86 protein-coding genes and 6 pseudogenes (2 of these 92 cut by a window edge) are annotated in these 115,343 nt (G+C 71.3%); 32 read left to right on the top strand and 60 right to left on the bottom strand.

Annotated features, from left to right (window positions below; genetic code table 11):
* From AC07DI_RS29190 to thyX, 3 genes are all read right to left on the bottom strand, one after another.
* Nucleotides 1–1,380, bottom strand: partial view of a ribonuclease J gene (locus tag AC07DI_RS29190; protein ID WP_362374230.1) — the 5' portion only. Its footprint begins 306 nt before the window's first position; only the first 1,380 of its 1,686 coding nucleotides appear in the window; the start codon lies at nucleotides 1,378–1,380; its stop codon lies off the left edge, out of view.
* Between the two features lie 150 nt (nucleotides 1,381–1,530).
* Nucleotides 1,531–2,430, bottom strand: a complete 900-nt coding sequence (dapA, locus tag AC07DI_RS29185; RefSeq protein ID WP_478907067.1) for a 4-hydroxy-tetrahydrodipicolinate synthase — start codon at nucleotides 2,428–2,430, stop codon at nucleotides 1,531–1,533.
* A gap of 190 nt (nucleotides 2,431–2,620) precedes the next feature.
* Entirely contained in the window at nucleotides 2,621–3,361 is a 741-nt protein-coding gene (gene thyX, locus AC07DI_RS29180) for an FAD-dependent thymidylate synthase (RefSeq protein WP_384263533.1), read from the bottom strand.
* A 200-nt stretch (nucleotides 3,362–3,561) separates the two neighbouring features.
* Between thyX and AC07DI_RS29175 the strand changes: the two genes are divergently transcribed.
* Together AC07DI_RS29175 and AC07DI_RS29170 are read left to right on the top strand one after the other, a co-directional pair.
* A complete protein-coding gene (locus AC07DI_RS29175) occupies nucleotides 3,562–3,801 on the top strand; it encodes a hypothetical protein (protein ID WP_384263535.1) in 240 nt (79 codons plus the stop codon).
* A gap of 135 nt (nucleotides 3,802–3,936) precedes the next feature.
* The gene (locus AC07DI_RS29170; protein ID WP_478907064.1) at nucleotides 3,937–4,503 is read left to right on the top strand and encodes a hypothetical protein; all 567 of its coding nucleotides are present in this window, start codon (nucleotides 3,937–3,939) and stop codon (nucleotides 4,501–4,503) included.
* Between the two features lie 13 nt (nucleotides 4,504–4,516).
* On the opposite strand, the gene AC07DI_RS29165 is transcribed toward AC07DI_RS29170, so the two are convergent.
* From AC07DI_RS29165 to AC07DI_RS29135, 7 genes and pseudogenes are all read right to left on the bottom strand, one after another.
* Nucleotides 4,517–4,969: a tetratricopeptide repeat protein gene (locus AC07DI_RS29165; protein WP_358709559.1), complete on the bottom strand. Its 453-nt coding sequence runs from the start codon at nucleotides 4,967–4,969 to the stop codon at nucleotides 4,517–4,519.
* Nucleotides 4,970–5,004: 35 nt separating this feature from the next.
* Entirely contained in the window at nucleotides 5,005–5,757 is a 753-nt protein-coding gene (dapB, locus tag AC07DI_RS29160) for a 4-hydroxy-tetrahydrodipicolinate reductase (protein WP_384263540.1), read from the bottom strand.
* A 37-nt stretch (nucleotides 5,758–5,794) separates the two neighbouring features.
* A complete protein-coding gene (locus AC07DI_RS29155) occupies nucleotides 5,795–7,174 on the bottom strand; it encodes a M16 family metallopeptidase (RefSeq protein WP_384263543.1) in 1,380 nt (459 codons plus the stop codon).
* Nucleotides 7,171–9,387 (bottom strand): polyribonucleotide nucleotidyltransferase, encoded by a 2,217-nt coding sequence (locus tag AC07DI_RS29150; protein ID WP_478907061.1) that lies wholly within the window; start codon nucleotides 9,385–9,387, stop codon nucleotides 7,171–7,173. The genes AC07DI_RS29155 and AC07DI_RS29150 overlap by 4 nt, the downstream gene beginning before the upstream one ends.
* Before the next feature lie 362 nt (nucleotides 9,388–9,749).
* Entirely contained in the window at nucleotides 9,750–10,037 is a 288-nt protein-coding gene (rpsO, locus tag AC07DI_RS29145) for a 30S ribosomal protein S15 (RefSeq protein ID WP_007385095.1), read from the bottom strand.
* 234 nt (nucleotides 10,038–10,271) lie between these two features.
* Nucleotides 10,272–11,747: an outer membrane protein assembly factor BamB family protein gene (locus AC07DI_RS29140; protein ID WP_478907059.1), complete on the bottom strand. Its 1,476-nt coding sequence runs from the start codon at nucleotides 11,745–11,747 to the stop codon at nucleotides 10,272–10,274.
* Nucleotides 11,748–12,018: 271 nt separating this feature from the next.
* Nucleotides 12,019–12,392, bottom strand: a pseudogene (locus tag AC07DI_RS29135) (EsaB/YukD family protein); the annotation flags it as partial.
* Between the two features lie 400 nt (nucleotides 12,393–12,792).
* On the opposite strand from AC07DI_RS29135, the pseudogene AC07DI_RS29130 reads away from it, so the two are divergent.
* The 9 genes and pseudogenes from AC07DI_RS29130 to AC07DI_RS29090 all read left to right on the top strand — a co-directional run.
* Nucleotides 12,793–13,047, top strand: a pseudogene (locus AC07DI_RS29130) (hypothetical protein); the annotation flags it as partial.
* A gap of 154 nt (nucleotides 13,048–13,201) precedes the next feature.
* On the top strand, nucleotides 13,202–13,507 hold the full coding sequence (locus AC07DI_RS29125) for a DUF397 domain-containing protein (protein ID WP_478907057.1): 306 nt from the start codon (nucleotides 13,202–13,204) through the stop codon (nucleotides 13,505–13,507).
* 244 nt (nucleotides 13,508–13,751) lie between these two features.
* Nucleotides 13,752–14,030: pseudogene (locus tag AC07DI_RS29120) on the top strand (type VII secretion protein EccE); the annotation flags it as partial.
* A 535-nt stretch (nucleotides 14,031–14,565) separates the two neighbouring features.
* Nucleotides 14,566–17,976 carry an SCO5717 family growth-regulating ATPase gene (locus AC07DI_RS29115; RefSeq protein WP_478907055.1) on the top strand — a complete coding sequence of 1,137 codons (3,411 nt, stop codon included), beginning with the start codon at nucleotides 14,566–14,568 and terminating at the stop codon, nucleotides 17,974–17,976.
* Nucleotides 17,977–18,319: 343 nt separating this feature from the next.
* Nucleotides 18,320–20,215, top strand: coding sequence for an ABC transporter substrate-binding protein (locus AC07DI_RS29110; RefSeq protein ID WP_478907053.1), 1,896 nt, complete (start codon nucleotides 18,320–18,322; stop codon nucleotides 20,213–20,215).
* A gap of 3 nt (nucleotides 20,216–20,218) precedes the next feature.
* Nucleotides 20,219–21,313: an ABC transporter permease gene (locus AC07DI_RS29105; RefSeq protein ID WP_478907051.1), complete on the top strand. Its 1,095-nt coding sequence runs from the start codon at nucleotides 20,219–20,221 to the stop codon at nucleotides 21,311–21,313.
* The gene (locus AC07DI_RS29100; RefSeq protein WP_478907049.1) at nucleotides 21,310–22,254 is read left to right on the top strand and encodes an ABC transporter permease; all 945 of its coding nucleotides are present in this window, start codon (nucleotides 21,310–21,312) and stop codon (nucleotides 22,252–22,254) included. The genes AC07DI_RS29105 and AC07DI_RS29100 overlap by 4 nt, the downstream gene beginning before the upstream one ends.
* Nucleotides 22,251–23,336 carry an ABC transporter ATP-binding protein gene (locus AC07DI_RS29095; RefSeq protein ID WP_478907047.1) on the top strand — a complete coding sequence of 362 codons (1,086 nt, stop codon included), beginning with the start codon at nucleotides 22,251–22,253 and terminating at the stop codon, nucleotides 23,334–23,336. Before AC07DI_RS29100 ends, AC07DI_RS29095 begins: the two co-directional genes overlap by 4 nt.
* Nucleotides 23,337–23,461: 125 nt before the next feature.
* Nucleotides 23,462–24,466, top strand: a complete 1,005-nt coding sequence (locus AC07DI_RS29090) for an ABC transporter ATP-binding protein (protein WP_384262085.1) — start codon at nucleotides 23,462–23,464, stop codon at nucleotides 24,464–24,466.
* A gap of 166 nt (nucleotides 24,467–24,632) precedes the next feature.
* On the opposite strand, the gene AC07DI_RS29085 is transcribed toward AC07DI_RS29090, so the two are convergent.
* The 9 genes from AC07DI_RS29085 to rimP all read right to left on the bottom strand — a co-directional run bounded on the left by AC07DI_RS29085 (nucleotide 24,633) and on the right by rimP (nucleotide 36,786).
* Nucleotides 24,633–25,595, bottom strand: coding sequence for a bifunctional riboflavin kinase/FAD synthetase (locus AC07DI_RS29085; protein ID WP_384262088.1), 963 nt, complete (start codon nucleotides 25,593–25,595; stop codon nucleotides 24,633–24,635).
* 183 nt (nucleotides 25,596–25,778) lie between these two features.
* Entirely contained in the window at nucleotides 25,779–29,471 is a 3,693-nt protein-coding gene (locus AC07DI_RS29080; RefSeq protein ID WP_478907044.1) for a trypsin-like peptidase domain-containing protein, read from the bottom strand.
* Nucleotides 29,472–29,681: 210 nt separating this feature from the next.
* Nucleotides 29,682–30,590, bottom strand: a complete 909-nt coding sequence (truB, locus tag AC07DI_RS29075; RefSeq protein ID WP_478907042.1) for a tRNA pseudouridine(55) synthase TruB — start codon at nucleotides 30,588–30,590, stop codon at nucleotides 29,682–29,684.
* Nucleotides 30,587–31,054 carry a 30S ribosome-binding factor RbfA gene (gene rbfA, locus AC07DI_RS29070; protein WP_478907040.1) on the bottom strand — a complete coding sequence of 156 codons (468 nt, stop codon included), beginning with the start codon at nucleotides 31,052–31,054 and terminating at the stop codon, nucleotides 30,587–30,589. The genes truB and rbfA overlap by 4 nt, the downstream gene beginning before the upstream one ends.
* A 71-nt stretch (nucleotides 31,055–31,125) precedes the next feature.
* On the bottom strand, nucleotides 31,126–31,419 hold the full coding sequence (locus AC07DI_RS29065) for a DUF503 domain-containing protein (RefSeq protein WP_384262099.1): 294 nt from the start codon (nucleotides 31,417–31,419) through the stop codon (nucleotides 31,126–31,128).
* Between the two features lie 163 nt (nucleotides 31,420–31,582).
* Nucleotides 31,583–34,720: a translation initiation factor IF-2 gene (gene infB / locus AC07DI_RS29060; protein ID WP_478907038.1), complete on the bottom strand. Its 3,138-nt coding sequence runs from the start codon at nucleotides 34,718–34,720 to the stop codon at nucleotides 31,583–31,585.
* A 158-nt stretch (nucleotides 34,721–34,878) separates the two neighbouring features.
* A complete protein-coding gene (locus AC07DI_RS29055) occupies nucleotides 34,879–35,157 on the bottom strand; it encodes a YlxR family protein (RefSeq protein ID WP_384262105.1) in 279 nt (92 codons plus the stop codon).
* Nucleotides 35,158–35,290: 133 nt separating this feature from the next.
* Complete coding sequence (gene nusA / locus AC07DI_RS29050; RefSeq protein WP_384262108.1) at nucleotides 35,291–36,280, bottom strand: transcription termination factor NusA; 990 nt, start codon at nucleotides 36,278–36,280, stop codon at nucleotides 35,291–35,293.
* A 2-nt stretch (nucleotides 36,281–36,282) separates the two neighbouring features.
* The gene (gene rimP / locus AC07DI_RS29045) at nucleotides 36,283–36,786 is read right to left on the bottom strand and encodes a ribosome maturation factor RimP (protein ID WP_478907036.1); all 504 of its coding nucleotides are present in this window, start codon (nucleotides 36,784–36,786) and stop codon (nucleotides 36,283–36,285) included.
* 267 nt (nucleotides 36,787–37,053) lie between these two features.
* Between rimP and AC07DI_RS29040 the strand changes: the two genes are divergently transcribed.
* From AC07DI_RS29040 to AC07DI_RS29030, 3 genes are read left to right on the top strand one after another with little or no spacing between them, the layout of a single operon-like run.
* Complete coding sequence (locus AC07DI_RS29040) at nucleotides 37,054–37,608, top strand: hypothetical protein (protein WP_478907034.1); 555 nt, start codon at nucleotides 37,054–37,056, stop codon at nucleotides 37,606–37,608.
* The gene (locus tag AC07DI_RS29035; protein ID WP_478907032.1) at nucleotides 37,605–38,078 is read left to right on the top strand and encodes a ferritin-like domain-containing protein; all 474 of its coding nucleotides are present in this window, start codon (nucleotides 37,605–37,607) and stop codon (nucleotides 38,076–38,078) included. The genes AC07DI_RS29040 and AC07DI_RS29035 overlap by 4 nt, the downstream gene beginning before the upstream one ends.
* A gap of 38 nt (nucleotides 38,079–38,116) precedes the next feature.
* A complete protein-coding gene (locus AC07DI_RS29030; RefSeq protein WP_478907030.1) occupies nucleotides 38,117–39,016 on the top strand; it encodes an aminoglycoside phosphotransferase family protein in 900 nt (299 codons plus the stop codon).
* 102 nt (nucleotides 39,017–39,118) lie between these two features.
* On the opposite strand, the gene AC07DI_RS29025 is transcribed toward AC07DI_RS29030, so the two are convergent.
* From AC07DI_RS29025 to secA, 7 genes are all read right to left on the bottom strand, one after another.
* Nucleotides 39,119–40,813: a proline--tRNA ligase gene (locus AC07DI_RS29025; RefSeq protein ID WP_478907029.1), complete on the bottom strand. Its 1,695-nt coding sequence runs from the start codon at nucleotides 40,811–40,813 to the stop codon at nucleotides 39,119–39,121.
* Nucleotides 40,814–40,891: 78 nt separating this feature from the next.
* Entirely contained in the window at nucleotides 40,892–41,434 is a 543-nt protein-coding gene (locus AC07DI_RS29020; protein WP_478907027.1) for a GNAT family N-acetyltransferase, read from the bottom strand.
* Between the two features lie 30 nt (nucleotides 41,435–41,464).
* Nucleotides 41,465–42,313 (bottom strand): GNAT family N-acetyltransferase, encoded by an 849-nt coding sequence (locus tag AC07DI_RS29015; protein WP_384262129.1) that lies wholly within the window; start codon nucleotides 42,311–42,313, stop codon nucleotides 41,465–41,467.
* Between the two features lie 1,457 nt (nucleotides 42,314–43,770).
* Nucleotides 43,771–44,928 (bottom strand): flavodoxin-dependent (E)-4-hydroxy-3-methylbut-2-enyl-diphosphate synthase, encoded by a 1,158-nt coding sequence (ispG, locus tag AC07DI_RS29010; protein ID WP_384250187.1) that lies wholly within the window; start codon nucleotides 44,926–44,928, stop codon nucleotides 43,771–43,773.
* A gap of 211 nt (nucleotides 44,929–45,139) precedes the next feature.
* Complete coding sequence (locus AC07DI_RS29005) at nucleotides 45,140–46,441, bottom strand: M50 family metallopeptidase (protein ID WP_384250185.1); 1,302 nt, start codon at nucleotides 46,439–46,441, stop codon at nucleotides 45,140–45,142.
* Nucleotides 46,438–47,715, bottom strand: a complete 1,278-nt coding sequence (gene dxr / locus AC07DI_RS29000) for a 1-deoxy-D-xylulose-5-phosphate reductoisomerase (RefSeq protein ID WP_384250182.1) — start codon at nucleotides 47,713–47,715, stop codon at nucleotides 46,438–46,440. The genes AC07DI_RS29005 and dxr overlap by 4 nt, the downstream gene beginning before the upstream one ends.
* A gap of 77 nt (nucleotides 47,716–47,792) precedes the next feature.
* Complete coding sequence (gene secA / locus AC07DI_RS28995; RefSeq protein ID WP_478907077.1) at nucleotides 47,793–50,609, bottom strand: preprotein translocase subunit SecA; 2,817 nt, start codon at nucleotides 50,607–50,609, stop codon at nucleotides 47,793–47,795.
* A gap of 346 nt (nucleotides 50,610–50,955) precedes the next feature.
* Here secA and AC07DI_RS28990 point away from each other — a divergent pair, with 346 nt between their 5' ends.
* Together AC07DI_RS28990 and AC07DI_RS28985 are read left to right on the top strand one after the other, a co-directional pair.
* Complete coding sequence (locus tag AC07DI_RS28990) at nucleotides 50,956–51,852, top strand: alpha/beta hydrolase (protein ID WP_384250179.1); 897 nt, start codon at nucleotides 50,956–50,958, stop codon at nucleotides 51,850–51,852.
* A 93-nt stretch (nucleotides 51,853–51,945) separates the two neighbouring features.
* Nucleotides 51,946–53,120 (top strand): annotated as a pseudogene (locus AC07DI_RS28985) (serine hydrolase domain-containing protein).
* 14 nt (nucleotides 53,121–53,134) lie between these two features.
* On the opposite strand, the gene AC07DI_RS28980 reads toward AC07DI_RS28985, so the two are convergent.
* From AC07DI_RS28980 to AC07DI_RS28965, 4 genes are all read right to left on the bottom strand, one after another.
* Nucleotides 53,135–55,078, bottom strand: coding sequence for an acyl-CoA dehydrogenase family protein (locus tag AC07DI_RS28980; protein WP_384250173.1), 1,944 nt, complete (start codon nucleotides 55,076–55,078; stop codon nucleotides 53,135–53,137).
* A 242-nt stretch (nucleotides 55,079–55,320) separates the two neighbouring features.
* Nucleotides 55,321–56,766 (bottom strand): aldehyde dehydrogenase family protein, encoded by a 1,446-nt coding sequence (locus tag AC07DI_RS28975; protein WP_384250170.1) that lies wholly within the window; start codon nucleotides 56,764–56,766, stop codon nucleotides 55,321–55,323.
* A gap of 218 nt (nucleotides 56,767–56,984) precedes the next feature.
* A complete protein-coding gene (locus tag AC07DI_RS28970; protein WP_384250167.1) occupies nucleotides 56,985–58,673 on the bottom strand; it encodes a PucR family transcriptional regulator in 1,689 nt (562 codons plus the stop codon).
* Between the two features lie 264 nt (nucleotides 58,674–58,937).
* Nucleotides 58,938–61,091 (bottom strand): ATP-binding protein, encoded by a 2,154-nt coding sequence (locus tag AC07DI_RS28965; protein ID WP_478907021.1) that lies wholly within the window; start codon nucleotides 61,089–61,091, stop codon nucleotides 58,938–58,940.
* Nucleotides 61,092–61,362: 271 nt separating this feature from the next.
* On the opposite strand from AC07DI_RS28965, the gene gabT reads away from it, so the two are divergent.
* Nucleotides 61,363–62,697 carry a 4-aminobutyrate--2-oxoglutarate transaminase gene (gene gabT, locus AC07DI_RS28960; protein ID WP_478907019.1) on the top strand — a complete coding sequence of 445 codons (1,335 nt, stop codon included), beginning with the start codon at nucleotides 61,363–61,365 and terminating at the stop codon, nucleotides 62,695–62,697.
* A gap of 516 nt (nucleotides 62,698–63,213) precedes the next feature.
* Here gabT and AC07DI_RS28955 read toward each other — a convergent pair.
* Nucleotides 63,214–64,290: an Lrp/AsnC family transcriptional regulator gene (locus AC07DI_RS28955; RefSeq protein WP_478907017.1), complete on the bottom strand. Its 1,077-nt coding sequence runs from the start codon at nucleotides 64,288–64,290 to the stop codon at nucleotides 63,214–63,216.
* Between the two features lie 87 nt (nucleotides 64,291–64,377).
* Between AC07DI_RS28955 and AC07DI_RS28950 the strand changes: the two genes are divergently transcribed.
* Nucleotides 64,378–67,644, top strand: coding sequence for an amidohydrolase family protein (locus AC07DI_RS28950; protein ID WP_478907015.1), 3,267 nt, complete (start codon nucleotides 64,378–64,380; stop codon nucleotides 67,642–67,644).
* Nucleotides 67,645–67,742: 98 nt separating this feature from the next.
* Nucleotides 67,743–68,423 carry a phosphatase PAP2 family protein gene (locus AC07DI_RS28945; protein WP_478907013.1) on the top strand — a complete coding sequence of 227 codons (681 nt, stop codon included), beginning with the start codon at nucleotides 67,743–67,745 and terminating at the stop codon, nucleotides 68,421–68,423.
* Here the strand turns inward: AC07DI_RS28945 and AC07DI_RS28940 are convergent.
* From AC07DI_RS28940 to AC07DI_RS28905, 8 genes and pseudogenes are all read right to left on the bottom strand, one after another.
* Nucleotides 68,377–69,381: pseudogene (locus tag AC07DI_RS28940) on the bottom strand (chitinase); the annotation flags it as partial. The gene AC07DI_RS28945 and the pseudogene AC07DI_RS28940 overlap by 47 nt on opposite strands.
* Nucleotides 69,382–69,622: 241 nt before the next feature.
* Nucleotides 69,623–70,108, bottom strand: coding sequence for a hypothetical protein (locus AC07DI_RS28935; protein ID WP_384250149.1), 486 nt, complete (start codon nucleotides 70,106–70,108; stop codon nucleotides 69,623–69,625).
* A 192-nt stretch (nucleotides 70,109–70,300) separates the two neighbouring features.
* Nucleotides 70,301–71,719: an NAD(P)/FAD-dependent oxidoreductase gene (locus AC07DI_RS28930; protein WP_478907010.1), complete on the bottom strand. Its 1,419-nt coding sequence runs from the start codon at nucleotides 71,717–71,719 to the stop codon at nucleotides 70,301–70,303.
* A gap of 31 nt (nucleotides 71,720–71,750) precedes the next feature.
* Nucleotides 71,751–72,554 carry an ABC transporter permease gene (locus AC07DI_RS28925; protein WP_478907008.1) on the bottom strand — a complete coding sequence of 268 codons (804 nt, stop codon included), beginning with the start codon at nucleotides 72,552–72,554 and terminating at the stop codon, nucleotides 71,751–71,753.
* Nucleotides 72,554–73,498 (bottom strand): ABC transporter permease, encoded by a 945-nt coding sequence (locus tag AC07DI_RS28920; protein ID WP_384250137.1) that lies wholly within the window; start codon nucleotides 73,496–73,498, stop codon nucleotides 72,554–72,556. Before AC07DI_RS28920 ends, AC07DI_RS28925 begins: the two co-directional genes overlap by 1 nt.
* On the bottom strand, nucleotides 73,495–74,655 hold the full coding sequence (locus AC07DI_RS28915; RefSeq protein ID WP_478907006.1) for an ABC transporter ATP-binding protein: 1,161 nt from the start codon (nucleotides 74,653–74,655) through the stop codon (nucleotides 73,495–73,497). Before AC07DI_RS28915 ends, AC07DI_RS28920 begins: the two co-directional genes overlap by 4 nt.
* A gap of 112 nt (nucleotides 74,656–74,767) precedes the next feature.
* Complete coding sequence (locus tag AC07DI_RS28910) at nucleotides 74,768–76,018, bottom strand: polyamine ABC transporter substrate-binding protein (RefSeq protein WP_478907004.1); 1,251 nt, start codon at nucleotides 76,016–76,018, stop codon at nucleotides 74,768–74,770.
* A gap of 54 nt (nucleotides 76,019–76,072) precedes the next feature.
* Nucleotides 76,073–77,575 carry a gamma-aminobutyraldehyde dehydrogenase gene (locus AC07DI_RS28905; RefSeq protein WP_478907002.1) on the bottom strand — a complete coding sequence of 501 codons (1,503 nt, stop codon included), beginning with the start codon at nucleotides 77,573–77,575 and terminating at the stop codon, nucleotides 76,073–76,075.
* Nucleotides 77,576–77,782: 207 nt separating this feature from the next.
* Between AC07DI_RS28905 and AC07DI_RS28900 the strand changes: the two genes are divergently transcribed.
* The gene (locus AC07DI_RS28900) at nucleotides 77,783–78,340 is read left to right on the top strand and encodes an NADAR family protein (protein ID WP_478907000.1); all 558 of its coding nucleotides are present in this window, start codon (nucleotides 77,783–77,785) and stop codon (nucleotides 78,338–78,340) included.
* 11 nt (nucleotides 78,341–78,351) lie between these two features.
* Here the strand turns inward: AC07DI_RS28900 and AC07DI_RS28895 are convergent, their stop codons facing one another.
* A complete protein-coding gene (locus AC07DI_RS28895) occupies nucleotides 78,352–79,629 on the bottom strand; it encodes an MFS transporter (protein WP_384250120.1) in 1,278 nt (425 codons plus the stop codon).
* Between the two features lie 76 nt (nucleotides 79,630–79,705).
* Between AC07DI_RS28895 and AC07DI_RS28890 the strand changes: the two genes are divergently transcribed.
* Nucleotides 79,706–81,025 (top strand): aminotransferase class I/II-fold pyridoxal phosphate-dependent enzyme, encoded by a 1,320-nt coding sequence (locus AC07DI_RS28890; RefSeq protein WP_478906998.1) that lies wholly within the window; start codon nucleotides 79,706–79,708, stop codon nucleotides 81,023–81,025.
* A 61-nt stretch (nucleotides 81,026–81,086) separates the two neighbouring features.
* Here AC07DI_RS28890 and AC07DI_RS28885 read toward each other — a convergent pair whose 3' ends face one another.
* Nucleotides 81,087–81,884, bottom strand: coding sequence for a DUF4190 domain-containing protein (locus tag AC07DI_RS28885; RefSeq protein WP_478906996.1), 798 nt, complete (start codon nucleotides 81,882–81,884; stop codon nucleotides 81,087–81,089).
* A 123-nt stretch (nucleotides 81,885–82,007) separates the two neighbouring features.
* Between AC07DI_RS28885 and AC07DI_RS28880 the strand changes: the two genes are divergently transcribed.
* The 3 genes from AC07DI_RS28880 to AC07DI_RS28870 are packed head-to-tail and all read left to right on the top strand — an operon-like array spanning nucleotide 82,008 to nucleotide 84,702.
* Entirely contained in the window at nucleotides 82,008–83,069 is a 1,062-nt protein-coding gene (locus AC07DI_RS28880; RefSeq protein ID WP_478906994.1) for an adenosine deaminase, read from the top strand.
* Nucleotides 83,070–83,096: 27 nt separating this feature from the next.
* Complete coding sequence (locus AC07DI_RS28875) at nucleotides 83,097–83,777, top strand: glycerophosphodiester phosphodiesterase (RefSeq protein WP_478906992.1); 681 nt, start codon at nucleotides 83,097–83,099, stop codon at nucleotides 83,775–83,777.
* Nucleotides 83,778–83,835: 58 nt separating this feature from the next.
* Nucleotides 83,836–84,702, top strand: coding sequence for a DUF72 domain-containing protein (locus AC07DI_RS28870; RefSeq protein ID WP_478906990.1), 867 nt, complete (start codon nucleotides 83,836–83,838; stop codon nucleotides 84,700–84,702).
* Here the strand turns inward: AC07DI_RS28870 and AC07DI_RS28865 are convergent.
* From AC07DI_RS28865 to AC07DI_RS28845, 5 genes are all read right to left on the bottom strand, one after another.
* Nucleotides 84,699–85,949 (bottom strand): sensor histidine kinase, encoded by a 1,251-nt coding sequence (locus tag AC07DI_RS28865; RefSeq protein WP_478906988.1) that lies wholly within the window; start codon nucleotides 85,947–85,949, stop codon nucleotides 84,699–84,701. The two genes, AC07DI_RS28870 and AC07DI_RS28865, sit on opposite strands and share 4 nt — an antisense overlap.
* Nucleotides 85,950–85,959: 10 nt before the next feature.
* Nucleotides 85,960–86,706 (bottom strand): two-component system response regulator CseB, encoded by a 747-nt coding sequence (gene cseB / locus AC07DI_RS28860; RefSeq protein WP_478906986.1) that lies wholly within the window; start codon nucleotides 86,704–86,706, stop codon nucleotides 85,960–85,962.
* A gap of 117 nt (nucleotides 86,707–86,823) precedes the next feature.
* Nucleotides 86,824–87,771: an endonuclease/exonuclease/phosphatase family protein gene (locus tag AC07DI_RS28855; protein ID WP_478907075.1), complete on the bottom strand. Its 948-nt coding sequence runs from the start codon at nucleotides 87,769–87,771 to the stop codon at nucleotides 86,824–86,826.
* 230 nt (nucleotides 87,772–88,001) lie between these two features.
* Nucleotides 88,002–88,718: a GNAT family N-acetyltransferase gene (locus AC07DI_RS28850; protein WP_384250097.1), complete on the bottom strand. Its 717-nt coding sequence runs from the start codon at nucleotides 88,716–88,718 to the stop codon at nucleotides 88,002–88,004.
* A 343-nt stretch (nucleotides 88,719–89,061) separates the two neighbouring features.
* Entirely contained in the window at nucleotides 89,062–90,225 is a 1,164-nt protein-coding gene (locus AC07DI_RS28845; protein ID WP_478906984.1) for an ABC transporter substrate-binding protein, read from the bottom strand.
* A gap of 480 nt (nucleotides 90,226–90,705) precedes the next feature.
* Between AC07DI_RS28845 and AC07DI_RS28840 the strand changes: the two genes are divergently transcribed.
* Nucleotides 90,706–90,909 carry an SH3 domain-containing protein gene (locus AC07DI_RS28840; RefSeq protein WP_384250092.1) on the top strand — a complete coding sequence of 68 codons (204 nt, stop codon included), beginning with the start codon at nucleotides 90,706–90,708 and terminating at the stop codon, nucleotides 90,907–90,909.
* A 337-nt stretch (nucleotides 90,910–91,246) separates the two neighbouring features.
* On the opposite strand, the gene AC07DI_RS28835 is transcribed toward AC07DI_RS28840, so the two are convergent.
* Together AC07DI_RS28835 and AC07DI_RS28830 are read right to left on the bottom strand one after the other, a co-directional pair.
* Entirely contained in the window at nucleotides 91,247–93,850 is a 2,604-nt protein-coding gene (locus tag AC07DI_RS28835; protein WP_478906981.1) for an MXAN_6230/SCO0854 family RING domain-containing protein, read from the bottom strand.
* 148 nt (nucleotides 93,851–93,998) lie between these two features.
* Nucleotides 93,999–95,438: a gamma-aminobutyraldehyde dehydrogenase gene (locus AC07DI_RS28830; RefSeq protein WP_478906979.1), complete on the bottom strand. Its 1,440-nt coding sequence runs from the start codon at nucleotides 95,436–95,438 to the stop codon at nucleotides 93,999–94,001.
* A 165-nt stretch (nucleotides 95,439–95,603) separates the two neighbouring features.
* On the opposite strand from AC07DI_RS28830, the gene AC07DI_RS28825 reads away from it, so the two are divergent.
* From AC07DI_RS28825 to AC07DI_RS28800, 6 genes and pseudogenes are all read left to right on the top strand, one after another.
* Entirely contained in the window at nucleotides 95,604–96,149 is a 546-nt protein-coding gene (locus AC07DI_RS28825) for an Lrp/AsnC family transcriptional regulator (RefSeq protein WP_384250085.1), read from the top strand.
* Complete coding sequence (locus AC07DI_RS28820) at nucleotides 96,134–97,519, top strand: aspartate aminotransferase family protein (RefSeq protein WP_478906978.1); 1,386 nt, start codon at nucleotides 96,134–96,136, stop codon at nucleotides 97,517–97,519. Before AC07DI_RS28825 ends, AC07DI_RS28820 begins: the two co-directional genes overlap by 16 nt.
* 196 nt (nucleotides 97,520–97,715) lie before the next feature.
* Nucleotides 97,716–98,409 (top strand): annotated as a pseudogene (locus AC07DI_RS28815) (ABC transporter ATP-binding protein); the annotation flags it as partial.
* A gap of 316 nt (nucleotides 98,410–98,725) precedes the next feature.
* Nucleotides 98,726–99,925, top strand: coding sequence for a hypothetical protein (locus AC07DI_RS28810; RefSeq protein ID WP_478906976.1), 1,200 nt, complete (start codon nucleotides 98,726–98,728; stop codon nucleotides 99,923–99,925).
* Between the two features lie 142 nt (nucleotides 99,926–100,067).
* Nucleotides 100,068–100,475 (top strand): VOC family protein, encoded by a 408-nt coding sequence (locus AC07DI_RS28805; RefSeq protein ID WP_478906974.1) that lies wholly within the window; start codon nucleotides 100,068–100,070, stop codon nucleotides 100,473–100,475.
* An 87-nt stretch (nucleotides 100,476–100,562) separates the two neighbouring features.
* Nucleotides 100,563–101,732, top strand: a complete 1,170-nt coding sequence (locus AC07DI_RS28800) for an LOG family protein (RefSeq protein WP_384250074.1) — start codon at nucleotides 100,563–100,565, stop codon at nucleotides 101,730–101,732.
* Between the two features lie 137 nt (nucleotides 101,733–101,869).
* Here the strand turns inward: AC07DI_RS28800 and AC07DI_RS28795 are convergent, their stop codons facing one another.
* The 9 genes from AC07DI_RS28795 to rpsB form a co-directional block, all read right to left on the bottom strand.
* Complete coding sequence (locus AC07DI_RS28795; RefSeq protein WP_478907073.1) at nucleotides 101,870–102,907, bottom strand: ABC transporter ATP-binding protein; 1,038 nt, start codon at nucleotides 102,905–102,907, stop codon at nucleotides 101,870–101,872.
* Between the two features lie 35 nt (nucleotides 102,908–102,942).
* The gene (locus AC07DI_RS28790; protein ID WP_478907071.1) at nucleotides 102,943–104,553 is read right to left on the bottom strand and encodes an ABC transporter permease; all 1,611 of its coding nucleotides are present in this window, start codon (nucleotides 104,551–104,553) and stop codon (nucleotides 102,943–102,945) included.
* 116 nt (nucleotides 104,554–104,669) lie between these two features.
* On the bottom strand, nucleotides 104,670–105,755 hold the full coding sequence (locus tag AC07DI_RS28785; RefSeq protein ID WP_478906972.1) for a thiamine ABC transporter substrate-binding protein: 1,086 nt from the start codon (nucleotides 105,753–105,755) through the stop codon (nucleotides 104,670–104,672).
* 257 nt (nucleotides 105,756–106,012) lie between these two features.
* Nucleotides 106,013–107,119, bottom strand: coding sequence for a dual-specificity RNA methyltransferase RlmN (gene rlmN / locus AC07DI_RS28780; protein ID WP_384250069.1), 1,107 nt, complete (start codon nucleotides 107,117–107,119; stop codon nucleotides 106,013–106,015).
* A 95-nt stretch (nucleotides 107,120–107,214) separates the two neighbouring features.
* Nucleotides 107,215–108,324, bottom strand: coding sequence for a phosphatidate cytidylyltransferase (locus tag AC07DI_RS28775; RefSeq protein WP_384250066.1), 1,110 nt, complete (start codon nucleotides 108,322–108,324; stop codon nucleotides 107,215–107,217).
* Nucleotides 108,325–108,355: 31 nt separating this feature from the next.
* Nucleotides 108,356–108,913: a ribosome recycling factor gene (gene frr / locus AC07DI_RS28770; protein ID WP_384250064.1), complete on the bottom strand. Its 558-nt coding sequence runs from the start codon at nucleotides 108,911–108,913 to the stop codon at nucleotides 108,356–108,358.
* A 156-nt stretch (nucleotides 108,914–109,069) separates the two neighbouring features.
* Complete coding sequence (gene pyrH / locus AC07DI_RS28765; protein WP_384250061.1) at nucleotides 109,070–109,831, bottom strand: UMP kinase; 762 nt, start codon at nucleotides 109,829–109,831, stop codon at nucleotides 109,070–109,072.
* A 185-nt stretch (nucleotides 109,832–110,016) separates the two neighbouring features.
* Nucleotides 110,017–110,853 (bottom strand): translation elongation factor Ts, encoded by an 837-nt coding sequence (gene tsf / locus AC07DI_RS28760; protein ID WP_384250058.1) that lies wholly within the window; start codon nucleotides 110,851–110,853, stop codon nucleotides 110,017–110,019.
* Between the two features lie 98 nt (nucleotides 110,854–110,951).
* Nucleotides 110,952–111,878, bottom strand: coding sequence for a 30S ribosomal protein S2 (gene rpsB, locus AC07DI_RS28755; protein WP_384250055.1), 927 nt, complete (start codon nucleotides 111,876–111,878; stop codon nucleotides 110,952–110,954).
* Between the two features lie 348 nt (nucleotides 111,879–112,226).
* Here rpsB and AC07DI_RS28750 point away from each other — a divergent pair, with 348 nt between their 5' ends.
* Nucleotides 112,227–112,784 carry a murein hydrolase activator EnvC family protein gene (locus AC07DI_RS28750; RefSeq protein ID WP_478906969.1) on the top strand — a complete coding sequence of 186 codons (558 nt, stop codon included), beginning with the start codon at nucleotides 112,227–112,229 and terminating at the stop codon, nucleotides 112,782–112,784.
* Nucleotides 112,785–112,792: 8 nt separating this feature from the next.
* Here AC07DI_RS28750 and AC07DI_RS28745 read toward each other — a convergent pair whose 3' ends face one another.
* The 3 genes from AC07DI_RS28745 to dprA all read right to left on the bottom strand — a co-directional run.
* Entirely contained in the window at nucleotides 112,793–113,350 is a 558-nt protein-coding gene (locus tag AC07DI_RS28745) for a TetR/AcrR family transcriptional regulator (RefSeq protein ID WP_384250220.1), read from the bottom strand.
* A gap of 105 nt (nucleotides 113,351–113,455) precedes the next feature.
* Complete coding sequence (gene whiG / locus AC07DI_RS28740; RefSeq protein ID WP_361720710.1) at nucleotides 113,456–114,298, bottom strand: RNA polymerase sigma factor WhiG; 843 nt, start codon at nucleotides 114,296–114,298, stop codon at nucleotides 113,456–113,458.
* Between the two features lie 387 nt (nucleotides 114,299–114,685).
* A protein-coding gene (dprA, locus tag AC07DI_RS28735; protein ID WP_478906967.1) for a DNA-processing protein DprA crosses the window boundary here: on the bottom strand, nucleotides 114,686–115,343 show its 3' portion. It continues 503 nt past the right edge of the window; 658 of the gene's 1,161 nt are visible here — the last part of the coding sequence; the start codon falls outside the window, past its right edge; it ends in the stop codon at nucleotides 114,686–114,688.

Here is a 115,343-nt window from a genome sequence, read left to right as displayed (position 1 = left end):
GCCGACATCGCCCACGGAGAGCCCGTCCACGTAGACGTAACCCGCCTGGACCTTGCCGACGATCTTCGCCTTGCCCTCGACGAGGTCGACGACCACGCCGTCCTCGGCGATCACGATGCGGTCGTGCGGGACGCCGGTGAGGGCGCCGAGCTCGGCGTTGGCGCGCAGGTGGCGCCATTCGCCGTGGACCGGCATCAGGTTCTTGGGCTTGCAGATGTTGTAGAAGTACAGCAGCTCGCCGGCCGAGGCGTGGCCGGAGACGTGCACCTTCGCGTTGCCCTTGTGGACGACGTTCGCACCCCAGCGGGTCAGGCCGTTGATCACGCGGTAGACCGCGTTCTCGTTGCCGGGGATGAGGGACGACGCCAGGATCACCGTGTCGCCCTGGACGATGCGGATCTGGTGGTCGCGGTTGGCCATGCGGGAGAGCGCGGCCATGGGCTCGCCCTGGGAGCCCGTGCAGACAAGCACGACCTGGCTGTCGGGGAGGTCGTCGAGCGTCTTGACGTCGACGACGAGCCCCGGCGGCACCCGCAGATAGCCGAGGTCACGGGCGATGCCCATGTTCCTGACCATCGAGCGGCCGACGAAGGCGACCCTGCGGCCGTACTCGTGTGCGGCGTCCAGGATCTGCTGGATGCGGTGCACATGGCTGGCGAAGCTGGCCACGATGATGCGCTTCTGGGCGCCCGCGAAGACGCCCCGGATCACGTTCGAGATGTCGCGCTCGGGCGGTACAAAGCCCGGCACCTCGGCGTTCGTGGAGTCGGAGAGGAGGAGGTCGATGCCCTCTTCGCTCAGCCGTGCGAACGCGTGCAGGTCGGTCAGGCGGCCGTCCATCGGCAGCTGGTCCATCTTGAAGTCACCGGTGGCGACGACCATGCCCGCGGGGGTGCGGATGGCGACGGCCAGGGCGTCCGGGATGGAGTGGTTGACCGCGACGAACTCGCAGTCGAACGGGCCGAGGGCCTCGCGGTCGCCCTCGACGACCTCCAGCGTGTACGGCCGGATGCGGTGCTCCTGGAGCTTCGCCTCGATGAGGGCCAGCGTCAGCTTGGAACCGATCAGCGGGATGTCCGGCTTCTCGCGGAGAAGGTAGGGGACACCGCCGATGTGGTCCTCGTGGCCGTGCGTGAGCACGATGCCCTCGATGTCGTCGAGGCGGTCCCTGATGGACGTGAAGTCCGGCAGGATCAGGTCGATTCCGGGCTGCTCCTCCTCGGGGAAGAGCACTCCGCAGTCGACGATCAGCAGGCGACCGTTGTACTCGAAGACGGTCATGTTGCGGCCGATCTCGCCGAGGCCGCCGAGCGGGGTGACCCGCAGGCCGCCCTTCGGCAGCTTCGGAGGGGCGCCGAGTTCAGGATGCGGATGACTCAAAAGACTCTCCTCACCACGCGCGCCACGTACCTCCCGGGCACGTGGCGCGTATGACGTTCGTGCATTAGCAGTTGTTTGTGTGGGGTGCGGGCGGCCGGCAGCTCGTGACGCGCCCGCGGTGTTGCGCGTATTCAGTTGTGAAGTCTGTGGTTACAGCTGTACCCCGCCGGCGGCGAGGTCGATCTTGAGCTGGTGCGTCTCCTCGGGCGACAGCTCCACCATCGGCAGGCGGAGCGGGCCCGCGGGGCGCCCCTGGAGGGCCAGCGCCGCCTTGGTGGTGATCACGCCCTGGGTGCGGAACATGCCGGTGAAGACGGGGAGCAGCTTCTGGTGGATCTCCGTGGCCTTCTGTACGTCGCCCGAGAGGTGTGCTTCCAGCATGGCGCGCAGTTCGGGGGTGACGACGTGGCCGACGACGGAGACGAAGCCGCACGCGCCGACGGACAGGAGCGGGAGGTTCAGCATGTCGTCGCCGGAGTACCAGGCCAGGTCCGAGCGGGCGATGGCCCAGCTGGCGCGGCCGAGGTCGCCCTTGGCGTCCTTGTTGGCGACGATCCGCGGGTGCTCGGCGAGGCGGACGAGCGTTTCCGTGTTGATCGGTACGCCGCTGCGGCCGGGGATGTCGTAGAGCATGACCGGCAGCTCGGTGCTGTCGGCGATCGCCGTGAAGTGCCGGAACAGGCCGTCCTGAGGGGGCTTGTTGTAGTACGGCGTGACGGTCAGGAGGCCGTGGGCGCCGGCCTGCTCGGCGGCGCGGGCGAGCTCGATGCTGTGGCGGGTGTCGTTCGTGCCGACGCCCGCGACGATGTGGGCGCGGTCTCCGACCGCGTCCAGTACGGCTCGTACGAGATCGTTTTTCTCCGCGTCACTGACGGTCGGGGACTCACCGGTGGTGCCGTTGATGACCAGGCCGTCATTGCCTGCGTCCACCAGGTGGGCGGCGAGCTGCTGCGCGCCGTCGAGGTCAAGTGCGCCATCCGCCGTAAAGGGCGTGACCATGGCGGTGAGGACCCTCCCGAAGGGGGTCTGCGGAGTGGAGGTCGGAGCCATGGGTAACACGCTACTCGCTGCTCAGCGCGGGGTCGCCCCTCGGGGGATGTGTGCGGACCTGACAAGTGTGGAGCCCGGCACTGCCTGCTCGGGGGTTCAGGCAGTGCCGGGTCCGTTTGATCAGGCTAAGTGAACTTCACGAAGTGCCGCAATCCGGACACTTCGCGCGACGCGCCCGCACATCAGTGCCTTACGGCGCCACACGTCCGTTCTTGTTGAAGGCCGCATGGGTGAGAGGCATCAGCTCGGCCCAGTGCTGCTCCATCTTCTCGCCGACCATCTCGATCTCCCGCTGCGGGAACGAGGGGACCTTGGCGAGCTCGTGCTGCGTACGGAGGCCGAGGAAGTGCATGAGCGAGCGCGCGTTGCACGTCGCGTACATCGAGGAGTAGAGCCCGACGGGGAGCACCGCGCGGGCGACCTCGCGGGCGACGCCGGCGGCCAGCATCTCCTGGTACGCCTCGTACGCCTGGCGGTAGGAGTCCTCCATGACGCGGCCGGTGAGCTCCTGCTGCGCCTGGGTGCCCTCCACGAAGACGTACTTCCCGGGGCGGCCCTCCTGGACGAGCTTGCGGGACTCGTCGGGGACGTAGAACGTCGGCTGGAGCTCCCTGTAGCGGCCCGATTCCTCGTTGTACGACCAGCCCACGCGGTGCCGCATGAACTCGCGGAAGACGAAGATGGGGGCGCTGATGAAGAACGTCATCGAGTTGTGCTCGAAGGGGCTGCCGTGGCGGTCCCGCATCAGGTAGTTGATCAGGCCCTTGGACCGCTCCGGGTCCTTCTGGAGCTCGTCGAGGGACTGTTCGCCGGCCGTGGAGACTCGGGCGGCCCACAGGACGTCGGAGTCGGAAGCGGCATGCTTCACCAGCTCGACGGTGACCTCGCTGCGGAAGCTGGGCTTGAGGTCTTCGGTGGGGGTCTCGCTCACAGGCGGGGGTCCTTCCATGTGCATCTCTCGGGCGGCGCCCACTCTATGACCCGGCACCGACAATCGGCCGTCCGGTGACCCGCCACGACATTCTTCGACTAATTTGCCGAAAGAGGGCACCTTTTGGGCGTTTCGAGCGTCCTACTGGGCAACAGAGTCAACAGTGCTCCGTTCGAGACCCGTAAGGAGAAGCGCGCCCCATGTTCCGTCGGCGAGAGCCCGTCCCGTTCGCCTTCATCGCCGAAGCCGACAAGTTCCGCAGCAACGTCACTCCTCCGCCCCGAGAACGCGCTTCGGCCAGCCAGATCATGGGTCGTACGCTCATCGGCCTCACCGTGGTGGCCGGCCTCGTGGGGTCCCTGCTCTTCGGTATGCCCGCGATGTCGGCCGACCAGTCACCCGCGCATCACCAGCAGTCCGAAGCCTCCGAAGGACGCTGAACCGGACATCACCCCGGACACGGACTGGCTCTGTCCGGCCCTGACTCGTCCGGACCCCCAAGGGTGGTAGCAGGGGACACGGCTCGATAACCTCACCGGGCACAGCCCATGTGTGGATCGAGTGAGGATCAGCCCGTGCCCCTGCCCTTCCTGACCGCGGACCGCACTTTCGACGACGTGGCGGAGGACGCCGCGCTGCCCTTCGCCGACCGCGACCACTGGCGCCGGCCCTACCGTCCCGGCCCGTGGCGGGTCGGGACCTCCGCGCTCCTGCTGCTTGCCGCCTCGTTCGTCCTCCTCGCCGCCGTGATCATCGCGCTCGCGGGCTCACTCATGGGCGGCGCGATCTGTGCGGGCATCGCCGTCCTCGTCATCGCCGCCTCCCTGCGCCTGCTGCGCATGGGCACCTGGGTGAGCGCCCGGGGGCTGCGCAGGGTCGGTTTCCTGTCGACGCAGACGGTCGCGTGGGCGCAGGTGTCGACCGTGCGCACCGCGCAGCAGCCGGTGCGCTGGCTGGGACTGCCCCGGACGGTGCAGGGGCAGGCGCTCGTCCTCGTACGACGTGATCAGGATCCGCGGGGCGCCGGGCCGCAGCTGTTGCTGACCGACCGGAACGCCGACTTCCTGGCGCGGCACGAGGCGTTCGACCGGGCGGCGGACTCCATCGAGGTGTGGGCCGACGAGTACCGGCCCACCGCCTGACGCCCCACCACCTCTAGACGTTCACCGGCCGGCCCGCGTGCAGGGCGATCGCCCGCTGCATGGCCTTTCGCGCGCGGGGGGTGTCCCGGGCGTCGTGGTAGGCGACCGCCAGCCGGAACCAGCAGCGCCAGTCGTCCGGCGCGTCCTCGGTCTCGGCCTTGCGGCGGGCGAAGACCTCGTCGGCCGAGTCGCGGTCGATGCGGCCGCCCGGGGTCCGCTTCAACTCGTCCACGGGCAGGCCGCCCTCGGCCTCCAGCTCTGCGGCGAGGCGGTTGGCGCGCTGGACGAACTGGGTGTTCTTCCAGAGGAACCAGACGCCGATGACCGGCAGGATCAGCACCGCGACACCGAAGGTGACGGTGAGCACGGTGCCGTGCTGGATCAGGAGCACGCCGCGGCTGCCGACCAGGACGAAGTAGACGACCAGGACGGCGGCCGTGACGGCGTAGGTGATCTTTGCGCGCATGTCTCTCAGCTCTGATCTCGGCCGAGGCTCCCGGCTCAGCCGAGATCCAGGAAGTGTTCCAGGCCGAACGTGAGGCCCGGCGTGCTCACCACGCGGCGGGCGCCGAGCAGGATGCCCGGCATGAAGCTGCTGTGGTGCAGCGAGTCGTGCCGGACGGTCAGGGTCTCGCCCTCGCCGCCGAGCAGCACCTCCTGGTGGGCCAGGAGGCCGCGCAGGCGCACGGAGTGGACCGGTACCCCGTCGACGTCCGCGCCGCGGGCGCCGTCCAGGGCCGTCGTCGTGGCGTCGGGCTGCGGGGCGCTGCCCGCCTCCCTGCGGGCCTCGGCGATGAGCTGGGCGGTGCGCGTGGCGGTGCCGCTGGGGGCGTCGGCCTTGTTCGGGTGGTGCAGCTCGACGACCTCGACGGACTCGAAGTAGGGCGCCGCGATCTGCGCGAACTTCATCGTGAGGACGGCGCCGATGGAGAAGTTCGGGGCGATGAGCACGCCCGTCTCCGGGGACGCGTCCAGCGACGTACGCAGCCGCGCGAGGCGCTCGTCGGTCCAGCCCGTCGTGCCGACGACGGCGTGGATGCCGTGCCGTACGCAGAAGTCGAGGTTCTCCATGACGGCGTCGGGGTTGGTCAGCTCGACCGCGACCTGGGCGCCGGCCTTCGCCAGCGTCTCGAGATCGTCGCCCCGGCCGAGGGCGGCGACCAGTTCCATGTCGTCGGCGGCCTCGACGGCCTTCACGGCCTCGGAGCCGATGCGGCCCTTGGCACCGATGACCGCCACGCGCAGCTTGCTCATGTCCTTCATTCCTTAAGGGAGTCGGGCCCTCACGCGGCTATGCGACCGCGTCGTGGAGGCGGGCCGCCTGCTTGTCCTTGAGCGGGCCGATGGCCGACAGGGACGGGCGGTGGCCGAGCACGTCGCGGGCCACCTCGCGCACCTCGTCGGGGGTGACCGCGGAGATCTTGGCCAGCATGTCGTCGACCGACATGTGCTCGCCCCAGCAGAGCTCGCTCTTGCCGATGCGGTTCATCAGGGCGCCGGTGTCCTCGAGGCCGAGGACGGTGGAGCCCGCCAGCTGGCCGATGGCGCGGCCGATCTCGTCGTCCGTGAGTCCGTGCTCCGCGACCTGGTCGAGCTCGTCGCGGCAGATCTTCAGGACGTCGTGCACCTGGCTGGGGCGGCAGCCCGCGTACACGCCGAAGAGGCCGGTGTCGGCGAAGCCCGACGTGTACGAGTACACGCTGTAGGCCAGGCCGCGCTTCTCCCGTACCTCCTGGAAGAGGCGGGAGGACATGCCGCCGCCGAGCGCGGTGTTCAGCACGCCGAGGGCCCAGCGGCGCTCGTCGGTGCGGGCCAGGCCCGGCATGCCGAGGATGACGTGGGCCTGCTCGGTCTTGCGGTTGATGACCTCGACGCGTCCTGCGGTGCGCAGCGTGCGGGAGCCCTGGCGCGGGGCCATGGGGACCGCGTCGGTGCGCCCGAGCGCGCCGGCCTTCTCGAAGGCGGCACGGACCTGGCGTACGACCTTGTTGTGGTCCACGTTGCCCGCGGCGGCGACGACCAGGTGGGTCGGGTCGTAGTGCTTCTTGTAGAAGCGGCGGATGCGGTCCGCGGTGAGGGCGTTGATCGTCTCCTCGGTGCCGAGGACCGGGCGGCCGAGGGGGGTGTCGCCGAGCATCGTGTGCGCGAACAGGTCGTGCACGCAGTCGCCCGGGTCGTCCTCGGTCATCGCGATCTCTTCGAGGATGACGCCGCGCTCCGCGTCGACGTCCTCCTGGAGGATCAGGGAGCCCGTCAGCATGTCGCAGACGACGTCGATGGCGAGCGGCAGGTCGGTGTCGAGCACGCGCGCGTAGTAGCACGTGTACTCCTTGGCCGTGAAGGCGTTCATCTCGCCGCCGACCGCGTCGAGCGCGGAGGAGATGTCCAGGGCGCTGCGCTTCCTGGTGCCCTTGAAGAGGAGGTGCTCCAGGTAGTGCGTGGCGCCGTTCAGGGACGGGGTCTCGTCGCGGGAGCCGACGTTGGCCCAGATGCCGAAGGTCGCCGAGCGCACGGAGGGCAGGGTCTCCGTGACGACGCGCAGGCCGCCGGGGAGGGTCGTCCTACGGACGGTGCCGATGCCGTGCTCGCCCTTGATGAGGGTTTGGGTACGGGCGACGGCCCGCGCCTCCGAGGAGGTGCGGGCCGTCGTCGTGGTGCTACGCGACGTCACTTGTCGGTGTCGTCCTTCTTGTCGTCGTCCTCTTCACCCTCGATGACGGGGATGAGGGACAGCTTGCCGCGGGAGTCGATCTCGGCGATCTCGACCTGGACCTTCTGGCCCACGCCGACGACGTCCTCGACGTTCTCCACGCGCTTGCCGCCGGCGAGCTTGCGGATCTGCGAGATGTGCAGCAGACCGTCCTTGCCCGGCATGAGCGAGACGAACGCGCCGAAGGTCGTCGTCTTCACGACGGTGCCCAGGTAGCGCTCGCCGACCTCCGGCATGGTCGGGTTGGCGATGCCGTTGATCGTGGCGCGGGCGGCCTCGGCCTGCGAGCCCTGCGCGGCACCGATGTAGATGGTGCCGTCGTCCTCGATCGTGATGTCGGCGCCGGTGTCCTCCTGGATCTGGTTGATCATCTTGCCCTTGGGGCCGATGACCTCACCGATCTTGTCCACCGGGATCTTGACGGTGATGATGCGCGGCGCGTTCGGGGACATCTCGTCCGGAACGTCGATGGCCTCGTTCATCACGTCGAGGATGTGCAGACGCGCGTCGCGGGCCTGCTTGAGCGCGGCGGCCAGGACCGAGGCGGGGATGCCGTCGAGCTTGGTGTCGAGCTGCAGCGCGGTCACGAACTGCTTCGTACCGGCGACCTTGAAGTCCATGTCACCGAACGCGTCCTCCGCACCGAGGATGTCGGTGAGGGCGACGTAGTGCGTGTCGCCGTCGATCTCCTCGGAGATCAGGCCCATGGCGATACCGGCGACGGCGGCCTTCAGCGGCACACCGGCGTTCAGCAGCGACATCGTGGAGGCGCAGACCGAGCCCATGGACGTCGAGCCGTTGGAACCGAGGGCCTCGGAGACCTGGCGGATCGCGTAGGGGAACTCCTCGCGCGACGGCAGGACCGGCACGATCGCGCGCTCGGCGAGCGCGCCGTGGCCGATCTCGCGGCGCTTGGGCGAACCGACGCGGCCGGTCTCGCCGACCGAGTACGGCGGGAAGTTGTAGTTGTGCATGTAGCGCTTGCGCGTCACCGGGGAGAGGGTGTCGAGCTGCTGCTCCATGCGGAGCATGTTGAGGGTGGTGACGCCCAGGATCTGGGTCTCGCCACGCTCGAACAGCGCCGAGCCGTGCACGCGCGGGATGGCCTCGACCTCGGCGGCGAGCGTACGGATGTCCGTGACGCCGCGGCCGTCGATGCGGACCTTGTCCTTGATGACGCGCTCGCGGACCAGCTTCTTGGTCAGCGCGCGGTACGCACCGGAGATCTCCTTCTCGCGGCCCTCGAACTGCGGGAGCAGCTTCTCGGAGGCGATCTCCTTGACGCGGTCCAGCTCGGCCTCGCGCTCCTGCTTGCCGGCGATGGTGAGCGCCTGGGCGAGCTCGGTCTTGACCGCGGCGGTCAGGGCCTCCAGGACGTCGTCCTCGTAGTCCAGGAAGACCGGGAACTCGCCGGTGGGCTTGGCGGCCTTGGCGGCGAGGTCCGACTGGGCCTTGCAGAGCGCCTTGATGAAGGGCTTCGCGGCTTCCAGACCGGCGGCGACGACCTCTTCGGTCGGGGCCTCTGCGCCGTCCTTCACCAGCTGGATGGTCTTCTCGGTGGCCTCGGCCTCGACCATCATGATCGCGACGTCGCCGTCCTCCAGGACGCGACCGGCGACGACCATGTCGAAGACGGCGTCCTCGAGCTCGGTGTGCGTCGGGAAGGCGACCCACTGACCCTTGATGAGCGCCACGCGCGTGCCGCCGATCGGGCCCGAGAAGGGCAGGCCGGCCAGCTGCGTGGAGCAGGAGGCGGCGTTGATCGCGACCACGTCGTACAGGTGGTCGGGGTTGAGCGCCATGATCGTCTCGACGATCTGGATCTCGTTGCGCAGGCCCTTCTTGAAGGAAGGACGCAGCGGGCGGTCGATCAGGCGGCAGGTCAGGACCGCGTCCTCGGAGGGGCGGCCCTCACGACGGAAGAACGATCCGGGGATCTTGCCCGCGGCGTACTGCCGCTCCTCGACGTCCACCGTCAGGGGGAAGAAGTCGAGGTTGTCCTTGGGCCGCTTGGAAGCGGAGGTGGCCGACAGCACCATGGTGTCGTCGTCCAGGTACGCGACGGCGGAGCCGGCGGCCTGCTTGGCCAGGCGGCCCGTCTCGAAGCGGATGGTGCGGGTGCCGAACGTGCCGTTGTCGATGACGGCCTCGGCGTAGTGGGTCTCGTTCTCCACTGTTCTCCTACGTGTCTACGTTTCGTCTTCTCGCCCCTGGGCCCGTGTGGCCCGGGACGGTGTCCCGTACGTCCACGCGTCCTGCGTGGCACGGGACCGGGTGGAGAAGCGCGCCGTGTGTGCGGGCCGGTCTTCGATCGAAGCACCCGGGGTGTCCCGGGGGCCACTACCGAGGACCGGCGGCGGCTGGTGCGCCCCTCCCTCGTCGGGGTGGTGCTCGGTGTCCCGGGGTCGCTGTTCTGCTACCCGCGAGGACCGCGTACGTCACCAGACTACAAAGCGTCGGTGACAGCGCGCATGTACGGCAAAGGGAGCGGCCCCCTTCGAGTGCTTCGAGTGGGAACCGCTCCCTTCACGACGTCTTACTTCGCGCCCGCCGCACCGCGGCGGATGCCCAGACGGTCAACCAGGGCACGGAAGCGCTGGATGTCCTTCTTGGCCAGGTACTGCAGCAGACGGCGGCGCTGACCGACCAGGATCAGCAGACCACGACGGCTGTGGTGGTCGTGCTTGTGGGTCTTGAGGTGCTCGGTCAGGTCCGAGATGCGGCGGGAAAGCATGGCGACCTGGACCTCGGGGGAGCCGGTGTCGCCCTCCTTCTGGCCGAACTCGGTCATGATCTGCTTCTTCGTAGCGGCGTCGAGCGACACGCGTACTCCTCGTGATGTCTTCGAGTGCCTCCGAGTGCCCCTGGTCTACGTCTCAGGGGGGCTTCCGTGACTCGGGAGGCGGGGATGGGCCGTCCGGGCGGGCCCCTGCGGGTCCGGGTCATCGCGCTTCCGGTCCGGATCCTTGCGGGATCCTGGGGTGCGCAGACTGACGGTCGTTACACAGGCTACCAGTCGGCGTACCGGCGCTTCACCCCTGGTCCACCTCGGTCGCCGTCAGCCGCTGGTCTCGAATCCTCTCATCACCCAGCTCCGGGGGCCGCCGTCGCCCTTGACGCGCGTGATGCTGGTCGCGGCGAGGAAGATCCGGCCGCGCTCGTACACGACGTCGGGCGGGTCCGTGCTGTCCATCGCGGGAGCTTCGCTCTCCCCGAACAGCAGCAGGAGGGTTTCCCTCCCCGACTCCGGGTCCAGGCTGACGGCCGCGGCAGGCGCGCTCGCCGCCTCCCGGTAGGCGATCACCTTGCCGCCGCTCATGCGCAGGGGGAACATCGGGCGGCCGGGCCTGGCGCTGAACTTGCGCACGGTGTTCCCGGTCGCCAGGTCGAAGGCGACGACCTCGTTAGAGGGCAGCCCGCGGGACACCTCCGGGGAGAAGTCGCGTGGCTTGGTCGCCATGTAGAGCTGCCGCGCGCCTACGACCACGCCGGTACAGCGCTCCACGTCGGCGCTGAAGGTCTCGTCGCAGCCATGGACGTAGCGGTTTCCCTCCAGCCGGATCGTGCCGCGCTGCCTGCCCTTGTCGCTGAGGGCGATCAGATTGGTGGAGATCAGGTCCCCTGCCGAGACCGCGATGACGGGCGGCGACGAAGAGGCCAGGTGGACACCCTTGATCCCGGGCGCGACCCGGTACGTCCACCGGGCCTTGCCCGTACGCGGGGCGACCTTCTGCACCCGGAACTCGGGGTCCGCGGAGTCACCGCACCGGACGAGAGCGATCAGGCCCCGGCCCCCGGCGAACCCCAGGTCCGTGCAGTTCGAGGCATCGGTGTCCACCCAGAGCCGCTTGCCGCTGGTCATGTCGTACGCGACCGAGGCCTGCCCCGTGGTGGCGAGCACGGTCCCCCGCGTCATCGTCACGTTGACGCTCATCGCGAGGGCGGCTTCGCCGGGCAGCTTCTTGTCCCAGAGCTTTCTGCCCGTGTCGATGTCGAACACGGCGACGCGGTCGCAGGCAGTCCCGCCCTCTTCCTTCTTGGGTTCCTTCTCGGGGCGTCTGCCCGAGAAGGCGACAGCCGTTCTGCCGTCCACGCTGACGTGGCGGGTCACCGCGCATATGGGGCCCGGCAACTCGAGCTCCCAGGCCTTTTCGGAGTCACCGATGCCGATGCCCTTGACGACATTCTCGAACCCCTTGGCGACGATCTTGCCGGTGGCCCATGTGCCCTTCGTCGAGGCGGTCCGGCCTTCCTTGAGGGTCTTGTCCACGTATTCGGCCGCGATCCCGCCCTCAGGGGTCTTGGGAGGCGCCTCCACGGTCTCCCTGATGGCATCGGGAGGCTGCGGTGCCGGAGCCGAGCGCTGATCCGACACGCGGTCGCCGTCCGGCCCCCACAGGGCCCAGCCGCCCGTGCCCAGGGCCATGACCAGGGCAATGAGCACGCCGATGACGATCCCCGTACGACGCTTCTTCCCCTCGGCGGCCGACAGCGCGGACTGGGTGTAGGGGGACGGGGGCGGGCCGAAGCTCACGCTGAGAGGCCTTTCTGGGGGCGTATGGGGGTCCCGGGTGCCGGTTGCGCGGACGTCAGCTGGTCATGGCCCTGGCCTTCGGCGGAAAAGGTGCGCCCTCATCAGCATCGCCATGCGGGTGGCCAGGGCCAGGAGCTGCCTCCACCCGTTTCTCGGAGAAGCCGAGCACCGTGGTCGAGCCGACGGCCGCGAGCGCGCAGCCGCCGACGAGACCGACGAGCAGACCGACGAGCGGTTCCTGGCCACGGCGGGCCTGGGCCGCGATGCGTTCGGCGTCGACGAGTTCCTGCGGTAAGGGTTGCAGGGTGAGGAGTTCGCCGTTGAGGATGCGCTGGGCGGCGAAGGTGCGGGCGCTGTCGAGGACAGCGCCGTCGCGGCGGACGAGGTGGTAGCCGACCGGCGCGCCCTCGGCAGGGCTCTGCCGGGAGAACCGCAGGATTTTCGGGTAGATGTCGGCGACGGGGATGTCGTCGCGCAGTGCCACGTCGATGCGGCTGCCGGGCGCGACGCTGGTGACCCTGCGAAGCCGAACGCCGTGCCCGTGCCGGCTCCGGCCCCGCTCCTGTCGTGGGCTGGGCCCCCGGCGGGGTTTCCGCGGTCGGCTCGCCCGGTTCCGGCCACCGTTGTGGACGCCGCCGTGCTCACCTGCTGCTCCCCCTCGTCGCTGATGCTCATCGCTCGTCGTGCTGCCGCTGCCCGTTCGCAACCGCGGTGCCCGTGTTGCCGGTGCCACGCCCGTGGCGTCTTCGCCGACTGTGCCGCATCACGTGACGCGTCGCCGGGCAGACTCGGTCACCTGACTGGTTCGTGAGCCGCGCCCCCGCCCCGTATCACGAAATACCCCGGCAGTACCGGCAGCTGAGCCGCACGCCGACTGGCCGGATCAGCAATCACCCACGCACTCGCCAGGCACCCTACCGTCGGGCTGTTACCACGCGTATCAGCAGGATCACACAGCGATCCACGTTCGCCCGGACAGGGGTGGAACCCAGAACACCCCGCAACGGCAGGGGAATTGGGGATCAGCGAGCAAGCCCAGCGTGCCGCCACCGACACCGCGCGGGCGCAGCGCGACGCGCAGTGCTACCTCCACCCCTCCCCCGAGCAGCTGTGGGCGCTGGTCGCCGAAGGCAGCCGGGTCTGGGAGCGCCGCATGGGCGACGCGGACTTCGGACAGGTGCGCATCGGCCTTGGACCACAGTCGCTCGCCACTCCCCTCGTGCCGCCGCAGACCGCTCCGGCGGGCGAGCTGGAACCGCTCACCGCGGGCGCGATGCAGCGTTTCCTCGCCGCGCACGGGTGCAGACGGGGCTGGCGGCCGGGGACTTCCGACCGCGACCGGCGGGGGGGCGGCCCGAAGTCCTCACGAGCCTTCCCAACCTCTGAACAGGGAAGGAGCCCCCAAGTAAGGTGGGCCTACAGCTCTTTCGTACGTTGTGAAGGGACCCTCCGCCATGACCGACGCACCCGAAACCGAGGCGCAGGCAAAGGCGCGCAAGGAGCGCGAGAAGGAAGAGCTCTACGCCCTCGACATCTCCGGTGCCGACTGGCACAGCGCGCCGGGCACCGAGGAACACGAAGAGCGGGTGGAGATCGCGTACCTGCCCGAGGGCGCCGTGGCCATGCGGTCGTCACTGGAGCCGGAGACCGTGCTGCGCTACACGAAGGCGGAATGGGACGCGTTCGTCCTCGGCGCCCGGGACGGGGAGTTCGACCTGGAGCCTTCGGTACGCAATGGCGGGATCGCGGCGGCCGAGTGACGCCCGGCCTCCTCATGGGTGTTGGCGCTACGTAGAAGGGGTGGACGCCTCCCGCGCGCGTCCACCCCACACCTTCTACGCGGTGCACCGGCCCAGGCTCACTGGAAGTAGCTGGCACCCTTCAGATCGCCACCCCGGTAGTCACCGCCGGCCTGGCCGACCTTCTGCCCGATGTCGACGAGCGCTCGATGGGTGGCCTCGACGTGCTTGTCCCACTGCTGCCGCTTCGCGACATACGCCTTGTGGGGGTTCCGGGGCGCCTCCGCTGCCGCAGCTCGTGGCCCTGCTCACGGCGGTCCCGGCACTGACCACGACCTTCAGCCTCACGCTCGGGCGCGGCGCGCGACAGGAGATCGCCTTGCGCGGTCACCTACGTGTGACGGGGCGCGGCGACGTCGAACTCGTCTCCGTCAGACGGTGTTTGGAGCAGGCTGCCCGTCGGGCCGGGACGGGACTGGTGCGGCTGGATGGTGAACAGCTGCCGGGGATGCTCTCCACGCTTCCGCTCGGGGGCGCTCGCTGATGGCTGTCTCGACTCCTGCGGTCACAGGCTCTCCCGGCAGATCGGCCAGAGGTTGTCGCCGGAGGAGGCGACCCAGATCGGGCGCTCGTTGGGGTTGGCCGGTGGGGATGTCGATTCGTTGCCCACGCTCGCCGACGGTGTGACGTTGTGGTGTGCCGACCGTGACCGGCAGTACGTGATGACGCAGGCCACCGACGTCGAGACCGGATTGTTGGGTACCGCTCGGCGGATGGACTGAACCACGGGGGCTGGAGGGGGATTCGGGGTGTGGTGTCGGACGTTGAGTGATTTGTCCGGCACGGTTTGATCTACGCCGATCACTCCTGGGTCGAGCGTGACGCAATGGACAGCATTGGTGAGGTGGACTGCCCTGCCGTGCTGCTGGTTTTGGTGATTAGGCTGGGACAGGGCGCGACGCCAGAACTCGTCAGCGGGTCGTGCGCGTCCCTCAACGGGGAGAGCCAGGCGGATCGGACGACAGGAACGGTCGCCCCCCACCACGGCACGAGGGTGCTCGACCACATCAGGAGGCATTGTGAACAGCGATCGGGACGAGATCCGCGGGGGCTGGGACTCACCCGTCGATGATCAGTCCGACGCGGAGTCCGCTGCCGAGACGACGGGCGAGTTCACCATCGACTACGCGCCGCCCGCCTGGTACACGCAGAACGCTTCGGGGAGTGCGGGTGAGACGCCTTCGGCGGCGCCCGGCTCCACGTCTTCTGTGTCTGGATCCGGTTCTGCGTCTGGATCCGCTTCTGCGCCTGTCTCGACTCCGCCCGTTTCTACGCCGCCTGTCTCGACGCCGCCGCCCGTCATGCCGTCCTTCTCGGCTCCGCCCGCGCCTTTGAGTCCGCCTTCGGCGGGTGTGCCCAGTGCGGTTCCGAAGCTGCCGGTCGGCAGTGGGTTTCAGCCTGCGGCTCCCGCAGCGGATTCTGAGGCGACGGTGGACGAGGCCACGGAAAAGGGCGCCGTGCCGTCTGACCCTCCCGCCGTGCCATCGGTGGCCAACGGCGGTGGCGCCGCCGATTGGAGCGGGGCCCTTGCCGGTCCTTCCGCCTCGGTGCATGTGACCGGGGTCGTACCTAAGGGTGAGGTTGATGCCTTGGTCGCGGCCGAGTCCGGGGCGGAGGCCGACGCCGAGGACTCCGGTGAGGATGAGGATGAGGGTGAGGGGACGGGGGACGCTGCGGTCGGCACTATGGCTGCGGCTGAGTCCACGGAGGGCGCTGCAGCCGCAGAGCCTGCTGTCACGTCCATCGGTGAGAGTTTCGGCAGTGGTGACCTTGAGAGTGGCGCCACCATGCGGTTCTCCGCTCGTGCCCTGAAGCGGGAGATGGAAGAGCTGGCTGCGGCTGACAAGGCTTCTGAGGCCTCTGAGCGCCCGGTGAGTGAGGCCCCCAATGAGGCCCCCGGCGAGGGCGTATCCGTCGATCATTCGGATGACGACGCCTCTGAGCCGAGCGAGGAGCACGGCGCGGTCGGCCGTGACGCTGGGGGTGGGGCCGAGGAAGAGGCTGCGGCTGAGGAAGAGGCTGCGGCTGGCGCTGGCGCTGACTCCGGGGCCGGAGCCGTCGGTGCGGAAGCCGGTTCTGGTGGTTCCGGCAGCGCTGCTGCGCCCGAGAGTGACGTGTCCGCTGCCGACGACTCCGTACAGGATTCTGTGCCGTCGTCGTGGACTCCGCCGCCGCCTGCGCCGCAGGACGCGCTGCCGCCGTTGCCGCCCGCGTTCCAGCCTGCGGCTCCGACCTCCGCGCCGCAGTGGCCCGCGCCGACCTCGCCCCCGGTGCAGCCGCCGCCGCCCGGGCCCGAACCCGTACAGCCGCAGGCTCCGCAGCCGGCGCCGGGCGCCTGGCCCGCAACCGGCGCTCCGGCTGCCCCTGTCGCCCCGGTTGCCCCGGCCGCCGAGACGCCGATGCCGATGCCGACGCCGATGCCGACGCCGACGCCCGAGTCGGTGCAGGGGGGCTATGGGTTCCCGCAGTCGGGGCCTGCCCCGGCCGCCGCGCCCGGTACGCCTTTCGCGCCCGCTCCGGTCGCGCCCGCCGACCCCGTCGCCCCCAACCCGGCGGCGCAGGGCGGTAGTTACGGGTTTCCTCAGCAGCCTCCGCCGCCGCAGGGGCAGCAGCCAGTGCAGGTCAATCAGCCGGTGCAGCCTGGCCAGCCCGTGCAACCTGCTCAGCCCCTTCCCGGCCAGCAGCCCCTCCCCAACCAACAGCCGCAGGCACCCGCCCAGGCCGGAGGCTACGGCTTCCCGCAACAGCCTCAAGCCCAACAGCCGGTACAACCGGGCCAGCCCGTGCAACCTGCTCAGCCCCTCCCCAACCAGCAGCCGCAGGCACCCGCTCAAGCCGGAGGCTACGGCTTCCCGCAGCAACCTCAGGCACAGCAGCCTCAGACCCAGCAGCCGGTGCAACCTGCTCAACCGGTTCCCGGCCAGCAGCCCCTCCCCCTCCCCAACCAACAGCCACAGCCGCAGGCACAGGCGCAGCCGCCCGTCGACCCCCGTACCGGTGCCGCCTGGCCGCAGCCCGTCCAGCACGATCAGCGGGAGCGGACCAACCCGGGGGCTCCCCTCGGTTACACCGCCGCCGTCGAGCTCTCCTCCGACCGGCTCCTTCGCAATACAAAGTCCAAGGCCAAGAGCAGTCGGCCCGCGGGCGGCGGATCGCGGTTCAAGCTCGGTGGCAAGAAGGAAGAGGCCGAGCGCCAGCGGAAGTTGGAGCTGATCCGGACGCCGGTGCTGTCCTGCTACCGCATCGCCGTCATCAGCCTCAAGGGCGGCGTCGGCAAGACCACCACCACGACGGCACTGGGGGCGACGCTCGCCACCGAGCGGCAGGACAAGATCCTCGCCATCGACGCCAACCCCGACGCCGGTACGCTCGGCCGTCGCGTGCGGCGCGAGACCGGGGCCACCATTCGTGACCTCGTGCAGTCGATCCCGTACATCCACTCGTACATGGACATCCGGCGCTTCACCTCGCAGGCGCCTTCCGGGCTCGAGATCATCGCCAATGACGTCGACCCGGCCGTATCGACCACGTTCAACGACGAGGACTACCGGCGCGCCATTGATGTGCTCGGGAAGCAGTACCCGATCATCCTGACCGACTCCGGTACGGGGCTGCTGTACAGCGCCATGCGCGGGGTTCTCGACCTCGCCGATCAGCTGATCATCATCTCCACGCCCTCCGTGGACGGAGCGAGCAGTGCGTCGACGACGCTGGACTGGCTCTCCGCGCACGGGTACGCGGATCTTGTCTCGCGGTCCATCACGGTCATCTCCGGGGTGCGGGAGACCGGAAAGATGATCAAGGTCGACGACATCGTGTCGCACTTCGAGACGCGGTGCCGGGGGGTTGTCGTCGTCCCCTTCGACGAGCATCTCGCCGCCGGTGCGGAGGTCGATCTCGACATGATGCGGCCCAAGGTGCGGGAGGCGTACTTCAACCTCTCGGCGATGGTCGCCGAGGACTTCGTGCGGGCCCAGCAGCAGCAGGGGCTTTGGACGTCTGACGGCAATCCCCCGCCGCATGTGGCTCCGCCGATGCCGGGGCAGCAGGGGCAGCCGGGGGGCGGGGTGCCGTACCAGGCTCCGCCTCAGGGGCAGCCTCAGCCGTACGCTCCACAGCAGCCGCAGCCCGGTCAGCAACCGCAGCCTGGGCAGCAACCGGCGCCTGGACAGCAGCCCTATCCCCAGCAGCCCGGGGCCCCGCAGGGCTGGCAGCCTCAGCCGCCGCAAGCTCAGCAGGTTCAGCAGCCGCAGCAGGCTTACCCCCAGCCCGGCCAGCCGCCGCAACCCCAGCCCGGGCAGGCCCCCCAGGCCCCCCAGCCGGGTGCACCCTTCCAGCCCGGGGCACCCTTCCAGCCGGGCGGGCCGCAGCAGCCGAGTGGGCCGCAGCAGCCGCAGCCTCCCCAGCAGCCGCAGCCTCCTCAGCAGTAGCGGGTCGGCATCCACGTCGACCTCGATTCATCAGCGGGCCCGCGCCGTTCCTCGGCGCGGGCCCGTCGGCGTCTCGCCACCTTTGCCGAAGCCCGGCACCTTCGGGCCGTGCCCCCGCACCAGCCCCCACCGTCACCCCCTCACCAGCCACGCGTCACCGGTCTTGACCAATGCGGATGAAATCACGGTCAACTCGTTGTTTTCGCAGGCCACATGGGGTTCACCCGGCGTTGACGTGCGCAGACTGGCGCTGGTAAACACACATCAACCAGCTGACGTTCCTTGATCCACCAGCGTGCAACCAGCCATCCCTGTGCAAGCGATGACGCGAGGTCACCGACCCATGGACACACAAGATCAGCACGGCAGAGCAGCACTTCCCCAGAGAGCAGCCCCGCCCCGCCCCCGTCGCCGCCCCCGCCTGAGGCTCGTGCTCGCCGGTGGCGTCGCCGCGTTCACTCTGACGGCCGGTCTTGCCACGCCGTTCAATCCGGCACCGCAGCAGGCGCAGGCCAAGGACGGCGGCGGAAAGAAGGTCCTCACCGTCGCGGTCGCGCAGAGCGTCGACTCGCTCAGCCCGTTCCTCGCCCAGCGGCTGCTCAGCACCAGCATCCACCGGCTGACGTACGAGTACCTGACGAACTACGACGCCAAGGACAACAAGGCGATTCCGGGGTTCGCCACCAAGTGGAAGCCCTCCGCGGACAAGCTGACGTGGACGTACACCATTCGGGACGACTCCAAGTGGTCGGACGGGAAGCCCGCCACCGCCGAGGACGCCGCGTGGACGTTCAACAAGGTGATGTCCAAGGAGGGCACCGCCACCGCGAACTCCAACTTCGTCACCAACTTCAGGAAGGTGACCGCACCCAGCCCCACCAAACTGGTCATCGAGCTGAAGAAGCCGCAGGCCACGATGGCCGCGCTCGATGTGCCGATCGTCCCCAAGCACGTCTGGGAGAAGGTCGACGACATCTCGAAGTTCAACAACGACAAGGACTTCCCCGTCGTCGGCAACGGACCGTTCATCCTGACGGACTACAAGGTCGACCAGTATGTGAGGTTCAAGGCCAACAAGGGCTTCTGGCGGGGGGCGCCCAAGTTCGACGAGCTGGTCTTCAAGACGTACAAGGACCAGGACGCCGCCGTCTCCGCCCTCCGCAAGGGTGAGGTGTCCTTCGTCGCCGGGCAGCCCGCGCTCACGCCCGCGCAGGCCGCGTCCCTGAAGAACGAGGACGACATCAAGGTCAACGAGGGTCCGGGGCGGCGCTTCTTCGCGCTCGCCACCAACCCGGGGGCCAAGACCAGGGACGGCAAGAAGTTCGGTGACGGGAACCCGGCGCTGCTGAACAAGAAGGTCCGTCAGGCGCTCTTCCTCTCCGTCGACCGCAAGGCGCTCGTCGACAAGGTGTTCCAGGGACACGCGGTCGAGGGCGCGGGGTACATTCCGCCGCGCTTCTCCGAGTACGCCTGGCAGCCGTCCGCCGATCAGGTGATGACGTACGACCCGAAGAAGGCCGTCCGGCTCCTCGACGAGGCGGGCTATCAGAAGGACGACAACGGCCGGCGCGTCGGCAAGGACGGCAAGCCGCTCAACCTCCGCATCCTGTGCCACGCCACCGACCCGAACGACAAGGCCGTGGGAAAGTACCTGAAGGAGTGGTGGGGGAAGATCGGGATCGGGCTCAAGGTCAACTGTCTCGATGACGTGTCCGTGCCCTGGTACGCCGGTGAGTACGACCTCGCCTTCGACGGCTGGTCCGTCAACCCCGACCCCGACTTCGTGCTCGGCATCCACACCTGCGCCGCGCTGCCCGAGAAGGCCAAGGAGAGCGCCGCCACCGACAACTTCATCTGCGACAAGAAGTACGACAGCCTGTACGAGAAGCAGCTCGCCGAGTACGACCCCGGCAAGCGGGCCGCCATCGTCAAGCAGATGCAGTCGTGGCTGTACGACTCGGGGTACATGAACGTCCTCGCGTACCCGAACGCCGTCGAGGCCTACCGCACCGACCAGATCAAGTCCATCACCACCATGCCGACGGCCGCGGGCAACATCTACGGCCAGGACGGATATTGGAGCTGGTGGTCCGCAGTGCCCGCGGATGGGAAGAGTTCCTCCAAGGACGGCAGCTCGACCGGTGTCATCATCGGTATCGCCGCTGCCGCGGTGGTGCTCGTGGGCGGCGGAGTCCTGTTCGCCCGGCGCCGCCGTTCGACCGCAGAGGACCGCGAGTAACGCATGACCGCTGACAGCAATCCCGCTCTGCTCGACACCGGGGGCCGAAAAGGTCCCGGGGCCGACGGCGACCCGGCTCCGGCCGGGGCGCCGTCGGCCCGCGGGCCGCGCGCCCGCGACACCCGTGCCTACCTCATCTATGTGGCGGGCAAGCTCGGCGGCGCGCTCGTGTCGCTGTTCGCCGTGCTCGTCACCAGCTTCTTCCTGTTCCGGCTGATCCCCGGCGACCCCGTCAAGCAGATGACGGGCGGCAAACGCGTCTCGGCCGAGCAACTGGCCGCGATGCGCAAGGAGTTCGGCCTCGACAAGCCGGTCATGGCCCAGTTCTGGGACTACACCGGCAAGGTACTGAGCGGCGACTTCGGTACGTCGTACCAGTTCCACGCGCCCGTCATGGACAAGATCACGGACGCGCTGCCCGCGACGCTGCTCCTCACCGGAACGGCGTACGTCCTCTACACCCTCATCGGCATCTGGCTGGGCACGCGCACCGCCTGGCGCAACGGCGGACTCGGCGACCGCTTCAACACAGGGCTCGCCCTGACCCTGTACTCGGTGCCGTCGTTCTGGCTCGGCCTGCTACTGATCATCACCTTCTCGGTGGGGATAGGGCCCATTCCCGGGATGTTCCCTACGGGTGGTCTTGAGTCGGGCGGCGAGACGGGCTTCGCGTACGTCATCGACGTCGCGCACCACATGGTGCTCCCCGTCCTCACCCTCGTCGCCGTCGGGTACGCGCAGACCCTGCTCGTCATGCGTTCCTCGCTGCTCGACGAGATGGGCAGCGACTATCTGACGACCGCGCGCGCCAAGGGGCTCCGCGATGATCTCGTGCGGCGCAGGCACGCCGTCCCCAACGCGCTGCTGCCGACCGTCACGTTGATGTTCGTCAATCTCGGCACGGTGGTGGCGGGCGCGATCCTCGTCGAGACCGTCTTCTCCTGGCCGGGGCTCGGCGGGCTCTTCTACGCGGCGCTCAGCGTGCCCGATCTGCCGTTGGTGCAGGGGCTCTTCTTCGTCTTCTCCACCGCGGTGATCCTGATGAACACCCTGGCCGACGTGATCTATCCGCTGCTCGATCCCCGGGTGGGCCGATGACGACCGAATCCGCACCGACCACCCCGACCACCCCCGCGGCCCCTGCCGCCAAGAGCGCCCGCTCGCTGGCCTGGACCCGGCGCAGGCACTCCCTCGTCCGCTTCTGGCGCGAGTACCGTGCGCACAAGGCCGGGCTCTTCGGTCTCGCCGTACTCGTCATGATCGCCCTCGCGGCGGTCTTCGCGCCGCTGCTCGTCGGCTCGGACGCGCAGAGCGTGACCGAGGCGCCGGGCAGACCGATGGAGTCGCCGAGCGGTGAATTCCCGCTGGGCACCGACCAGTTCGGGCGCGACCTGCTCGGCCTGCTCGTGTGGGGCGCGCGCATCTCACTCTCGGTGGGGCTGCTCGCCGCCGTCCTCTCGGTGGCCATCGGCACGCTCGTCGGCATCACGGCCGGCCACTTCAAGGGCTGGTACGCCACCGTCATCATGCGCGTCACCGACTGGTTCCTGGTGATGCCGACCCTGGTGCTCGCCATCGCCCTCGCCTCCGTGATGTCCCGCTCGATCTGGACGATCATCCTGGCGATCGGCGTGACGACGTGGCCGACGACGGCGCGCCTGGTCCGCGCGCAGACCCTCGCGGTGGAGTCCCGCCCGTACATCGAACGCGCCCGCGCGCTCGGCGGCGGCCACGGCCACATCATGGCCCGCCACGTGCTGCCGAACGTCATGCCGCTCGTCCTCGCGCAGACCACGCTGGTCATCTCCGGCGCCATCCTCACCGAGGCCACGCTCGCCTTCCTCGGCCTCGGCGACCCGACCAACGTCTCGTGGGGCGGGCTGCTGCAGGACGCGCGCGAGGCGGGGGCGGTCAGCGCGGGTCACTGGTGGTACCTCGCCCCGCCCGGTCTCGCCATCGCGATCGTCGCGCTGGCGTTCACGCTGTGCGGCCGCGCCGTGGAATCCGTGCTCAACCCCAGGCTGGGGGCCACCCGTTGAACGACGTACAGAAGACCGGTGCACGAGGCGTACGAGGCGTACGAGGCGTACGAGAGGACGTGGCCCCGGCGGCCGAAGGGCACCGCCTCCTCGACGTGCGGGACCTCGAAGTGACGTACGCGAACGGCGCCGCCGCCGTCCGCGGCGTGAACCTGCACGTCGACGCGGGCCACAAGCTCGGCGTCGCCGGCGAGTCGGGATGCGGAAAGTCCACGCTCGCGCTGGCCCTCCTCCGGCTGCTCCCCGCGGGCACGAAGGTGTCCGGCGAGATCCTGCTCGACGGCGAGGACGTCCTCACCATGAAGTGGGGGCGGGTCCGCGCGGTGCGCTGGGCGGGCGCGTCCATCGTCTTCCAGGGCGCCATGCACTCGCTCAACGCCGTCCACCGCATCGGCGACCAGATCGCCGAACCGATCCTGCTGCACAAGAAGGCGACGCAGGCGGGCGCGGAGAGGAGGGTCGGCGAGCTCCTCGAACAGGTGGGGCTGCCCGCCGCCCGCGCGCGGGCGTACCCGCACGAGCTGTCCGGCGGGCAGCGGCAGCGCGTGATGATCGCGATGGCCCTCGCCTGCGACCCCCGCCTGATCATCGCCGACGAGCCGACGACCGCGCTCGACGTCATGATCCAGGCTCAGATCCTGCGCCTGATCGAGCAGTTGGTGGACGAGCAGGACCTCGGCCTGATGATGATCAGCCACGACCTGGCGGTGCTCTCCGACACGTGTGACCGGCTCGCGGTGATGTACGCCGGACGCGTCGTCGAGGAGGGACCCGCCACCGAGGTCTACGAGAACGCCCGGCACCCCTACGGGAAGGCCCTGTCGGCCGCGTTCCCGCGGATCGGTGACGCGGCGTCGCGGTTCGCCCCGCGCGGTCTGCCGGGGGACCCGCCCGACCCCTCCGACCTGCCGACGGGCTGCACGTTCCACCCCCGGTGCCCGGTCGCACTCGACGTCTGCGCCACGGAGGACCAGGCGCTGCGGGAGGCGGGCCCGCATCACCGTGCCGCGTGTGTCCACGCGGGTGCGCCGCTCCCCGCGCAGCCGACGTCGGCGCCTGCGGCGGCGGAGCGCACGCCGTGACCGGGAGTCTCCGCTATCCCGCTATCCCGCTATCCCGCCATCCCGTGAGCCAATGAGCGCGTGAGCCCGTGAGTCCGTGAGTCCGTGAGCCCGTGATCCAGTGATTCCGTGAAGAGGAACCGCGCATGACCGCATCCACGATCCCGCCCGCGGCCGACGGCCCCCTGCTGTCCGCCGCCGACCTGCACATCGCCTTCCCCGGCCGCCGCGGCGCGCCGACCGCACGGGCCGTGGACGGCGTCGACCTCGACATCAAGGGCGGCGAGATCGTGGCCCTGGTCGGCGAGTCGGGGTGCGGAAAGACGACACTGGCCCGTTCGCTGCTCGGCCTCGTGCCCCCGACATCCGGCAAGGTCACGTTCGGCGGCAAGCCACTCGACTACTCGGGGCGCGCGCTCAAGGCGTACCGGAAGCGGGTGCAGCTGGTCCTCCAGGATCCCAGCGGGTCGCTCAACCCCCGGCACACGGTGTACGACGCCGTGGCGGAAGGGCTGCGCATCCACGGGTACGGGGGCGACGAGCGGGCGGCGGTCGCCGAAGCCCTCTCGCGGGCCGGGCTGCGGCCGCCGGAGCGGTTCTTCCTGCGCTATCCGCACGAACTGTCGGGCGGTCAGCGCCAGCGCGTCGTCATCGCGGGCGCGCTGGTCCTCGAACCGGAACTCATCGTCGCCGACGAGCCGGTGGCTTCGCTGGACGCGTCCGTACGAGGTGAGATCCTGGCGCTCCTGCTGCGGCTGCGCGAAGAGCTGGGCCTGTCCGCGCTGGTGGTGACGCACGACCTGGGCCTCGCGTGGAACATCGCGGACCGGGTCGCGGTGATGTACCTGGGCCGGATCGTGGAGACGGGGACGGTGGAGGAGGTACTGACGTCGCCCCAGCATCCGTACACGCAGGCGCTGTTGTCCGTCCTGCCCGAGGCGCCGGGAGACCCGGTGGTACTGACGGGCGAGCCCCCGGACCCCTCCCGCATCCCCGGCGGCTGCCGCTTCCACGCCCGCTGCCAGGTACTCGCCTCCGGCGAGGCGGAGCGGGTGGGGGTCGCGGGGCGGTGCCGGGGGGAGGATCTGCCGCTCCTGTCCGGAGGGGGTGGAACGCAGGTTGCCTGCCACTGGGCTGCGGCGGCGCGGTAGGGGGTGCGGGGGGTTGTTTCGTTTGCGGCTCGCCCCCGGTGGGGGCTGGTCGCGCAGTTCCCCGCGCCCCTGGGCCAACGCCCTGCGGGCGTTGGCCCAGGGGGGCACGAAAACCGTGCGAGCACCCACAGGCCCCCCAGGGGCGCGAGGAACTGCGCGAGGCCCGCTACACCACCCCCGCTCCCCCCGCCCCCTCCACAAGCTCCCGGCACTTCTTCACGTCGTCCGCCATCGCCACCAGCAGCTCGTCGATCGAGTCGAACTTGGCCTGGCCGCGGACGAAGGCCAGGAAGTCGACGGCCACGTGCAGGCCGTACAGGTCGAGGCCGACGCGGTCGATCGCGTACGCCTCGACCGTGCGCTCGACGCCGTCGAACTGCGGGTTCGTGCCCACGGAGATCGCGGCCGGCATCGCCTCGCCCTCGACGTGCAGCCACCCGGCGTAGACGCCGTCGGCGGGGATGGCGGTGTGCGGCAGCGTCTCGACGTTGGCGGTGGGGAAGCCCAGCTCACGGCCGCGCTGCGCGCCCCGCACGACGACGCCCTCGACGCGGTGTGGGCGGCCGAGGATCTCCGCCGCCCCCCTCATGTCGCCCTCGGCGACCAGGCGCCGGGTCAGGGTCGAGGAGAAGGGCTCGCCGCCACCGGCCTCACCGCTGACGTACAGGTCGATGACGTCGACCTCGTAGTCGTACGTACGGCCCAGCTCGGCCAGGAAGTCGACGTTGCCCGCGGCCTTGTGGCCGAAGCGGAAGTTGGGGCCCTCGACGACCACGCGCGCGTGCAGCTTGTCGACGAGGACCTTGACGACGAAGTCGGCGGGCGACAGCTTCGAGAACTCGGTGGTGAAGGGCAGGATCAGCAGCGCGTCCACGCCGAGCTCGGCCATCAGCTCGGCGCGGCGGTGGTGCGGGGCGAGCAGCGGCGGGTGGCTGCCGGGGCGCACGACCTCGCTGGGGTGCGGGTCGAAGGTGACGACCACGGCCGGCACGCCGAGCTCCCGCGCCTGCTCCACGGCGCGCCCGATGATCAGCTGGTGACCGCGGTGCACGCCGTCGTAGGAACCGATGGTGACGACGCTGCGCCCCCAGTCCTGGGGGATGTCCTCCAAGCCACGCCAGCGCTGCACTTCTTTGCTCCTCGCCGAACCCGTATACGTCACGTACATCTGTACGTTCCCATTGCCGATTGCGCAGGACTAAGACTGCCATGCCGACGGGTGGCGGCTCGCACCGGAGGGAGTGGCGGGGGTCACTCCGGGCCGGTCCGTAGGACTACGCCGGTGTTCCGTACGACTACGTCGGTACGACGGCTACGCGGGCATGCGGACGCCACCGACGAACCGCTCGATCGTGCGGCGGGCGCTCGGGCCGACCACCGCGGCCCAGTCCTGCGGTGCCGCGTCGAGCCAGCCCGCGACGAGCACGGCGAAACCCGGCACCTCGCGGGCGAGTTCGACCAGGCGCCGGTCGAAGCGGGAGGCGCCTTCCGGGGTGCGGACGAGCAGCAGTCCGGTGCGGTGTACGCGCTCGCGGGTGCGGGCCTCGCCGCACTCCCTCGCGCCGTGCGCCACCGCCCGCAGGACGCCCTCCAGGACCGCGGAGTCCCGCTCCTGGCCGAGCAGTACGTCGAGCAGCTCGTCCCGCAGGTCGCGCGAGGCGGCCGTACCGGGGGCGGTGAGCACGGGCGCGAGGGCGGCCCGCACCTGCGCGCAGTGGCCGCGCAGCAACGCGGTGACCAGCGGAAAGAGGGCAGGACGTACGGCGGGGCCGTGTTCGAGCCGCCGGTCGATGTACGCGGCGGTGGGCCCTGCCGCTTCGGTCCTGGCCGCCACGAGGTCGTGCACGAGGTCGGCCACGCGGCGCGCGAGGGCGGGCGTGGTCACGTCGGCGAGGGCGGGCAGGACGTCCTCGGGCACCGGCCCCGGCGCGTGCAGGCGGGTGCGGAAGGCGTCGAGCACGGGCTCGGGGTGGGTGGCCAGGGCGGTGGCCGGGGCGCTCGCGGGCAGGTGGGGGTCGCCCGCGGTGAAGCGGCGCAGGGCGTGGGGCAGGTACCGGGTGCGGGTCTGCGGGTCGCGGACGAGGAGGGCGAGCGCGGGGCCGTGCAGGGCGTCGTCGGCGGGGCGGGCCAGGAGCGCGAGCGCCGCGTGCCGCAGGTACGCGCGGTCGCTGCCGGTGGTCGCGTGCGGGGCGGCGTGCAGGGCATGGGCGGCGGCCGCGGCGTGCCGGGCGGGGCGCTCGTCGCGGGCCCAGCGGGCGACGGCGCGGCACATCGCGGCGGGCTCCTCCTCGGCGAGCGCGGTCAGCAGTTCGTCGGCGCGGGCGTGGGCGCAGTCGGCCAGGGTCTCGGTGAGGTCGTCGATGGCGCGGTGCCGGTGGGTGTGGAGCAGCGCCTGCGCGGCGGAGGCGACGGTGGCGTCGGGCGCGGCGTCCAGCGGCCGTTCGTCGGTGAACCAGCCCACGAGGTGGGGCGGTACGCCCACGGGGTCGGCGGCGAGCAGGTCGGCGACGGCGTCGAGGCAACGGTCCGGGGTCCCCGGGGGGCCGTCGCGCACGATGAGCCGCCGCAGCAGCGCGAACCGCTCGGCCGCGGGCAGCCGCAGCGCCAGCCAGAAGGGGGCCCCGAACTCCCCACGCTCGGCGAGCGGTTCGAGTACGGCGAGGTACGGGGACGCGTCGGGAACCCGGAGCAGCACCTCCCTCAGTAGGTGAGCGGCCCACCATGTGGCATCCGCCGTGTCGCCTGCCGTGTCCCCCGCCGATTCCCCCACCGCGGCACGCCCGTCCGCCGACGCTCCCTCGGCTGCCTCGGCCCGCCCCGCGCCCGGACCCGCCCTCTCCGTGAAGCCCGCGAAGCCCGCGAAGCCCGCGAGGCCCGCGAAGCCCGTCATCGCGTCCGCCAGCCCGATCAGCCGCGAGGCCAGTTCCGCCGCACCCCGCTGGCGGCCCAGCGCGAGAAGTGCCTGAATCACCGGGCCGATACGGTGCCGCGGCACCGGCAGCGGGCGGGCGGCGGCCGGGGCGGGCCCGCGGCGGCGCTGCTCCGGGACCGTCGGGTTCCGGGGTTCCGGCCGGTGCCGGTGGACCAGTGACGTCAGGGCCGCGTCCACGTCCAGGTGCGTGCCCTGGAGCCAGTCGGCCACTTCCTCGTGCGCGAAGCGGTAGCCCGCGCCTGCGGGCACGAGGAGTCCCTCCGCGAGGACGGCCGACGCCCACCCCGTACAGCCGTGGAACTCCCTTCCCCTTCCCTTGCCGGGTGGCGCTCCCCACGGGAACACCGCCTCGAAGCCCGCCCGGTCCAGCTGCCCCTGGCCCGGCCCCAGGCACCGCCGCGCCGCCTCGTGGACCCGTCCGGAGACCACCGCCGCGAGGCGCCGTACCGTGTTGCCGCGCAGCCCGTTCGCCGCTGCGAGCCGCTCGGCGACCCGCAGGCACAGCAGGTCGAGGTGGGCCGCGAAGATCTCCTCCCGGTTCGGGGTGCCCGGTGGCGGCGCGCCGGGAAGGGCCGCCCGCACCTCGTGGAGCAGCCGCAGCGCCAGCGGGTGCCGTGCGTCGGCGGGGGCCGTCGTGCCGTCGGGGATGCCGTACAGCGCGCGGGCCCGGCGGGCTTGCGGCTCGGGGAGATCACCTAGGTGTACGCGACCGGGCAGCCCCGCGCCCTCGTCCGCCGCGTGCGGCGACGCCACTTCCGGCGACGCCGTGGCGAAGTGGGCCGCGGCCTGTTCCCAGTACTCCGTACGGCAGGCGACGACGAGGCGCGCGCCCGTGTCCCGCAGCCACAGGGCCGTGCCCTCGCTCCACCGCGCGAGGGTGTGCGCGAGCGCGGGCGGCATCTCCTCGGGGCCGTCGAGCAGCAGGAGCAGCGGCCGGCCCGCGTCCCGTACGAGCCGTGCCACCCGGCCGGCCGGGATGTCACCGGTCCCCTGGTCCGTCGGGGCCTCCCCCGCCGCCTCCAGGATCCGCCCGGCGCGGTCGAGCGCCCGCTGGACCACGTCGGCCACGGACGCGTCCGCACTCCTCAGGTCGGCGCCGCGCAGCCACAGTGTGGGGGCGGGCTCCGCGCCCCGCGCCCTGCGCGCGGCGAGCGCGGCCAGCTCCGTGGTGCGTCCCGTGCCGGGGTCGCCGACGAGTCCCAGCACTCGTGCGGGCCCGGCGGTGAAGGCGTCCAACTCCCGTGCGGCATCCGGGCGTTCGACCGGTTCGCGGAGCGGGGCGGGCGGTCCGTCGGAGCCCATCGAGGTGGCCGTCAGATGGAGCGCGCCCGCGAGATTGAGGTCCCGGCCGTAGGCGGGCACGGTTGCCGCGTTGTGCCTGAGGAGTTCGGCGAGCGGGCCGTGCGGGTCGGCGGTGGCCGCGTCCCGCAGCGGCACCGCGTAGCCCGCGGGGCGGTGGGTGAAGGCGTCCTGGCCGGGTTCGGCGGGTCCGGGGCGCTGCGGCAGCAGAGCGGTGCCGAGGACGGCGAGGACGGCGCCGGTCGAGGCGTCCACGACCGGCCCGCCCGCGGCCCCGCTGCCGAGCCGCAGCGCGTCGGCGCCGTCCGTGCCGATCGCCAGCTCCAGCGCGGACGCAAGGAGGTGGAAGCGGTCCGTCGCCGTGTACGTCACCGGCGCTGAGCCGAGGACCCGCGCCTCGCGCCGGCCGCGTGCGTCGATCCGCACGTACGTGCCGGTCGCCACGGAGTCCCGCACGGTGACGGGGAGGGGCCGCAGCCCGAGTCCTTCGGTACGGACGAGGGCGAGTCCGGCGCGGGGCAGTGCCACCACGGCGTCGGCGGAGACCACGCAGGTGCGCTCGTCCGGCCCGTGCACGACGATCCTGGCCAGTCCCTCGACCGCTTCATGGCTGGTGATGACCGTGCCGTGCTCGTCGGCGGCGAAGCCCGTGCCCCGCGGGCGTCCGGCGAGATCGCGTAACCGCACCAGGGAGCGGTCGGGCGCCTGGGCCGAGGAACCGGCCGACGTCCCTGCATCCCCGGGGCCCCCGGCCCGCGGGCCGCGTCCCGCCATGCTCGAACCTCCCCACTATGCCCTGCTCTTCCGACCGTAGGTCGAGGGTGATCAGTGGGACAGGCCGCAGCGCGAACGCGCCCCCTTGCGACCCCGCGGTTCACTCCGAGCGCCTGTCCGAAAGGGTGAATGGGCGTCCGGCGGTGGATACATCTCTAAGTGGGGGGATCGTGGGGCGGCGGACCTGACTCCGCCGCCCCACAAACGCCTTTACGCGAAGACGGCGAGGCTCTTGGCCTTGCCCCGCGACTCCTCCGCGAGGACCAGGAAGCGGCCCTCCGGATCGAAGACGGCGACGGCGCCCACACCCGCGTACTCCTCGGGCATGTCGATCCGGACGCCGTTGAGCAGCAGCTTCCCGCGCTTGTCGTCCACGTCCCAGCGCGGGAAGGCCCGGCTCGCGGCCTCGGCCACGGGCATCACCGTCAGCTCCTCCTGGAGCTGGTCGAGGGTCTTGGCCGCGTCCAGCTTGTAGGGGCCGACGCGGGTGCGCCGCAGCGCGGTCAGGTGGCCGCCGACGCCGAGTCCGGCGCCGAGGTCGCGGGCGAGGGCCCTGATGTACGTGCCCGAGGAGCAGACGACGGAGACGACGAGGTCCAGGACGGGGGTGCCGTCCTCGGCCACGGCCTCGCGGATGTCGTACACCGTGAAGGCGGAGACGGTCACGGGCCTGGCGGGGATCTCGAACTCCTCGCCCTTGCGGGCGCGCGCGTACGACCGCTTGCCGTCGATCTTGATGGCGCTGACCTTCGACGGCACCTGCATGATGTCGCCGGACAGCTCGGCGATGCCCGCGTCGATGCCCGCGCGGGTGACCTTGGAGGCGTCGGCGGACGAAATGATCTCGCCCTCGGCGTCGTCGGTGAGCGTGTTCTGCCCGAGACGGATGGTGCCCAGGTACTCCTTCTCGGTCAGCGCGAGGTGGCCGAGGAGCTTGGTGGCGCGCTCGACGCCGAGCACGAGGACGCCCGTCGCCATCGGGTCGAGGGTGCCCGCGTGGCCGACGCGGCGGGTCTTGGCGATCCCGCGCATCTTGGCCACCACGTCGTGCGAAGTGAAGCCGGACGGCTTGTCGACGATGACAAGGCCGTCCGGCGTTGTGGTGCTGCTCTTGCTCATGCGGGGGCGTCGCCGTCCGTTTCGTCGTCGGACACGTCGTCGTCCTCGGGCTTGCGGTACGGGTCGGCGCCGCCGGCGAACTCGGCACCCGCGGAGACCTCCCGCACCTTGGCGTCCGAGAGCCGTGCCTTGTCGAGCAGGTCCTCGATGGCCTTGGCGTTGTCCGGCAGGGCGTCCGCGACGAAGGCCAGCGTCGGCGTGAACTTCACGCCCGCCGCCTGGCCGACCGCCGAGCGGAGCACGCCCTTGGCGCTCTCCAGACCCGCGGCCGCGGCCGCACGGTCCTCGTCGTCGCCGTAGACCGTGTAGAAGACCGTGGCCTCCCGCAGGTCACCGGTCACCCGGGTGTCCGTGATCGTCACGTGCGTTCCGAGCCGCGGGTCCTTGATCCCGCGCTGCAGCTTCTGGGCAACCACCTCTCGGATGAGGTCCGCCAGCCTTTTCGCCCGCGCGTTGTCGGCCACTGCTCCGTCTCCCTTTTCCCCGGGTGCGTCCCCTGGGGCTTGTCTTGCCTTGTTCAGAGCCTGGGTGGCTCTCAGTCATCATCCCCGTGCAGCCGCCGTCGTACCGACAGCAGCTCCACTTCGGGCCGGGCGGCGACGAGGCGCTCGCACCGGTCCAGTACGTCCGTGAGATGGCCCCAGTCGCCCGACACCACGGCCAGCCCGACCTCGGCCCTGCGGTGCAGGTTCTGATCGCCCGTCTCCGCCGCGCTCACCGCGTACTTCCGCTGGAGCTCGGCGACGATCGGACGGACGACGGAGCGCTTCTCCTTCAGCGAATGTACGTCGCCGAGGAGGAGGTCGAAGGACAGAGTCCCCACATACATAAGGTGTCCGGATGTCCCGCCGGTACGGGATAGAGGCCCCGCCAACCGCTTGGCAGGGACACAAGAACCGTACACGGAACGGCCGGGGCCGATCGACGGGATATTTCCCCGTCGACCGGCCCCGACGCTGACCGCGTGGATCGGACTGCCGTGAGGCGGTCGATCAGCCGCGCGGCTTCTCGCGCATCTCGTACGTCGCGATGACGTCGTCGATCTTGATGTCGTTGAAGTTGCCGAGGTTGATACCGCCCTCGAACCCTTCGCGGATCTCGGTGACGTCGTCCTTGAAGCGGCGCAGACCCTCGATGTTGAGGCTCTCCGCGATGACCTTGCCATCACGCAGCAGTCGGGCCTTGGTGTTGCGCTTGACCTCGCCGGAACGGATGAGGACACCCGCGATGTTGCCGAGCTTGGACGAGCGGAAGACCTCGCGGATCTCCGCGGTGCCGAGCTCGACCTCCTCGTACTCCGGCTTGAGCATGCCCTTGAGGGCCGCCTCGATCTCCTCGATGGCCTGGTAGATCACCGAGTAGTAGCGGACGTCGACGCCCTCGCGCTCCGCCATCTGCGCGGCACGGCCGGCCGCACGGACGTTGAAGCCGATGACGATGGCGTCGGAGCCCATCGCCAGGTCGATGTCGGACTCGGTGACCGCACCCACACCACGGTGCAGGACACGGATGTCGACCTCTTCACCGACGTCGAGCTGGAGCAGCGAGGACTCGAGAGCCTCCACCGAACCGGACGCGTCGCCCTTGATGATGATGTTGAGGTCTTGCACCAGGCCCGCCTTGAGCACCTGGTCGAGGTCCTCGAGGGACACCCGGCGGGTGCGCTTGGCGAACGCGGCGTTGCGCTCACGGGCGGCACGCTTCTCGGCGATCTGACGCGCCGTACGGTCCTCGTCGACAACCAGGAAGTTGTCGCCGGCACCCGGCACGTTGGTGAGACCGAGCACGAGGACCGGAGTCGACGGGGTCGCCTCCTCCACGTTCTCGCCCTTGTCGTCGAGCATCGCGCGGACTCGGCCGTACGCGTCACCGGCGACCATCGTGTCGCCGACGCGGAGAGTACCGCGCTGGACGAGGACGGTCGCGACGGCGCCGCGGCCCTTGTCGAGGTGAGCCTCGATCGCGATGCCCTGCGCGTCCTGCTCCGGGTTGGCCCGCAGGTCGAGCGAGGCGTCCGCGGTCAGGACCACGGCCTCGAGCAGCTGCTCGATGTTGAGGCCCTGGCGCGCGGAGATGTCGACGAACATCGTGTCGCCGCCGTACTCCTCGGCCACCAGACCGAACTCGGTGAGCTGACCGCGCACCTTGGTCGGGTCGGCACCCTCGACGTCGATCTTGTTGACCGCGACCACGATCGGCACGTCGGCCGCCTTGGCGTGGTTCAGCGCCTCGATCGTCTGCGGCATCACACCGTCGTTCGCCGCGACCACGAGGATCGCGATGTCGGTGGACTTCGCACCACGGGCACGCATGGCGGTGAACGCCTCGTGACCGGGGGTGTCGATGAAGGTGATGGCGCGCTCTTCGCCATTGACCTCGGTCGCGACCTGGTAGGCACCGATGTGCTGGGTGATGCCACCGGCCTCGCCCGCGACGACGTTCGTCTTGCGGATCGCGTCGAGGAGGCGGGTCTTACCGTGGTCGACGTGACCCATGACGGTGACGACCGGCGGACGGGAGACGAGCATCTCCTCGCCGCCCTCGTCCTCGCCGAACTCGATGGAGAACGACTCCAGGAGCTCGCGGTCCTCCTCCTCCGGGCTGACGATCTCCAGGACGAAGTTCATCTCGTCCGCGAGGAGCTTCAGCGTCTCGTCGGAGACGGACTGCGTGGCGGTGACCATCTCGCCGAGGTTCATCATCACGCCGACGAGCGACGCCGGGTTGGCGTTGATCTTCTCGGCGAAGTCGGTCAGCGAGGCACCGCGCGACAGCCGGACGACCTGTCCGTTGCCGCGAGGCAGCATGACACCGCCCACCGACGGGGCCTGCATGGCCTCGTACTCCTGGCGCCTCTGCCGCTTCGACTTGCGGCCGCGACGGGCGGGCCCGCCGGGACGGCCGAAGGCACCCTGCGTGCCACCACGGGCACCGGGACCACCGGGACGGCCACCGAAGCCGGGACGGCCGCCGAAGCCGCCGCCACCACCGGGACGACCGGCACCGCCGCCACCACCCGGACCACCGGGACGGCCGGCGAAGCCGCCGCCACCGCCACCGGGACGGCCCGCGAAGCCGCCGCCACCGGGACGACCGCCACCGGCGCCGCCCGGACGACCGCCGCCGCCGGGACCACGCCCGCCGCCGGGGCCACCACCGGGACGCGGGCCCGCAGCGGGACGCTGCGGCATCATGCCCGGGTTCGGACGGTTACCGGCGGGACCGCCGCCGGGACGCGGAGCGCCGCCCTGCGGACGGGGCATGCCGCCCGGGGTCGGACGGGCGCCGCCCTGACCCTGCGGACGGGGAGCGCCACCGGGGCCGCCCTGGCCCTGCGGACGCGGGGCGCCACCGGGGCCGCCGGGGGCGCCGCCGGGACGCGGGGCACCGCCCGGACGGGGCGCCTGCGGGCGCGCCATGCCGGTGGAGCCACCAGAGGTGAAGGGGTTGTTGCCCGGACGCGGGCCCGCGGGGCGGGAGCCGCCGGGACGCGGAGCGCCGCCCTGGCCGCCGGGGCGCGGAGCACCCTGACGGTCGCCGCGGTCACCACGGTCGTTGCGGTCGCCGCGACCGCCCTGGCCCTGACCCTGGCCGGGGGCCGGACGGCCACCGGGCTTCGGGGCACCCGGGCGGGCGCCCGGACGGGGGGCCTGCGGAGCCGCGGGGGCGGCAGGAGCCTCCGGAGCGGCGGGCGGAGCGGTGAACTCCGGTGCGGCCGGAGCCGGCGAGGCCGGCGCGGGCTTGGGAGCCGGCGGCTTCGGACCCGGCGTCGGGCGCGGGCCCGGGGTCGCCGGAGAGGCCGCGGGCTTCTCGGCCGCGGCGGGCTTGGGCGCCGGCGGCTTGGGCGCGGCCGGACCCGGACGGGCGGCCTGCGCGGGAGAGGGGGACGCCGAGCCCGAGGGGGCCGGCGGCTTGGGGGCGGCCTGCTTGCGCGGCGCGCCGGGCTTGGCGGCGGACTTGCCGTTGCCGCCGCCCTGCTGGAATGCGTCAGTCAGTTTGCGTACCACCGGCGCCTCGATCGTCGAGGACGCCGAACGTACGAATTCACCGAGATCTTGGAGCTTGGCCATGACGACCTTGCTCTCTACACCGAACTCCTTGGCGAGTTCGTATACCCGGACCTTAGCCACTTCGCTCCTTTTAGGTCCGGGTTACGCCGGACCGTCGCTACTTCATGGGCGTACTCATCGCGTGCTCATCGAGTGCTCATCGCAATCTCGACCTACTTCCAACTCGCGGAATACCAAGGCCGCACGGGGTTCCGTGCGACCACGTCTTGCGCTGTCGCCTACTCGGCAACTGTCTCGACAGCCCGGCGCAACGCCTCCGTGTCGAGCGGTCCCTGGGCTCGGAGGGCCCGTGGGAACGCCCGGCGGCGGACCGCCAGGTCCAGACAGACCGGGGCGGGATGTACATAGGCACCCCGGCCGGGCAGCGTACCGCTTGGATCGGGGGCGCAGGCGCCCTCTTTCGCCACGATGCGCAGCAGTTCGCTCTTGGCCGCTCGCTCCCGGCACCCCACACAGGTGCGCTCAGGGCGTGCGCGGGTATGCGTCCGGCCAGACACGCTTAAGTCTACCTCCCCGCACCGACCTCACCCCTTTGGGGCAAGAATCGAACGGCTACTCGCCACATACTGTCGTGATCGAAGCGTCGGCCGCCCGGGATTTTATTCCCGCGACGGCCCCGCCACGGGTCCTCTACTGGTCGGCCGGCTGCTCGGTGTCGGGCCGGATGTCGATGCGCCAGCCGGTCAGCCGCGCGGCCAGGCGAGCGTTCTGCCCCTCCTTGCCGATGGCCAGCGAGAGCTGGTAGTCCGGCACGGTCACCCGGGCCGAGCGCGCGCCGAGGTCGACGACCTCGACCTTGCTGACGCGGGCCGGGGAGAGCGCGTGGGCGACCATGTCGGCCGGGTCGTCCGACCAGTCGACGATGTCGATCTTCTCGCCGTTGAGCTCGGCCATGACATTGCGCACGCGGCTGCCCATCGGGCCGATGCAGGCGCCCTTGGCGTTGAGCCCCGAGCGGGTCGAGCGGACCGCGATCTTGGTGCGGTGTCCTGCCTCGCGGGCGATGGCGGTGATCTCGACGGAGCCGTCGGCGATCTCCGGGACCTCGAGCGCGAAGAGCTTCTTCACCAGGTTCGGGTGCGTGCGCGACAGGGTCACGGACGGGCCGCGCACGCCCTTGGCCACCCGGACCACGTAGCTGCGCAGGCGCATCCCGTGCGGGTACTCCTCGCCGGGCACCTGCTCCTGTACGGGCAGGATGGCCTCGAGCTTGCCGATGTCGACCAACACGTTCTTCGGGTCGCGGCCCTGCTGGACGACGCCGGTGACGATGTCGCCCTCGCGGCCCGCGTACTCCCCGAGGGTCACGTCGTCCTGGGCGTCGCGCAGGCGCTGCAGGATGACCTGCTTGGCGGTGGTCGCGGCGATGCGGCCGAAGTCGGACGGGGTGTCGTCGAACTCCTTGGCCTCCTGCCCCTCTTCGAGGTCGGCCGGGTCCTCCGTCGCCCATACCGTCACATGGCCGCTCTCGCGGTCCAGCTTCACGCGGGCACGGCGGAAACTGCCGTCGGTGCGGTGGTAGGCGATGAGGAGGGCGGACTCGATCGCCTCGACGAGGAGGTCGAAGGAGATCTCCTTCTCACGGACCAGACCCCGCAGGGCACTCATGTCGATGTCCACGGCTACGCCTCCTCTTCTTCCTTCTTGTCCTTGCGGTTGAACTCGACCTGCACGCGCGCCTTGTCGATCTCGTCGTGGGCCAGGCGGCGGGAGGTGGCCTTACGGCCCTTCACGCCGGGCACCTCGAGGTCGAGGCCCTCGTCGTCCACAGTGAGGATGCGGGCGGTCAGTTCGCCGCCGCCCTCGGTCAGCTGGAACTTCACCAGGCGGCCCACGGCCCGCACATAGTGACGGTGCTCGGTGAGGGCCCGCTCGGCGCCGGGGGAACCGACCTCCAGGTCGTACTCCCCCTCGCCCATGGCGTCACTCTCGTCGAGCTTCGCGGAGAGCAGGCGGCTCACTTCCGCGATCTGGTCCAGATCCACGCCGTCCTCGGAGTCGATCACGACTCTCAGCACTCGCTTGCGTCCGACCGAGGCCACTTCGATCTCTTCGAGATCCAGGTCCTGGGAGCTGACGAGCGGTTCCAGTAGTTGCCGCAGCCTCTCGCTCTGGGTGGTGCTCATCCGGGTGACTCCTCGGCCGCGTGTGCTGTTGTGGGTGCGTTGCAAGTCTGCGTGTCAGGTCAAAGGGTATCCGGTCCGAAGGGGTGTTGCCGCCCACGGACCGGACGATGCGCCGCTCCGGTCCGAGCCGCTCGCCGGTGCCGGGGCGGTCCGAAGGTACGGTGATCACCGGGCCCGTGCCCACCGATCTCCCTTTCCGTTCTTTTCTGTTCCTTTCCACTCACTTCTCGCTCACGCCTTTTGGCCTTCCTTCCGAGGACGTCTGCCGTGCCGTCGTATCGCACCGCCCCGTGGTCCCGCCCGGGTCCGCGCCGAAGGAGTCTGCTCACGGGGGCCGCCGGTGTCGCGTCGGCGGCGCTGCTCGCGGGCTGCAGCACGGACTCCGCCGACGCCGACGCCGAGAAGCGTCTCTCCGCCGAGCGGCGGCTGCGCGCGAAGGCCGCGAAGGAGAGCGGGGAACTCCTGCGGCACTACGACGCCGTACTCGCCGCGCACCCCTCGCTCGCGCGCCGGCTCGGGCCGCTGCGGGCCGAGGTGAAGCAGCACGCCGAGGCGTTCGACGACCATGGCGCTCCGGCCGCCGCGCCCGCTTCCCCGTCCGTCTCCGCCTCCGCCTCCGGGACGCCGAAGGCGCCGCGTGCCGTGGCCTCGGAGCCCGCCGATGCCGTACGCGAACTCGCCGATGCCGAGCGGAAGCTCGCCGACCGCCGGGGCGCCGCCCTCCTCGACGCCTCCGCCGAGCAGAGCAGACTGCTCGCCTCGGTGGCCGCCGCGGGAGCGGCCCACGCCTATCTCCTCACGGAGCCGGAGGACGACAAGTGAGCCGCGACGACACCTCGAAGGACCAGGAGCTGAAGGCCTTGCAGGCCGCACTCGGCGCCGAGCACGCCGCCGTGTACGGCTACGGCGTCGTCGGCGGCCGGATCGGCGACAAGCGCAGGTCCGAGGCGCGCACGGCGTACGACGCGCACCGCGCCCGGCGCGACGAGCTGCAGCGCGCGGTGCGCGACCTCGGCGGTGAGCCGCGGGCCGCCGACGCGGCGTACTCGCTGCCCTTCCCTGTGCCGGACTCCGCGGCGGCCGTGCGGCTCGCCACGGAGCTCGAGGACCGGGTCGCCGGGGTCTACTCCGATCTCGTACGGGCCGCTTCGGGCGCCCGGCGGGCCGCCGCGGCCACCGCGCTGCGGGAGGCCGCGGTCCGCGCGGCACGGTGGCGGGCCGGGAGCGTAGCCTTCCCTGGGCTCGCGGAGCGGTCGGCACCGCCGTCCGCAGCGGCAACGCCCAAGGCGTAACGCGCTCAGGAGCTTTACCGGAAGGGAACGACTCGCGCATGGCTTTCGAACCGCCGCAGCGCCTCGTCACAGCACTCGGCGAGACGGCGCAGGACGGCGACGACTGGCTGGAGAAGCTGCCCGGGGCAGTGGAACAGTCCGTCGCTGCACGCGAGTTGACCGTCGAGCGGGTCCACGTTCCCGGCGGCCGCAGCAGCCTCGTCGTGCTGGTGCGGCGGGCCGACGGCACGCCCGCCGTGCTGAAGCTGGTACCGCCCCGCTCACGGCCGGAGAGCGAGCGCGCCGCGCTCGCCCACTGGAACGGGCTCGGCGCCGCACGGCTGCTCGACCCCGAGTGCTCGGACGGGGCGCTGCTCCTCGAACGGCTGCACCGCGACGTGTCGGTGCGGTCGCTGCCCGAGGCCAAGGCGCTCCTGGAGGCCGCTGGCACGCTGCGGCGGCTCTGGGTGACGCCGCCCGCCGGGCACCGGTTCGAGACGGTCGCCGAGCGGACGGGTCGGCAGGCCGACGCGATGCGGGCCTCCGCCGCCGCGCAGCCGGATGTCGCACCGCTGGTCGACGCGGCGCTCGCGGCCCGCGACGAGCTGCTCGCCGCGGAGGTGGAGCCGCGGCTGCTTCACGGCACCTTCCGGCAGAGCAAGGTACTCGCCGGGGACCGGCTGCCGTGGCTGGCCGTGGGACCCGACCCGGTCGTCGGCGACTGCGCCTTCGATCTGGCGCGGCTCGTCCGTGACCGGGTCGAGGACCTGATCGCGTCGCCGTCGGGCGCCTCGATCACCCGGCGCCGGGTGAAGAAGCTGGCCGAGTCCCTGGAGGTGGACCAGGAGCGGCTGCGGGGGTGGACGCTGTTCCGGGCCGTGGAGTCGGGGGTGCGGGCCCTGCGGGTGGGGCGGGGGCAGGACGCGGAGTTGCTGTTGGAGTTCGCGGGGTGGCTGTAGGAGGTCGCCCTCCTACAGCCCCGTCTCCGGGGGCTCCGCCTCCGGACCCCGCTCCCCCGCTCCTCAAACTCTCCCGCTCCTCAAACGACGGAGGGGTTGGGATCAGGCCGTCAGGCGGGCGATCGCCTCGTCGACCGTGAGTTCCTCGCGCTCGCCCGTGCGGCGGTCCTTCAGCTCCAGGACGCCCTCGGCGGAGCGCCGGCCCGCGACCAGGATCTGCGGGACGCCGATCAGCTCGGCGTCAGTGAACTTCACACCCGGGGAGACCCCGGCCCGGTCGTCGACCAGGACGCGGGCGCCCGCGGCACCCAGCTTCTCGGCGACGTCGAGGGCCAGCTCCGTCTGGAGGGCCTTGCCCGCGGCGACCACGTGGACGTCGGCGGGTGCGACCTCCTTGGGCCAGCACAGGCCCTTGTCGTCGGCGGTCTGCTCGGCGAGCGCCGCCACCGCGCGGGAGACGCCGATGCCGTACGAGCCCATGGTGACGCGGACCGGCTTGCCCTGGTTGCCGAGGACGTCGAGCTGGAAGGTGTCGGCGTACTTGCGGCCGAGCTGGAAGATGTGGCCGATCTCGATGGCACGGTCCAGCTTGAGGCCGGTGCCGCAGTTCGGGCACGGGTCGCCCTCTTCGACCACGACGACGTCGAGGTACTGGTCGACCTCGAAGTCACGGCCGCAGACGACGTTCCTTGCGTGCTTGTCCTGCTTGTTGGCGCCGGTGATCCAGGCCGTGCCGGGGGCGACGCGCGGGTCGGCGATGTAGCGGACCTTGTCCAGGCCCTGCGGGCCGACGTAACCGCGTACGAGATCGTCGCGGCCCTCGAAGTCCTCCGCGGTGACCAGCTCGACCTCGGCCGGGGCCAGGTGCTCACCGAGCTTGCCGAGGTCGACCTCGCGGTCGCCGGGCACGCCGACGGCGACGATCTCGCCGTCGACCTTGACCAGGAGATTCTTCAGGGTCGCCGACGCCGGGACGCCGAGGTGCTCGGCGAGGGTCTCGATGGTCGGGGTGTCGGGGGTGTCCAGCTCCTCGACGGGGCCGTGCGCGGAGCCGTCGACCGGGGCGAGCGCGAAGGTCACGGCCTCGGTGTTGGCGGCGTAGTCGCAGGCCGGGCAGTCCGCGAAGGTGTCCTCGCCGGCCGGGGCGGGGGCCAGGAACTCCTCGGAGGCCGAGCCGCCCATGGCGCCGGAGATCGCGGAGACGATGCGGTAGTCGAGGCCGAGGCGCTCGAAGATCCTCTGGTACGCCCCGCGGTGCAGCGCGTACGCCTCGGCGAGGCCCTCGTCGGTGGTGTCGAAGGAGTACGAGTCCTTCATCTGGAACTCGCGGCCGCGCAGCACACCGGCGCGCGGGCGGGCCTCGTCGCGGTACTTCGTCTGGATCTGGTAGAGGATCACCGGCAGGTCCTTGTAGGACGAGCACTGGTCCTTGACGACCTGGGTGAAGATCTCCTCGTGGGTGGGGCCGAGGAGGTATTCGGCGCCCTTCCTGTCCTTGAGGCGGAAGAGCAGGTCGCCGTACTCCTCGTACCGGCCGGACGCCTCGTAGGGCTCCTTGGGCAGGAGCGCGGGGAGCAGCACTTCCTGACCGCCGATGGCGTCCATCTCCTCGCGCACGACGCGGGCGATGTTCTCGTAGACCTTCTTGCCCAGCGGCAGCCAGGTCCAGATGCCGGCGGCGGTACGGCGGACGTAGCCGGCCCGGACCAGGAGCTTGTGGTTGAGCGTCTCGGCGTCCGCGGGGTCGTCGCGCAGTGTCTTGACCATCAACCGGGACATGCGCTGGACCTGGGCCATGATTGTTTACTCCTGCTGCGTGAGGGTGATGCCAGGAGGTTAGCCGGGGCGCCGGTGCGGGCGGAAATCGGTTATCACTCAGACCCGCCGCGGCAGGGGCAGTGGGGCGCCCATCACGGTGTACGGCTTGGGGGCGCTGGGGAAGAGCACGCGGCGCGCGAGGTCCGTGTAGCCGAGTGAGCGGTAGAGGCCCCGGGCGGGGCTCTCGACGTCGATCGCGGAGAGGATCGAGCGGGGCTCGGGGACGCCCTCCGTGATGGTGGTGATCAGTGCCCGGCCGATGCCGCGGTTCTGGTGGCCAGGGTGCACATGCAACTCGGTGATGACGAAGGAGTCGTCCAGCCAGTCGTCCACGTCCCGGCTGCGCAGGTACGGCTCGACGACCGTCGACCACCAGTGGCCGCGGTCGTTGGGCATGCCGTAGACGAAGCCGACGAGCCGGTCGTCGGGGGTGGTCGCGCCGAGCGCGCGGGCCCGGGGGTACGTGACGTGGCGCAGGACGATCTGCCGTCGCACGGCGATCTCCTCGTCGCTCAGACCGAAGGCGTGGGCCTGGACGCGCAGCGCGTCGTCCACGCGTGCGGCGAGGTCGAGGGGCCCGATCACGACGTCGTCTGTCATAAGGGCGACCCTACTTCGCGGCGCCCGCGTTCAGAACAGGACGCTCATGAACGCCCCGACCTCCTGGAAGCCGACCTTTCGGTACGCCGCCCTGGCCGCGGTGTTGAAGTCGTTGACGTAGAGGCTGGCGACCGGGGCGATGTCCGCGAGGGCGTAGCGCAGGACGGCCGCCATGCCGGGGGCGGCGAGGCCGCGGCCGCGGTACTCGGGGGCCACCCAGACGCCCTGGATCTGGCAGGCCTGCGGGGTGACGGCGCCGATCTCGGCCTTGAAGACGACCTTGCCGTCCCGGTCGATACGGGCGAAGGATCGGCCGGAGCCGACGAGTTCGGCGACGCGGGCCTGGTAGAGGAGTCCGCCGTCACCCGCCATCGGGGAGACGCCGACCTCCTCGGTGAACATCGCCACGCACGCCGGCATGATCGTCTCCATCTCGTCCTTGCGGACGCGACGGACGTACGGGTCGGGGGTGATGTCGTCCGGAAGCCGGTCGGCGACCATCAGGGGCTGCTGGGCGCGGACCTCGCGGGCGGGGCCCCAGGACGGCTGGAGGAGCCGCCACAGCTGGGCGGTGGGGGTCGCGGGGCCGACGATGGACGAGCAGCGGCGGCCCGCCCTGCGGGCCCGGTCGGCGAAGCCGCGGACGGCGCGGGGGCTCGCGCATATCGGCACGAGGTTGGCGCCCGCATAGCAGAGGGACTCCAGCATGCCGTCCTCGTACCAGCCCCACATCTCGCCGCCGAGACGCCAGGGGTCGAGCCCTGCCACCTGGACGCGGGCGGCCACGAAGGCGTTCGCGACCGGCTCGCGGTCGAGCACCGCGAGTGCGGCGTCCAGGTCGCTCGGTTCGAGCACCCTGGTGGTGGTCTGAGTCAACACGTGCGGGGGCCTCACCATACGGTCTGCTGATCTCCGCACTGTACCTGGCGGGGGCGCCTTGTGCGGGGGGTGCCTTTTGTCCGTTGGGCTCTGGGCTGGTCGGCGGGGTTTCTGTCGGTGGGGGTGGCGGTCTTTCCCGCCGTTGCGCGGCGGGTCTTGCCCAGGTGCCCGTCGGTGGGGGGGCGTTTTTCGCCGCTGCGCGGCAGGCCTTGCCCACCTGCCCGTTGGTGGGACGGACGTTCTTTCGCCGCTGCGCGGCAGGCCTCGCCCAGGTGCCCGTGCCGTTGGCGGAGGGGGGCGTTCTTTCGCCGCTGCGCGGCAGGTCTCGCCCACGTGTCCGCCTGTGGGAGCGGGGGCCTTTTCGCCGCTTCGCGGCGGGTCTGCCCACCCACCCACCCGTTTGCCCTGCGACGTGGCCTTCCCATAGGGGCGTTCGCCGCTGCGGGGCGAGGGGGCGTGCATCCGCCCGCTCGGCGGGGCGGGCCCTTTTCGCCGCTTCGCGGCGGCAATTTCCCACCCACCCACCCGTATACCCCGCGACGTGGCGTTGCCGTAGGGGTGCGGGGGCTGGGTGGGTGGATGGGGAAACGGCCGCGAAGCGGCGGGCCGGGGGAAGCGGCGCCGGAGGCCGTGTGCACCGGCGGGGAGCGGCGGCCGACCACCGGTGGCGGGCCAGGGCGGATGCGGCGCCGAAGGCTGTGTGCACCGGCGCGGAGCGGCAGGCCTGCCGGGGGGGCCGGGCGGGTGGGTGGGGAAACCGCCGCGGAGCGGCGGGCCGGGGGAAGCGGCGCCGGAGGCCGTGTGCACCGGCGGGGAGCGGCGGCCGACCACCGGTGGCAGCCCGGGCGGGTGGGTGGGGAAACCGCCGCGGAGCGGCGGGCCGGGGGCGGATGCGGCGCCGAAGGTCGTGTGCACCGGCGCGCAGCGGCGGGCCCCGGGGGAAGCGGCGCCGGAGGCCATGTGTACCGGCGCGCAGCGGCAGCCGACCACCGGTGGCGGGCCGGGTGGGTGGGTGGGGAAACCGGCGCGGAGCGGCGGGCCCCGGGGGAAGCAGCGCCGGAGGCCATGCGTACCGGCGCGCAACGGCGGCCGACCACCCGTGGCGCGGGGAAACACACGCCCCGGCACGGGACGACGGCACGGGGCACCACACACGCCGGCGCGGAGCGGCGGCCCAAGACTGGCGGCGCCGGGAACCACACCTACCCCCAGGGCACCACACGTACCGCCGCGGAGCGGCGGGCCGGGGGCGGATGCGGTGCCGGAGGCCGTGTGACACCGGCGCGGAGCGGCGGCCGGCCACCCGTGGCGCCGAGAAACGTACGCCCCGGCACGGGACGACGGCGCCGGAAGGCACGCGTACCGGCGCGGAGCGGCGGGCCATGGCCCCGGGAGCGTACAAACGTGCCCCGCCGCTACCCGAGCGGCGGGGCACGAAAAAGAGGAGGGAGCGCGGGTCAGCCCGCGACCGCCACCGTCGGCTCGCCGGAGGCCACGCCGTCCTTCTCCATCTGCTCCGCGATCTTCATCGCCTCGTCGATGAGCGTCTCCACGATCTTGGACTCGGGGACGGTCTTGATGACCTCGCCCTTGACGAAGATCTGGCCCTTGCCGTTGCCGGAGGCGACGCCGAGGTCGGCCTCGCGGGCCTCGCCCGGGCCGTTCACGACGCAGCCCATGACGGCGACGCGCAGCGGGACCTCCATGCCGTCGAGGCCCGCGGTGACCTCTTCGGCGAGCTTGTAGACGTCGACCTGGGCGCGGCCGCAGGACGGGCAGGAGACGATCTCCAGGCGGCGCTGGCGGAGGTTGAGGGACTCCAGGATCTGGATGCCGACCTTGATCTCCTCGGCCGGCGGGGCCGACAGGGAGACGCGGATCGTGTCGCCGATGCCCTCGGAGAGCAGCGCGCCGAAGGCGACCGCCGACTTGATGGTGCCCTGGAAGGCGGGGCCCGCCTCGGTCACGCCGAGGTGCAGGGGGTAGTCGCACTGGGCCGCGAGCTGGCGGTAGGCGTTGACCATGACCACCGGGTCGTTGTGCTTCACGGAGATCTTGATGTCGCGGAAGTCGTGCTCCTCGAAGAGGGACGCCTCCCAGAGCGCCGACTCGACGAGCGCCTCGGGGGTCGCCTTGCCGTACTTCTTCAGGAGGCGGGCGTCCAGGGAGCCCGCGTTCACGCCGATGCGGATCGGCGTACCCGCGTCCTTGGCGGCGCGCGCGATCTCCTTGACCTTGTCGTCGAACTGCTTGATGTTGCCCGGGTTCACCCGGACCGCGGCGCAGCCCGCGTCGATGGCCGCGAACACGTACTTCGGCTGGAAGTGGATGTCGGCGATCACCGGGATCTGCGACTTCTTGGCGATGATCGGCAGCGCGTCGGCGTCGTCCTGCGTGGGGCAGGCGACGCGCACGATCTGGCAGCCGGAGGCCGTCAGTTCGGCGATCTGCTGCAGCGTGGCGCCGATGTCGGAGGTGCGCGTGGTCGTCATCGACTGCACCGACACCGGCGCGTCCCCACCGACGGCCACCGCACCGACCTGGATCTTGCGGCTGACCCTTCGGTCGGCGAGCTTGGTCGGTACGGACGGGATTCCGAGCGATACGGCTGTCATCTGGCGAGCATCCCCAAGAGTGTGGATCACAAGAAGCGTGAGTCGAGGTCCCGAGATCGGCGGGCTCCAGGCTTCGAGATTACGGCACCGGGTATTGGCCGAACACATCCCGTCCGAAACTCCACCCAATGGAGGGCGGCCCATCACATAGCGTGCCGGGCCGCCGCAATCTCCTCGTAACCGGGCGCTTGCGAAGAAGCACCCGGTGATGTCAGGAGATTCTCACCGGGTTCACCACATCCGCGATGAGCACCAGGATCGTGAAGCAGATGAAGATGCCCGCCACCACGTAGGCGACCGGCATCAGCTTGGCGACGTCGAACGGGCCCGGGTCGGGGCGGCGCAGGACCTTCGCCGCGTTGCGGCGCACGGACTCCCACAGGGCGCCCGCGATGTGGCCGCCGTCGAGCGGGAGCAGCGGCAGCATGTTGAAGAGGAACAGGGAGAGGTTGAAGCCCGCGATGAGGAACAGCATCATCGCGATCTGGTTCTCCGGCGGGATGTCCAGGGTGAAGACGTCGCCGCCCACCCGGGCCGCGCCGACCACGCCCATCGGGGAGTCCTGCTTGCGGTCGCCGTCGCCGAACGCCGCGTTCCACAGGTCGGGGATCTTGGACGGCAGGGCGATGATCGACTCGACGCCGTTCTCCATCATGTCGCCCATGCGGTCCACGGACTGGCCGAAGGACTGCTGCACGATGCCGGTGGCGGGAGTGAAACCGAGGAACCCGGCGTACACGTACTTGCCCTCGACGTAGGCGCCGTCGCCGTCGGTCTTGGTGACCTGGTTCTTGATCAGGTCGGCGTGCAGGTCCACCCGCTTGCCGTCACGCTCGACCGTGATCGTGGCCGGGCCGATGGTCTCGCGGATCTTCGACTGGAGCGAGGACCAGTCGTCGACGGGCTTCCCCTGGAAGGCGACGATCTTGTCAGCGGGCTTCAGTCCCGCGGCCTTGGCGGGCGCGGGCTTGTCGCCCTTCTCGCACTTGGAGCGGTTCTCGCTCTGCTGGATGACGCAGTCGGAGACCTTGCCGACCTGGGTCGTCTGGCTGCTGATGCCGAACGTCATCATCACGCCGAGGAAGATCGCCACGGCGAGGATCAGGTTCATGAAGGGCCCGGCGAACATCACGATGACGCGCTTCCACGGCTTGCGCGTGTAGAAGAGGCGCGACTCGTCGCCGGGCTGCAGCTCCTCGAAGGCCGCCGAGCGGGCGTCCTCGATCATGCCGCGCCAGGGCGACGTCGACCGTGCCTCTATGCGGCCGTCCGCGCCCGGCGGGAACATGCCGATCATGCGGATGTAGCCGCCGAGGGGGATGGCCTTGACGCCGTACTCGGTGTCGCCCTTCTTCCGCGAGAAGATGGTCGGGCCGAAGCCCACCATGTACTGCGGGACGCGGATGCCGAACATCTTGGCGGTCGACAGGTGGCCCAGCTCGTGCCAGGCGATCGAGAAGAGCAGCCCGATCACGAAGACGACTATCCCGAGGATCATCATCAAAGTCGTCATGCACGGGCCTCCGCGGTCGCCTTGCCTGCCAGTTCACGTGCCCGAGCACGTGCCCAGGTCTCCGCTTCGAGGACGTCCGCGACGGTCAGGGAGGTTCCCGACGCGGTGGAGGCCGCGGCACCGTGCTCCTCGTGTTCGCGCACGGTGCGCGTCACGGTCTCCATGATGCCGTTGAAGGGCAGCGCGCCCTTCAGGAAGGCGTCCACGCATTCCTCGTTGGCGGCATTGAACACCGCCGGGGCCGTGCCCGCGAGCTCTCCGACGTGCCGGGCGAGGCCGACCGACGGGAAAGCGTCGTTGTCCAGGGGGAAGAACTCCCAGCTCGACGCCTTGGTCCAGTCGAAGGCGGGGGCGGCGTCCGGAACGCGTTCCGGCCAGCCGATGCCGATGGCGATCGGACCGGACATGTCGGGCGGCGTCGCCTGCGCGAGGGTCGAGCCGTCGGTGAACTCCACCATGGAGTGCACGTACGACTGGGGGTGGACGACGACCTCGATGCGGTCGAAGGGGATGTCGTAGAGGAGGTGCGCCTCGATGACCTCAAGGCCCTTGTTGACCAGCGTCGCGGAGTTGACGGTGATCACCGGGCCCATGGCCCAGGTCGGGTGCGCGAGCGCGTCCTCGGGGGTGACGTGCGCGAGGTCGGCCTTCGTACGGCCGCGGAAGGGACCGCCGGACGCGGTGACGACGAGCTTGCGCACGTCCGCGCGGGTGCCGGCCGCCAGCGCCTGGAAGAGGGCCGCGTGCTCGGAGTCGACCGGGATGATCTGGCCGGGCTTGGCGACGGCCTTCACGAGGGGCCCGCCGACGATGAGCGATTCCTTGTTGGCGAGCGCCAGCGTGCGCCCCGCCTCCAGGGCGGCCAGCGTCGGGGCGAGGCCGATGGAGCCGGTGATGCCGTTGAGGACCGTGTGGCACGCGGAGGCGGCGAGCTGGGTGGCGGCGTCGGCTCCGGCCAGGATCTCGGGCAGCGGCTCCCCCGCGCCGTACTCGGCCCGGAGCGCTTCGCGCAGTGCCGGTACGACGTCCTCGCGGGCGACCGCCACGGTCCGCACGCGCAGCTGCCGTGCCTGCTCGGCGAGGAGGCCGACTCGGCCGCCCGCGGCGGAGAGCGCCGTGACGCGGAAGCGGTCGGGGTTGCGCCGGACGAGGTCGATGGCCTGGGTGCCGATCGATCCCGTGGAGCCGAGGATCACGATGTCCCGCGGGCCGTCGCCGTCGACGGGGTCGAAGACGAGATGCGGGTCGGCGAGGGGGGATGGGCTGTCGCTCATCCCCCCATTGTGGCCGCAACACGCCTCCGGTCCGACAGGGCGTGCCCGGTTGGGGGCGTGTGTGGCGCGCGGCGGGGTCACCGCTTGTCGCGGTGTGCGCCCGCCGGTCCTTCACCGGAGTGGGCTACGCGTCCCGTTTGCCCTGTTTCCTGCTGGGTGGCCGGTCCGTCGCCGCGGGATCCGAAGTCACCCTCCAGGACGCCTTCCGCCGTGTCCACGGTCGGCGCCGTGAAGCGGAGCCGGTCCTCGGTCCTGCGTGCCCGCAGCCCCTCGGCGCTGATCTCGACGGCATCCCGTACCGGCTCCTCCTGCTGCTCCTGCTCCTCCTGCTGCTCCGGTTGCTCCGGTTGCTCCTGCTGTTCCGGCTGTTCGACGTGGACCTCCAGGTGGAACAGGTAGCCGACCGACTCCTCCTTGATCGCGTCCATCATCGCGCCGAACATCTCGAACCCCTCGCGCTGGAATTCGAAGAGAGGGTCCCTGCCGAGGTAGGACCGCATCCAGATGCCCTCCTGGAGGTAGTCCATCTCGTACAGGTGCTCGCGCCACTTGCGGTCCAGGACGGACAGCACCACGCGTCGTTCCAGTTCACGCATGACGTCCTCGCCGAGTGCGCGCTCGCGTTCCGCGTACCGCTCGTGGACGTCGTCGACCAGGGCCTCGCGGACCTGCTCGGCGGTCACGTCCGCGCGGGTGCCCGCCGCCGCGTCGAGGTCCTCGGGGGTGACCCGGACGGGGTAGAGCTGCCGGCAGGCGCTCCACAGCCGGTCCAGGTCCCACTCCTCGGCGAACCCCTCGGCGGTGGCGGCGGCGACGTACGCCTCGACCGTGTCGTCCATGAAGTGGTGGATCTGCCCGCGCAGGTCCTCGCCGTCCAGGACGCGGCGGCGCTCGGCGTAGATGAGGCTGCGCTGGCGGTTGAGGACCTCGTCGTACTTGAGGACGTTCTTGCGGGTCTCGAAGTGCTGCTGCTCGACCTGTGACTGGGCGGCGGCGATGGCGCGGGTGACCATCTTGTTCTCGATGGGGACGTCGTCGGGGACGTTGGTCATGAGCATCACGCGTTCGACCAGTTCGGCGCGGAAGAGCCGCATCAGGTCGTCGCCGAGCGAGAGGTAGAAGCGGGACAGGCCCGGGTCGCCCTGGCGTCCGCTGCGGCCGCGCAGCTGGTTGTCGATGCGGCGCGACTCGTGCCGTTCGGTGCCGAGGACGTACAGGCCGCCGAGCTCCGTGACCTCGGTGTGCTCGGCCGCCGCGGCGGCCTCGACGCGCCGCAGGATCTCGCCGTACCGGTCAGGGGCCTCCTCCGGGGTGAGGCCCGCGCTCCGGAGTTCGGTCTCGGCGATGGCCTCGGGGTTGCCGCCGAGCATGATGTCGGTGCCTCGTCCCGCCATGTTCGTGGCCACGGTGACGGCTCCCCTGCGGCCCGCCTGCGCCACGATCTGCGCCTCGCTCCGGTGGTTCTTGGCGTTGAGCACCGCGTGCCGGATGCCGCGCCCCGTGAGCAGTGCCGAGAGGTGTTCGGACTTGGCCACGGAGACGGTGCCGACGAGGATCGGCTGGCCGGTGCGGTGCCTTTCGATGATGTCGGCGACGACCGCCTCGAATTTCACGGATTCGTCGCGGTAGACGACGTCGGGCCGATCGGCGCGGACCATCGGTTTGTTGGTGGGGATCGGCACCACCTGGAGTTTGTAGATCTGGTGGAACTCTGCGGCCTCGGTCATGGCCGTGCCGGTCATTCCGGAGAGTTTCCCGTAGAGGCGGAAGAAATTCTGCAGCGTGATCGTGGCGAGCGTCTGGTTCTCGTCCTTGACCGTGACTCCCTCCTTGGCCTCGATGGCCTGGTGGACGCCTTCGTTGTAGCGGCGTCCGGCGAGAATGCGGCCGGTGTGCTCGTCGACGATCAGGACCTCGCCGTCGGTGACCACGTAGTCCTTGTCCCGCTTGAAGTGTTCCTTGGCCTTGAGGGCGTTGTTCAGCTGGCCGATGAGGGAGGTGTGGGCGGAGTCGTAGAAGTTGTCGATGCCGAGTTGGTCCTCCAGGAATTCCACACCGTTGTCGAGGATCGCGACGGTGCGCTTCTTCGGGTCGTACTCGTAGTCGTACGCGGCGCGCAGCTCGGCCAGTTCGAGTTTGCGCTGCTGGGTCGTGAACTTCTCCTCCTGGATCGCGACGCCCCGTAATCTCCGCACGACGTCGGCGAAGAATCCGTACCACTGCGTCGGCTGGTCGGCGGGGCCGGAGATGATCAGCGGGGTGCGGGCCTCGTCGATGAGGATGGAGTCGGCCTCGTCGACGATCGCGAAGTGGTGTCCGCGCTGCACCAGTTCGCTCTTCGACCAGGCCATGTTGTCGCGCAGGTAGTCAAAGCCGAATTCGTTGTTGGTGCCGTACGTGATGTCGCAGGCATAGGCGGCGCGGCGTTCGTCCGGGCTCATCTCGGTCTTGATGACGCCGACGGTCAGGCCGAGGAACCGGTAGGCGCGGCCCATCCAGCGGGCGTCGCGCGCGGCCAGGTAGTCGTTGACGGTGACGAGGTGGACGCCGTGTCCCGTCAGCGCGTTCAGATAGGCGGGCAGGGTGGCGGAGAGGGTCTTTCCCTCGCCCGTCTGCATTTCGGCGACGTTGCCGAGGTGGAGCGCCGCGCCGCCCATGATCTGGACGTCGAAGTGGCGCATTCCGAGGGTGCGGCGGGCGGCCTCGCGAACGGCCGCGAAGGCCTCGGGCAGCAGATCGTCGAGGTGTTCCCCGTCGGCGTAGCGCTCTTTGAACTCGTCGGTGAGAGCACGTAGTTCGCTGTCGCCAAGACGCTCCATGTCCGCCTCGACGGAATTGACCTGATCCCTGATCCGTTCGAGTCTGCGGAGCATTCTTCCTTCGCCCGCGCGCATGATTTTTCCGGTGAGGCGTTCCAGTTTGAGGATGGACAACGTGATCCCCTCCTGGTTCTCATGCCGGTCCGCTCATTGTGGGCGGGCCCCCTCTCCTCAGCAAGCAGCACGGTTACGGGCGGGACGGAATAGGGCGCACGCGAAATATTTCGGCGAATGGGGCGTCAGGGGGATGGAAAAGGTCGGCTCATGGGCGGCTTTCGCGGGTCGGTGTACGCCGATCTCGCATCGTCACACCGGACGCCGCGCCGCCCGTCCGGGGTGACGCCGGTCGGTGCGCCGTCCGGGCGGTACGCGCGACGGATGGCGGGTGACCGGGCCGGGGGCGCCCGTGAGGATGACCGTCATGGATCCCGAACTCGAAGCATTCATACCGCTGTTGCCGGAGACCGATCTGAGTGATCCGGCCACGGCGCGCGAGAGCCTCACCGGGCACGTCGCCCTGCGCCCTCTGCCGGACATCCCGGGCCTGCGGACCGAGGACCGCACGGTGCCCGCCGACCCGGACGTGCCGGTGCGGATCTACCGGCCGCGCCAGGCGCGGGGCGCCCTCGTCTGGCTGCACGGTGGCGGGTTCGTCTTCGGCGACCTCGACAGCGAGCACCAGGCGGCCGCGCTGCTCGCGGACGGCGCCGGGGCGGTGGTGGTCTCCGTGGGCTACCGGCTCGCCCCCGAGAACCGGTTCCCCGCCGCCCTGGACGACGCCTACGCCGTACTGGGCTGGGTGGTCGAGCACGCGGCGGAGCTGGGTGTGGACCCGGCCCGCGTCGCGGTCGGCGGCCACAGCGCGGGCGCGAACCTCGCGGCGGCGGCGGCGTTGCGCGCCCGCGACGAGCAGGGGCCGCCCATCCACTTCCAACTGCTCAACCAGGCAGGACTCGACGACCGCCAGGAGACGTGGTCGCAGCGGAACTTCACCGGGACGCCGTGGATGGACCGCGACAAGCTCGCCGCGTCGTGGCGCCACTACCTCGGCGACGGGCCCGCCACGCCCTACGCCGCCCCGGCCAGGGCCACCGACCTCTCGGGGCTGCCGCCCGCCTACATCGCCACCGCGGAGTTCGACCCGAACCGCGACGAGGACATCGACTACGCGCTGCGGCTGCTCCGGGCGGGCGTCTCCGTGGAGTTGCACCAGTGGCCCGGCACCTTCCACGGCTCGCACGCCCTGCTCTCCGCCGACGTCTCCCAGCGCCAGGTCGCCGAGCTCGGTGCGGTCCTGCGCAGGGCCCTGGCCGGATGAGACGCCGATGACCGGCCCGGACGGGCCGGGAACCCGCCCGCGCGACGAGCCGAGAACCCGCACACGTACGAGCCGAGGAGCGGCATGAACACGATGACGACCAGCACGGGCGAACCCACCGGCCTCGACCCCGCCGGACTGCGGTCCGCCCTCGACGCGGCCCACCGCGCGGGGATGCCCGGCATCTACGCCGAAGTGCGCGCGGGCGAGGAGGTGTGGAGGGGCGCCGCGGGGGTCGCCGACCTCGACACCGGCCGTCCTGTCGGCCCCGACATGCGCCAGCGCGTCGGCAGCGTCACCAAGAGCTTCACCGCCGCCGCGGTGCTCCAGCAGGCCGAGCGGGGCCTCGTGCGGCTCGACGCGCCGGTCGGCGGCTATCTGCCGCGGCTGGTGCCGGGAGAGCGCGGCAGGCAGATCACGGTGCGGATGCTGCTCAACCACACCAGCGGCTTCAGCGACTACCTCCCCCGCGCGTTCCCTTCCCTCAAGGGCTTCCCGTCCCTGGCGGACGCCTCGCCCGAGAGCCTGGACGACAACCGGTTCCGGGAGTTCGCGCCCGAGGAACTGATCGCGATGGGGCTCGCCGCGCCGCCCGGGAACGCTCCCGGCGGCCCCCTCGGAACGTACTCCAATACCAACTACCTGCTCCTGGGCCAGCTCCTCCAGCAGGTCACAGGCCTTTCGCCCGAGGAGTGCATCACCCGCGACGTCACGAGCCCGCCGGCCTGCGGCACACCTCGTTCCCCTCGGGGCCGCACATCGAGGGACCGCACTCCCGGATGTACGAGGCGCTGTACGGCCTGATCGACCCGCCGCGCGACTACAGCGTCTACGACATGTCCTGGGTGAGCACTGGAGCCGGTCTGGTGTCGACCATGGCGGACCTCAACCGCTTCTACGCCTTGCTGCTCGGCGGCGAGATCGTGGACCGCTCGTCACTGGCGGAGATGCAGCGCACGGTCCCGGTCCGCGCCCTGGACGGCAGCAAGACGCTCGACTACGGCCTGGGCCTGCACCGGGTCGTGGTCCCCGGCGCCGGGATGTTCTGGGGCCACGACGGCACGGCCTGGGGAGCGGGCACGCTGTCCCTCAGCCGCGCCGACGGCGGGCGTCAGCTGTCCTTCGCGCTCAATCTCATGCGGTGGAACAGCCTGAACTCCGCGGGGAAGCCGCGGCCCCACCCCATCGACGGCGCGCTGGCGGTCCTGCACGGGCGCGCGGCGGGCGTCGGGGTGAGGCCTCGGGACAACGGCCCCACCCCTCCTTGATCACCGGCCCTCGATCATCCCTCCTTGATCACCCTGCGCACGTCCGGGCGCGGCTTCTCCGGCAGCGCGGTGTCCGCGATCCACGGCCCGTCGCCGGACGGGTCGACGACGCCCGCTTCGAGCCAGCCGTACGTCCCCGAGAGGACGCCCTTGACCACCTTGCGGTCCAGTTCGTCGGTGTTGGTCCAGAGCCGGTCGAAGAGTTCGTCGGTCCGGATGCGGGACTGGCGGCAGAAGGCGTCGGCCAGTTGGTACGCCTCGCGGCCGTGCTCCTCGGTGGTGCGCAGGAGTTCGGCGCGGACGCACGCCGCGCTCATCGCGAAGAGCTCCGCGCCGATGTCGACGACGCGGCCGAGGAAGCCCTGCTTGGTCTCCATCTTCCCCTGCCAGCGGGACATGGCGTAGAAGGTTGAGCGGGCCAGCTTGCGGGCGCCGCGCTCGACGTAGCGCAGGTGGCCGGAGAGGTCCACGTGGCCTTCGGGGTGGAACTCCGCGTATGAGCGGGGGAGTTGGCCGGGCCCGGTGACCAGCTTGGGCAGCCAGCGGGCGTAGAAGCCGCCCGCCCGCGCGCCCGCCCTCGCCTTGTCGGACAGCGTCTTGTCGGGGTCGATGAGGTCGCCCGCCACCTTCAGGTGGGCGTCCACGGCCTCGCGGGCGATCAGCAGGTGCATGATCTCGGTGGAGCCCTCGAAGATGCGGTTGATGCGCAGATCGCGCAGGACCTGCTCGGCGGGGACGGCGCGTTCGCCGCGGGCCGCGAGGGACTCGGCGGTCTCGAAGCCCCGGCCGCCTCGGATCTGGACGAGTTCGTCGGCCATCAGGCAGGCCATCTCGGAGCCGTACAGCTTGGCGAGGGCCGCCTCGATGCGGATGTCGTTGCGGTCCTCGTCGGCCATCTGCGAGGAGAGGTCCAGGACGGCTTCGAGCGCGAAGGTCGTCGCGGCGATGAAGGAGATCTTCTTGCCGACCGCCTCGTGGTACGCGACCGGCTTGCCCCACTGCTCGCGGGCGGCCGACCACTCCCGGGCGATCTTCAGACACCACTTGCCCGCGCCGACGCACATCGCGGGCAGCGAGAGCCGTCCGGTGTTGAGGGTGGTGAGGGCGATCTTCAGACCCGCGCCCTCCTGGCCGATGCGGTTCGCGGCCGGTACGCGCACCCCATGGAAGCGGGTCACGCCGTTCTCCAGGCCCCGCAGGCCCATGAACGCGTTGCGGTTCTCCACGGTGACGCCCTCGGAGGCCGCCTCGACGACGAAGGCGGTGATGCCGCCCCTGTGCCCCTCGGACTTCGGTACGCGGGCCATGACGACCAGCAGATCCGCGACGACGCCATTGGTGGTCCACAGCTTCACGCCGTCCAGCACGTACTCGTCGCCATCGGGCACGGCCGCCATCGCCATGCGCGCCGGGTCCGAACCGACGTCCGGCTCGGTCAGCAGGAACGCGGTGATGTCGGTGCGCGCGCACCGCGGCAGGAAGGCGTCCTTCTGCTCCTGCGTCCCGAAGATCTTCAGCGGCTGCGGTACGCCGATCGACTGGTGCGCGGAGAGCAGCGCGCCGATGGCGGGGCTCGCGGAGCCGACGAGGGCGAGGGCCTTGTTGTAGTAGACCTGCGTGAGGCCGAGCCCGCCGTACTTCGTGTCGATCTTCATGCCGAGCGCGCCGAGCTCCTTGAGCCCGTTGATCACCTCGTCGGGGATCTTCGCCTCGCGCTCGATGCGGGCCGCGTCGATCTTCGTCTCGCAGAAGTCGCGGAGCTTGGCGAGGAACTCCTCGCCGCGCTGCGCGTCCTCGTCGGGCGGCATGGGATGCGGGTGGATCAGGTCGAGCCTGAAGCGGCCGAGGAAGAGTTCCTTGGCGAAGCTGGGCTTGCGCCAGTCCTGCTCACGGGCGGCCTCGGCGACCTGCCGTGCCTCTCGTTCGCTCACTGACGGTTCGGGGGTTGGTGCGGTCATGAGGAGCTCACCTCGCCGCGGAGTGGGGCCGCCGGACCCGTGGGCCCGGTCCTGCCCGGTCGGTTACTGACTGGTGCTACTGGATCGTTGGTACCCGATTCACCCCAACCGCACCAGTCCTCGCGCAGCGTTCGGCTCAGACGTCGTCCTCTTCGGTCCATTCGGCCCGCCGGACGCCGTACGGCAACGGCCGGAGCCCCCGCACAGTGGGCTCCGGCCGTTGGGCTCGGTGGGTGTGGTGGCTACAGGGCGAGGCCCGTCAGGACCATGACGCGCTCGTAGGTGTAGTCGTCCATCGCGAAGCGGACGCCCTCGCGGCCCACGCCGGACTGCTTGACGCCGCCGTACGGCATCTGGTCGGCGCGGTAGGAGGGGGCGTCGCCGATGACCACGCCGCCGACCTCCAGGGCGCGGTGGGCGCGGAAGGCGGTCTGGAGGTCGTGGGTGAAGACGCCCGCCTGGAGGCCGTACTTGGAGTCGTTGACGGCGTCGAACGCCTCGGCCTCGCCGTCGACCTTCTTGAGGGTGAGGACCGGTCCGAAGACCTCCTCGCGGGCGATCGTGGTGTCGGCGGGCACGTCGGCGAGCACGGTCGGCGCGTACGCGGCGCCGTCGCGCTTGCCGCCGGTGAGGAGCTGGGCGCCCGCGGCGACGGCCTCGTCGACCCAGGACTCCACGCGCTTGGCGGCGTCCTCGTTGACCAGCGGGCCGACCTCGGTCTTCGGGTCGGACGGGTCGCCGGTGACCTGCGCCTCGACGGCCTTGACCACGCGCGGCACCAGGCGGTCGTAGACGGCGGCGTCCGCGATCACCCGCTGCACGGAGATGCAGGACTGACCGCCCTGGTAGTTGGAGAACGTCGCGATGCGCGAGGCCGCCCAGTCGAGGTCCTCGTCGGAGGAGTAGTCGGCGAGGACGACGGCCGCGCCGTTGCCGCCGAGCTCCAGGGTGCAGTGCTTGCGCGGCACCGAGTCCATGATCGCGTAGCCGACCTTCTCGGAGCCGGTGAACGAGATGACCGGCATCCGCTCGTCCTGCACCAGGGCGGCCATCTTGTCGTTGGCGACCGGCAGGATGCTCCACGAACCGGCAGGCAGCTCGGTCTCGGCGAGCAGCTCACCGATGATCAGGCCCGAGAGCGGGGTGGCCGGCGCGGGCTTCAGGATGATCGGCGCGCCGACGGCGATGGCCGGGGCGATCTTGTGCGCGCAGAGGTTCAGCGGGAAGTTGAACGGTGCGATGCCGAGGACGACGCCCTTGGGGAAGCGGCGGGTGAGGGCGAGGCGGCCCTGGCCGCCGGCGTCGGTGTCCAGGCGCTGGGCCTCCCCACCGTTGAAGCGGCGGGCCTCCTCGGCGGCGAACCGGAAGACGGAGACGGCGCGGCCGACCTCGCCGCGCGCCCACTTGATGGGCTTGCCGTTCTCGGCGGAGATCAGCTGGGCGATCTCCTCGGTGCGCTCGACCAGACGGTCCGACACATGGGCGAGGGCGGCGGCGCGGACGTGGGCCGGGGTCGCGGCGAACTCGTCGCGCACGGCGTACGCGGCGGCGACGGCCTCCTCGACCTGGGCGTCGGTCGGGACGGCAGCCTTGGCGACGAGCCTTCCGTCCCAGGGCGAGGTGACGTCGAGGGTGGTCTCGCCGGTGGTCTGGCGACCGGCGAGCCAGAAGGCGTGGATGGAAGTCATGTCGATTCCCGGCCCTTCCGCGGTGGTGTTCTGGGGGGTACGTCCCTCACCGTAGGGGCAGCCGGAGCCACTGACGTTTGTCCGACGCGGAGTACTGGCCCCGGGCCCCGCGCCGGTTTGTACGGGGCGGGGCGTGCGGGGCCGCGTGGGGCGTCGTGGCTCGTCGGCGCGCCCGTCGCGGCTGGTCGCGCATTCCCCGCGCCCCTTGACGGGCGCCCTCAGTCCGAGCCCATCGACGTCGCCTTCAGGGAGAGCCACAGCTCCATGCGGACGTCCGGGTCGTCCAGGGAGCGGCCGAGGATCTCCTCGACCCTGCGCATGCGGTAGCGCAGGGTGTGCCGGTGGACGCCCAGGTCGGCCGCGGCCGCGTCCCACTGCCCGTGCCGGGAGAGCCAGGCGCGCAGCGAGGCGACGAGGTCGCCGCGGCCGGTCGCGTCGTGCTCGTGCAGCGCCCGCAGCAGACCGTCCGCGAACGCCCGCACCGCGTCGTCGGCGAGCAGCGGAAGGACGGAACCGGCGGCCAGTTCCTCGTGCTCGACGAGGGCGCGCCCGCGCCGCCGCGCCACGGAGAGCGCCTGTTCGGCCTGTTTGTACGCGGTGGCCGCGGCGATCGGCCCGGCCGGCGCGGAGAGCCCCATCACCAGCTCGGCCTCCTCCCCGGACGCGGCGGGCTCGCGCCCCGCGACGCCGCGCCCCGCCTCGAGGGCGGCCGCGTACTGCGCGCACGCACGGGCCGCCGTGCCGCCGTCCACGACGAGCAGTACGAGGCGTTCCCCGTACGGGACGACGAGCAGGGCCTCGCCGGACCGCGCGGCCGCCGCCTCGACGACGTCGACGAGCGCGGCGAGCGGGTCGCCGCCGCCCGAGACGTCGGCCACGGCCGCGAGGACCGCGGCGGAGGCGGTGCCGGGCCCGTCCTCCTGCGGTCCGGTCCCCTCGGCGCCGACCCGCACCCGGGCCGCCGAGGCGGACGCCACCTCGGCGACGACCAGGCGGAAGGGGGCGTCCAGGAGCCCGCCGTAGAGGTTCCCCGCGACGGTCCGCGCGTGGTCGGGCTCCCCCGCGAGCAGCATCCGCAGCACGGCGGCGCCGATCCGCTGCTCGGCGGCGTGCAGCGAGCGGGAGCGCTCCGTGGTGAGGGTGAGCAGTGCGATGGCGGAGTGCACGGCGTACCGCTCGGCGGTGCCGAGGGTGGACGCCGTGCCGACGGCGAGCGCGGCGCGCGGCCTGCGTCCCGTGCCGAGTGAGTGCAGTTCCACGCGGTCCTCGGTGCCCGCGACGACGGAGCTCGCGGGCGCCGGGCGCTCCCTGAGGCGTTCGACGTCGGCGGTGAGCCGGGCGGCCCTGCGGGTGGACCACTCAGGCGCGGTGGCGACGACGGCGCCGGACGCGTCGTACAGCGCGGCCCAGCCGTCGACCTGTCCGGCGAGCGCGAGCAGCAGTCCTTCGGGGCCGCCGCTCAGCGTCTGCTTGGTCAGTTCGCGCTGGGCGGCGAATCCGGCGGTGACCGCCTTGTACTGCTCGGCGGCGATGGCGGCGGACACGGCCTTGCTGATGGCGAGGAACGGGGTGCGCCGCGGCACCTCGATGAGCGGCAGGTCCGCGTCGGTGGCGGCGTCGAGGAGGGCCTTGGGGATGTCGGGGTAGTGCACGCCGACGGCGAAGCCGAGCCCGACGACGCCGGCGCCCGCGAGCCGTTTCACATAGCGCCGCATGGCCTCCGGATCCTCCGCGTCCAGCTTCAGCGCGGTGATGAGGAGCAGTTCGCCGCCCTCCATGTAGGGCACGGGGTCGGCGAGTTCGCTGGCGTGCGCCCAGCGCACGGCGGCGTCCAGATGGTCCTCGCCCGCGCGCACGGTCAGCTTGAGCGCGGAGTGGTGGACGAGCGAGGCGAGCGTGGGCGGCATGGGACCTTCAGGTCTGCGGCAGGTGGGGCGGGCGGGTTGTCCGGCCCCGGGGGTCGGGCGCCGGGGTGTGGATCCGCGCGATGTCGGTCGTCGTGACGTCCGTCTTCACGATTCGGTCCTCGCGTGTGATCTTTTGGCCGGTCCGTATGAACGACCTGTGTCGATTCTGCCTCACCGTACGGTGCGCCCGGGACCGAACACGTCGTCCCCACGAGCCGGGAACCCGCCCGCGCTGGGCCGTCCGGGTGCCCCGTCCCCGGCGCTTCAGGCCCGCAGGTCCACGAGGAGTGGGGGCGCGTACTCCCCCCGTACGTCGGTCAGCGAGAGCACGGCGTGCCCCGGCGGCACCCCGTGCGCCAGCTCGGACGCGGACCAGCGCTCGCGCTCGACCTGGCGGACGGTGACGGCGCGGGCCGTCGGGGCGTTGCCGGTGATGACCCGGCGCAGTATGTGCACGGTCTTGCCCAGTGGGGTCTCGGCGATGATCTGCCGGTCGGTGACATCGCGTGCCTCTGTCCACTCCTTGCCCCAGACCTCCGCGAAGTCCTGGCCGTCCCACGGGGTGAGCCCGGAGAGCGCCATGCGGCAGCCGGTCGCGCCGAGCAGCGGGGTGCGCAGCGGACGGGGTACGTCGTCGAGCGTACGCAGGGTCATGACGACGCCCGCGTTGGCGGACCGCAGGCGCTGGATGCGGCGTACGGACTCCGGGGTGACCGTGCCGGACGCGTCGTCCAGGACCAGGCAGGCGAAGAGCGAGCGGTCCTCGCGGGCGGCGGCGCTCGCGGTGAACTGGGCGAGGACGAGGCGGGCCAGGATCCGTGAGGCGTCGGCGTGGCCGCGCTCGGGGAGGTCGATGCGGACCCGGACGGGGTGGTCGAGGGCCCGCAGCGAGAACGGGGTGCTGCGGCCCGAGGTGTCGAAGAAGGCGGCGAAGGCGGGGCGGTCGAGCAGCGCGATGCGGTCGGCGAGGACCGCGCCGGGGTCGCCTGGGTGCCCCAACTGGCGCTCGCGGGCGTCGAGTTCACGGATCATGGCGTCATGGCCGGACTGCTGAAGCGCCTTGCGCAGCGCGCCGAGGGGGCCGGGCGAGCCGTCGAGCAGGGCGCGCAGCTCCGGCACGGAGGGGAAGCGCCGGTGGACGGCGAGCCAGGGGCCGAGGAGCTGGGCGAGGCAGGTCGTCGAGCGGCGGCTGTCGCCGCTGGGGTGCGGGTCGACGAGGTCACCGACGAGGGCCTCGGCGAGTACGGCCGCGGCCTCGTCCGGGTCGTCGGTGCCGCCGTACAGGTCGAGGTCGTACTCGGAGTCGGGGTGTCCGACGCGTACCACCACGTCGTAGTCCTCGGCGGGCCCGAGCCCCGCGCCCGCGGCGCCGACGACGACCACGGCGGCCCGCCCGGCGAGGGCCCCCAGGCACAGCGACTCGGCCAGCGGCCACACCACGCGGGCGGTCTTGCCGGACCCGCCGGGCCCGACGGCGACCAGCGAGGTGCCGAGCAGGTCGGGTCCGAGCGCGAGCCCGGTGCCCCGGTAGGCGTAGGGGTTGCGGGGGTCGTCGGCCGTCGTCCCGAGGCGCACCTGCGCCGTGGCCAGGTCGTGGCGGGCGGCGCGCTGGGGCAGGTCACGGTCGCCCGAGGGATGCGGGCAGGCGCCTGCCCCGTCCCGTACGACGGCGTCGCTGAAGGCGGCGAGCGGGCTGCGGCCGGCCCGCACGGACCGCCAGGCCCGCGCGATCCTTGCGTGGTCGACGTCCCGCATCAGTCCGGCCCGCGCGTCGGCGGCGAGCCGGTCGGCGGCGGCGTCGGCGCCCGCGGCCCGCAGCTGCGGCCAGCGGGCCGGGTCCTCCTCGGGGGCGGGCGGCGGCGGGGGTGCGTCGGGGCGGCGCAGGCGGGGGGCGACGAAGCGGCGCCAGACCTCGCCCCAGCGGCCGATCCGGCCGACGCCGATCATGATGCCGACCACGATGACGGTGTAGTAGCCGTACCAGACGACCGCGTTGCCGATCCGGTCGCCGGTGTAGATCCAGGCGTCGGGCAGGAACAGTTCGAGCGGCAGCACCCACCAGCCGCCCAGGTACCCGTTCCAGAGCAGGGACCAGAGGAGCCATCCCACCAGGAAGGCGATCAGGGCCCCGCTCAGCAGCTGCCGGGTCGGGATGAGCTCGGGCTCCTGCTCGGGCCGCGGCTTGTGCGCGAACCGCCAGACACCGGGCGGGGCGGGGGGCCGCGGCGCCCGCAGCCAGGCGAGGAAGGCGGCCCCCTCGGGCAGCGGCGGGGCCCCGGGAGCCTGCACGGGCCGGGGCGGCAGCCCGGGAGCCCCCGCCCCGGGGCGCGGTGCCGCGGGTCCGTGCGGAGGAGCCGCCGGGCGCGGCACCGGTGCGGCGTGTGTGCCGCGAGCGTCGTGCGTGCCGTCGGAGTCCATGCCCCTAGCCCCCTGACCTGACCAGCCGATCTATTGGTTCGCGGGTCAATCTAGTGCCCCTGCGGGGGGAGTTCACCGGATACGCGCCCGGGCCAGCGGCGATCCGGAATCACGCGGGCCGCGCGGGACCCGCCCCCGCTATGTCCACCACGGACAACCGCCCCGCCCAACGACTCCCCCATGGAGCATGCCCGCCCCCCGCCCCCGCCCCTAACCTGCGAAGAAAGCAGTAGCGCGTCCGTATCGTCGCCCCACCCCCCAGGAGCCCCTCATGACTGCCCTTCCGCAGGAGCGCCGCGTCGTCACCGCCATTCCCGGCCCGAAGTCGCAGGAGCTGCAGGCCCGCCGTACCGCCGTGGTCGCCGGTGGCGTGGGCTCCGTGCTGCCCGTCTTCACGGCCCGCGCGGGCGGCGGCATCATCGAGGACGTCGATGGCAACCGCCTGATCGACTTCGGCTCCGGCATCGCCGTGACCTCCGTGGGCGCCTCCGCCGAGGCCGTGGTGCGCCGGGCGTCCGCGCAGCTGGAGGAGTTCACCCACACCTGTTTCATGGTCACGCCGTACGAGGGCTACGTCGCCGTCGCCGAGGCGCTCGCGGAGCTCACGCCGGGTGACCACGAGAAGAAGTCGGCGCTGTTCAACTCCGGTGCCGAGGCCGTCGAGAACGCCGTCAAGATCGCCCGCGCGTACACCAAGCGCCAGGCCGTCGTCGTCTTCGACCACGGCTACCACGGCCGCACCAACCTCACGATGGCGCTGACCGCCAAGAACATGCCGTACAAGCACGGCTTCGGCCCGTTCGCGCCCGAGGTCTACCGCGTCCCCGTCGCCTACGGCTACCGCTGGCCGACCGGTGCCGAGAACGCCGGGCCCGAGGCGGCCCAGCAGGCCATCGACATGATCAACAAGCAGGTCGGTGCCGAGAACGTCGCCGCGATCATCATCGAGCCGGTGCTCGGCGAGGGCGGCTTCATCGAGCCCGCGAAGGGCTTCCTGCCGGAGATCGTCAGGTTCGCGAACGACAACGGCATCGTCTTCGTCGCGGACGAGATCCAGTCCGGCTTCTGCCGCACCGGCCAGTGGTTCGCCTGCGAGGACGAGGGCATCGTCCCCGACCTGATCACGACGGCCAAGGGCATCGCGGGCGGCCTGCCGCTCGCCGCCGTCACGGGCCGCGCCGAGATCATGGACGCCCCGCACTCGGGCGGCCTCGGCGGCACCTACGGCGGCAACCCGGTGGCCTGCGCCGGTGCGCTCGGCGCCATCGAGACCATGAAGGAGCTCGACCTCAACGCCAAGGCGAAGAACATCGAGGCCACCATGAAGGCCCGCCTCGCCGCCATGGCCGAGAAGTTCGACGTCATCGGCGACATCCGCGGCCGCGGCGCGATGATCGCCATCGAGCTCGTCAAGGACCGTACGACCAAGGAGCCCAACCCGGAGGCGACCGCCGCCCTGGCCAAGGCCTGCCACGCGGAGGGTCTGCTCGTGCTGACCTGCGGCACCTACGGCAACGTCCTGCGCTTCCTGCCGCCGCTCGTCATCGGCGACGACCTGCTCAACGAGGGCCTGGACATCATCGAGGGCGCCTTCGCCGGCATCTGAGCGTCCCGGCGCCGGGTCCCGTCGACCCGATGTGCGAGGCCCGTGCGGATCTCCTTCCGTGCGGGCCTCCGTGCTGCGGTGGACCGTCCTGGCCTGCGGGCATCCGCTCCGTGGCGGCGCCGCGTCCGACAGCGACCGTCGGAGCGTGTGAAGAACGTGTGCGGGCCCCATGACGGGTTGCCGTTCCGCCTGTCGGCCCGCAATCACCTGCCGTACGGTTTCCGCAGTTGAGAAGAACCGCCCACAGGGGACTGTGGGCGACGCCATGGCGGAGCCTCCCCAGCCCCGTCCTGGCCGTGCCCTCGCGCACACACCCGGAGCCCCGGCTCCGGAACTCCTCACCGATCGGACGGCCGCCCGCCCCACACCCCCCGGGGCGTGCGGGCCACCGGTCCGGAAGGCCGCCTCGGCGCCTCACCCGACGGACCCGCGTCAGCAGGCCGGCTCGGACAGGCCGGGCTGGTCGGCCACCGAAGGGCCGGCGCGCTCCCCCCCTGCGCCGGCCCTTCGGCATGTTCACCACACGTCCCGCTCCGCACCGGCCGCGGGTCCCGCCGTCCGGCCCCGGGCGTCGAGCAGGTTCCCCGCCCGCTTCACCGTCCGCAGCGTGACGCAGCGGTCCACGATCCGTACGCCGTCGAGACCGTCCTCGATCTGCGCCTCCAGGCGGGTGACCTCGGTCAGGTCCCGCATCCAGACGCAGACCACCAGGTTGTACGTGCCGATCGTGGAGACCACCAGGCGGGCCTCCTCGAGGCGGGCCAGCTGCGCGGCGACCCCCGCGAGCCGCCGGGCCGAGACACGGATGAAGTACCAGGCCTGCACGGACCGCCCGGTCATCGCGCGGGAGACGTCCGTCCACAGGACCACCCGGTGCCGGGTGAGGAGGCGGTGCACCACGTCACGCACCCGCCGTACGGGAACGCCCGTACGGGCCGCGATCTCGGTGGCGGACGTGCGCCCGTCCTCGCCGAGGACGGCGAGTACCTCGCGATCCAGCTCCGTCAGCGCCGCGGGGCCCGGCTCCGTCGGCGCCCGCGAACCGGCGGGATCGCCCCTGGCTCCCTGGGCGGTGAACCGCCCGAGCTGCTCAGGGTCGAGCTCCCCGAGCCGCCAGTCGACCGATTCCTTGACGAACGAGGCGACGATCTGCGTACGCACGGCCCTGACCTGCGGCCCCGCGCCGAGACGCCGCAGCACGTAGTCGGCGAGCGCCGCCTCGTCGGCCACGCCCACGCCGATCAGCAGGTCGCGCCCGCCGGACGTGATGTCGAGCGTCAGACACTCCGGGTCGTGCACGAGCGTCCCGGCCACCTCAAGGGGGTGGCCCGCGCACTCCACCTCCACGATGGCGAGGCGTGCGGCGCCGGCCCCCGACGCGTGGGCCGTGACCCAGGCCAGGCCCGCCGCCCGCAGCCGGTTCCACCGGCGCGCGGCGGTGACGGCGTCCACCCCGAGCACCGCTCCGACCTTGCTCCATGACGCCCTCGGCTCGATCTGCAGGGCGTTGACGATCTGCCGGTCGAGGCGGTCCACCCGCGAATCCGGTACGAGCGACTCGCCCTCGGCCCCCGTCGACGAATCGGTTCTCACAACTCCCTGTATAACGCCCCGGTCCTGCACGACGGAGGTCATTTTCGTCCGGATCCTGCACAGCCCTCCTCGTCGCCCTGCGGCTGCATGAAGATCGCGACGCGTGGTCGCCCGCCAGGGGTGACCCCAGCGGAAGACCCTTGCGGGACCCAACAGGCTTACGGGGAGAATCAGTTGTCCAAGCCTCAGATATCGCGCCGCCGCTTCCTTCGGACGACGACGGCGGTCGGAGCCGTGGCCACGACGGGCGCGCTCACGGGAGTCGGCGCCGGCTCCGCCCACGCTGCGGCCTCCACCGCAGCGACGACGGCGGCGGGCGCGACGTCGCTGCGCTTCACCGCCGCCACCAACGGAGCCGCGTCGCTCGCCGGGGACCGGCTGATCGCCGAGGTGCAGGGCGTGCTGTGGTCCCTGCCGCGTGCGGGCGGCGAGGCCGTGCCGCTCACTCCCGCGGACCTGGAACCGACGCGTCCGGTGCACTCCCCCGACGGCCGGCTGATCGCCGTCTGCGCGTTCCGCTCGGGCAACTACCACATCTGGACGCTGAAGCCGGACGGCTCCGGGCTGACCCAACGCACCGAGGGCCCGTGGGACGACCGCGGCCCCGCCTGGTCCCCGGACGGCAAGCGGATCGCCTTCTCCTCCGAGCGCGGCGGCGACCCGGTGGCGGGCGCCCCCTTCCGCATCTGGGTGCTTGAGCCGGCGACCGGCGAGCTGACCCGGCTGACCGGGCGGCCGGGCCAGTCGGGGCCCGTGCAGGACGGTGCGTGGGAGGACTTCGACCCGGTCTGGTCGCCGGACGGCAAGCGGGTGCTGTTCGTCCGCGCCGCGGTGGCGTCGGGGGCGCTCGACGCCCGCACCATCGCGTCGGTGGCGGCCGACGGCGGCGGCGCCGTCACCGTGGAGCACACCGACACCAGCACCGCCCAGGTCCTCACCCCCGCCGTCTCCCCGGACGGCACGCTGGCTTACCTGCGCACGACCCCCGCGCCGAACGCCGGATGCGCCCTCGTCGTGGGCGGCGAGCCGGTGGCGGTGGGCGGCGACATCGGGCCCGTGCCGCCCCGCTGGGTCTCCTCCAAGGAGCTGCTCCTGACGGTGGACGGCCACTTCACCGTCGTACGGCCCGACGATCCCGCGCGGCGCGAGAACATCCCCTTCACGGCGCCGCTGCCCGTGGAACGCCCCGGCTACCGGCTCAAGTCGTTCGACCTGGACGGCACCGCGAGCCGCCCGGTGCGCGCCTTCGACCTGCCCGTGCTCTCCCCCGACGGCAAGCAGGTCGCCTTCACCGCCCTCAACTCCCTCTGGGTCGGCGGCGTCTCGGGCGGCAGGGCGCCGCGCCGGGTGACGCGGGCCAAGGCGACCGGGTACCTCTACGCGGCCGCGTGGACGCCCGACGGCAAGGCACTGCTGTACTCCGACGACCGCGACGGCGTGCCCGCCGTCCGCAGACGGGAGCTGGAGAGCGGCGAGGAGACGGTGCTCGCCTCCGGCGGCCGCATCCAGCCGGTGCTCTCCCCCGACGGAGGCCGCCTCGCCTCCTTCGACCTCGCGACCAACCTGATGCTCAAGGATCTGCGCACCGGGAAGGAGAAGGTGCTCGCGGCCAGTCCGCCGAGCGGTGAGCTCTCCGGCCGGCCCAGCTGGTCCCCCGACGGACGCTACGTCGCCGTCAGCTTCCGGGGCCGCGTCAACCAGCGGTTCCGCGAGGGCTACAACCTCATCCGGGTCATCGACACCACCGACGGCTCCGCCGCCACCCACGCCGTGGCGCCGCACGCCTCCATCTCCGACCGCACCAGCAACGGCCCCGTCTGGTCCCCCGACGGCCGGTACATGGCCGTCGTCGTCGAGTCCGCGCTGTGGCTCCTTCCGGTGCGCGCCGACGGCACTCCCGACGGCAAGCCCCGCACCTTCCCCGGCGAGGCCGCCGACCACCCGACCTGGTCGGGCGACGGCAGCCACGTCCTGTACCTCTCGGCGGGCAGGCTCCGGCTCCTCACCGTCGCCGACGGCAGCGTCCGCACGGTCAGCCTGCCGCTGGAGCACCGGCGTCCCGCCCCCGAGGACACCGTCATCCACGCCGGCCGCTTCTGGGACGGCAGCGGCGACGACGCGTCGGTCCGCGAGGACGTCGACATCACCATTCGCGGCGGCCGCGTCACCGCCGTCGGGCCGCACCGGTCCGGCCGCACGGCGGGCCGCCGTATCGACGCGTCCGGGCAGACCGTGATCCCCGGCCTGTGGGACGCGCACATGCACCCCCAGCCCAACCTCTACGGCGGCAGGCAGGCCGCCCTGTTCCTCTCCTACGGCGTCACGAGCGCCATGTCGATGGGCGGTGCCGGTTACGAGGGGGCGAGGCTCCGCGAGGCCACCGCCGCCGGGGAGCTGGCCGGTCCCCGCCTCGTGACCGCGAGTGAGGTCCTTGACGGCTCGCGCGTCGCGTGGGACAACCGCGTCCACGCCACCCGCGAGGGCCTGCGCCTGACCCTCTCCCGGGGCAAGGCTCTCGACTGGGACTTCGTCAAGACCTACGTCCGGGCGCCGGGCTGGGTGATGGAGGAGGCCGCCCGCTTCGCGCACGAGCAGCTGGGCGTGCGCTGCGGCAGCCATAACCTCTCCCCCGGCATCCAGCTCGGCCAGGACCTGACGACGCACCTGCAGGCGACCCAGCGCGCCGAGTTCGGCCACGCCACGTCCGCGGGCGAGCTCGCCTACCAGGACGTGACGGAGATCTACACGGCCACGGGCGACTTCCACCTGGTCGCCACGCCGTTCTCGGCCGCGCCGCTGATCGGCGCGGCGCCCGGCCTCGCCGAGGACGAGCGGGTCACCCGGCTGATGCCGCCGTGGGAGACCTCCCAGGTCCAGAGCCTCGCCGCGCAGCCACCCACGGAGGCCCAACTGGCCACGCTCACGCGGGAGATCGACATCTACCGCAGGATCTCGGCCGCCGGCGGACTGATCGCCGTCGGCACGGACTCGCCCGGCATCCCGACCGGTCTCGGCGTCCACATCGCGCTGCGCGCCCTGCGGCGCGGCGGCCTGACGGTCTCCGATACGCTGCGCACGGCGACGGCCGCGCCCGCGCGGATCTTCGGCCTCGACCGCGACCTCGGCACGCTGGAGGTGGGCAAGCTCGCCGACCTCGCGGTCATCGACGGAGACCCCTTCACCGACTTCGACTCGCTGGTGCGGACGGTGTCGGTCATGCGGGGCGGAGTGCCGTACGAGCAGCGGGACCTGGTCGCGTCCGTCCCCGCGGTGCCGGTCGCGGCGAAGGACCGGGCGCACTGGGCCCGGACGGGCAAGCAACTGCGCAACCGCTGCTGCGAGCATGGGCACTGAGGCCTTCCGGCCCGTGTGACGGGGTGGTGCGGGACTCCTACCGGAGCTTTTGGTGGGGCTCCCGCGCCCCGGGCGATCATCCCTGCCAGGCTGGGGACATGTCTGTCTCCCCGCCCGCGCCACGGCGGCCGGCTCCCCCCGCCCTCTCCCTCTCCCTCTCCCTGTGCGCGCTTCTCTTCGCGCTCCTCGCCTGGCAGGTCGTCGTCGGCGGGCCGCTGCGCCGCGTCGACGAACGTGCGGCGGGTGCCCTCACCGGGAGCCGCCTGCCGGACCGCGCCGCGGAGTTCCTCGCCGACCTCGGGAACGCCACGGTCGCCGTGCCGGTCCTGCTCGCCGTCCTCGCGTACACCGCCTGGCGCGCCCGGCGGGTGGGCGCGTACCGCTGGTGGGTGCCCGGGGCCGCCGCGCTCGGCGCCATGGCGGGGGTGCCCACGCTCGTGGCTCCGCTGAAGGCGCTGATCGACCGCCCGGGCCCGCCCGGCATGTCCGGGCACGACGGCTTCTTCCCCTCGGGCCACGCGGCGACCGCCGCGGTCGCCTACGGCGCGGCGCTCCTGCTTCTGCTGCCGTCGCTGCGCGGCGCGTACGGCCGCCGCGAACTGGTCATCGGCTGCTGCCTCCTGAACGTCGCGGTCGGCTTCGGCCTCGTGCGGCGCGGCTACCACTGGCCGCTGGACGTGGTGGCCGCCTGGTGCCTGTCCGTGGCGCTGTTGCACGCGATGTCGGCGGTGATCAGCCGAAGTACGCGTCGAAGTTCTTCGAGAACTCCCAGCTGTTGAAGCGATCCCAGTTGATCGACCAGGTCATCAGGCCGCGCAGGTCGGGCCAGGTCCCGTGTGGCTTGTACGTACCGCAGTTGCTGCCCTTGGTCAGGCAGTCCAGGGCCTTGTCGACCTCGCCCGTCGGCACATGGCCGTTGCCCGCGTTGACGGAGGCCGGCATGCCGATGGCGACCTTCTGGGGCGGCAGGGGCGGGAAGACGTTGTTCTTGTCGCCCGCCACGGGGAAGCCGGTGAGCAGCATGTCGGTCATGGCGATGTGGAAGTCCGCGCCGCCCATCGAGTGGTACTGGTTGTCCAGGCCCGTGATCGGCCCCGAGTTGTAGTCCTGGACGTGCAGCAGCGTCAGGTCGTCGCGCAGGGCGTGGATGACCGGGAGGTACGCGCCCGCGCGCGGGTCCTGGCCGCCCCACTTCCCGGTGCCGTAGAACTGGTACCCGAGCTGCACGAAGAAGGTCTCGGGCGCCATGGTGAGCGTGAAGCCGGGCCCGTACTTGGCCTTGAGCGTCTTCACCGCCGAGATGAGGTTGACGATCGTCGGGGTCTTCGGGTGCCTGAAGTCCGTGTCGTCCGCGTTCAGAGAGAGCGAGTGGCCCTCGAAGTCGATGTCGAGGCCGTCGAGGCCGTAGGTGTCGATGATCGCGGAGACCGACGCCACGAAGGTGTCGCGGGCCTGGGTGGTGGTGAGCCGGACCTGGCCGTTCTGGCCGCCGATGGATATCAGGACCTTCTTGCCCGCCGCCTGCTTCGCCTTGACGGCGGCCTTGAACTCGTCCTTGGTCTCCACGTTCGGGCACTCGCTCTTCGGGCAGAGGCCGAAGCGGATGTCGCCCGAGGTCGTGGAGGTCGGTTCGCCGAAGGCGAGGTCGATGATGTCCCAGCTGTCGGGGGTGTCGGCGAGGCGGGTGTAGCCGGAGCCGTTGGCGAAGCTGGTGTGCAGGTAGCCGACGAGGGTGTGACTTGCGGGGGCGGCGGTCGCCGTCGGTCCGGGCGCCGCCGTCGCGCCGGGCGAGAGCAGCCCGGACGCGGCGAGCGCGCAGGCCGCGACGGCGACCCCGGTCAGGCGTCCGACGCGGCTCGGGCGGGCGGTTCGGGGCGAGACGGAGCGGTCCACAACTGCCTCCGGGTATGGGGGGATTAGAGGGCGGGTCGCGCACAACTTGGTCCAGACCAATAGAGTTGTCAAGGGTTCCGGCAGCTCACGCCTCTCCCTCCCGGGCGAGCCGCGCCGCCGCCTCGTGCATCGCGAGTTCGAGCAGCACCGGGTCCGTCAGCGTCCCCGAGCCGTCCGGCGGGACCAGCCAGCGGATGCCGCCCGTGGCCCGGCCGGGGTAGGGCACGACGATCCAGGTGCCGCTGCCCGCGCCGCGTACGCCCGTGCCGAGCCAGTGGGACACCGTGCCCGGCGGCACGAAGAACCCCATGCGCTCATCGCCGAAACCGGCGAGCACGGGGCCAGGGTGGTCGACGCAGCGGGTCAGCACGTCGAGCGTCGGATAGCCGAGTCCTTCGGGCAGGATCAGCACGTCCCAGCGCTGCCCGGCGGGCAGGAGCGTGATCCCGAAGGGGTTGCGCTCCCACTCCCTGCGGCAGGCGTCGGGGTCGGGCGCCACCGACGCCAGCCAGGCGACCGCCGCCTTCGCCCCCCTGCCGCCTGAGCCACCTGAGCCACGCGTGCCGGTCATGGCAGGACCTCTCTCTTCTGTACGACAACAGTGCGTTCACAGGGGAGAGAGGTCCTGGGGCGGAGCATTACGCGGGTTACGGCCACCAGTTGGTGGCGTGAGGAGGCGCACGGGGCGGGCGGGGCGTGCGCCGGTTGATCACGCCCCGCTCAGCGGCACCTCGAAGAGGCAGCGAAGTGCACCTCCGTACCGTCAGCTGTCGAAGCCGAGGCCCAGTCTGTCCATCGTCTTGAGCCAGAGGTTCCGCTTGCCGCCGTTGGCGTCGGACCGCGCCAGGGACCACTTGGTCAGCGCGACGCCGGTCCACGCGAACGGCTCGGGCGGGAACGGCAGCGGTTTCGTGCGGACCATCTCCAGATCCGTACGCTCCGTACGCTCGCCGGAGAGCAGGTCCAGCATCACGTCGGCGCCGAACCGAGTGGCCCCGACACCGAGGCCCGTGTACCCGGCCGCGTAGGCGACGCGGCCCTTGTGGGTGGTGCCGAAGAACGCCGAGAACCGCGAGCACGTGTCGATCGCGCCGCCCCACGCGTGGGTGAAGCGGACGCCCTCCAGCTGCGGGAAGCAGGTGAAGAAGTGCTCGGCCAGCTTCGCGTACGTCTCGGGGCGGTGGTCGTACTCGGCACGCACCTTGCCGCCGAACGGGTAGATCGCGTCGTAGCCGCCCCACAGGATGCGGTTGTCGGCGGAGAGCCGGAAGTAGTGGAACTGGTTGGCGCTGTCGCCGAGGCCCTGGCGGTTCTTCCAGCCGATCGCCGCCAGCCGCTCCTCGCTCAGCGGCTCCGTCATCAGCGCGTAGTCGTAGACCGGGACGGTGTAGGCGCGCAGACGCTTGACCAGCGAGGGGAAGATGTTCGTGGCGAGCGCGACCTGCCGGGCGAAGACCCTCCCGTAGGGGGTGCGGACCGCCATCCCGGCGCCGGCGGAGGCCAGCTCAAGCGCGGGCGTGTGCTCGTGGACGCGTACGCCCTTCGCCAGGCACGCCCGCTTGAGGCCCCACGCGAGCTTCGCCGGGTTCAGCATGGCGACGCCGTCGCGGTCCCAGAGGCCGCCGAGGAAGGTCGGCGAGTCGACGTGCTCGCGCAGGGCGTCCGCGTCGAGCAGTTCGGAGCCCCCCGCCAGACCGTGCTCCGCCATCTCCGCGTACATCTCGCGCAGTTCGGCCAGCTGGTGGGGCTCGGTGGCGACGTCGATCTCACCGGTGCGCTCGAAGTCGCAGTCGATGGAGTAGCGCTTGACGGCCGCCTCGATCTCGTCGAGGTTGCGGGCGCCGAGCTCCTCCAGCTTCTCGATCTCGCCGGGCCAGCGGGACAGCCCGTTGGAGATGCCGTGCGTGAGGGAGGCGGCGCAGAAGCCGCCGTTGCGGCCGGAGGCGGCCCAGCCCGCCTCGCGGCCCTCGACGAGGACGACGTCGCGCCCCGGGTCCCGCTCCTTGGCGATCAGGGCGGTCCACAGTCCGCTGTACCCGCCGCCGACCACGAGCAGGTCGCACCGGTCGTCGCCGGTGAGGGCGGGCTCGGGGGCGGGCCTGCCGGGGTCGTCCAGCCAGTACGGGACGGGCCGGGCGTCGGAGAGGGACTCGGTGAAACGGGTCATGGCGCGAGGGGCCATGATTTCCACTCCTTCAGAAAAGGGAAGAGCGTCAGTTCGCTTGCTTGTTGCGGCGCTTGCCGATCAGCATTCCGGCGAGCACGAGCAGCACGGCCACGAGGAACATCGCCGTACCGATCACATTGATCTGAACGGGCGTACCCCGCTGCGCGGATCCCCAGACGAACATGGGGAACGTCACAGTCGAGCCCGCGTTGAAATTCGTGATGATGAAATCGTCGAAGGAGAGCGCGAAGGCGAGCAGCGCGCCCGCCGCGATACCGGGCGCGGCGATCGGAAGGGTGACTCTCAGGAACGTCTGCACGGGACCCGCGTAGAGGTCCTGCGCGGCCTGTTCGAGCCGTGGGTCCATCGACATGACGCGCGCCTTGACGGCGGTCACCACGAAGCTGAGGCAGAACATGATGTGGGCGATGAGGACCGTCCAGAAGCCGAGCTGCGCGCCCATGTTGAGGAAGAGCGTGAGCAGCGAGGCGGCCATGACGACCTCGGGCATCGCCATCGGCAGGAAGATCAGCGAGTTGATCGCGCCGCGCGCCCGGAAGCGGTAGCGCACCAGCGCGAAGGCGATCATCGTGCCGAGCACGGTCGCGCCGATCGTCGCCCAGGTCGCGATCTGCAGGCTCAGCGAGAGGGACCCGCACATGTCGGCGACGCCGCACGGATTCCGCCACGCGTCGAGCGAGAATTCCTGCCAGGAGTAATTGAAGCGCCCCTTCGGCCTGTTGAAGGAGAACACCGTCACGACGACGTTGGGGAGCAGCAGATACGCGAGTGTCAGCAGGCCCGCGATGACGACGGCATTGCGGCGCAGCCAGCGGAAGAAGGCGGTCATCAGACGAGATCCTCCGTCCCTGACTTGCGGATGTAGAAGGTCACCATGAAGAGGATGGCGGCCATGAGGATGAAGGAGAGCGCGGCGGCCGTCGGGTAATCCAGAATGCGCAGGAACTGCGTCTGGATGACGTTTCCGACCATGCGGGTGTCGGTGGATCCGAGGAGGTCCGCGTTCACGTAGTCGCCGGCCGCCGGGATGAAGGTGAGCAGGGTGCCGGAGACGACGCCCGGCATGGAGAGCGGGAAGGTCACCTTGCGGAAGGTCGTGGACGGCCTGGCGTACAGGTCGCCCGCTGCCTCGTGCAGCCGTCCGTCGATGCGTTCGAGCGAGGTGTAGAGCGGCAGGATCATGAACGGCAGGAAGTTGTACGTGAGTCCGCAGATCACCGCGAGCGGCGTGGCGAGGACCCGGTCGCCCGAGGTGACGCCCAGCCAGCTGGTGACGTCCAGGACGTGCAGGGAGTTGAGGGCGCCCACGACGGGGCCGCCGTCCGCGAGGATCGTCTTCCACGCCAGCGTACGGATGAGGAAGCTGGTGAAGAACGGCGCGATGACCAGGACGAGGATGATGTTGCGCCAGCGGCCCGCGCGGAACGCGATGAGGTAGGCGAGCGGGTAGCCGAGCAGCAGGCACAGGACCGTGGCGGCGCCCGCGTAGAGCACCGAGCGCAGGAACTGCGGCCAGTAGTCGGTGAGGGCGTCCCAGTAGGTGGCGAAGTGCCAGGTGACCTTGAAGCCCTCTTCGAGCGAGCCGGTCTGTACGGAGGTCGACGCCTGGTAGACCAGCGGCAGCGCGAAGAAGACGATCAGCCAGAGGATGCCGGGGAGCAGCAGCCAGTAGGGGACGAGCCGGCCGCGCTTGCGGAGCTTGCGCGGGGGTGCGGTGCCGTCCTCGGGGGCGGCCCCGGGGGCCGGGGGCGGCGCGTCGGTCACGGTGGTCATGCGGAGGCTTCCTCCTCGACCTTCTCGACGCCCGCCTCGACGTCCTGTGCGGCGTCAAGGCCGAAGGTGTGCGCGGGGTTCCAGTGCAGGACGACCTCGGCGCCGGGGGTGAGGCGCAGGTCGCGCTCGATGTTCTGCGCGTACACCTCGAAGGAGGGGCAGACGGGGCTGCGGACGACGTACTGCGTACAGACGCCGATGAAACTGCTGTCGGCGATGCGGCCCGTGATGCGGTTGCGGCCCTCGGGGACGCGCCCCGCGTCGTCGGCGTGCGTGAGGGAGATCTTCTCGGGCCGTACGCCGACCAGGAGCTTGGCGCCGGTGACGGTGGGGCCACTACATCGGGCGGTGGGCAGCGTCAGCTTGCAGTCGCCCGCCTTGACGGTCAGGTCGTCGCCGTTCTTCGCGCCGATCTCCGCCTCGATGAAGTTGGAGGTGCCGAGGAAGTTGGCGACGAACGTGGTGCGCGGGTTCTCGTAGAGGTCGGCGGGGGCGCCGAGCTGCTCGACGCGGCCGCCGTTCATCACGGCCACGCGGTCGGCCATCGTCATGGCCTCCTCCTGGTCGTGCGTGACGTGCACGAAGGTGATGCCGACCTCGGTCTGGATGCGCTTGAGCTCCAGCTGCATCTGGCGGCGCAGCTTGAGGTCGAGGGCGCCGAGGGGTTCGTCGAGGAGGAGCACCTTGGGGTGGTTGATGAGGGCGCGGGCGACGGCGACGCGCTGCTGCTGGCCGCCGGAGAGCTGGTGGGGCTTCTTGCGGGCCTGCTCGCCGAGCTGGACCAGGTCGAGCATGTCACCGACCTGCGTCTTCACCGACTTGATGCCGCGGCGGCGCAGGCCGAAGGCGACGTTCTCGAAGATGTCCAGGTGCGGGAAGAGCGCGTACGACTGGAAGACGGTGTTCACCGGCCGCTTGTACGGCGGCAGGGCCGTCACGTCCTGGTCGCCGAGGTGGACCGTGCCGGAGCTGGGCTCCTCCAGGCCCGCGATCATGCGGAGCGTGGTGGTCTTGCCGCAGCCGGACGCGCCGAGCAGCGCGAAGAACGAGCCCTGCGGCACGGTGAGGTCGAGCGGATGCACGGCGGTGAACGAGCCGTAGGTCTTGCTGATCCCGGTGAGCCGGACGTCGCCGCCGGTGTCTTGAGCAGAGGTCATGGTGGGTCCAGGGGGAATCGAGGGGCAACAGGGGCGCCCCTTCAGGGGCGCGGGGAACTGCGCGACAAGCCACATGCGGCCGGCAGACGAACGGGCACCACCCGGCGCGGTGCTACGCGCCGCTGAGCCGCGCGAACTTCTGTTCGTACGCGGTCTCTTCCTTCGACGTGAGCGACCGGAACGCCCGCGACTTCTCCTTCATCTCCTTGTCGGGGATGATCAGCGGGTTCGACGCGGCGTCCGCGTCGATCTTCGCGAGCGCGTCCCGCACACCGTCCACCGGGCACACGTAGTTGATGTACGCCGCGAGGCGCGCCGCCGGCTCCGGCTCGTAGTAGTAGTCGATGAGCCGCTCGGCGTTGGACTTGTGCCGCGCCTTGTTGGGGACGAGGAGGTTGTCCGTGGACGTGATGTAGCCCCGGTCGGGGACGTGGAAGCCGATGTCCGGGTTGTCGGCCTTCAGCTGCACGATGTCACCGGCCCAGCCCAGGCACGCGGCCATGTCGCCCTTGGCGAGGTCGGAGGTGTAGTCGTTGCCGGTGAAGCGGCGGATCTGCTTCCTGTCGACGGCTTTCTGGAGGCGGGCGATGGCCGCGTCGAAGTCGTCGTCGGAGAAGTCCGCGGGGTCCTTGCCCATGTCGAGAAGGGTCATGCCGACGGTGTCGCGCATCTCGGAGAGGAAGCCGACGCGCCCCTTCAGCTCCGGGTCGTCGAGCAGCTCGGACACCGAAGTGATCTTCCTCCCGCCGGTCGCCTTCTTGTTGTAGGCGATGACGGTCGAGATGCCGGTCCAGGGGTACGAGTACGCCCGGCCGGGGTCCCAGTCCGGGTTGCGGAACTGGGCCGACAGGTTGGTGTACGCGTGCGGCAGGTTGGCCGGGTCGAGTCTCTGGACCCAGCCGAAGCGGATCAGCCGGGCCGCGAGCCAGTCCGTGACGCAGATGAGGTCGCGTCCGGTCTCCTGGCCCGCGGCGAGCTGCGGCTTGACCTTGCCGAAGAACTCGACGTTGTCGTTGATGTCCTCGGTGTACTTGACCTGGATCCCGGTGCGCTCGGTGAATGCCTCCAGGGTGGGCCGCCTGCTCGCGTCCTTCTCGTCGACGTCCATGTACTCGGTCCAGTTGGAGAAGGTGATCCGCTTCTCGGTGGCCGAGTGGTCGTCGGAGGAGACCTCGCCCTGCTCCTTGCCCGCCGCGGGGATGCCGCAGGCGCTCAGCGCACCGAGCCCGCCGACGGCGAAGGCGCCGCCCGCGGAGCCGCGCAGCAGCGAACGGCGGGTCAGGGCTCCCCTGCCGGAGCGCAGGCTGCGGTGCATGGCGGCCAGCTGGGCCGGGGACGGACGGTCGGGCTCGTACTGCTGCATACGCGTGGTTGCCCTTTCGGGAGGAAGGCGGCCGCCGGTCGTGCGGCCTGTCGGCTATCGGTCCCCGAAGATCGTGCGGTGCCAGTCCTTGCGGACCACCGCGGTGTTGTCGAACATGACGTGCTTGACCTGCGTGTACTCCTCAAACGAGTACGCGGACATGTCCTTTCCGTAACCGGACGCCTTGTAGCCGCCGTGCGGCATCTCGCTGAGGATCGGGATGTGGTCATTGACCCAGACGCAGCCCGCCTTGATCTCGCGGGTCGCGCGGTTGGCGCGGAACACGTCGCGGCTCCAGGCGGATGCGGCGAGCCCGTAGGGGGTGTCGTTGGCGAGCCGGATGCCCTCGTCGTCGGAGTCGAAGGGCAGCACGACGAGGACCGGGCCGAAGATCTCGGACTGCACGATCTCGCTGTCCTGCGCGGCGTCGGCGATGAGGGTGGGCTTGTAGTAGGCGCCGGGATGCGTGAGGGCCTCGCCACCGGTGACCACGCGCGCGTAGGACCGGGCCCGGTCGACGAAACCGGCGACGCGGTCGCGGTGCACGTGCGAGATGAGCGGCCCCATGTCGGTGTTCGGGTCGAACGGGTCGCCGAGCCGTACCGTCTCCATGAGGTCGGCGACGCCCTGCACGAACGCGTCGTAGAGCGGACGCTGCACGTACGCGCGCGTGGCGGCCGTGCAGTCCTGCCCGGAGTTGATGAGCGCGCCGGCGACCGCGCCGTGCACGGCGGCCTCCAGATCGGCGTCGTCGAACACCACGAAGGGCGCCTTGCCGCCGAGCTCCAGGTGGAGGCGCTTGACGGTGGCGGTGGCGATCTCGGCGACGCGCTTGCCGACGCCGGTGGACCCGGTGAAGGAGGTCATGGCGACGTCGGGGTGGCCGACGAGGTGCTCGCCGGCGTCCTTGCCCGCGCCCGTGACGATGTTGCCGACCCCGTCGGGGATGCCCGCCTCGGTGGCGGCCCGCGCGAAGAGCAGCGAGGTGAACGGCGTCAGCTCGGCGGGCTTCAGGACGATGGTGTTGCCCGCCGCGATCGCCGGGAGCACCTTCCAGGCGGCCATCTGGAGGGGGTAGTTCCAGGGGGCGATGGACCCGACGACACCGATGGGCTCGCGCCGGATGTACGAGGTGTGGTCCCCGCTGTACTCACCGGCCGACTGGCCCTGCAGATGACGGGCCGCGCCCGCGAAGAAGGCAGCGTTGTCGACGGTCCCCGGGACGTCGAACTCCCGGCTCAGCTTGATCGGCTTGCCGCACTGCACCGACTCGGCCTGCGCGAACTCCTCGGCGCGCTCGGCAAGGACGCCCGCGAAGCGGTGCAGGGCGTCGGAGCGCTCGCCGGGGGTGGCGCCCGCCCAGCCGGGAAAGGCCTCGACGGCGGCGGCGACGGCGGCGTCCACGTCGTCTCTTCCCGCGAGCTCGTACGAGTGGACCGCCTCGCCCGTGGCGGGGTCGACGACCGCGTGGGTGTTGCCGGAGGTCCCCTTGGTCAGCCGCCCGGCGATGTACTGCGCGCCGTCCGCGAAGTGGTCCCGCGCCTGGAAGTTGTGCATGACGCTCTCCTCCGCCGCCCTCCCCGTAGCGCAGGGGTCGGCGTAGCTCCAGATCGATTTGAGTGCCGATCCTGACAGAGCACCGGTGGCCCAACAAGTGATTCCGTTGTTGCCTTTTGGTTACGCGACGGAATCTGTCGACCAAGTGTCGAGTCGACGCGAAAAACCAGGGACGGAGTGTCAGTGGTGCGTGCCAGACTCGCGTGCATGACGAAGACGGACTCGGTCCGCTCGGTGGAAGCCCTGGTCGGCGCGGTGCGCGCGGGCGAGAAGGTGAAGTACTTGCACTTCTGGGGCCATACCCCGCGCAGGGACGGCTCGCTGGGCCCGAGCTGCCTCAGCCAGTGGTGGCCCTCGCCCTTCACCGCGGACGGCGTGGAGTACGCGACGGCGGAGCACTGGATGATGGCGGCCAAGGCCCGCCTCTTCGACGACGCGGACGCGGAGGGGGCGGCCATCGCGGCCCGGACACCCGCCGAGGCGAAGAACGCGGGACGGCTCGTGAAGGGCTTCGACGAGGCGATATGGGAGCGCGAGCGGTTCGGCGTCGTGGTCGCGGGCAGCACGCACAAGTTCGCCTCCGACCCCGCACTCCGGCAGTTCCTCGCCGGGACGGGCCGGCGCGTCCTGGTCGAGGCGAGCCCCCTGGACCGTGTCTGGGGCATCGGCCTGGCGGCCGACGACCCGCGAGCGGAGGACCCCACGAAGTGGCGGGGCCCCAACCTGCTGGGCTTCGCCCTGATGGAGGCACGGTCCCGGCTCTGACCGGGGGCGCCTCAAGTGGTCCGGGGCGCCACGGCGCGGTCTCTCGCGGGGCTTCGCCGGGTCAACCGCTTCCGTACGAGACGCCTCTGTGCCGCCACCGTCGCGATCACGCCCGCGCCGAGGACCGGCCAGGCGAGGGGTCCCGCGGCGATCACGGCGGTGACCAGCAGCGGGCCGCCGCTGCGCTGGGCCGACGAGGACAGTCCGTGCACCCCTAGGTAGGCGCCCTGGGCGTCGTCGGGGGCGAGCGCGATCGAGAGTTCCCAGGACGCGATGGCGTGGAGGATCTCCGCGAAGGTGAGGGCGGTCGCCGCGACCGTGAGGGCGGCGACGGCGAGCCAGGTGCCGCCGGCCGTGGAGACGGTCAGCGCGGCGCATCCGACGACGAAGCACGCCGCGAGGGGGACGAGGAGAGCGCGGGCCCGCTCCGGGGTGCTGCCGAACCGGGACAGCGGCACCTGGCAGCAGACGACCAGGACGCAGTTGAGCACCATGAGGAGCGGCGCGAGGCCGGGCGGGGCATCGGTGGCGTGGACGATCCACAGGGGGATGCCGACCTGCAGCACCGCGTCGTCGAGGAAGAGGGCCGCCTCGGTCCCGGTGAAGAGCAGGTAGGAGCGGTCGCGCCAGGGGTTGGACTGCGGGGCCGCGGGGGCGGGCGCGGTGGAGCCGGTGACCACGCGGGACGGTGAGGGCGGTTCGGCGCAGCGCCGGGTGAGGACCGCGGCGGCGAGGAAGCTGACCACGTTGCCGATGAGCAGTGCCTGGTAGGCGTGGGTGGTGCCGACGGCGAGAGCGAGCGCGCCCGCGAGGCCGCCGATGGCCCAGCCCGCGTTGGAGACGGTGCGCTGCACTGCCTGGTACCTGGTGCGGTCCTGGCCCGCGATGCGGGCGGCGTACAGCTTCGTGAGGACGTTGGCGCCACGGTCGGCGAGGCTGTTGACGGCCGAGTACAGCAGGAGCAGGGCGAAGTTGTCCGTGGTCAGCAGCGCCAGCAGTGCGACGGCCTGCTGGAGTTGGGAGGCGATGATGATGCGGGTGACCGGGAAGCGGTCGGCGAGGTGGCCCGCGAGCGGTGCGCCCGCGATGCCGACGGCGCCCGAGACACCCATGAGCACGCCGACCTGCGCGACGGAGAGCCCCGTGACCAGGGTGAAGTAGAGAGCGGCCGCGCCCATCCAGAGGCCGGTCCCGGCCTTGTTGATCAGGGCGATCCAGAGCATGCGGCGGCCGTCGGCACCTCCCGGTATGCGTGCGTACAGCGCGGACCGCTTACGGCTGAAGCTCACCAATCCCCCTTGGCTCGCGAATGATTCCGTGGTTCCGACTTGACTGGCGATTTTGTACTGTTACATAATCACTTACGTGGCAGCACAATATGTGATCAGTGGGTCGACCGCCAAGGGCATTACGGCGTCGGTCGAACAGGCGGTGGCCGACGGCGGGTTGACGCCGGGCGCCGCGCTGCCTCCGGTACGCAGGCTCGCCGACGACCTGGGCGTCAGCGCGGGCACGGTGGCGACGGCGTACAAGGAACTGCGGCAGCGCGGGATCGTGGTGACCCGCGGCCGGGGCGGGACGGTCGTGGCGCAGGCCCCGTCGGTCGGGACCCGTCGGCCGCCCAGGGCGCCGCACGGGGTGCGCGATCTGGCGGGCGGGCATCCGGATTCGCGGCTGCTGCCGGTGCTCACACCGCCCGCGCGCGTGGAGCCGGTGGGCGGTTCGCACCGCGCCGCGCCGCGCCTCGCGCGACTCGAGGAAGTGGCACGGGAGTGGTTCGCGCGGGACGGGGTGCCCGACGACCGGGTGACCTTCGCCCACGGAGCGCTCGACTGCATGGCCCGGTTGCTCTCGGTGGAGCTGAAGCCGGGCGACACGGTGGCCGTGGAGGACCCGGGCTTTCACCATCTCCTCGACCTCGTACCGGCGTTGGGGCTGCGGATGGCGCCGGTGGCCGTGGACGACGAGGGGATCGGGCCGGAAGCGCTGCGTGCCGCGCTGCGCGCGGGCGCCAGGGCGGTCGTGTGCAGCCCGCGTGCGCAGAATCCGGTGGGCGGCCGCTTCACGGCGGAGCGGCGGGATGCGCTGCTCGAGGTGCTCCGCGGCTTCCCCGACGTGCTCGTCATCGAGGACGACCACAACGCCGAGGTGGCGGGGGCGGCCCCGCACTCACTGGCGAGCGGCGGACTCGCACGCTGGGCGCAGGTGCGCACCGTCTCCAAGCATCTGAGCATCGACCTGCGATGGGCGGCCCTGGCCTGCGACGCCACCACGCTCGCCAGGCACGAGGGGCGGATGCTCCTCACCTCGGGGTGGGTCAGTCACGTACTGCAGGAAACGGTCGAGCGGACGATGACGGACGCCGCGGCGCGCGAGGTGGTGGGCCGGGCCGAGCGCGCCTACACGGAGCGCCGTGAAGCGCTGATCCGCGAGCTGGCGCTGCGCGGGATCCCGGCGCGGGGGGCCAGCGGCATGAACGTGTGGGTGCCCGTGCGGGACGAGTCCGCGGTGGTCAACGGGCTGCGTTCGCGGGGGTGGTGGGTGGCTGCGGGGGCGCGATTCCGCATCGCCACGCCCACCGCCGTGCGCGTCACGACGTCTACGCTGGAGGTGGCGGAGGCGCCCCGCCTTGCCACGGACTTCGCCGCCGTGCTCGGGGAGTCGGAGGCGACGTACGGGGGGTGAGCGTACGGCGGGTGAGGCGGGCCGGGTCCGCCGCCGTGGGGCGGGACGCCGCAGGGCGGGACTACGCCCGGACGGGAAGCACGGCCGAGGTGGCCGGTGCGGCCGTCGTGGCCGCCGTGGCCGAGTAGCCGGGGTCGTCGTCCCGTGCCGCGCCGTCGTCCGAGTCGTCGTCCGTCACCACGACGAGGAGCACCAGCATGGCCACGGCCAGCGCGATGCCCGCCGCCCCGCAGATGATCCCCGCGAGCGCCTGGCCGCCGTTCGTCGCCTCGCCCCTGCGCGCCTTGCCGCGCCCCACCGCGCCGAAGATCACCGCGAGGATGCCGAGGACGATCGCCAGCGGCCACAGGAAGAAGCCGACCGCCGCGATGATCCCGAGGACGAGCGCGGCCACGCCCATCCCGTTCGCGGGCGCCATCGGCATGCCGGGCCAGCCGTAGCCGGGTGCCCCTTGACCGCCCGGGTGGCCCGGTTGCCCCGGGTAGCCCGGATACCCGTACCCGGGAAACCCGCCCTGCGGCCCCGGGTACCCGCCCTGCGGCCCCGGGTACCCGCCCTGCGGCCCCGGATACCCGTACGGCACCTGCCCCGGCCCCTCCGGCGAGACCGGAGGCGGCGGCACCGGCTCCCCGGGCGCCGCGAACGGAGCGCCACCGCCCTGCGGAGGCGGGAACGACCCCGGCATCGACGTGAGCGTCCACTGACCGTGCACCGGGGGCGGCGGCCCCGCCGGCCTCGCGTCCTCGACCGGCGGCGCCCAGGGGTCCCGCTCCTCCGCGCCACCAGCACCGGCGCCGGCACCGGGCACGACGTCACCCTCGGACTCGGACTCGGACTCGGACTCGGACTCGGCGGACATCGGATCACCCTCTTTCGTACGTTCCGTCATGCTACGGCCCTCGATTTTCCCGCGGCGACCGCCGCCTACGATGATCCCCGACCCACCGATCAGCCGATCAAGCCCGTTCCTGGGGAGGAACCCGTGACCGAGCAGCAGACCGCAGCCGCGCAAGACGGAGACCCGCACGCCTTCATCGCGGGGCTGCCCAAGGCGGAACTCCACGTGCACCACGTCGGTTCGGCCTCCCCCCGCATCGTCTCCGAGCTCGCCGCCCGGCACCGCGACTCCACGGTGCCGAGCGACCCCGAGGCGCTCGCCGAGTACTTCACGTTCACGGACTTCGCGCACTTCATCCAGGTCTATCTGTCCGTCGTCGACCTGATCCGCACCCCGGACGACGTGCGCCTGCTCACCTACGAGGTGGCCCGCGACATGGCGCGGCAGAACGTGCGCTACGCCGAGCTGACCCTCACCCCGTTCTCCTCGGTCCGCCGCGGCATCGACGACCGTGCCTTCATGGACGCCATCGAGGACGCCCGCAAGGCCGCGGAGAACGAGTTCGGCACCGTACTGCGGTGGTGCTTCGACATCCCCGGCGAGGCCGGGCTCGAGGCGGCCGAGGAGACGGTCCGGCTCGCCACCACCGACAGGCTGCGCCCCGAGGGCCTGGTCTCCTTCGGGCTCGGCGGGCCCGAGATCGGCGTGCCGCGCCCGCAGTTCAAGCCCCACTTCGACCGGGCCCGCGCGGCGGGCCTGCGCTCGGTCCCGCACGCCGGCGAGACCACGGGACCCGAGACGGTCTGGGACGCGCTCACCCACCTCGGGGCCGAGCGCATCGGCCACGGCACCACGTCCGCCCAGGACCCGAAGCTGCTCGCCCACCTCGCCGAGCACCGCATCCCGCTGGAGGTCTGCCCGACGTCGAACATCGCGACCCGCGCGGTCCGCACCCTCGACGAGCACCCGATCAGGCAGTTCGTCGAGGCGGGGGTGGTCGTGACGGTCAACTCCGACGACCCGCCCATGTTCGGCACCGACCTCAACACCGAGTACGCGGTCGCGGCGCGCCTCCTCGGCCTCGACGAGCGCGGCATCGCGGCCCTCGCGAAGAACGCCGTCGAGGCGTCCTTCCTCGACCCGGCGGGCAAGGCGGCGATCGCCGCCGAGATCGACACGTACACGGAGACGTGGCTCGCGCGGTAATCCGCCTCCCGTGACCACAATGGGCCCATGCGCACCGTGACAGCTGTGGCCCACCGAGGCGATCCCTACCGCGTCCGCGAGAACACCCTCCCGTCCCTGCGCTCCGCGCTCGACCTGGGCGCGGACGCGGTCGAGATCGACGTCCGCCTGAGCAGTGACGGCGTGCCCGTCCTGCTGCACGACGCGACGCTCAAGCGCCTGTGGGGGTACGAGCGGCCGCTCGCCGCCCTGTCCGCCGCCGAGCTCGACGGCCTCACCGAAGGCGGCGTACCGACCCTCGCGGCGGCCATCGAGGCGACCGAGGGACACCGGCTCATGATCGACCTGCCGGGCGCGACGCACGACGCGGTCCGCACGGTCGTCGGCGTGGTCGCGGAGTGCGGCGCGACCGAGAGCGTGTACTACTGCGCGGGCGGGCAGACGATGCTCGCCGTGCGCGACGCGGACCCTGCCGCCGAGATCGCGCTGACCTGGACGACCCTCGCCCCGCCCCGCCCCGTCCTGCTCGACGCGGTGAAGCCGCGCTGGCTCAACTACCGCTTCCCCCTGGTCGACCGCGAACTCGTCCTGCAGGTGCACCGCCAGGGCCTGCTCGTCTCGGCCTGGACCCCCGACACCCGCCGCTCGATGCGCCGCCTGATCGACGCGGGAGCCGACTCGATCACCACCAACCGCGTCGACGTCCTGACCTCGCTGCGCATGTCCTGAATCCTCCGGATATCCGCGGTCCTCGGGGTACCCCCGCTCTTCGGGGTACCCGGGCCGGATGAGCGAGAGCGAGATTCTGGTAGGGACCTGTTCGTGGACGGACCGCGCGCTGCTGACCAGCGGCTGGTACCCGCGGGGGCGCAGGGACGCGGAGGGCAGGCTGCGCCATTACGCCGACCGCTTCCCGCTGGTGGAGGTCGACTCGACGTACTACGCGCTGCCCAGCAGCCGCACCTGCGGCCAGTGGGCCGAGCGCACGCCGGACGGGTTCCGCTTCGACGTGAAGGCGTTCTCGATGCTCACCGGGCATCCGACGCGGCAGGCCGCTCTCCCGCCCGACCTGCGGGGACTGGCCGAGGGGCCGGAACTCCTCGACACCGTGTGGCAGCGCTTCACCGACGCGCTCGAACCGCTGCGCGCGGCGGACCGCCTCGGGACCCTGCTGTTCCAGTTCCCGCCGTGGTTCACGCCGGGCAGCCGGGCGGAGCACGCGCTCAAGGAGTGCGCGCGGCGCGCCGCGGGCTGGCCGGTCGCGGTGGAGTTCCGGCACCCGGACTGGTGGAGCGCGCACCAGGGGGCCCGGACCGCGGCGCTCCTGACGGAACTCGACCTCGCCGCGGTCGCGGTGGACACGGCGCAGGGCCTGCCGCACTCCATACCTCCGGTGGCCCCGGTCACCGCCCCCCGGCACGCGGTGATCCGCTTCCACGGCCGGAGCGCGGCATGGGGCACCGGCTCCAAGGAGGACAAGTTCCGGCACACCTACGCGCGAACGGAACTCGCCGAGTGGCTCCCGCGCGTGCGCGACATGGCCGAGCGGGCCGACGAGGTCCACGTCCTGTTCAACAACTGCTGCGCGGACGCGGCGGTGCGCGCGGCGGAGTCGATGAAGGACCTGCTGGGCGAGCACGTGTCCCGGACCTAAGGCCTGTCTTCCAGTTGGAGGGTGGCGACCGCTCCCCCGCCCGGCGCGTCGGCGAGGGTCAGGCGGGCGCCGAGCACTTCGGCCTGGCCCAGGGCGATGGTCAGGCCGAGGCCGTGCCCGTGGCCGCGCTCGGCGGTCCCCGTACGGAAGCGGCGGGGCCCGTGGGCCAGCAGGTCGGCGCCGAAGCCGGGGCCGTGGTCCCGCACGGTGACGCGCGCGCCGTCGACCGTGACCTGGACGGGCCCCTCGCCGTGCCGGTGCGCGTTGGTGACGAGGTTGGTGACGACGCGTTCGACGCGGCGCGGGTCGGTGCGTACGACCCGGGCGGCTCCGGTCTCCACCCGTACCTCGGTGTCCGTCCCGCCGCGCCGGACCACGTCGGCGACCAGCTCCCCCAGCGGAACGTCGTCGAGCCTCGCCCGCTCGGCACCCGCGTCGAGGCGGGAGATCTCCAGCAGGTCCTCGGTCAGGCCGCGCAGGGCCGCCACCCGTTCGCGTACGAGATCCGCGACCTCGTCGTCCTCGGGGAGCAGGCCGCCCGCGGTGACCAGGCCCATCAGGGGGGTGCGCAGTTCGTGGGCGACATCGGCGGTGAAGCGCTTCTCCGACTCCAGTCTGCGTTGCAGGGTCGCCGCCATGGCGTCCATGGCGGCGGACATCTCGGTGATCTCGTCGCGGGCCCGGCCCCGGTTGCCGATACGGGCGTCGAGGTCGCCGTCGGCGATCCGGCGGGCGGTGCGGGCGCCGTGGCGCAGCCGCCGGTTGACCGGTTCGGTGGCGAGCGCGGCGAGGGGGACGACGACGGCGAGGGCGGCGAGGACGGCCCTGACGATGCTGCGGTCGAGGAGCTGCAGGGCGCGCACCTCGGCGCTCATGTCCGTGCGGACGGCGAGGACGTGGTCGCCGACGGCGACGGCCGCCCACATCCAGTACCAGTTCGGGTGCTTCCTGTCGTACCAGTCGGCGTACGCACCGGGCTCGCTCCGGGCGGCGAGGTCGCGGGCCAGCGGTGCGGGAACCTCGTCCCGTGTCAGAAGCTCGGCGGCGGCGGGACGTTTGCCGGTGCGGGCGTACTCCTGCTCCGCGGCGTGCAATTGCGTGTACGACCGGTCGCGCCCCGCCCGCAGTCCGTGCTGCTGCGTCGCCTCGTGGACGAGCAGGCCGACCACGGCGGCGACCGCGCAGCAGGCGGCCGCGGTCAGCGCCGCGATCTTCCAGCGCAGGGCGCGCGGGTTGAGGAGTCCCATGACCGCCGTCTCAGCCCCGCACGAGTTTGTAGCCGAAGCCGCGGACGGTCTCGATGCGGCCGGCGCCGATCTTCTTGCGCAGCCGCACCACGGCCAGGTCGACGACCCGGGTGTCGCCCTCCCAGCCGTAGTCCCAGACGTCCCGCAGCAGCCGGCGCCGGTCCAGGACGCTGCCGGGGTGCTCGGCGAAGGCCAGGAGCAGGCGCAGTTCGGTGGGGGTGAGCGGCACGGGCTCGCCCGCTCTGCGCACCTCGAGACCGCGGGTGTCGAGGCTCAGGTCACCAAAGACGAGCGGCTTCTCCGTTTCGGTCTCGGTCTCCGTCTCCGGGGTCTGCCTCCAGGCCGCTGACGCGTCGAAGGTCGCGCGCCGCAGCAGCGTACGGATGCGGGCGACCATGACGCCGATGTCGACGGGCTTCACGACGTAGTCGTCGGCCCCGGCCTCAAGCCCCGCCACGACGTCCAGGGCGTCGCCCCGCGCGGACATCATCAGAACCGGTACGAGGCTCTCCTCACGGATACGCCGGCACAGCCCGATACCGTCCAGGCCGGGCAGCATCACATCGAGGATCAGCAGATCGTGCCGCCCCGCACGGAACGCCTCCAGGCCGTCGAGCCCGTCACCGGCGACCGAGACCTCGTACCCGTAGCGCTCCAGGGCGAGTTGTACGGAGCGGCGGATGGCGGGGTCGTCCTCGACGACGAGCACGCTGACGACCGGCGCGTGCGCCGGGTCGGGGCCACGGGATGCAGTCAAGACTCACCTTTCCGGGTACGCACGGCTTGGCAGCTCTGAGGCTTGGCAGCTCTGCGGCTTCGCGGCTTCGCGGCTCCGCGCGAGCGGCCCAGCGTCCATGGTGACCGTACCGGCGGGTCACAGACGCAGCGCGGCGGCTACCGGCAGATGATCGCTGCCGGTAGCCGGAAGGGTCCATGCGGAGGCGGGGACCAGGCCCTTCACCAGGATCTGGTCGATGCGGACGGCCGGGAACGCGGCGGGCCAGGTGAAGCCGAACCCCTTCCCCGCCTCGTCCTGCGCGGAGCGCAGCCCCGCGGTCAGGGGCCGCAGGGCCGCGTCACCGGTGGACCCGTTGAAGTCGCCGACCACGACGGTCCGGGGCAGCCGCTCCGCCCGTACGGCCGCGGCCAGCTTCACGGCCGCCTCGTTGCGGCGGGCGGTGGTGAAGCCGGTGCCCGGGTGGACGCGGACGGAGGCGAGGTGGGCGGCGTAGAGGGCGAGGGGTCCCTCGGGCGTCCGGATGGTCGCGCGCAGGGCCCGTGTCCAGGGCATGATCTCCACCGGCGCCACGGCCGCAAGGGGGTACTTGCTCCACAGGCCGACCCCGCCGAGCACCACGGAGTACCGGTAGCCGCGGGCCAGTTCGCGCTCGTACGCCGCGGCTCCCTTGCGGGGCAGCTCCTCCAGCGCCAGCACGTCGGCGCCCGAGGCCGCGAGTTTCCGCGCGGTCCCGGCCGGGTCGGGGTTCTCCTCGTTCACGTTGTGGCTGACCACGGTCAAGTCTCCGCCGCCCGACCGCTTGTCGGCGAACGTGCCGGCGAAGAGGGAGCACCAGGTGACGGCGGGCACGAGGACGGCGACGGCGACGAGGGCGGAGCGCCGGGCCACCGCGACCGCGAGGAGCGCAACCACGCTCAGGCCCGTCCAGGGCAGCACCGTCTGCAGAAGGCTCCCGAGGTTGCCGATCCCGTTCGGTATGCGGGCGTGCAGGGCCATGACGAGGGCGGAGAGCAGGGCGAAAGCGACGGCGACCTGGTCCGCCTTCCGCCACGGGAGGCCGGTCCCGCCCGAAAGGCCCCGCACTGATCTCCACGGCACGCCACGGAAAGAATTCCGCTCACGTGTGAACACGACAGTCGCCTCCCTGAGCCTGGTGGGTGTACGCCGGACACGGGGTACGTCCACAGACTGAGGGAGCCGCGCTTCGGCCCGGTCAGCGCCGTGCTTCGGCCGTCGCGCGAGCGTGTATCAGCTGCGTATCACCGCGAGGGGCTCCCGCCACAGTTGTCAGGGCCTGCCTTTGAACCCCAGTCTCAGGGAGTGCGGAACCCGCGGAACGTCACCTGCTTGCGGGTCTTGAAGCCGAGCCGTTCGTAGAGGGCGATGGCGCCGTCGTTCGCCTCGGCCACGTGCAGGAAGGGCCGCTCGTCCCGCGCCAGGACGTGCGTGACGAGCGCGCTCACCAGGCGGGCGGCGTGCCCCCGCCCGCGGGCCTCGGGGAGGGTGCAGACCGCGCTGATCTCCGTCCAGCCCGGCGGCCGCAGCCGTTCGCCCGCCATCGCGACCAGTCTCCCCCGCTCGCGTATGCCGAGGTAGGTGCCGAGTTCATGGGTGCGCGGCCAGAACGGGCCCGGTTGGGCCGACTCCACGAGGGCGAGCATGTCGGGCACGTCGTCGGCGCCGAGTTCGACCACGCCGGTGTCGGCGCCGTCATCGGTCCCGGCGTCCGGCGGGCCGGGCCGCCCGCTGCCGGGCCAGACCATCTGACGGCCCTCGAGCACGAAGACCGGCTCCCAGTCCGGCGGCGGGATCGCCGGGCAGCTGAACATGTCCGCGAACGCGTCGGGACCGAGCAGCCGGGCGAGGTCGTCCCACGCCGCCGCATCCGCGTCGGCGGGCACCGCGGAGAACGTCGCGACGTCCGGCAGATAGGTGGCGGCCAGTCCGGCCCGGCGGCCCAGACGCGCGTGCGAGCCGCGGAGCGATCCGCCCACCGGGTCGTCGAGTGCGACGACGTCGCGGTCCTCCATCGTGCTGCGCCTCTCCTGTCGCTTCCTGTGACGGCAGTCTAAGAGCCTGTGTCATATCCCCGGTCGGATCAGTGGGCGTCGTCTGGTGCGTGCGATCGCAAGGCGCCGGGAAGTCCTCGGTGGGGGTCCCCCCGGGCCCTTCAGGCCTGGGGGAGGAGCTACTAGGGCTTTTCGGCAACGCGGCGAGCGTGCGTGCCAGGCGGCGACCACCCGGCCGGGGATATGACACAGGCTCTAAGCAGCGGCCCGAACAACGGTTCAAGCAGAGGTCCGGGAGGCAGTCCGGGCGGTAGTCCCGGGCGGGGCCGTGGCAGCGGATCGGCCGGAGAGCGCCGCGGCCGGTCTACAGCCCCACCAACGCGTTCCACCGCTTGGCGAACTCCGTCCGCTCCTTCGACCTGATGTCCCGCGCGATGACGAGCCGCTTGCGCATCGTGTCGTCCGGGAAGATCAGCGGGTCCTCGGCGAGGGCGGCCCGTTCCTTGTCCTTGGAGGAGGCGAGGATGTCGCGGGCGGCCGGGACGGGGCAGACGTAGTTGACCCAGGCCGCGAGCTCCGCGGCCACCTCCGGCTCGTAGTAGTGGTCGATGAGCCGCTCGGCGTTGCGCTTGTGGCGGGCCAGGTTGGGGATCATCAGGGATTCCGCCCACAGCTCCGCGCCCTCCTCGGGGACGACGAACTCGATGTCCGGATCGTCCGCCTGGAGCTGGATGACGTCGCCGCTGTAGGCCTGGCAGGCCAGGACGTCGCCGCTGGAGAGGTCCTTGATGTAGTCGTTGCCGGTGAAGCGGCGGATGTGGTGGCTGTTCACCAGCTTCTCGACCTTGTCGCACATCCGGTGGAAGTCGTCCGCCGTCCACTTGGTGATGTCGACGCCGTCGCCCTGGAGCAGCAGCGCGAACGCCTCGTCGAGGCCGGACAGCAGCGTGACGCGGCCCTTGAGGTCGTCGGCCCACAGGTCGGAGACGTGCTTGATCTCGCGGCCGAGCCTGCGCTTGTTGTACGCGATGCCGGTGATGCCCGACTGCCAGGGCACGGTGAACTTGCGCCCCGGGTCGAAGTGCGGCGAACGCAGTTGCGGGTCGAGGTATCTGGTGACGTTGGGCTGGTGCGCGCGGTCCATCTCCTGGACCCAGCCGAGCCGTACGAAGCGGGCGCACATCCAGTCGCTGATGACGATGAGGTCGCGGCCGGTCTCCTGGTGGTTCATCAGGGCCGGGCTGATCTTGCCGAAGAACTCGTCGTTGTCGTTGATCTCCTCCGTGTAGCGGACGTCGATCCCGGTCCGCTTCTCGAAGGCATCGAGTGAGGGGCGCTTCGTCTTGTTCTCGTCGTCGGTGTCGATGTACAGGGGCCAGTTGGCGAACGTCAGCTTCTTGTCCCGCGCGGAGCGGTCACCGGCGGAGCGCTCGTCCGGTGCGATGTACGCGGCGGGCACCCCGCACCCCGCGAGCGTACTGACGGCCGCCCCGCCGGCCAGGGCGCGCAGCAGGGAACGGCGGGACACGGGGGAGGCTATGGGGCCGGGGTTCGCTCGCACCCCGGCAGCATGCGCCCTCGCGCCCGCGCCGGACAATGGACGCAGCGTCGAGCCGCGCCCCGTGGAGCCGACACCTTGTCGATCACCGGGCGTGCGATACGACGCGCCGGTCATCCGGCACGGGGTACGGCGCCGACCGCCGGGTGGGCGGGACGAGCCCACTGAGCCTGTCTTCGGCGCCGGCCAGGCTGGCCCGCAGGCCCTCGACGCTGACGTCGAACTGCCTGGTCTCCGCGTGACCGCCATCGCGTACCATCCGGTCCGACTACCGAAAGGATTGACGTGCTCATTTCTTCACGGCCGACTACCGGCGCCGCAAGGATCAGGCGTTCGGCCACGATCGCGACAGCGGCTGCTCTGCTCTGCGGCGCTGCTATGACGGCAGCACCTACGGCAAGTGCAGTGGGGGGCAGTGCCTGCGATCACAACACCCGCAACAAGACGTTCGTGTCTGTCAATACGGAGGACCTGCCGGTCCGCTCAGGCCCCGCCTCCAATTACAAGCGCGTGGGTACCCTGGAGAGCCTCTCGGGCCGCATCTACCGGTACTGCACTGCCAAGAACAAGGCAGGCAACACGTGGTGGTACGGGAAGGTCAGCAGTCCCTCGTACAAGACCGTGACCGGATGGGTCTACGGCGGCTACTTTTAAGCACCTGTGAGCCGCCCCGTCCGGAGTGTTCGCCCGGACTGCGCGCAGGGCTTGCTCACCAGCCGGACCGCGTGGGCGGCGCTGTGGGCGCCCACGGGGATGTTCGGCCACAGCGCGTCGGCACAGGTCTGCAAGCCGACTGACCGGGCGGGCCCTGGCCGTCCACACCCGCACCCGTGCACGCTCCTGCCCGGGTGCGGGTTCCGGACTCGTAGGCACCGATTGGAGCAGTGCACCGCCGACTTCGCCTGTTTCACCCCCATCGCCCACGGCCGACCGCACACCGGGCAGATCGTCCAGCCGCCAATGCCTCATAGCCAGGGTTCAAGACACCTGCTCACACCGGCTCCAGCCACCCCGCCAGGTCCCCCGCCGTGATCCGTTCCAGCGGCGCCGCGTCGACCGGGCCGGGGTACAGGCGGTACGCCGTGCCCGACGAGGCGTCCTCGGCCCCCGCCAACTCGCCGTGCAGCAGTACGAGAAGGGCCCGTCGGTCCGCAAGATCCGGTTCGGCGCGGAGCACGTCCGGCTCCCAGCCGTCCCGTATGCGCAGCGCGAAGTCCGCGCGCGGCTCGTCCTTCGCGCGGCGGTAGCCCCACAGCACGTGGCCGCGGCCGCGCACGTACACGTCACCGTCGGTGCGGGCCGCCGCCGTCCAGCAGGCGAGGTCCCAGAGGGTGGCCCTGCCGCACGGCTGGAAGGTGTCGAGCAGGTCGTTCCCCATCCGCCCGACCTGCCCGCGGTACCGCCACATGTCGTGGTCGGTGCCGACGGTGGCGAGGGTGACGTCGGCCCACCACGCGCGTCGGGTGCGCAGGTCGACGACCATCGGTACGCGGAACTTCGCGTCGCCCCCGAGGTCGAAGCGCTGCCGGACGGTGCGGGGGTCGTAGACGGCCCGCTCCTCTCCCCGCACCGCCATGAACCCGGCGAAGGCGTCCGGTAGTTCGTCGAAGGGCACGTCGTTGTACGCGATGACCGCGGGCACCACGAACCGCACCCCGGTGTGGGCCAGCCGCGGCAGGTCGAGGTCCAGGTACTCCGTGGCGCCGTGCGGGGCGGGCGCGGAGGTCAGGTCCCCGGAGTGCCGGGCGGCGCCGCCCGCGTACTCAAGCTGCGTGTAGTCGCAGAGGCCGACGAAGCGCCACAGGTCGTCGTAGAGCGCGACGGAGAGGTCGAGGTCGACGCGTGTGCCCTTGGGCTGCGTCCAGTGCAGGAAGAGCCGCACGGTCTCGCTGTCGGCGGGCATGGGCAGCGAGCTGCCGCGCGGCACCGCGACGAGCGAGGCCGCCGACGCGCGCTCCGCGAACGGCACGGGCAGGTCGGCGAGGGAGGCGTCAAGGACGGCCACGTCGTACCGCTCACCGGCGCGCTCGGCGAGGCGCCGCACGGCCTCGGCCGCGATGAGCTCGCCCGCCCGGCCCGCGACCCGTGCGGGCAGCGGCGGGCGGTGGTCCTCGACGGCGTACGCCTTGGTGACGCGCCCGCGCGGGAAGAAGACGCGGCGGTGCCCCGGCACGGCGCGGATCTTCATCCGGCCGTACGCGCCGAGCAGCGGACCCGGGCCTGAGCGCGGCAGGGCGTCGGCGAGGGCATCGCCGACCGTGTCGGGGAGCGTCGTCGCGCCGGAGCGGGCCAGCAGCACGTCGAGGCGGCGAAGCAGCTCACCGGGGCGCTCGCGCAGGAGCCGGGCGGCACCCTGCACGTCCCAGCGGGCGAGGGCCTCCTCGACGCGTCCCTGCCAGGTGACGGTCCGCAGCCGGTCACCGGCGAGCCTGACGTCCTCGTGGCGGGCCGCCTCGGCGAGCAGCACCTCGCCGAGCGCGCCGTCGCCGACGCGTGTCCCGCGCAGGACCGCGAAGGCGAGCGCCACGCGCGCGTGGCGGTGGGCCTGCTCGAAGGGGTGCAGGATTTCGCCGACCCACTTCCACGCGCGCGGGTGACGGTTCATGTCCTCGATGAGGCGCCGGAAGTCGAACCCGTCGAGGAGGGCGAGGAGTGCGCGGCGCACGGGGCGCTTCAGGCCGCGCAGGCGCGGGAGTTCGAGCAGGTCCGGGTCGCCCCCGGACCGTACGACGAGCAGCCGCAGCACGTCCGTGGCGGTGTCCGCGTACCGCGTGATCCGCGGCCACGCCCCGGGGAGGTCGAGGAGCGGCGCGAGGGCGAGGGCCTTGCTCTCGCGCAGCGGGATCTCGGCCGGGAGCCAGTCGGCGGCGCCGGCCGGGTCGGCGTTCCCGAGGAGCAGCACCAGGTCGTCGTGGTCCTGGGGGCTCAGCGGCGTACGGCGGGCGAGCAGTGCCGTCAGTTCGGCGGCGGCGTCGCCTGGCGCGCCGAGCCGCAGGGCGCGCAGGATCTCGCCGCCGTCACCGCCGAGGCCGGAGCCGGTGTCGAGCCAGGGGTCGACGGGCCCTTCGGTCTCGTAGCGCTTGTCGCAGATCGGGCAGGCGTACCACTCGCAGCACTGGTCGCAGCAGTACCAGTGGCCGCGCTTCTTGCCGAGGCAGTCGTCGCACAGCAGATGGGCGCAGGGCCGCAGCGCGCGCACGCCCGCCTTGGTCCCCGCGCAGTTCATGCAGGGCTGGTGCGGCTGGGCGGCGAGGTGCCGGGCGACGACGGAGGTGTAGCGCTCGTACGCGGGCTGGTACGCGGTCTCGGCGGGGAACCGCGCGAACAGCGGGGCGTGGCGCCGGTCGGAGCCCATCAGCGCGTCGACGTCGGCGATCAGTCGGCGCCCGGTGGTGGCGAGGCCGTCGACGGACAGCGCGGTCAGCGCGCGGCGCAGCGGCACGGTCAACAGGTGCCCGCGGTCGGCGAGTTCGGCCTCCAGGACGACCACGCCCGCGTCGGTCACGGCGGTCCGTCCGGGGCCCTCGGGAACGTACACGCTCTGCCGGCGTCGCAGCAGCACCCCGGCGAGTTCGCCGGTCGCCGTCGTCGTCATCAGGTCCCACCCCCGTAGCGCAGAAGAAGGCGGGGGCGGGGAGTGGGTGCGCTACGTATCTTTTTGCATAAGAAGAAGAAGGAAGCACACCACGGAGCCGCCCCCGCGTACGCAACGGTACGCGGGGGCGGACAGGCGGTCACACGATTTATCCCTCGATCGACGTCATCACGTGCTTGATGCGCGTGTAGTCGTCGAACCCGTACGACGAGAGGTCCTTGCCGTAGCCGGACTTCTTGAAGCCACCGTGCGGCATCTCGGCGACAAGGGGAATGTGCGTGTTGATCCAGACGCAGCCGAAGTCGAGGACCTTGGACATGCGCATCGCGCGCGCGTGGTCCTTGGTCCACACCGAGGACGCCAGCGCGTAGTCGACGCCGTTCGCGTATTCGACGGCCTGCGCCTCGTCCGTGAAGGACTGGACGGTGATGACCGGGCCGAAGACCTCGTTCTGGATGATCTCGTCGTCCTGCTTGAGGCCGGAGACGACGGTCGGCGCGAAGAAAAAGCCCTTCTCGCCGACCCGCTGTCCACCGGCCTCCACGCGCGCGTGCGCGGGCAGCCGCTCGATGAAGCCGGTGACCTGCTTCAGCTGGTTGGCGTTGTTGAGCGGGCCGTAGAGCACGTCCTCGTCGTCCGGCTGACCGGTCTTCGTGTCGGCGGCGGCCTTGGCGAGCGCCGTCACGAACTCGTCGTGGATGGACTCGTGGACGAGCACGCGCGTGGCGGCCGTACAGTCCTGGCCCGCGTTGAAGAAGCCCGCCATCGAGATGTCCTCGACGGCCTTGGCGATGTCGGTGTCCTCGAAGACGACGACGGGCGCCTTGCCGCCGAGCTCCAGGTGGACCCGCTTGAGGTCCTTGGAGGCGGACTCGGCGACCTGCATGCCGGCGCGCACGGAGCCGGTGATGGAGGCCATCGCCGGGGTCTTGTGCTCGACCATCAGGCGGCCGGTGTCGCGGTCGCCCGTGACGACGTTGAAGACGCCGGGCGGCACGATGGAGCCGATGATCTCGGCCATCAGGACGGTCGACGCCGGGGTCGTGTCCGAGGGCTTGAGGACGACGGTGTTGCCCGCGGCGAGCGCCGGGGCGAACTTCCACACGCCCATCATCATGGGGTAGTTCCACGGCGCGACCTGTGCGCAGACACCGATCGGCTCGCGGCGGACGATGGAGGTCAGACCCTCCATGTACTCGCCGGCGGCGCGGCCCTCGAGCATCCGGGCCGCACCCGCGAAGAAGCGGATCTGGTCGACCATGGGCGGGATCTCCTCGGACCGCGTGAGTCCGATCGGCTTGCCCGTGTTCTCGACCTCGGCGGCGATGAGCTCCTCGGCCCGCTCCTCGAACGCGTCGGCGATCTTGAGCAGAGCCTTCTGCCGCTCGGCGGGCGTCAGGTCGCGCCAGGCGGGGAACGCGGCGGCGGCGGCCTGCATGGCGGCGTCCACGTCGGCCTCGCCCGAGAGCGGCGCGGTCGCGTACGCCTCGCCGGTCACCGGATTGATGACCTCGGTGGTCCGTCCGTCGGCCGCGTCCCGGAATTCTCCGTTGATGTAGTTGCGCAGACGGCGCAGCTCGGTGGTCACTTCCGCGGCCCTCCAAGTCAGATGTCCAGTGGATGAGACACCCACCCTAGTCGCTGCACCGACGCTTTCAACATACCCAGCGGCCCAGAACTGCGGAATCCGTGACTATTGAAGTCACAGACAACGAATTTCATCGATCTGGCCTTGCGGAAGTGACGAGACGTCGTGCACAGTGAGGTCGTGGCAAGTCGCAGCGCAGACCCCAGTGGCCCCCGCGGCTCCCGCACCGGAAACCCGGGCGGAAGCGGCAATGGGAACGGCACTCCCCCCGTGGACGCCGTCTCCCTGGCGATCATCGAACAGCTCCAGGAGGACGGACGCCGTCCGTACGCCGCCATCGGCAAGGCCGTGGGCCTCTCCGAGGCGGCCGTGCGCCAGCGCGTCCAGAAGCTGCTCGACCAGGGCGTGATGCAGATCGTCGCCGTCACGGACCCGCTCACCGTGGGTTTCCGCAGGCAGGCAATGGTCGGCATCGACGTCGAGGGCGACGTGGACCCGGTCGCGGACGCCGTGGCCGCCATGCCGGAGGCCGAGTACGTGGTGATGACCGCGGGCTCGCACGACCTCCTCGTGGAGATCGTCTGCGAAGACGACGACCACCTGCTCGAAGTCATCAACAAGCGCATCCGCGCCCTCCCCGGCGTGCGCTCCACCGAGAGCTTCGTCTACCTCAAGCTCAAGAAGCAGACCTATATGTGGGGAACCCGATAGCCGTGAGCAAGGACCTCAGCCAGACCGCCTACGACCACCTGTGGATGCACTTCACCCGCATGTCGTCGTACGAGAACGCGCCCGTCCCCACCATCGTGCGTGGCGAGGGCACCTACATCTTCGACGACAAGGGCAAGAAGTACCTGGACGGTCTGTCCGGCCTCTTCGTCGTCAATGCCGGTCACGGCCGTCACGAGCTCGCCGAGACCGCCTACAAGCAGGCCCAGGAGCTGGCCTTCTTCCCGGTGTGGAGCTACGCCCACCCGAAGGCCGTCGAGCTCGCGGAGCGCCTCGCGAACTACGCGCCGGGCGACCTCAACAAGGTCTTCTTCACCACCGGTGGCGGCGAGGCCGTCGAGACCGCGTGGAAGCTGGCGAAGCAGTACCACAAGCTCACCGGCAACCACACGAAGTACAAGGTCATATCCCGCGCGGTGGCCTACCACGGCACCCCGCAGGGCGCCCTGTCCATCACCGGCCTGCCGGCCCTGAAGGCACCCTTCGAGCCGCTCGTCCCGGGCGCGCACAAGGTGCCGAACACCAACATCTACCGCGCCCCGAGCCACGCTCACGCCGATGATCCTGTGGCCTTCGGCCGCTGGGCCGCCGACCAGATCGAGCAGGAGATCCTCTTCGAGGGCCCGGAGACGGTCGCCGCCGTCTTCCTGGAGCCGGTGCAGAACGCGGGCGGCTGCTTCCCGCCCCCGCCCGGCTACTTCCAGCGCGTGCGCGAGATCTGCGACAAGTACGACGTGCTGCTCGTCTCGGACGAGGTCATCTGCGCCTTCGGCCGTCTCGGCACGATGTTCGCGTGCGACAAGTTCGGCTACGTCCCGGACATGATCACCTGCGCCAAGGGCATGACCTCGGGCTACTCCCCGATCGGCGCCTGCATCATCTCGGACAAGCTCGCCGAGCCGTTCTACAAGGGCGACAACACCTTCCTGCACGGCTACACCTTCGGCGGCCACCCCGTGTCGGCCGCGGTGGGCATCGCCAACCTCGACATCTTCGAGAAGGAGGGCCTGAACCAGCACGTCCTGGACAACGAGGACGCGTTCTACCAGACCCTGCGCAAGCTGCTCGACCTGCCGATCGTCGGCGACGTCCGCGGCAACGGCTTCTTCTACGGCATCGAGCTGGTCAAGGACAAGGACACCAAGGAGTCCTTCAACGACGAGGAGACCGAGCGCGTCCTGTACGGCTTCCTCTCCAAGGCGCTCTACGACAACGGCCTGTACTGCCGTGCCGACGACCGCGGCGACCCGGTCGTCCAGCTCGCCCCGCCGCTGATCTCCACGCAGGACACCTTCGACGAGATCGAGGGCATCCTGCGCCAGGTGCTCACGGAGGCGTGGACGAAGCTCTGACCGTCATCCGGTCCCTCGTATGATCGAGTGATCAACACCGGCCCCGGGGGCGTCCGTTCGAGTGAGAACGGGCGCCCCCGGGCCGCGTCTTTTCCGGGCAGGTACGCCCGGCTCCCTAGCGTGCCAAGTGACCGATCGGCCCCGCCTTCGTTCCCCCGTACGGGGGAGGCAACTGATCTGAACCGAGGTGTACGTGATGGTGGCTCCGCCGGACAACGACGTGCTGTGGGCACGCACCCTGCACGTCACACACAACGGCTCCCCCGCCCTCACCGGCGTCTCGCTCGGTGTCCGCGAGGGCGAGATCCTCGCCGTCAACGGCCCGCGCGGCTGCGGCAAGACGACGCTCCTCCGGTGCCTCTCCGGGCAGCTCCTCCCCCAGCAGGGCGAGGTCTGGTTCAACAGCACCCCCGTCCACACGATGCGCTCGCTCGCGCGCGAACGTCTGCGCCGCGACCGCTTCGGCTGGATCGACCCCGGACCGCAGCTCGTCCCCGAACTCACCGCCTGGGAGAACGTCGCCCTGCCGCTGATGCTGCGCGGCGCCTCCCACCGCGTCTCCAAGCCCGCCGCCCTGGAGTGGCTTGACCGCCTCGACATCGGCGCCTGCGCCCGCAAGCGCCCGCACGCCCTCCTCCAGTCCGAACGCCAGCGCGTCGCCATCGCCCGCGCCCTGGTCACCATGCCGTCCGTACTCTTCGCCGACGAGCCAACCGCCACCCTGCATCGCGCCGAGCGCGCCCACGCGCTGCGCACACTGACGACGGCGGCCCGCTCGCACGGCATCACCGTCGTCCTCGCCACACACGACCCGGACGTCGCCGCCCTCGCCGACCGAGCGATCACGCTGCTCGACGGGCGCCGCGTGAACACGGTGCACCTGCCGGGGGCGGAGGACGGCACGACGGCCGTGTCTGACGCGTCTGACGCGTCTGACGCGTCTGACGCGTCAGCGGATGCTTCAGGCACGCCCGGCACCGAATCCAACGCCGAGCCCGACACCGAACCCCGCACCGGGCCTACCTCACCCACCGCACCCACCGCACCAAGCACCGCTGAGGCCCCCGCCACTCCCCGCCCGGCGAAGACAGCCAAAGCCCTCCGCGCGCCCGACGCAGCCGGCAGGCAGGGCGCCGTCGAGGGCGCCGTCGACGGCGCCGGTGGCATCGTCGCCCTCGGCACCGTCAGCACGGAAGGCCGGGCCGCGTGCTCGCTCTCCGTCTAGCCCGCGGCGCCCACCCGCTCGTCCAGCTGCGGCGCCTCCTCGTCGCCGCCGCGTCCGCGGGCACCGGCTTCCTGCTGCTGTGCACCCTGGCGTACGCGATGGAGCACCCCGGGACGGGGGCGGCGCTACGCCTCGCGTGGTGCCTCGCGCCGATCGCCGCCACCGTGTACTTCGCCGTCGCCGTGGCCCGTACCGACCCCGGCACCCGGCCGCGCGGCGGGCTCTCCGCGGTGGGCCTCGGTCCCAGCCGCCTGATGGTGCTCGCGGCGATCTCCACAGCTGTGTCCTGCACCCTCGGCTCCGTGCTGGCGCTGCTCTTCTTCCTGCACCTGCGCGGCGACATCAGCGGCCTGCCCTTCGACGGCGCGGCGACCGACCTGCTCGCGGGCGACGAACCGCTGCCGCTGGCCGGCGCGCTGACCCTGCTCGCCCTGGTCCCGATCGCGGCGTCGGCGACGAGCGCGCTCGTGCTGCGCCCGCGCCGGGCCACCGGGGCCGCCAAGCCCGCCCCCGCGGAGCCGGGCGCGGAGACCGGCCCGGCGCCCGCCGCGGACCCGAACGCCCCGGTCCGCCCCCCGAACGGACTGCCGTGGGGAGTCGCGCTGCTCGCGGCGGGTCTCGCCGTGGAGACCTACGCCAGCCGCTCCGGCGGCACCGTACGCGGTGGCTTCCCCATGCCGGGCGGCGCCGGCGGCGGTTCGGCGGGGGTGCTCGCCGGCTGGGCGCTGACCGCGCTCGGCCTCGTACTCGCGGGGCCCGGCGTGACCTACTTCAGCGGGCGGCTCCTGCAGGCGGCGCGGCCCGGGGCGCTGCGTCTGCTCGCGGGACGCGTGCTGCAGGAGGAGGCGCGGCGCATCGGGCAGCCGCTCGGCGTGCTGTGCGCGGTGGCGTCGGGCGCGTACGCCTCGACCGTGCCGTACGCGGGGACGGGCTCCCGGGCGGGCCCGCTCACCGCACTCGGCGGACTGCTCGTCGCGGGCTGCGCGGTACTGACCCTGGCGACGGCCGCGGTCGAGGCGAGGCAGGCCCGCTCGGACACGACGGGCGCACTGCTGCGGCTCGGGGCACCGGCGACACTGCTGCGCGGTTCCGCGGCGCTGCGGGCGGGCGCGCTGGTCGCCGTGTTCGGACCGTTGACCTGGATCGTCGCGGAGTTGGCGGCGCTGCCGCTGCAACGCTGACGGAACGGCCCGCGCCGCGAGACGTGTGGCGAATCCGCGCCCGCGAAACTCGTGGAAAAACTTTCACGACGGCCGATGAGTTCCGACTCGAACGCGTGTCTACCCCTCCGTAAGCCGCACGCACTCACCGGGAGAGACACTCATGTACCAGCAGATGATCTTCGTGAACCTGGCCGTGTCCGACGTCGCCGCGACGAAGACCTTCTTCACGGAGCTCGGCTACACCGTCAACCCGCAGTTCACGTCCGACGACTGCGTCTGTGTGGTGATCAGCGACACCATCTTCGCGATGATGCTGAGCAAGAAGCGCTACGCGGACTTCACCGGCAAGGAGATCGCGGACTCCACGAAGACCAGCGAGGCGCTCCTCGCCCTCAGCGCCGAGAGCCGCGAGAAGGTCGACGAACTCGTGGACAAGGCGCTCGCCGCAGGCGGCACGGCGGGTCAGGTGCAGGACTACGGCACGATGTACGGCCGCGCCTTCGACGACCTGGACGGCCACACCTGGGAAATCATGTGGATGGACCCGTCGGAGGTCCAGGGCGGCTGAGGAGAGCTGGCCGTTGTGGGCATGGGGCAGGGCAGGACCCCGTCAGGCGATGGCCCCCCTCGCCGACCGCCTGCATAGCATGGGTGGATGCAGCCGAGCCCCGAACGCCACGCGTCCAGTCCGCAACTTCCCGACGGGGACCGTGAGATCGAGACCCTTGCCGAGTTCGACGAGATCTGCGGCCGCGGTGGCCTCGCGGGGTGCCGGGTTCAGGCCGTCGATCTGACGGAGCGCACCGGCGCGCTCCTCGCCGCCGATGTCGTGGGCGCCGTCTTCCTCGGCTGCCCGATGCGCGAGGACGCGGCGGCGAAGGTGCGGGCGGGCGGGGCGCTGGTCTTCCCGCCGGTTCCGGGGCTGCCGTTCAACCCGTACAGGGGTCTGCTGTACTCGCCCGGCGACCTGTTCGCCGGGCTCGCCGACGGTGGGTACGAGGTGACGCCGGACGCCCACGCGTACGCCTGGTTCCAGCGGACCAAGGCCGACGGTGACGTCTTCTCGTCGATGCTGCGCGCCATCCACGACGACTCGATCTCGGACGCCCTCGACGAGCACCTGGCCGGGGCGCGGGTGGTGGGCGTCATGGGCGGCCACGCGATGGCGCGCGGCACGGACGCCTACGCGGGGGCGGCGCGGCTCGGGCGCGCGCTGGCCCGCACGGGATTCACGGTCGCGACGGGCGGCGGCCCCGGCGCGATGGAGGCCGCGAATCTCGGCGCCTACGCCGCGCCCCTGGGCGATCCCGTGCTGGACGAGGCGCTCGAACTCCTCGCCAAGGCGCCTTCGTTCACGCCGTCGGTCACCGACTGGGCGCGGGCGGCCTTCGCGGTCCGCGAGCGCTGGCCCGCCGGCGGCTCCTCGGTGGGCATCCCCACCTGGTTCTACGGCCACGAGCCGCCGAACGCGTTCGCCTCCCACCTGGCCAAGTACTTCGCCAACGCCACCCGCGAGGACGGTCTGCTCGCCCGCTCGAACGCGGGCGTCGTCTTCCTGCCGGGCGCCGCGGGCACGGTCCAGGAAGTCTTCGACAACGCCACCCCCAACTACTACGAGTCGCGCGGCGAACCCACCCCCATGGTCCTGGTCGACCGCACGCACTGGACCGAGCACCTGCCGGTGTGGCCGCTGCTCCAGTCGCTGGCCCGCGGCAGGCCGATGGAGTCGCGGATCGCGCTGGTGGACCGGGTGGAGGAGGCACCGGCCGCGCTCGACGCCCTGCTGAGCGGCCGCGCGCCGAGCGGTTCGGCGGGGTCGGTGTAGGGGCGCGGGACGGGGTAGGGGCTGGATCGGTGTAGGGGCAGGGTCGGCGTAGGCGCGGGGGCGGTGTAGGCGCGGGGGCGGTGTAGGCGCGGGGGCGGTGTAGGCGCGGGGGCGGCACGGTGCCGGGGCGACCAGCGTCAGCCCGCCCCGCCGAGGACCACGACATCCGCCGCGTCGAATCCGACCCCCACCGTCTCCCCCACCTCCGGTGCCGCACGCAGCGCGCACGCCGCTTCCAGGCGCGGCCCCTCCTTCGGCTGCAGCCGCACCGCGACATGGGTGCCGCGGAACGTGCGCGCCACCACCTCGCACGGCAGCCCCTCGTCGAGGGGCACGAGCCGCATCCCGGCGGGCCGGACCAGGAGCTTGCACCGTCCGGCGGGCGTCCGCTCCGGTACCGGGATCGCGCCCCACACCGTGTCGGCGACCGCGCCCCGCACCGTCGCGTCGACGATGTTGTCGAAGCCGAGGAAGCGCGCCACGAACTCGTCCGCCGGGTACTGCCAGACCTCAAGGGGCGTACCGGACTGGGCGATCCGGCCGTCACGCATGACGACGACACGGTCGGCGAGGGCGAATGCCTCGCCCTGGTCGTGCGTGACGGCGAGCACCGTCGTGCCCAACTCGTCGAAGAGTTCCCGCAATTCGACGACCAGGCGCTCCCGCAGCGAGCGGTCGAGCTGACCGAGCGGCTCGTCCAGCATCAGCAGGCGCGGTCGCGGGGCCAGCGCCCGGGCGAGCGCCACCCGCTGCTGCTCACCGCCGGACAACGCGGCGACCGCCCGCCGCTGCGCGTTCGGCAGCCCGACGAGCTCCAGCAACTCGGCGACCCTGTCGGCCTGTTCACCCCGTGACGCGCCGTGCATACGCAGCCCGAACGCGACGTTGCCCGCCACGTCACGCTGCGGGAAGAGCTGATGGTCCTGGAACATCAGGCCGACGCCCCGCTTGTGCGCGGGCACCCCGCGCTGATCGCGACCGTCCAGCAGGACGCGTCCGGCGTCCAGCCCCTGCAACCCGGCCACCACCCGCAGCAGCGTCGACTTGCCGCTGCCGCTCGGCCCGAGCACGCAGACGATTCCGTGCTCCTCGACATCGAGGTCGACGCGGTCCAGCGCGGCCCGCGCCCCGAAACGTACCGTCGCGTCCCGCAGACTCAGCAAAGCGTCCCTCACGTCCGTCACGCCGGTCACACCCGTCCCGTCCGCCATCAGAACTCCCCCGTCGTACGGTCGGTACGGATGCGTTCCAGGAGCAGCAGAGACACGGCGCACACCACCATGAGGATCGTCGAAAGGGCCATCGCCTGCCCGTAGTTGAGGTCACCAGCCCGGCCGAGCAGCCGCGCCACGGCGACCGGCAGCGTCGGGTTGTCCGGCCGCGCGATGAAGACGGTCGCCCCGAACTCGCCGAGCGACACGGCGAAGGCGAACCCGGCGGCGATCAGCAGCGCCCGCCGCACCATGGGCAGGTCGACCTCTCGCCACACCCGCAGCGGCGACGCCCCGAGCACGGCCGCCGCCTCGCGAAGCCGTCCGTCCACCGCGCGCAGGACGGGCAGCATGGTGCGTACGACGAAGGGCACACCGACCAGCGCCTGGGCGAGCGGTACGAGGATCCAGCTGGTCCGCAGATCGAGCGGCGGCTCGTCCAGCGTGATCAGGAACCCGAAGCCCACCGTCACCGCGGAGACCCCGAGCGGCAGCATGAGCAGCGCGTCGAAGCCGCGGACCAGGCGTCCGGCACGCCGGGTGAGCGCGGCGGCGGCGAGTCCCCCGATGACGATCGCGATGGCCGTGGCCACGACCGCGTACTGCAGGGAGTTCCAGATCGCGTCGATCGGCGGTACGAGGAAAGCGCCGCCGTCCGCCGAGGTCAGCTCCTCGTAGTACTGGAATCCGAAGCCTTCGGGGCCCTCGAAGGACCGCTGGACCAGCACCCCGAGGGGCAGCAGGATCAGCAGGGCGATCGTCGCCATGACGAGCCCGAGCAGCGTCCACTGCCCGGCGCCGCGCGGCCGGCGCGCCACCGCGGAGGCGTCGACGAGTTTCAGCACGCTCTCGCGCCGCCGTGCCGTCCAGGCATGGACGGCGAGGATCAGCCCCACCGCCGCGAACTGCACGATCGTCAGGACCGCGGCCGTCGGCAGGTCCAGCAGCTGTGCGGTCTGCCGGTAGATCTCCACTTCGAGGGTCGAGTACGCGGGTCCGCCGAGGATCTGCACGACGCCGAAGGAGGTGAAAGTGAAGAGGAAGACCATCAGCCCGGCCGCGGCCACCGCGGGGCCGAGCGCGGGCAGCGTCACCGTCCGCCACGCCGTCCAGCGCGAGGCGCCGAGCATCCGCGCGGCCTCCTCCTGCCGCGGGTCGAGCTGCGACCAGAGGCCGCCGACCGTGCGGACGACGACGGCATAGTTGAAGAAGACGTGCGCGAGCAGGATCGCCCAGACGGTGGTGTCCAGGCGTACGCCCCACAGCTCGTCGAACAGCCCGCCCCGCCCGATCAGCGCGAGGAAGGCCGTCCCGACGACGACCGTCGGCAGCACGAACGGCACGGTGACGACGGCCCGCAGCGCCCGCTTGCCGGGGAAGTCGAAGCGCGCGAAGACGTACGCGCCGGGGAGCGCGATCAGCAGCGTGAGCGCCGTCGACGCGAGCGCCTGCCAGGTGGTGAACCACAGCACGTGCCGGATGTCGGACTGCCCGAGGACGTCCGCGATCCGGCCGAAGCGCCAGGCCCCGTCGACGTGCAGCCCGCGCGCGACGATCGCCGTGACCGGGTAGGCGAAGAAGAGCGCGAAGAACGCGACGGGCAGGGCCATCAGAGCGAGCCGCGCCGCGCCCGCGCGTCGCAGACCCGCGCGCGGGCGGCTCGGCGACGACGGCTTCACCTTCGGCTCCGCGTCCGACTCCGACCCCGCCCCCTCCCCTGACTTCGCTACTTCAGTACGAGCGAGGTCCACGACTTGATCCACGGCTCACGGTTGTCGGCGATCTTCTTGGGATCCATGGTCTGCGGCTTGTCGACCGTCACTCCGTGCTCCGTGAAGAGTTCGGGCAGCTTCGTGCCCTCGCGCACCGGGTTCACGAACATGTTCAGCGGCATGTCCTCCTGGAACTCCTTGCCCGCGAGGAAGTCGAGGAGCGCCTTGCCGCCCTTGGCGTTCCCCGCGTTGCTGAGCAGGCCCGCGTACTCGACCTGACGGAAGCAGGTGCCGGTCGCGACGCCGGTCGGTGCCTCCTTGGGCTGCGGCTCGGCGTAGAGCACCTCGACGGGCGGCGAGGAGGCGTAGGAGACGACGAGCGGCCGGTCGCCCTTGGCCTTCTTGCCGCCGGCGGACCCGGAGAACTCCTCGTTGTAGGCCTGCTCCCAGCCGTCGACGACCTTGACGCCATTGGCCTTGAGCTTCTTCCAGTAGTCCGCCCAGCCGCCGTCGCCGTACTTGGCGGCCGTGCCGAGCAGGAAGCCGAGGCCCGGCGAGGAGGTCGAGGCGTTCTCGGTGACCAGCAGGTTCTTGTACGCGGGCTTGGCGAGGTCGTCGAAGGACTTCGGCGGCGCCAGCTTCTTGTCGGCGAAGTACTTCTTGTCGTAGTTCACGCAGATGTCGCCGCTGTCCACGGGGGTGACCCGGTGCTTGCCCTGGTCGACGCGGTACTGCGAGCCGATCTTGTCCGACCCCTTGGCCTCGTACGACTGGAAGAGGCCGTTGTCGAGCGCCCGGGACAGGAGCGTGTTGTCGACGCCGAAGAAGACATCGCCCTGCGGGTTGTCCTTGGAGAGGATCGCCTTGTTGACGGCGGCGCCCGCGTCACCGTCCTTCAGGACGTGCACGCGGTAGCCGGAGCGCTTCTCGAAGTCCTTCAGCACGTCCTTGGACACGTTGAAGGAGTCATGGCTGACGAGCGTCACGCTCTTGGAGTCGGATTTCCCCGAACCGTCGTCGGAGCTGCCGCACGCGGAGACGGCGACGAGCCCGATGCCGACCGCCACGGCGGTATACGTGACCTTCTTGGTGGTGCTCACTGAAACTTCCTCCTGGGTGACCAGGAAGAGACGCGGCCCCGCCCGCCGGCCGACTGGCCTGCGGGCAGGGCGCTACAGCTTGAGTCATGCCCGAACTCCCTACCCGGAATGACCCGGGCGAGGTTCAGAGGGTCTGCGGCCCACCTGTCCAAGGTGCCGCACTCTCAGCGCTGTGGCGCTCCCCTGTCGGAATATGCAGATGTATGTACGAGGCGTACGCCCGCCAGACTACCTCCCGGCCGTCTGGCGCTCGCCGTCTACCGCTCGGCGGCGGCGAGCTGACCGCACGCTCCGTCGATCTCCTGACCCCGGGTGTCCCGAATCGTGACCGGTACACCGTGCGCCGCGATGGCCGCCACGAACGCCTTCTCGTCCTCGGGGCGCGACGCGGTCCACTTCGAGCCCGGCGTCGGGTTCAGCGGAATCAGGTTCACGTGCACCGGCTTGCCCTTGAGCAGCCGCCCGAGCCGGTCACCACGCCATGCCTGGTCGTTGATGTCGCGGATCAGCGCGTACTCGATGGAGAGGCGGCGGCCCGACTTGGCCGCGTACTCCCAGCCCGCGTCGAGCACCTCGCGCACCTTCCACCGCGTGTTGACGGGAACGAGCGTGTCGCGCAGCTCGTCGTCCGGCGCGTGCAGCGAGATCGCGAGGCGGCACTTGAAGCCCTCGTCGGAGAACCGGTGGATGGCCGGCACGAGCCCCACCGTCGACACCGTGATCCCGCGCTGCGACAGGCCGAGGCCGTCCGGCTCCGGGTCGGTGAGGCGGCGGATGGCGCCGGTCACGCGCTTGTAGTTGGCCAGCGGCTCGCCCATGCCCATGAAGACGATGTTGGAGAGGCGCGCGGGCCCGCCCGGGATCTCGCCGTCCCTGAGCGCCCGCATGCCGTCGACGATCTGGTGCACGATCTCGCCCGTCGACAGGTTCCGGTCGAGGCCGGCCTGTCCCGTGGCGCAGAACGGGCAGTTCATGCCGCAGCCCGCCTGGGAGCTGATGCACATGGTGACCCGGTCCGGATAGCGCATGAGCACCGACTCGACGAGCGTCCCGTCGAACAGCCGCCAGAGCGTCTTGCGGGTGGTGTCGTCGTCACAGCTGATGTGCCGCACCACGGACATCAGATCGGGCAGCAGCGCCTCACGGAGCTTCTCGCGCGAACCGGCGGGGATGTCGGTCCACTCCGCCGGGTCGTGGGCGTACCGCGCGAAGTAGTGCTGCGAGAGCTGCTTGGCGCGGAACGGCTTCTCGCCGGTGGCGGCGACGGCTTCCTTGCGCTCGGCGGGCGTGAGGTCGGCGAGGTGCCGCGGGGGCTTCTTGGCTCCGCGGGGCGCGACGAAGGTGAGTTCTCCGGGTACAGGCATGGTCCTTCCAGTGTCGCAGACATACGCGAAGGGGCTCGCCGCCCTGTGGACAACGAACCCCTCACGCACGTTTACGCAGGTCAGACAGGTATGGATCAGCCCGAACCGACGAAGATGACCAGCAGCAGCCAGACCACGGGGGCCGTCGGCAGCAGCGAGTCGAGGCGGTCCATGATGCCGCCGTGGCCCGGCAGCAGCGTGCCCATGTCCTTGATGCCGAGGTCCCGCTTGATCATCGACTCGCCGAGGTCACCGAGCGTGGCGCTCGCCGCGACGGCGAAGCCGATCACCAGGCCCTGCCACCACTGGCCGTCGTCGATCAGGAACTGCAGGCACAGCGCGCCCCCGGCCATCGCGAAGGTGACCGCGCCGACCAGGCCCTCCCGGGTCTTGCCCGGACTGATGCGCGGCGCCAGCTTGTGCTTGCCGAAGCGCCAGCCGATCGCGTACGCCCCGGTGTCGCTGACGACGGTCAGGAGCAGGAAGGTCAGCACCCGCATGGCGCCGTCCTCGGCGGTCAGCATCAGCGCCACGAAGGTCGCGAGGAAAGGAACGTAGAAGGCGGCGAAGACCCCCGCCGTGACGTCCTTCAGATAGCCCTCCGGCGGCTCCGTCATGCGCCAGACGAGGACCGCGAGGGCGGTGAGGGCCATCGCGACCCACGCGCCCTCGGTCTCGCGCACGTAACCGGCGACGACCATCGCCGCACCGCCCACCGCGAGCGGCACGAGCGGCGCCTTGATGCCCTTGCGCTCCTCGAGCCGCGAGGTGAGCTCCCAGAGGCCGACCACGACGGCGACCACTATGACGCCGATGAAGACGGCCTTCACGATGAACAGCGACGCGATGATCACCGCGCCGAGTCCCACACCGACTCCTATGGCCGCCCCGAGATCGCGGCCCGCGCTCTTCTTCTGCGGTGCGGCCGGGGCCGGCTGCGGCTGTGGTGCGCTGGGCATGGGCTCCTGCGGAGGCTCGTCACGGAACAGGGGGCCGCCCGTCCGAGTGGCCCCCCGGCCGTCGTCCTGGTCTCCGCCGTTGACGGGTACGTCGGGCACGATGGGCATGGGCTGCGTCTCAGACGGAAACAGCGCGTCCTGCGCATCGTACGCGGGACCTGACGGGGTCGCCCCCTGACCGGGCCCCGCGTCGGGCGGCCCCCAATACCCGGCTCTGGGCGGCGCCCCCCAGGAAGAGTCGTTCACGGATCGGTTCCTGATTCCTCGGACTCGAGACTCAGACTTCGAGCAGCTCGGCTTCCTTGTGCTTGAGCAGCTCGTCCACCTGCGTGACGTACTTCGCGGTGGTGTCGTCGAGCTCCTTCTCGCCGCGGCGGCCCTCGTCCTCGCCGATGTCGCCGTCCTTGATCGCCTTGTCGAGGGCCTCCTTGGCCTTGCGGCGGATCGACCGGATCGAGATCTTGGAGTCCTCGGCCTTGGTCTTGGCGACCTTGATGTACTCCTTGCGGCGGTCCTGGGTCAGCTCAGGGAACGTCACACGGATGATGTTTCCGTCGTTGCTCGGGTTGACGCCGAGGTCGGAGTCGCGGATCGCCTGTTCGATGTTGCGCAGCGCGCTCTTGTCGAACGGGGTCACCACGGCCATCCGCGGCTCGGGCACCGAGAACGAGGCCAGCTGGTTGATCGGCGTCAGCGCGCCGTAGTAGTCAGCCACGATCTTGTTGAACATCGCCGGGTGCGCACGGCCGGTGCGGATCGCGGCGAAGTCCTCCTTGGCGACCACGACGGCCTTCTCCATCTTCTCCTCGGCCTCGAGGAGGGTCTCTTCGATCACCACTTGCTCCTGCGTGTCTTGAGTAGGCCCGGCCGGCACGGGGCGGCCGGCTGCGTCGCGTGTCTTTCCTGCACGGTGTCCGACCGGCAGGGCTTTGTCCATCCCCTCAAGTGACGTCTCGCGTCCGTCTCTTGAGACTGGCCCAGGTCCCTCGGGTCAGGCCCGGCTTCCCTGGTCGCCCACGAGTGTGCCGATCTTCTCACCCTTGACGGCCCGGGCGATATTGCCTTCGGAGAGCAGCTCGAAGACGAGGATGGGCAGCTTGTTGTCCCGGCACAGCGTGATCGCGGTCATGTCGGCGACCTTGAGATCGCGGGTGATGACCTCGCCGTAGCCGAGGGCGTCGTACTTCACGGCGTCGGGGTTGGTCTTGGGGTCGGAGTCGTAGACACCGTCCACGCCGTTCTTGCCCATGAGCAGCGCCTCCGCGTCGATCTCCAGGGCGCGCTGCGCGGCGGTGGTGTCGGTGGAGAAGTACGGCATGCCCATGCCTGCGCCGAAGATGACCACGCGGCCCTTCTCCAGGTGGCGCACGGCGCGCAGCGGGATGTACGGCTCCGCGACCTGGCCCATGGTGATGGCGGTCTGGACGCGGCACTCGATGCCCTCCTTCTCCAGGAAGTCCTGGAGGGCGAGGCAGTTCATGACGGTGCCGAGCATGCCCATGTAGTCGGAGCGGGCCCGGTCCATGCCGCGCTGCTGGAGCTCGGCGCCGCGGAAGAAGTTGCCGCCACCGATCACGATGGCGATCTGCGCGCCGTCACGGACGACGGCCGCGATCTCGCGGGCGATGGCGTGCACCACATCGGGATCGACCCCGAGGCCGCCTCCACCGGCGAACGCCTCGCCGGAGAGCTTCAGCAGGAAGCGTCCGGCAACTTTGTCGTCGTCACTCTTCGAGTCGGCCTTGGTGGTCATGTGGTTCTCGCTTCTCTTACTTGGCACACATGCGAAGAAGGCCACTGCCGGCGGGGTGTCGTTCGCATCCCATGCTCGGCAGTGGCCTCCTCGTCAGATCCTGCGGTCGTACGTCACGCACGAGTGCCGTGCGCGGGCGACCGCTGTCGACCCTAGCGGGGTCTACCGTCGATCGCGGTACGGACTCAGATGCCGACCTTGATGCGCGAGAAGCGCTTCAGGGTGACACCGGCCTCGGCGAGAACCTTCTCGACCGACTTCTTGTTGTCCAGCGCGTACGGCTGGCCGAGGAGGGTGGCCTCCTTGAAGAAGCCGTTGACGCGACCCTCGACGATCTTCGGCAGGGCGGCCTCGGGCTTGCCCTCGGCGCGGGTGGTCTCCTCGGCGACGCGACGCTCCGACTCGACGACGTCGGCCGGGACGTCCTCACGGGAGAGGTACTTCGGCGCGAAGGCGGCGATGTGCTGGGCGATGCCCTTGGCCACGTCGGCGTCGGCCTTGTCCAGCTCGACGAGGACACCGATCTGCGGGGGCAGGTCGGGCATCGTGCGGTGCATGTACGCGGAGACGTAGGCGCCGGAGAACTGCGCGAAGCGGTCCAGGACGATCTTCTCGCCGAGGTTGGCGTTGGCCTCGTCGACGTACGCCTGGACGGTCTTGCCGGCCTCGATCTCGGAGGCGAGGAGCGCCTCGAGGTCGGCCGGGGAGGTCTTGGCGACGTGGGCGGCGAGGTTGTTCGCCACGGCCTGGAACTTCTCGCCCTTGGCGACGAAGTCCGTCTCGCACTTCAGCTCGACGATGACACCGGAGGTGTTGTCGTCGGCGATGAGGGAGACCACGGCGCCGTTCTCGGCGGAGCGGCCCTCGCGCTTGGCGACGCCCTTCTGGCCCTTGATGCGGAGCGCCTCGACGGCCTTGTCGACGCTGCCCTCGGCCTCGTCGAGCGCCTTCTTGCAGTCCATCATGCCGGCGCCGGTGAGCTCACGGAGCTTCTTGACGTCAGCGGCGGTGTAGTTCGCCATGATCGAATTTCTCTCTCGAAGTCTGAAAGATCTACGAAGGTCTACGGGTGAAAGGCGGGGGCCGATGGCCCCCGCCGTCACTTACCGAACCTGTGCGGTCAGGCCTGCTCGGCGTCCGCGGCGGGCGCCTCGACGGCGGCAACCTCGGCGGGAGCCTCGGCCTGCTCGGCGTCGGCGGCCTTCTCCGTCTCGGCGGACTTCTGAACCTCGGCGTCGGCCTCGGCGGCCTTCGGCTCGTCGGCCTTCTTCTCGCCCTCGAGCAGGTCGCGCTCCCACTCGGCGAGCGGCTCGCCCTGGGCCTTCTCGCCCGGCTTCGAGTCACCGGTGGCCACGCCGGAACGGGCGATGAGGCCCTCGGCGACGGCGTCGGCGATCACGCGGGTGAGCAGGGTGACGGAGCGGATCGCGTCGTCGTTGCCCGGGATCTTGTAGTCGACCTCGTCGGGGTCGCAGTTGGTGTCGAGGATGGCGACGACCGGGATGTTGAGCTTCCGGGCCTCGCCGACCGCGATGTGCTCCTTCTTGGTGTCCACGATCCAGACGGCGCTGGGCACCTTGGACATCTCGCGGATACCACCGAGGGTCTTCTCCAGCTTGGCCTTCTCGCGCGAGAGCACGAGAAGCTCCTTCTTGGTGAGACCGGACGCGGCGACGTCCTCGAAGTCGATCTGCTCGAGCTCCTTGAGGCGCTGCAGACGCTTGTAGACGGTCGAGAAGTTGGTGAGCATGCCGCCCAGCCAGCGCTGGTTCACGTAGGGCATGCCGACGCGGGTGGCCTGCTCCGCGATGGCCTCCTGCGCCTGCTTCTTCGTGCCGACGAACATGACCGTGCCGCCGTGGGCGACGGTCTCCTTGACGAACTCGTAGGCGCGGTCGATGTACGACAGCGACTGGAGCAGGTCGATGATGTAGATGCCGTTGCGCTCCGTGAAGATGAAGCGCTTCATCTTCGGGTTCCAACGACGGGTCTGGTGACCGAAGTGGACGCCGCTCTCCAGCAGCTCCCGCATCGTGACGACGGCCATGGCCGCTCTCCTTGAGAATCTCGGTTGTGCCGCGTGTGCCGGACGGCACTCGCGCCTGACGCCCGCTGTGCGCCGTGCCCACGAGGGACCGAGGGGCGCTGACACCGGCTGTTTCATGGCCTGGTGCCGGGGCGTGCGAAGTCGACCCGGTGACCCGGATCGCCACGAGAAGTGTACGGGACCCGCGGGGTACCGGGTGACGCCGCCGTCGATGCCCAGGTCCCGGCGGTGTCCGGACGGCGGCCGCGCCTCACACGACCGGGTGACGCGCCTGTCCACAACCGGCCGGCCGTCCACAGATCCGGACCATGATCCCCGCGGTGGCGTCCGGCGCAGGACGGTTCTCCCATGCATCTCGGACTCCTGCTGCCGACGCTGGCAACCCTGCTCGCGACGGTCCTGCCCGCCACCCCGGCCCCTGGCCCGCTCCCGGCCCCGCCGTCGGCCTCACTACCGGCCGCCGTCTGGCCGGTGGGCGCACCGACCGGCCGGCCCCAGGTCGTACGCGGCTGGGACCCGCCGTCGACCCCGTACGGCGCGGGCCACCGCGGCGTGGACCTGGCCGCGCCGCCGGGCAGTCCGGTACGGGCGGCGGCCCCGGGACACATCGTCTTCGCGGGCCGGGTGGCGGGCAGAGGCGTGGTCTCGGTGGAACTGGACGGCACGGGCGACCCGCCGCTGCGCACGACATACGAACCGGTCAGGGCATCGCTGAAGAAGGGCGACAAGGTCGGGGCGGGCGACGAGATCGGCACCCTGGAGCTCCCGGCCGGCCACTGCCCGCGGAACTGCCTGCACTGGGGCCTGCGCAGAGCCGGGACCTATCTGGACCCGTTGAGCCTGCTGCCCCCGTGGCTCCGATACCGGGGCCCGTCCCGCCTGCTACCGGTGAGCCCCGGAACATGAGGCCTCCGTCAGCCCCGCACGCCGCGCAGAGCCATGGCCACGGCCGCCTCGGTGATGGCGGTCGGGGCCTCGGCGGCGCCCAGCTCGATCCGCCGCACCGCCGCGTCCACGATTCCCTGCAGCAGCATCGCCGCCATCCGCGGCTGCTCGTGCCCCAGCTCCTCGAGCGCCTCGACGATCATCGCGATGAGGCCGCCGTGCGCGGCACGGATCTTCTCCCGCGCCCCGGCGTCGAGCTCGCTCGCGGAGATGGCGACCACGGCCCGGTGCCGCCGGTCACCCACCAGGGCGAGCTGTCGCCGCACATAGGCCTCGACCTTGCCCTCGGCCGACTCCGCACCCTCCATCGCCGCCGACACCTCCGCCGCCCAGACGGGGAAGTCGACCTCGCACAGCTCTTCCACCACGGCCGCCCGCGACCGGAAGTACTCGTACACGGAGGACCGGGCGAGCCCGGTGCGCTCGGCGAGGGCGGGGAAGGTCAGCGCCTCCGTACCGCCTTCGGACAGCAGGGAACGCGCGGCGTCCAGCAGGGCGCCGCGTTGCATCGACCGGTGCTCGGCCACTGAGGCCGCTCGAATCCTTGGCACGGCTCCACTTTACGGACGGCGCGCCGCGGGCGGGAGCCGCTGCCGTGCCCGCGCCGCCGGGGCAGGGACCATTCACCGTGCTCAGCGGCCAAAACTCGCCAGCTTCGCCCGCAGCTGCAGCACGGACTTCGTGTGGATCTGGCTCACCCGGCTCTCGGTCACGCCGAGCACATTGCCGATCTCGGCGAGCGTGAGGCCCTCGTAGTAGTAGAGCGTCACGACGGTCTTCTCACGCTCCGGCAGCGTGTTGATCGCCCGCGCCAGCAGCCGCCGCAGCTCCCGGTCCTCGGCGACCTCGACCGGATTGTCGGCCGCGTGGTCCTCGAGCGTGTCCATCAGGCTGAGCCGGTCGCCGCCCTCGCCGCCGACGTGCAGCAGCTCTTCGAGGGCCACCACGTTCGCCAGTGACAACTGGCTGAAAACCGCGTGCAGTTCCTCCAGTGCGATCCCCATCTCGGCGGCGACCTCCCCCTCCGAGGGAGTCCGCCTCAGCTGCGCCTCCAGCGTGGCGTAGGCCCGCTCGACGTTGCGCGCCTTCTGCCGCACGGACCGGGGGATCCAGTCGAGCGCCCGCAGTTCGTCGATCATGGCGCCGCGGATGCGCGTGATCGCGTATGTCTCGAACTTGATGGACCGCTCGATGTCGAACTTCTCGATCGCGTCGATCAGCCCGAATACCCCGGACGAGACGAAGTCGGCCTGTTCGACGTTGGGCGGCAGCCCCACGCTCACCCGTCCCGCGACGTACTTCACCAGCGGTGAGTAGTGCAGGATCAGCTGCTCCCGCAGCCGCCCGTCGCCCGTCTCCTTGTACGACCGCCACAGCTCGTCCAGCGACGACGGCGCGGGGGGCCGCTCCCGCTCGCCGCTACGAGCGGCGGGGGGAACCGCTGCCCGGTCGGACCCTGAGGTGTGCTGGGGCATTCGTCGCCTTGAGCCGTTCTGCCGTGAACTGGTGAGGTCGCGTGAGCCGGTGGGGTCGCACGGGCCGGTGACGTCGCGCGAGCCGTTCGGAACGCCGGCGTCGGTCACGCCGGTGCGGTGGAGAGTGTGCGTGGGGTGAATGAGGTTGTCCGTCTGGTTGTCCGTCCGTGCCGACCGTCTGGTTGTCCGTCCGTGCCGGAAGACTTGTGAGCGTAGCGTGACTGAAGTGTCGCAGTGTGCGAACAGTATGGGGTCCTGAGGGCGCAGATACGTTCCGCTGAGCGCCCCCGAGGGGCAGATCCGTCGCTCTGCGTGATGGCGGCGGCGTATCAACTGCGTTATTTCCCAAGGCTGTCGAGGGTCATCCGTCCGGCGCAACACACTGGGTCACGATTCACCTCCATCGGCGAAGACGGACCGAAACGCCTGGCGTGTCAACTGCCAGCCGTCGCCATGTCGTTCGACGAACCCCAACGACTGAAGCTCGTACAGTCGCCCGACCGCTTCGTCCTCCGTCGTCCCGGCGCCGACCGCGACATCCCGCGCCGCCACCCGCGCGCGGGCCGGCAGCGCCGCCAGGACGCGCTGCACCTCCGGAGCGAGCAGGTCACGCGGCACGACGGGGCCCCGCCGGGCCGGCGCGAGCTCCCCCATGTCACCGACGAGCTCGACGACTTCGGCGGCGTCGGTCACCAGGACACCGTCACCCCGCAGCAGTTCGTGCACCCCCGCGGAGAGACCGCTGGTCGCGGGCCCCGGCACCCCCATCGTGAAGCGTCCCAATTCCTGAGCGCTGCGTGCCGTTGCGAGCGCCCCACTGCGGTACGCGGCCTCAACCACCACCGTCCCCCGGGTCAGCGCCGCGATCAGCCTGTTCCGCTGGATGAACCGGCTCGGTGTCGGGTGATCCCCCGGCGGCAACTCGCCCACGACAAGACCCTGTTCCGCGATCCGGCCGATCAGCTCGGCGTGCCCGCTCGGATAGGGCCGGTCGACGCCGCAGGCCAGCACCGCCGCGGTGGCGCCACCGGCGCCGAGCGCCCCG

It is taken from the genome of Streptomyces sp. NPDC044106, assembly GCF_056433985.1.
The sequence above is the reverse complement of the archived record's forward strand: the minus strand, read 5'-3'. Positions and strand labels throughout refer to the sequence as shown.

Excerpts from the sequence above, each read along its gene's own strand:
- dapA (WP_478907067.1), bottom strand. The coding sequence starts at position 2,430 with ATGGCTCCGACCTCCACTCCGCAGACCCCCTTCGGGAGGGTCCTCACC.
- AC07DI_RS29175 (WP_384263535.1), top strand. The coding sequence starts at position 3,562 with ATGTTCCGTCGGCGAGAGCCCGTCCCGTTCGCCTTCATCGCCGAAGCC.
- AC07DI_RS29165 (WP_358709559.1), bottom strand. The coding sequence starts at position 4,969 with ATGCGCGCAAAGATCACCTACGCCGTCACGGCCGCCGTCCTGGTCGTC.
- dapB (WP_384263540.1), bottom strand. The coding sequence starts at position 5,757 with ATGAGCAAGCTGCGCGTGGCGGTCATCGGTGCCAAGGGCCGCATCGGC.
- AC07DI_RS29125 (WP_478907057.1), top strand. The coding sequence starts at position 13,202 with ATGACCGACGCACCCGAAACCGAGGCGCAGGCAAAGGCGCGCAAGGAG.
- AC07DI_RS29110 (WP_478907053.1), top strand. The coding sequence starts at position 18,320 with ATGGACACACAAGATCAGCACGGCAGAGCAGCACTTCCCCAGAGAGCA.
- AC07DI_RS29105 (WP_478907051.1), top strand. The coding sequence starts at position 20,219 with ATGACCGCTGACAGCAATCCCGCTCTGCTCGACACCGGGGGCCGAAAA.
- AC07DI_RS29100 (WP_478907049.1), top strand. The coding sequence starts at position 21,310 with ATGACGACCGAATCCGCACCGACCACCCCGACCACCCCCGCGGCCCCT.
- AC07DI_RS29090 (WP_384262085.1), top strand. The coding sequence starts at position 23,462 with ATGACCGCATCCACGATCCCGCCCGCGGCCGACGGCCCCCTGCTGTCC.
- AC07DI_RS29080 (WP_478907044.1), bottom strand. The coding sequence starts at position 29,471 with ATGGCGGGACGCGGCCCGCGGGCCGGGGGCCCCGGGGATGCAGGGACG.
- truB (WP_478907042.1), bottom strand. The coding sequence starts at position 30,590 with ATGAGCAAGAGCAGCACCACAACGCCGGACGGCCTTGTCATCGTCGAC.
- AC07DI_RS29065 (WP_384262099.1), bottom strand. The coding sequence starts at position 31,419 with ATGTATGTGGGGACTCTGTCCTTCGACCTCCTCCTCGGCGACGTACAT.
- rimP (WP_478907036.1), bottom strand. The coding sequence starts at position 36,786 with ATGAGCACCACCCAGAGCGAGAGGCTGCGGCAACTACTGGAACCGCTC.
- AC07DI_RS29030 (WP_478907030.1), top strand. The coding sequence starts at position 38,117 with ATGGCTTTCGAACCGCCGCAGCGCCTCGTCACAGCACTCGGCGAGACG.
- AC07DI_RS29025 (WP_478907029.1), bottom strand. The coding sequence starts at position 40,813 with ATGGCCCAGGTCCAGCGCATGTCCCGGTTGATGGTCAAGACACTGCGC.
- AC07DI_RS29020 (WP_478907027.1), bottom strand. The coding sequence starts at position 41,434 with ATGACAGACGACGTCGTGATCGGGCCCCTCGACCTCGCCGCACGCGTG.
- ispG (WP_384250187.1), bottom strand. The coding sequence starts at position 44,928 with ATGACAGCCGTATCGCTCGGAATCCCGTCCGTACCGACCAAGCTCGCC.
- AC07DI_RS29005 (WP_384250185.1), bottom strand. The coding sequence starts at position 46,441 with ATGACGACTTTGATGATGATCCTCGGGATAGTCGTCTTCGTGATCGGG.
- dxr (WP_384250182.1), bottom strand. The coding sequence starts at position 47,715 with ATGAGCGACAGCCCATCCCCCCTCGCCGACCCGCATCTCGTCTTCGAC.
- secA (WP_478907077.1), bottom strand. The coding sequence starts at position 50,609 with ATGCGCGCGGGCGAAGGAAGAATGCTCCGCAGACTCGAACGGATCAGG.
- AC07DI_RS28990 (WP_384250179.1), top strand. The coding sequence starts at position 50,956 with ATGGATCCCGAACTCGAAGCATTCATACCGCTGTTGCCGGAGACCGAT.
- AC07DI_RS28980 (WP_384250173.1), bottom strand. The coding sequence starts at position 55,078 with ATGACCGCACCAACCCCCGAACCGTCAGTGAGCGAACGAGAGGCACGG.
- AC07DI_RS28975 (WP_384250170.1), bottom strand. The coding sequence starts at position 56,766 with ATGACTTCCATCCACGCCTTCTGGCTCGCCGGTCGCCAGACCACCGGC.
- AC07DI_RS28970 (WP_384250167.1), bottom strand. The coding sequence starts at position 58,673 with ATGCCGCCCACGCTCGCCTCGCTCGTCCACCACTCCGCGCTCAAGCTG.
- AC07DI_RS28965 (WP_478907021.1), bottom strand. The coding sequence starts at position 61,091 with ATGGACTCCGACGGCACGCACGACGCTCGCGGCACACACGCCGCACCG.
- gabT (WP_478907019.1), top strand. The coding sequence starts at position 61,363 with ATGACTGCCCTTCCGCAGGAGCGCCGCGTCGTCACCGCCATTCCCGGC.
- AC07DI_RS28950 (WP_478907015.1), top strand. The coding sequence starts at position 64,378 with ATGAAGATCGCGACGCGTGGTCGCCCGCCAGGGGTGACCCCAGCGGAA.
- AC07DI_RS28945 (WP_478907013.1), top strand. The coding sequence starts at position 67,743 with ATGTCTGTCTCCCCGCCCGCGCCACGGCGGCCGGCTCCCCCCGCCCTC.
- AC07DI_RS28935 (WP_384250149.1), bottom strand. The coding sequence starts at position 70,108 with ATGACCGGCACGCGTGGCTCAGGTGGCTCAGGCGGCAGGGGGGCGAAG.
- AC07DI_RS28930 (WP_478907010.1), bottom strand. The coding sequence starts at position 71,719 with ATGGCCCCTCGCGCCATGACCCGTTTCACCGAGTCCCTCTCCGACGCC.
- AC07DI_RS28925 (WP_478907008.1), bottom strand. The coding sequence starts at position 72,554 with ATGACCGCCTTCTTCCGCTGGCTGCGCCGCAATGCCGTCGTCATCGCG.
- AC07DI_RS28920 (WP_384250137.1), bottom strand. The coding sequence starts at position 73,498 with ATGACCACCGTGACCGACGCGCCGCCCCCGGCCCCCGGGGCCGCCCCC.
- AC07DI_RS28915 (WP_478907006.1), bottom strand. The coding sequence starts at position 74,655 with ATGACCTCTGCTCAAGACACCGGCGGCGACGTCCGGCTCACCGGGATC.
- AC07DI_RS28910 (WP_478907004.1), bottom strand. The coding sequence starts at position 76,018 with ATGCAGCAGTACGAGCCCGACCGTCCGTCCCCGGCCCAGCTGGCCGCC.
- AC07DI_RS28905 (WP_478907002.1), bottom strand. The coding sequence starts at position 77,575 with ATGCACAACTTCCAGGCGCGGGACCACTTCGCGGACGGCGCGCAGTAC.
- AC07DI_RS28900 (WP_478907000.1), top strand. The coding sequence starts at position 77,783 with ATGACGAAGACGGACTCGGTCCGCTCGGTGGAAGCCCTGGTCGGCGCG.
- AC07DI_RS28885 (WP_478906996.1), bottom strand. The coding sequence starts at position 81,884 with ATGTCCGCCGAGTCCGAGTCCGAGTCCGAGTCCGAGTCCGAGGGTGAC.
- AC07DI_RS28875 (WP_478906992.1), top strand. The coding sequence starts at position 83,097 with ATGCGCACCGTGACAGCTGTGGCCCACCGAGGCGATCCCTACCGCGTC.
- AC07DI_RS28870 (WP_478906990.1), top strand. The coding sequence starts at position 83,836 with ATGAGCGAGAGCGAGATTCTGGTAGGGACCTGTTCGTGGACGGACCGC.
- AC07DI_RS28865 (WP_478906988.1), bottom strand. The coding sequence starts at position 85,949 with ATGGGACTCCTCAACCCGCGCGCCCTGCGCTGGAAGATCGCGGCGCTG.
- AC07DI_RS28850 (WP_384250097.1), bottom strand. The coding sequence starts at position 88,718 with ATGGAGGACCGCGACGTCGTCGCACTCGACGACCCGGTGGGCGGATCG.
- AC07DI_RS28835 (WP_478906981.1), bottom strand. The coding sequence starts at position 93,850 with ATGACGACGACGGCGACCGGCGAACTCGCCGGGGTGCTGCTGCGACGC.
- AC07DI_RS28805 (WP_478906974.1), top strand. The coding sequence starts at position 100,068 with ATGTACCAGCAGATGATCTTCGTGAACCTGGCCGTGTCCGACGTCGCC.
- AC07DI_RS28800 (WP_384250074.1), top strand. The coding sequence starts at position 100,563 with ATGCAGCCGAGCCCCGAACGCCACGCGTCCAGTCCGCAACTTCCCGAC.
- AC07DI_RS28790 (WP_478907071.1), bottom strand. The coding sequence starts at position 104,553 with ATGGCCCTGCCCGTCGCGTTCTTCGCGCTCTTCTTCGCCTACCCGGTC.
- rlmN (WP_384250069.1), bottom strand. The coding sequence starts at position 107,119 with ATGCCTGTACCCGGAGAACTCACCTTCGTCGCGCCCCGCGGAGCCAAG.
- pyrH (WP_384250061.1), bottom strand. The coding sequence starts at position 109,831 with ATGACCACCAAGGCCGACTCGAAGAGTGACGACGACAAAGTTGCCGGA.
- tsf (WP_384250058.1), bottom strand. The coding sequence starts at position 110,853 with ATGGCGAACTACACCGCCGCTGACGTCAAGAAGCTCCGTGAGCTCACC.
- rpsB (WP_384250055.1), bottom strand. The coding sequence starts at position 111,878 with ATGGCCGTCGTCACGATGCGGGAGCTGCTGGAGAGCGGCGTCCACTTC.
- AC07DI_RS28750 (WP_478906969.1), top strand. The coding sequence starts at position 112,227 with ATGCATCTCGGACTCCTGCTGCCGACGCTGGCAACCCTGCTCGCGACG.
- whiG (WP_361720710.1), bottom strand. The coding sequence starts at position 114,298 with ATGCCCCAGCACACCTCAGGGTCCGACCGGGCAGCGGTTCCCCCCGCC.